Here is a 115,343-nt window from a genome sequence, read left to right on the forward strand (position 1 = left end):
CTCGGCCACATCGGCGGCCTGGTCATTCCGGAGAGCTGGACCGAAGAGGTCGGTATCAGCGAGGACGCCTACCACGTGTCGGCCGTTGTCCTCGGGACGATCGCGGGCGTCGCCACCGTGGGCGGACTGGCCATCCTGATCTACCGACGCCGCACCGTCGGGCCCGTGTTCTCAGCCACCACCCGCAATGACAAGGCCATGTACGTCTCCCTGACGGTGACCATCGCCCTGGGCCTGGCCGCCACGGTGGCCGCGAACATCGTGGGCGGCGGCTACAACTACCGGGAAACGATCTCCCCCTGGTTCCGCTCCATCTTCTACCTCCAGCCCGACCCCGCCCTGATGGCCGAAGCCCCGGTGCTCTTCCAACTTCACGCGATCAGCGCCCTCCTGCTGTTCGCGGCTTGGCCGTTCACCCGGCTCGTGCACATGCTCACCGCACCGCTCGGCTACCTCACCCGCCCCTACATCGTCTACCGCAGTCGCGACACTCAGCTCGGCGCCCGCGCCCCGCGCCGTGGCTGGGACCGCGTGGGATCATGAAAAGCCAGGCCGGGAAACGAGTGAGGCGCTGGGGCTGACAGTCGGGACTGGTCGGGCCGGTACGTCAGATACGGAGTACCGACAACTTGACTACGTTCTCTTGCTGTCCGACGGCTTCTGCCGAGGTCTCCGGCCCGTTCCGCAAGCAGAACGGGCCGGGAGGCCATCATGAGCAGGACGGCGAACCACACCAGGGTGGTCCAGGCCGCCTTCTCCGCGGCCAGGTCGCCCCAGGTCAGTACGCCGGTCACGAGCAGCAGTGCCACGCCGGTGAAGGCGGAGACGGTGGCGGACAGGTCCCAGACCTGGCCGCCGACCGACCGCAGCAGGAGCAGCAGGACGAAGACGCCTGCCATGGTCCATTCCTGGCGGGACATCCGGCCCAGCTCGGCGAGCTGAGCGCGGGCCTGGTCCGGGGCCTCGGGGGTGGCGCGGACGGCAGGCGGGAAGACGCGGTACAGCAGCGCGGGGAGCACCAGCAGGGCCACCAGTCCGGGCACGATGGCCGCGAGCGCTCAGGAGCTCCAGCTGAGGGCGATGCCGTGGTCGGCGGCGAGCTTCTGCACCAGGGGGTTGGCGGCCACGGAGGTCAGGAACATGGCGCTGGTGACCGTGTTGATCTGCATGGCGGTCACGCTGAGGTAGGCGCCGAGCTTGCGGCGGCTTTCGTCGCCGGGGTGCGAGCCGGCGTTGGTGCTGAGCGAGCCGATGACGGGTTGACGACGCCGCCGTAGCGGGCGGTGTTGCTCGGGGTGGCCGGGGCGAGCACCAGGTCGGTGAGGGTGATGCCGTAGGCCAGCCCCAGGCTGCTGCGGCCCAGGGCACGGACGAACAGCAGGGCGATGCGACGGCCGAGGCCGGTCTTGGTGAATCCCAGTGAGATGAAGAACGCGGCCACGATCAGCCAGATGGTCGGCTCGGAGAAGCCGCCGAGCGCGACGTCCGGCTCCAGCGTGCCGGTGATCATCGCCGCTGTCAGGCCGACGAGGGCGACCGCGCCGAGTGGCAGCGGCTGCAAGATCAGGCCCAGTACGGTGCCGGTGAAGATGGCGAGTACCGCCCACCCGCCGGCCTTGATTCCGTCCGGCTGCGGCAGCAGGTAGACGGTCAGACCCACGGCCACGGGGACGGCCCACTTCAGTGCTGTCCCTGTCGTGGCGGCACGCGCCTTGGCCGGGGCAGGGGACGGCGCCGACCTGGCTGGTGTTCCTTCTGCGTCCCGGAAGGGGCTCATCGTTGCCAGCCCGTGGGTGGGGCCCGGCATGTCTCGGACGACTCAGCCGGACCAGGGTCGAGTTTGCGCCTCCACGGTGACGTTTGGGGAGGAGACCAGGCGCGAGGTGACCGGCCCTCGTCGTGGGGCCGCACGGCACCGAGGAGGGAGCGTGTTGGTCCCGCCCCCGCCCCGGGGCTCAGGCGTCCGTCTGCGTGGGGAGAGGCACGGTCCATTCCGCGATGGTGCCGGTGGGTTCGTTCGGCGTGAGAGTGAAGCCGCCACCGAGGTCGGTGGCGCGCCGACGGAGGTTGTCCAGGCCGCTGCGCCGGGTGACGGCCGGGTCGATGCCGCTGCCGTTGTCGGCGACGCGCAGGTGGAGCCGTCGGCCGTCCGTCTCGGCGGTGACCTCGACGGCGGTGGCGTGCGCGTGCCGGGCGGCGTTGGAGAGCGTCTCGCGCAGGACAGCGAGCAGGTGCTCGGCATGGTCCGCGGGCACGTCGGTGTCGAGCAGGCCGGTCATGCGCAGGGCGGGAGTGAAGCCGAGCACGTCGGCGGCCTGGTCGGTCTCGGCCAGAAGCCTTGCGCGCAGCCCGCCGCGGCTGTCGGAGCGGTCGCGCTCGTGCAGCGCGTAGATCGTGCCTCGTACGGTCTTGATGGTGTCGTCGAGGTCGTCGACCACGCGCTGGACGCGCTCGGCCACCTCGGGCCGGTCGGAAATCCGGCCGAGTACGGAATTGAGGGTCAGGCCGGAGGCGAAGAGCCGTTGGATGGCAAGGTCGTGCAGGTCGCGAGCGATGCGGTCGCGGTCGGTCAGGACCACAAGGTGTTCGGCCTCGCGCCGGTGCTCGGCGATCTCCAGGGCGAGTGCGGCCTGGTCGGCAAAGCTGTCGATCATGGCCATGGTGGCGTCGGAGAACTCCGCGCCGCCGGGCAGGTTGGCCACCTGCAAAACTCCGCGCACGTTCTCGCCGCCGCCGAGAGGGAGCAGGAACCCCGGCCCCAGGCCCAGCTGTGCCGCTGAACCGCCACCGGCCTGCGGCTCGGCGGACAGCGCACTGCTGCTGATCCGCTGGTTGGAGTGGTAGACCTTCGCGGCCAGTGTGGTGGCCGGCAGGACCAGTCCTCGCACCTGCTCGGCGCCCTCGCCGTCGGCGGCCTCGATCACCAGCTCCTCGCCGCCGTCGAACCGTACCGCCAGCGTCACCAGGTCGGCGCCGGACAGCGTCCGGACGGTGGCGGCGACCTGATGCAGAACCTGGTCCGGGTCGGTGCCCGACAGCAGGCTGCGGGTCAGTTCGCTGCTCGCCGCCAGCCACTGCTCCCGGCGCCGGGAGCCCTCGTACAGGCGGGCGTTGTCGATGGCCACACCGGCCGCGGCCGCGAGCGTACGCAGCACCGCCTCGTCATCGTCGTCGAACTCCGACCCTCCGCGCTTGTCGGTCAGGTACAGGTTTCCGAAGACCTGGTCGCGCACGCGCACCGGCGCGCCCAGGAAGGTGGTCATCGGCGGATGCCCCGCGGGGAAGCCGACCGAGTCGGAGTGGCGGCCCAGGTTGGCCAGGCGCAGCGGCTCCGGCTCCCTGATCAGGAGTCCCAGGATGCCATGGCCCTCGGGATAATGGCCGATGGCACGGATGGTGTCCTCGTCCATGCCGACCGTGATGAACTGCCGGATCTTCCCTTCCTCGCCCAGCACGCCGAGGGCCCCGTACTGGGCGTCCACCAGGGTGACCGCGGACTCGGTGATCCGCCGCAGCACCACGTCGAGATCCAGATCGGTGCCGATGGTGAGGACCGCGTCCAGCAGCGTGTGCACCCGGTCCCTGGCCGCGCGAACCCGCTCCACCTGCGCCTGCAGGCCCTCCAGCAACTCATCCAGCCGCAACTGGGGTGCCGCCGGGCCGCCCCTGCGCCCCTGCGCTGGACTCTCCGCCATTTCCGCTCCCTCCGGAAAAGGTGCCGTTGGCACCTTCTCATCATGCCCGAATGGCTCTGCTTGCACCCGAACGCCTGTGTTGGACGGCCGCCCCAGATCCTATGGCCCTGCGACGTGTGTGAACGATGCGCGGTGTGAGATCCCGGCGGGCGCCACCCACCGCACCCCTCCCGGGGTCATTCACAGCCGCCCCGCGGAGTGGATGCCGTTCGGCCGCTTCTCGGAGACGAATGGCCCTGGCCGGGGCGGCGGGATCGCACAGACCCTGGGAACAAGGATGCAGGGAGCGTTCCGGTGGACGGCTCAGACGCTGCGGTACGCCGACCGTCGCGGGTCAGCCGCAGCGTGCTGGGCCGCCTGATCCTGGAGGGTCCGAGGCCGTTCGTGCCAAGGGCGACGAAGGACTGCCGGTAAGGCTGGCCACACGGCTGTTCGTCAAGGCCGGTCATGAGTGGACGAAGAGTCAACTCATTGTCAGCCCGCCCCGGCCAGGTTGAGCAGCGGTTCGGACGAAGCCATCCGGCTGTGGTCGGGGCATGCCGTTATGCCGGGATCGATGGGAGGGTTGCGCAGTGCCGTCCCGGACGGGGGTCTGACTCATGAGATCTATGACCGAAGTGTCCAGTCACAGGCATGTCGACTGTCGTTACGGGATGGCGCCTGCTGGTACCGAGCCACAGGGCGTGTCCCAATAGGGGCCTTGCCGACGATCAGGCGCCATCACGGTTCAGACCGCCCGGGCAGGCCGGTGCCATCCACCCAGCACGTCACCACGCGGGAGGCGAACCACCATGACGACCAGACAGCGCAGCACCTCCTCCAGCATGAATCCTTCCGTTCGGGGCGAGGTCGTCCTGGGCGTGGACACGCACGGCGAGGTTCATGTTGCCGCCGTGCTCTCTCCGCTGGGGAAGGTCCTGGGAACCGAGTCCTTTCCGGCCACGGCGGCCGGCTACCGTCGGCTGCTCGCCTGGGCCGGCGAGCTGGGGACGGTGCGCCGGGCCGGTGTGGAGGGCACCGGCACCTTCGGCGCGGGCCTGGCCCGTTACCTGCTGGCGCAGCAGGTCGAGGTATATGAGGTGAACCGGCCGGATCGCTCGGCCCGTCGGCTGCTGGGGAAGTCGGACCCGCTCGACGCGCAGGCCGCCGCGCGGGCCGTGCTCAGCGGTCGCGCCCGGGCCCGGGCCAAGTCCGGCGACGGTCCGGTGCACAGCGCCCGGATCTTCAAGCTCGCCAAGGACTCCGCGGTCAAGGCTCGTACCCAGGCGATCAACCAGCTCAAGGCCGTCCTGGTCATCGCCGATCCCGCACTGCGGGAACGGCTGACCAGCCTCGGCAACGCCGAACTCTTCCGCACCTGCGCGCGCCTCGGCCCACCCGACGATGAAGGAGAAGAGGACGCGGTGGCCCAGGCCACCCAGATGACCCTGAGCATGCTCGCCCAGCGCATCGAACAGCTCACCGCGCAGATCAATGAGCTGAACCAGCGCCTGATCCGGCTCGTCGAACGCCACGCCCCACAGCTGCTCGTACCGGTGGGCATCGGCCCGGACAGCGCCGCCACTCTCCTGATCACCATGGGAGACAATCCCGAGCGGCTGAACACCGAGGCGTCCTTTGCTGCCCTTTGCGGAGTCAGCCCCATCGAGTACTCCTCTGGCCGGCGGAGCACGCGTCGGCTCAACTACGGCGGCGACCGCCAGGCGAACGCCGCCCTGCACCGCATCGTCTTCACCCGGCTGCGCCACGACCCCCGCACCCAGGCGTACTTCGAACGCCGCACGCAGGAGGGCAAGACCCGACGTGAGATCATCCGATGCCTCAAGCGGTATGCCGCCCGAGAGGTCTTCAACCTGGTCAGACCGGTTTCCAGCGCCCCCGCGTTATAGGGGCGTCCGTGACAGATGAGAGGGTCAGGCGGGTGAGTGAGACACCGATGAACACCCTGCAATACCGCTTTGACGGGCCAGAAGACGCCCCGGTCCTGATCCTCGGTCCCTCACTGGGTACCACATGGCACATGTGGGACCGTCAGGTTCCGGAGCTGGCCCAGCAGTGGCGGGTGTTCCGCTTCGATCTGCCGGGCCACGGCGGCGCACCCGCCCACCCGGCGGCCTCGGTCACGGACCTCGCCGAACGGCTGCTCGCCACGCTGGACGGGCTCGGCGTGCAGCGCTTCGGCTACGCGGGCTGCGCCTTCGGCGGCGCGGTGGGCGTGGAGCTGGCCCTGCGGCACCCCGAGCGCGTCGCCTCGCTCGCGCTGATCGCGGCGTCGCCCCGGTTCGGCACGGCCGACGAGTTCCGCCAGCGCGGCGTGATCGTCCGCACGAACGGCCTCGACCCCATCGCCCGCACCTCGCCCGACCGCTGGTTCACCGGCGGATTCGCGGCCGCGCAGCCCGCGATCACCGAGTGGGCCGTGCAGATGGTGCGCACCACCGACCCCGGCTGCTACATAGCGGCCTGTGAGGCGCTCGCCGCGTTCGACGTACGGGCCGAGATCGGCCTCGTCGGCGTCCCGACGCTGGTCCTCGTCGGCTCGGACGACCAGGTCACCGGCCCCGCCGAGGCCCGCACCCTGGTCGCCGGCATCCCGGACGCCCGTCTCGCGGTCGTCCCCGGCGCCTCGCACCTGGTCCCGGTGGAGCAGCCGGCCGCCGTCACCGACCTGCTGGTCCGGCACTTCTCCACCGCGTGGCAGCCCGCCTACGACTCGGGCACCGGGCAGACGGCCGTCCCGGGCATCCCCGTCCGGGCGATGCCGACCGCGCCGCCGCAGCAGCCCCAGCAGCCCCAGCAGCCCCAGCAGCCCCAGCAGCCGCTGCAGCCCCAGCAGTTCCTGCAGCCGGTGGCCGTCGCGGAGATCGAGCCCGCCCCGGTCCTCCAGCCGCCGCAGGTCATGGGCCGCCCCGACCCGCACGACGCCGGACTGAAAGTGCGCCGGGAGGTCCTCGGCGACGCCCATGTGGACCGCACGCTGTCGCAGGCCGACGACTTCTCGGGGCCCTTCCAGGAGTTCGTCACCCGCTACGCCTGGGGCGAGGTCTGGGACCGTCCGGGCCTCGACCGGCGCACCCGCTCCTGCGTCACGCTCACCGCGCTGGTCGCCGGCGGCCACCTAGAGGAGCTCGCCGTGCACACCCGTGCCGCGCTGCGCAACGGCCTCACCCCGGACGAGATCAGGGAGGTGCTGCTCCAGGCGGCCGTCTACTGCGGTCTGCCGGCGGCGAACGGCGCGTTCAAGGTGGCGCAGCAGGTCATCCGTGAGGAGACCACCCCCACCGAGTGAGCCCGCCGGCCGACGCGGGGGCAGGATGGGACGCATGACGGCACTGAAGCTGACGAAGATGGCCCACGCGTGCGTGCGTCTGGAGAAGGACGGGCGCACGCTCGTCGTCGACCCGGGCGGGTTCAGCGAGACGGACGCAGCCCTCGGCGCGGACGCGATCCTCGTCACCCACGAGCACCCCGACCACTTCGACGAGGGACGGCTGCGTGCCGCCCTGGAGGCCGACCCGGCGGCCGAGATCTGGACCCTGAGGTCGGTGGCCGAGAAGATCGCCGCGGCCTTCCCGGGCCGCGTCCACACCGTCGGCCACGGCGACACGTTCACCGCGGCGGGCTTCGACGTCCAGGTGCACGGCGAGCTGCACGCCGTCATCCACCCGGACATCCCGCGCATCACCAACGTCGGCTATCTCATCGACGGCGGCCGGGTCTTCCACCCCGGCGACGCCCTCACCGTCCCCGACCGCCCCGTGCAGACGCTGATGCTTCCCGTGATGGCTCCCTGGAGCAAGATCTCCGAGGTCATCGACTACGTCCGCGAGGTGCGCCCGCAGCGCGCCTACGACGTCCACGACGCCCTGCTGACCGACCTCGCCCGGCCGATCTACGACCGGCAGATCGGCGCCCTCGGGGGCGCGGAGCACCTGAGGCTGGCGCCGGGGGAGAGCGCGGCACTGTGAGTGTCAGTGGTGCCCGGTAGGTTGTGGGACATGCGTATCGCGACCTGGAACGTGAACTCGATCACCGCCCGTCTGCCGAGGCTCCTGGCGTGGCTGGAGAGCAGCGGCGCCGACGTGCTGTGCCTCCAGGAGACCAAGGTCGCCGAGGAGCAGTTCCCGTTCGAGCAGCTGCGCGAGCTGGGCTACGAGGCGGCGGTCCACGCCACCGGCCGGTGGAACGGCGTGGCGGTCGTCTCCCGCGTCGGCCTGGCGGACGTCGTCAAGGGCCTGCCCGGCGATCCCGGCTACGACGGCGCGCCGGAGCCGCGCGCGGTGTCGGCGACCTGCGGTCCGGTCCGCGTGTGGTCGGTGTACGTGCCGAACGGCCGCGAGGTCGACCACCCGCACTACGCCTACAAGCTCCAGTGGTTCGAGGCCCTCAAGGCGGCCGTCGCCGGGGACGCGGCGGGCAGCCGGCCCTTCGCGGTGCTGGGCGACTACAACGTGGCGCCGACCGACGACGACGTGTACGACCGGGCCGCCTTCGAGGGCCTCACCCATGTCACCCCGGCCGAGCGGGCGGCCCTCGCGTCCCTGCGCGAGGCCGGACTGTCGGACGTCGTCCCGCGCCCCCTGAAGTACGAGCACCCGTTCACGTACTGGGACTACCGCCAGCTCGCCTTCCCCAAGAACCGCGGCATGCGCATCGACCTGGTGTACGGCAACGAGCCGTTCGCCAAGGCGGTCGAGGACTCCTACGTCGACCGCGAGGAGCGCAAGGGCAAGGGCGCCTCGGACCACGCCCCCGTCGTGGTCGACCTGGAGGTGTAGGGCCCGTCCGCCCGGCGCGCGCGGGCCAGCGCGCCCTGTGGTGTGCTCGCCGGTGCGAATGTCACGCTGGGTCTATGAACATCCCTTTCCTGGGCAACAGGAGCAAGAAGTACCGTGCGGCGGTACTGGCCGAGGACCCCGAGGGGATCGCCGAACTCCTCGCCGAGTGCGAACTGTTGCGCTCCCACGCGGCCCGGCAGGGGATCGGACTGGACGACACGGCGGGTTCGCTGGAGGCGCTCGACCAGCTGCCGCCCCGCTGGCGCGACGACGAGGAGAACCTGCCCTGGTTCGGCCACGACGCGGGGCTCTACCTGGGGACGGTCGTCGTGCGCTCCGTGCCCGGCGCGGCCTGGGCGATCCGGCCCGGCGGGGAGGTGGTCGTCCGGCTGTCGTCGGGCCGTGAGGTCGACGTGGTCGCGGCCGGGCGCGAGTGGGCCGTGAGCGGGACGCCCGAGCTGTCCCAGCTGTACGCCGAGGTGGCCGAGAACTGACCGACCGCCGACCGCGACCGCCGGGTGCCGGCCGCCGGGTGCCGGCCGCCGGGTGTCAGGTCCCGGACGACCGGGTGTCAGGCACCGCAGAGCGACGAGCGGCGAGCGATGTAAATACGGCTAATGCCCGGAAGGTGCGTGTCGCTTCTTCCCCCCGCTGTCGGGTGGATAGTTTGAGGCGACCACGACACAGCTGAGAGTGAGTAGGGCTGCGCATGGCCGTCGATCCGTTGATCGAGCTGCGTGACGTCAACAAGTACTTCGGGGAGCTGCATGTCCTGCAGGACGTCAACCTCACGGTCGGCAGGGGGGAGGTGGTCGTGGTGATCGGCCCTTCGGGGTCGGGGAAGTCGACACTGTGCCGGGCGATCAACCGGCTGGAGCCCATTCAGTCGGGCTCGATCACGCTCGACGGCCAGCCGTTGCCCGAGGAGGGCAAGGGGCTGGCCCGCCTGCGTTCCGAGGTCGGCATGGTCTTCCAGTCGTTCAACCTCTTCGCGCACAAGACGGTGCTGCAGAACATCTCGCTGGGGCAGGTGAAGGTCCGCCGCCGCAAGAAGGAGGACGCCCACAGGCGCTCGCGTGAACTGCTCGACCGCGTGGGCCTCGCGGACCAGGCCGACAAGTTCCCGGCGCAGCTCTCCGGCGGCCAGCAGCAGCGGGTGGCCATCGCCCGCGCCCTGGCCATGGACCCCAAGGCGCTCCTGTTCGACGAGCCCACCTCCGCCCTCGACCCCGAGATGATCAACGAGGTCCTCGAGGTGATGCGGCAACTGGCGCGAGAGGGGATGACCATGGTCGTCGTCACCCACGAGATGGGCTTCGCGCGCTCGGCGGCCAACCGGGTGGTCTTCATGGCGGACGGCCGCATCGTCGAGGACCGCACCCCCGAGGAGTTCTTCACCGACCCGCGCAGCGACCGCGCCAAGGACTTCCTCTCCAAGATCCTCAAGCACTGAGTCCGGCCGGCGGCAGCCACCGAGCACACTCGCCCCGGCAACGGCCGGAGATCACTGTTCGCGCAGCGGGACCGACACGTACGACGGGTCGTCCGCCGGCGAGGAGAAGGTCAGCCGCGCGCCGGACGGGTTGTGCTCCCCGTAGAGCGGGTCGACGGTGTCGACGACCAGGGCGAGCCGGTGTCCGGCCGGGACGTCGTAGGCCGTGGAGCCCAGCTCCAGGTCGAGGCCGAACGGCGTGCCGGGTGTGCGCCCGTGGAAGGTGTACGGCGCGTTGCCGACCAGTTTGCCGAGGCCGAGCGGCCCCACGTCGTACAGGTAGGCGACGAGGGTGCCGCTCTCCGCGGTCGGAGTCACCGTGGTGTGCAGCAGGGCCGTACCGCGCACCCGCTGCGCCGTGGCGTACCTCTCCGACTGCCACACGGCGGCCCAGCGGCGGGGGAGCAGGGGGATCGAGGCGACCGGGGGCAGCCGCAGCACCTGGTCGAGGATGCTGGAGAGGAAGACGATCCCGCCGTCCGCGCCGGAGTCCACGTTCGTGTGGATCGTGGTGGACCCGGCCAGGGCCAGCTTCCGGCGCGTCGCGTTCACCGACTTCCAGTCCGGGTAGCCCTCGTAGCCGCCCCCGGTACGGGACTTGAGCCGCACGGGCTGTTCCCGGTCGACGCCGTTGTCCACGCCCCGCAGGTAGTGGTCGAACCAGCGCCGGGTGTCCGTCCACACGTCGCCTGGCAGTCCGAACAGGCCGGGGAGCTCGGCGGTGGCGTGGTCGCCCGGCCGGAACTCCATCCGCTTGGGGCCGGTCAGCTTCTCGTAGAGGGCGGCGGACTGGTTGGGCGGGAAAATGGTGTCGCCCCAGGAGCCGGCCAGCATCACCGCGGCGCCGTTGCGGTTGAGCTGGTCGGCGTAGGTCGAGGGGGAACGTTTCTTCCCCCAGGCCACGAGCTCCTTCTCCTTCGACAGGTCGCCGGAGCAGAAGGCCGAGAAGACCTCCCGCGACTCGGCGCTCTGCCGGCCGGTGACCGTGCCCACGGTGTCCAGCACGGCGGCGGCCTGGAGGTGCTGGGTGCGTCCGGAGTAGATCGAGTCGATCAGGTCGCCCCAGCCGCTCAGCGAGGCGACGGCCCTGACGCGCGGGTCGTGGGCGGCCGCCAGGACGCTGATCCCGGCGCCGTAGGAGACGCCCGCCATGCCGATGTGCGCGGCGTCGGCCGGGGTGTTGGCGAGCGCCCAGTCGATGACCTCAAAGGCGTCGGCGACGTCGCGCGGACCCGCCACGTCGATCTCCCCGCCGGACTGCCAGAAGCCCCGCACGTTGTAACTGAGCACGACGTAACCGGAGTCGGCGAGTCGCCGCGCCTGGGCCAGGTACTCGACCTGCGGGAAGCCCCAGCTGGTGGGGAGCACGATCAGCGGGTACCGGCGGGTGCCGTCCGCGCCGGCGGGGGTGACGACGTTCGCCTTGAGGAGGGTTCCGCCGTCCCCGGCGATGTCGACGTAGCGGACGGCGGCCGCGGCGGCCTGCGCCGAGGGGGCCAGGGCGAGGACCGTGCCGGCCACCAGCGAAACGGAGACGGCGCCCGCGGCGGTCGTGCGCAGGGCCCTGCGGTGCTGTCCCACGGTTCACTCCTCAACTTGCCGCATTGCAAAGTGACCCGACGGTAACCGCATCCCGTATCGGAGGTAACCCGTCAGTAAGTTACGTGCCAGTAACGATTGTTGCGTCCGGCAGGGGAGCCTGAGCCGCCCGCGTCACGTCGTCCACCAGTTCGACCACGTCGGGCCCGTACGCATGGGAGTTGATGACCTTCAGCAGCAGGACGAAGGAGCCGTCGCCGTACTTGCGGGCCAGTCGCTCGTGATGGCGGACCAGATAGCGGGTGGCGGCCTGGTTGTTGACGGCCCGTTGGCCGCAGAACAGGAACACCGGCCGGGTCCCCCGCCGCCGCCCGGCGGTGAGCCGCGCCAGCAGGACGAACTCGGTGACCCCGGACTCCATCCGGTAGTGCTCGCCGCCGACCTGGAACGCCAGCCGGTCCGGGCCCGGTTCCCGGTCGGTGTTGACCCGCACCCCGGGCAGCATGGCCTGGATGTGCGCCGCCATACGCCTGTTCGAGCCCGGCCCGCCGACGCAGAACTCCGTTCGCTCTCCGAAACCCTGCCGGGCCGCGTCCTGCGTGACCACCTCGGCGCCCGCGCCGCAGTCCTTGATCAGCGCCGCCAGTTCCAGGAGGGCGAACACGTCGTGCCGGTGCACCGCGAGGTCGGCGCTGCCCGCGTCGCGGTTGACGACGAGCAGACACTCGGAGTTCTCGGGCAGCCCGAAGAACGCCTGCTTGCGCCGGAGCCGGCGGCGCCACAGATAGGTCCGGGTGACCCAGCCGAGCGCGGCGCTGATGCCCGCCGCGATGACGCCCAGGGCGATGTTGCGCACGTCGTCGTTCATGGGCGCGCATGGTAGCGGGCGAGCACGCCTGCGGCGTACCCGTGTTCGAGGCGTGGCAGTCGTATGACAGTGCCCGGAAGGCGCCTGTCGAGGCCCGGCGAATGTGGTTACGCTGCGCGGACGGTCCCGCACTGGAGGTACGGATGCGTCGCCCTGTCGCGCGGAAACTGTCGGTCCTGGCGGTCTCGGCCGCCGTGGTCACGGTGGGAGCCGCCGCGCCACCCGCCCCACCGAGAGCCCCTGTCGCCGCGGCGCCCGTCGCCGAGGCCTCCGTCACCAAGGCCCCGCTCGCCAAGCCCCCGGCCGCCAAGGTCCCGGTCGCCGTCGGCTACGGCGGAGCCGTCGCGAGCGTCGACGCGGACGCCTCGGCGGCCGGCATCGAGGTGCTGCGCAAGGGAGGCAACGCCGTCGACGCGGCCGTCGCCACCGCCGCCGCCCTCGGCGTCACCGAGCCCTACTCGGCCGGCGTCGGCGGAGGCGGCTACTTCGTCTACTACGACGCCAAGTCCCGCAGCGTGCACACCATCGACGGCCGCGAGACGGCGCCGCTGACCGCGGACTCCGGCCTCTTTCTGGAGAACGGCAAGCCGCTCGCCTTCGCCGACGCCGTCAGCAGCGGCCTCGGCGTCGGCACCCCGGGCACCCCCGCCACCTGGGCGAGCGCCCTGTCCCGCTGGGGCAGCGAACGGCTCGGCACGGTCCTCAAGCCCGCCGAGCGCCTCGCCCGCGACGGCTTCACCGTCGACGACACCTTCCGCTCCCAGACCGCCGCCAACGAGACGCGCTTCCGCTACTTCCCCGACACCGCCGAGCTGTTCCTGCCCGGCGGTCGGCTGCCGGTCGTCGGCTCGACGTTCAAGAACCCCGATCTCGCCCGCACGTACCAGGAGTTGGGGAAGAAGGGCGTCGACGCGATCTACCGCGGCGACCTCGGCAAGGACATCGTCACCACGGTGAACCACCCGCCCGTGGACCCGGCCTCGGGCTGGCACGCCCGGCCCGGCGACCTGTCCGTCAAGGACCTCGCGGCCTACCGGGCCAAGCTCCAGGCGCCCACCAGGACGTCGTACCGCGGCCTCGGCGTCTACTCCATCGCGCCCTCCTCCTCGGGCGGCACGACCGTCGGCGAGGCCCTCAACATCCTCGAGCGGACGAACCTGTCGAAGGCGAGCGAGACGCAGTACCTGCACCACTTCATCGAGGCCAGCAGGATCGCGTTCGCCGACCGCGGACGCTGGGTCGGCGACCCCGCCTTCGAGGACGTCCCGACGAAGCAGCTGCTGTCGCAGCGGTACGCCGACTCGCGCGCCTGCCTCATCAAGGACGACGCCGTCCTCACCAGCCCCGTCGCGCCCGGCGACCCGCGCAGGCCGGCCGCCTGCGCCACCGGCGGCACGGCGGCCCCGACGACGTACGAGGGCGAGAACACCACGCACCTCACCGTCGCCGACAGGTGGGGCAACGTCGTCTCCTACACGCTCACCATCGAGCAGACCGGCGGCAGCGGCATCACCGTCCCCGGCCGCGGCTTCCTCCTCAACAACGAGCTGACCGACTTCTCCTTCGCCCCGGCCGACCCGGCCGTGCACGACCCGAACCTGCCCGGCCCCGGCAAGCGGCCGCGCTCGTCCATCTCGCCGACGATCGTCCTGGACAAGCACGACAGGCCGGTCGTGGCACTGGGCTCGCCCGGCGGCGCGACCATCATCACCACCGTGCTGCAGACCCTGACCGAGTTCCTCGACCGCCGGCTGCCGCTCGTCGACGCGATCGCCGCGCCGCGCGCCAGCCAGCGCAACGCCGCCCAGACGGAGCTGGAGCCCGCCCTCTTCGACGACACCTCCCCGGGCGGCCTGCGGGCCCGGCTCGAGGCCATCGGCCACTCCTTCAAGCTCAACCCCGAGATCGGCGCGGCGACGGCCGTGCAGCGGCTGCCCGACGGCAAGTGGCTGGCCGCCGCCGAGACCGTACGGCGCGGCGGCGGATCGGCGCAGGTGGTGCACCCCGCGCGGTAACGGGTCGGCTCACAGCTCGGCGACCGGGACGGGCGGCTGGGTGCGGAACGCGAGGCGTCCGTCCTCGACCTCCACCCGCACCCGGTCGCCCTGCCCGACCCGGCCGTCGAGCAGCAGCCGCGAGAGCTGGTTGTCGACCTCGCGCTGGATGGTGCGGCGCAGCGGACGGGCGCCGTACTCGGGCTGGTAGCCGCGCTCGGCGAGCCAGTCGACGGCCCCGTCGGCGAACTCGACGGTGACGCCCTGCGCCTGCGCCAGCCGGCGGGTGCCCTCCAGCAACAGGTCGGTGATCTGCCGCAGTTGCCCGTCGGTGAGCTGCCGGAAGACGACCACCTCGTCGATCCGGTTCAGGAACTCCGGCCGGAAGTGCTCGCGCAGCGGCCGCAGGATCCGCTCCCGCCGCGCCTCCTCGTCGGCCTCGCCGCCGCCCGGCCCGAAGCCGATGCCGGAGCCGCGGCGGGTGATCTCCTCCGAGCCCAGGTTGCTGGTCATCACGATCACGGTGTGGGTGAAGTCGACCCTGCGGCCCTGGGAGTCGGTGAGGCGGCCGTCGTCCAAAACCTGCAACAGGACGTTGAAGACGTCCGGGTGGGCCTTCTCCACCTCGTCGAGCAGCAGCAGGGAGTACGGGTGCCGGCGCACGACCTCGGTGAGCTGCCCGGCCTCCTCGTGGCCGACGTAGCCGGGCGGGGCGCCCACCAGCCGGCTGACGGTGTGCCGTTCCTGGTACTCGCTCATGTCGAGCCGGACCATCCGCTCCTCGCTGCCGAACAGTGCCTCGGCGAGCGCCCGGGCCAGCTCCGTCTTGCCGACGCCGGTCGGGCCGAGGAACAGGAAGCTGCCGATCGGCCGGGCGGGGCTCGCGAGGCCGGCGCGGGAGCGCAGCACCGCGTCGGAGACGACCCGTACGGCCTCCTCCTGGCCGACCACCCGCTCGTGCAGATGCTCCTCGAGGGCGAGCAGCCGGTCCTTCTCCTCCTGGGTGAGGCGGGCGACGGGGATGCCGGTCTGCCGGGACACGACTTCGGCGACGGCCTCCGCGGTGACCTCCAGATGCCGGCCGTCGTCGGAGGCGTCCTCGCCGCCGGTGTCCGCGACGCGCTGGTTCAGTTCGACGATGCGGTCCCGCAGGCGGGTGGCCTCCTCGTACTGTTCGTCGGCGACCGCCCGGTCCTTGTCGCGGGCGAGCTCCTCGATCTCGCGCTCCATCGCCCGCACGTCCGTGCCCTTGGCGCGGGAGCCGAGCCGCACCCGGGCGCCGGCCTGGTCGATGAGATCGATGGCCTTGTCGGGCAGCCGGCGGTCGGTGAGGTGACGGTCGGACAGCTCCACGGCCGCCACCAGCGCCTTGTCGGCGTAACGGACCTGGTGGTGGGCCTCGTAGCGGTCGCGCAGCCCGCGCAGGATCTCCAGCGCGTCCGCGACGGACGGCTCCGGGACGAGGATCGGCTGGAAGCGGCGGGCGAGGGCCGCGTCCTTCTCGATGCGCCGGAACTCCTCCAGCGTCGTCGCCCCGACGATGTGCAGCTCGCCGCGGGCCAGCGGCGGCTTGAGGATGTTCGCCGCGTCCATCCCCCCGCTGTCGCCGCCCCCGCCCGCGCCGACGACGGTGTGCAGCTCGTCGATGAACACGATCAGCCGGTCGGAATGCGCGCGGATCTCGTCGACGATGCTGTTCAGCCGCTCCTCGAAGTCACCGCGGTAGCGGGTGCCGGCGACCACGCCCGTCAGGTCGAGGGCCACCACGCGCCGGGAGACGAGCACGTCCGGCACGTCCCCCTCGGCGATCCGCTGGGCGAGCCCCTCCACGACGGCGGTCTTGCCGACGCCGGCGTCGCCGATCAGCACCGGGTTGTTCTTGCCGCGCCGGGAGAGGACCTCGATGGTCTGCTCGATCTCGTCGTCCCGGCCGATCACCGGGTCGATGCGCCCCTGCCGGGCCAGCTCGGTCAGGTCGCGGCCGTACCTGTCCAGGGTGGGCGTGGCCGTGGGCCGCTGACCGTCCCCGGTGCGGGCCGGCCCGCCGGTGTCCGTGGCGGTCGACGGCAGTCCGGCGGCGGCGAAGCGGGCCGCGTTGAGGATGTGCCCGGCCGCGGAGTCCGGGTTGGCGGCGAGGGCGCCCAGCACGTGCTCCGGGCCGATGTGGCCGGCGCCGCGGCTGCGGGCCATGTCGTGCGCGTCCAGCAGGGCGCGCTTGGCGGCGGGCGTCAGGGACAGCGAGGTGGGCGGCGGCGCCTCGCCCGGCGGATGCCGCACCGGTCCCGCCCGCTCGTCTATCTCCGTCGCGAGGGAGTCCGGGTCGGCGCCCGCCCGGCTGAGCAGCGAGCGCGTGGGCTCCGCGGACAGGGCCGCCCGCAGCAGGTGCTCGGTGTCCAGGTCGCGGCTGCCGTGCTCGGCGGCGTACTGGGCGGCACCGCGGACGAGGTCGCGCGCGGGCCTGCTGAGGAGCTGGCCGATGTCGGTCTGGCGAGGGCCGGGGCGAGGCCCGCCGAAGAAGCGGGCCAGGAACTCGCCGAAGGGGTCGCCGTAGCCCTCCGGGCCGTTGAAGCCGCTGGTCATGGCGTTCCGTTCGATCGACGTGCGATGCGGTGCCGGGTGCCCTCGGCTGGGGCCTTACCCCCACCTTCGCACGGTCCCCCACCCTGGGCACGCGCAGGAAATCCCACCGGACCGGGGCCGCCGTCGTCCCGCGTCGGCGGCCCCGCACGAGTGCGCTCACGCCCGCGTGCCAGAGCCGCGGGGCCGGTCCTCGCGGCTCTGCCGGGTCCGTTCGTGCCGCGTACCGGTGTCCGGGCCGGGGGCGGGGCGTGTTGTGCTTCCGTGTCCGGGCCGGGGGCGGGGCGTGTTGTGCTTCCGCGTGTCCGGGCCCGGGGGCGGGGCGTGTTGTGCTCTGGCGTCCGGGCCGGGACCGATCCGTCGTGCCCCCGCCGGTGCCGCTACCGACGGGCGGTCAGCACTCTCGGCCCGCTGTTCGTGATCGCCACCGTGTGCTCTGCGTGGGCCGCGCGCGAGCCGTCGTTCGTGCGCAGGGTCCAGCCGTCGGGGGCCGCGTGGTAGCCGTCGGTCCCGCCCGCGATCAGCATGGGCTCGATGGCGATGACCATGCCGTGGCGGAGCGGGAGCCCGCGGCCCGGGCGGCCCTCGTTGGGGACCGCCGGGTCCTCGTGCATGTGGCGGCCGATTCCATGGCCCCCGAAGCCGTCCGGGATGCCGTAGCCCGCCGCCCGGCACACCGTGCCGATGGCGTGAGCGATGTCGCCGATGCGATTGCCGACGACCGCCGCCTCGATGCCGGCCGCCAGGGCCCGATCGGCCGTCTCGATCAGCCGGACGTCCGCCGGGAGTGCCCTGCCCACGGTGAAGCTGACCGCCGAGTCGCCCGCCCAGCCGTCCAGCTGCGCGCCGAAGTCGAGCGAGACCAGGTCGCCGTCGCGCAGCCGGTAGCGGGTGGGGATGCCGTGCACGATCGCCTCGTTCACCGACGCGCAGAGCACCGCCGGGAACGGTGTGGGCGCGAACTCCGGGCGGTAGCCGAGGAACGGCGACGTGGCGCCCGCGGCCCGCAGCACGTCGTGGGCCAGCTCGTCCAGCTCCAGCAGGGAGACGCCCACGTCGGCTGCCTCCCGCACGGTCGTCAGGGCCCGGGCGACCACCTGGCCCGCCTCGTACATGGCGTCGATCGATGAGTCCGTCTTCAGTTCCACCATGCCAATTATTATACCGGTATTAGAATGGCGGCATGGTGCGTACCCCCCTCACCCCTGAAGAGCACGAGCGCGGCGAGCGGCTCGGCCGGCTGCTGCGCGAGGCGCGCGGCGGCCGGAGCATGGCCGAGATCGCGGCGAGCGCGGGAATCTCCGCCGAGACCCTCCGCAAGATCGAGACCGGCCGCGCGCCCACCCCGGCGTTCTTCACCGTCGCCGCGCTTTCCCGCGTGCTCGGCCTGTCGATGGACGAGCTCGCCGGGCTGTGCTCACCGGCGGTCGTGTGATCCACGGCCCGTCCCCGGCCCGGCGGCTCCCGCGGCCCGGCGGCCCTTGCGGGGGCGTCCCGCACCGCGTCCGCGTGCCCGGCGCGGCCTTGGTCAAGATTGCGCCAATGTCGCCGCCGCGTCCGCTTGGAAAACTGGCCGTAGCCGCGCTGTAACACGGCTGGTGTTTTCTACGACCCGGAGGGGGTTCCGGTCGGGCGGGAGACGAACGATGGCTGTGGAACAACTTCCGGGACGTGTGCGGGAGTTCGTGAGCTACCTGAACGCGCTGCTGGCGCGCCTCGACCAGGGCGCCGGCTGGTGCGCCGTCTTCTGGCAGCGCGACCCCGACGGCATGCGGGCCTGCCTCGACGGCCATGAGGTGCCGCCCTGGGACGTCGTGGAGGCGGTGTTCCAGGACCTCGCCGCCGCCTACGGCGCCGCGGCCGCCGCGCAGGAGACACCGCGGGCCCGATCGCTGCACGCCGCCGCGCTCGCCGCCCACGACGCCCGTCCCGGTGGCCGTGACGCCCTCGGGGACCGGCTCGACGTCATGCTCCGCGAGCAGCGCTACGCCGCCGAACGGCAGGCCGACCTGGGACGCAGACTCGCCTCGGCGGCCACCAGGGAGCAGGCCGACGCCCTCCGCCTGGACCTCGCCTGGGCCCACGACGACCATGAACGGGCCACCGCCCGGTGCGCCGAGCTCCGTCACCGGATGGCCGAGGCGGACCGCCTCCCGGCAGCCGGCGCGTCCCCGGGCCGAGCCGGCCCCTCGGTCGTCGCGCACGACACACAGCACGCGCGCGACACCACACGGCACGCGCGAGACGCACCGCACGCGCACGAGACGGGCCGAGCGCGCGACGCAAGGACGGCATACGACACGCGTACGGCATACGACACGCGCGATGCCGGTGCACCCGAGGCGGGGGTCACGCCCGACCCGGCAGCCGACCGCCGGCCCGACCCGGCAGGGGACGGCCGGACCGCACCGGACTTCGACCCGTGGCTCACACCGGACTCGGCCCGCGCCCCTGCCTACGGTCCCGCTCCGGTCCCCGCCCCCGGTCCCCCGGATCCCGCTCCCGTGCCCAAGCAGCGCAAGCGCCGCCGTGGCGGCGCTCGGTTCGCCGGCATGGCCGAGGAGGCCGACGTCGCCCCCCTCGCCGTCCCGCCCGCCGCTGCCCCCGCTCCCGGCCCGGCCGAACCCACGCCCGCGCCCGCGGCCCTCGCGCCCGCTCGCCGCACCCCGCGTGGCGCCCGCTTCGCCGGAGCGGCCGAGGCGCCGGCCGGGCCGTCGTCCGAGCCGCGGCGCGAGCCGCTGGACGCGACGTCCCGCGCGGAGACCGTCGAAGCGGTCCGGCGCCTGGTGCGCCTGCGGGCCGAAGGGCGCAGCGGCGAGGCGCACGCCCTGCTGGTCGAGCTCGCCGCGCTGCCCGCCGCCCGCATCCCGCTGCTCGCGGCCGAGCTTCAGCGGGCCGGCCTCACCGCGGACTGGACCACCCTGCTGTGGGAGGCCGCCTCCCTCCCCGCCGAGCGGCTGGTCGCCGCGGCCGACGCGCTGGTCGCGGTGGGGCGCACCGCCGACGGCGAGCAGATCCTGCGGCAGGGGGTGGCCCGGCCGGCCGACGACATCGGGCAGGACGTCCTCGGCCTGGTCCGGGACGGCCGACGGCGCGAGGCCCGCGCGCTGCTCGACGCCTACGTCCGCGTCCGCACCCCCGAGGAGGCCGCCCGCAGCGCCGCGCCGGACCCGCAGACCCTCGTCCCGCTGCTGCTCGAGGCCGCCCGGGCCGCCTCGGAGAAACATCACTGGGACCTGGTGCACGCCCTGCGGGTGGCCGGATTCACCGCTTGACGGGCCGCTCCCGTTGCGCCGAACGCGCCGCGACTCACCCACAGGGGTGTGAAACGCGATCGACTCCGCGGGTTGACGACGATGGTCTTGGCAAGGCCGTCAAGGAGGCTTACGTTCGTCCCTCTACGACCTTCGTCTACGGGTGTAGAGGCTCTGACGTCCCGTCGAAGGAGCAGCTCATGGCCAACGTCGTACGTGCCGCACTGGTCCAGGCCACCTGGACCGGCGACACCGAGTCCATGGTGGCGAAACACGAGGAGCACGCCCGTGAGGCGGCCCGCCGGGGCGCGAAGATCATCGGGTTCCAGGAGGTGTTCAACGCCCCCTACTTCTGCCAGGTCCAGGAACCGGAGCACTACCGCTGGGCGGAGCCGGTCCCGGACGGACCGACCGTGCGCCGTATGCAGGACCTGGCCCGAGAGACGGGCATGGTGATCGTCGTGCCGGTCTTCGAGGTCGAGCAGTCCGGTTTCTACTACAACACCGCCGCCGTGATCGACGCCGACGGCTCCTACCTCGGCAAGTACCGCAAGCACCACATCCCGCAGGTGAAGGGTTTCTGGGAGAAGTACTACTTCCGGCCGGGAAACATCGGCTGGCCCGTTTTCGAAACGGCAGTCGGCCGGGTCGGCGTGTACATCTGTTACGACCGCCATTTCCCCGAGGGCTGGCGGCAGCTGGGCCTGGGGGGCGCGCAGCTGGTCTACAACCCGTCCGCCACCCACCGCGGCCTCTCCGCCCACCTGTGGCAGCTGGAGCAGCCCGCGGCCGCCGTAGCCAACGAGTACTTCGTCGCCGCGATCAACCGGGTCGGCGTCGAGGAGTACGGGGACAACGACTTCTACGGGACGTCGTACTTCGTCGACCCGCGCGGCAAGTTCGTCGGCGACGTCGCGAGCGACAAGGACGAGGAACTCGTGGTGCGCGACCTCGACTTCGACCTCGTCGAGGAGGTCCGGCAGCAGTGGGCCTTCTACCGCGACCGCCGTCCCGACGCCTACGAAGGGCTGGTGCAGCCGTGAGCGACCTCTACGCCCGGCACCGGAGCGTCCTGCCCGACTGGCTCGCCCTCTACTACGAGGAGCCGCTGGAGATCACCCACGGCGAGGGCCGGCACGTCTGGGACTCCGAGGGAAACAAGTACCTCGACTTCTTCGGCGGCATCCTCACCACCATGACCGCGCACGCGCTGCCCGAGGTCACCAAGGCGGTCGCCGAGCAGGCCGGACGGATCGTCCACTCCTCGACGCTCTATCTCAACCGGCCCATGGTCGAACTCGCCGAGCGCATCGCCCACGTCAGCGGCATCCCCGACGCCCGGGTCTTCTTCACCACCTCGGGCACCGAAGCCAACGACACCGCGCTGCTGCTCGCCACCGCCCACCGGCGCAGCAACACCGTGCTGGCCATGCGCAACAGTTACCACGGCCGTTCCTTCAGCGCGGTCGGCATCACCGGCAACCGCGGCTGGTCCCCGACGTCGCTGTCCCCGCTGCAGACGGTGTACGTGCACGGCGGGGTCCGCGGCCGGGGCCCCTTCGCCGGCCTCGACGACGCCGCGTTCATCGACGCCTGCGTCGCGGACCTGAAGGACCTGCTCGGCCACACCCGCCCGCCCGCCGCCCTGATCGCCGAGCCCATCCAGGGGGTCGGCGGATTCACCTCGCCGCCCGACGGCCTGTACGCGGCCTTCCGTGAGGTGCTGGACGAACGCGGCATCCTGTGGATCGCCGACGAGGTGCAGACCGGCTGGGGCCGCACCGGCGAGCACTTCTGGGGCTGGCAGGCACACGGCCGAAACGGTCCGCCGGACATCGTCACCTTCGCCAAGGGCATCGGCAACGGCATGTCCGTCGGCGGCGTCATCGCCCGCTCCGAGATCATGAACTGCCTGGACGCCAACAGCATCTCCACCTTCGGCGGCACCCAGATCACCATGGCGGCCGCCCTCGCCAACCTCTCCTACCTGCTGGAACACGACCTCCAGGGCAACGCCCGGCGGGTCGGCGGGATGCTCATCGAGCGGCTGCGGGCCGCCACCGCCCAGGATCCGGGCGTGCGGGAGGTGCGCGGGCGCGGCCTCATGATCGGCGTCGAGCTGACCCGGCCGGGTACCGGCCTGGCCGACCCGGACCGGGCGTCCGCCGTGCTGGAGGCGGCCCGCGCCGACGGGCTGCTGATCGGCAAGGGCGGCGGTCACGACACCAGCGCCCTGCGCGTCGCACCCCCGTTGTCCCTGACCGTGGCGGAGGCCGAAGAGGGCGCCGCCATCCTCGAGAGCGCGCTGAGGAGCACGCGATAGCGCAGGCCTGAGCCAAGGGAACACATCACCATGACCATTGCCCTGGAGTCCTGGGGGCCCGTGGAGCCGCTGGAACCCGCCCTGTCGGTCCGTCAGGTCCTGTCCCTGGAAAGGGTGATGGCCGGCGAACCCGAAGTGGTGGCGGGCGCCGGCCGGCTCGACCGGCCGGTGCGCTGGGTGCACGTCGCCGAGGCCGCCGACGTCGGCGTGATGCTGACCGGCGGCGAGATGGTCCTCACCACCGGCGTGCTCCTCGCCGGCGACGAGAACGCGCAGACCGAGTACGTCCGCTCCCTGCACCGCGCCGAGGCCGCGGCCGTGGTGCTGGGCCTCGGACGGGCGTTCCCGACCACGCCCGACGCGATGCGGCGGGCCGCCGAACGGTGCGGGCTGCCGATGATCGTGCTCCATCGCCCCTTCCCCTTCGCCGAGTTGACGGAGGAGGTGCAGTCCCGGCTGGTGCGGCGCAAGTTCGCCGCCGTCAGCCTCTCGGAGGCCGTGCGGACCGCGCTCACCGCGCTGATCACCGCGGGAGCTCCGCTGCAACTGCTGCTCGACGAGATCGCCCAGCACGCCGGCTGTCCCGTCGTCGTCACCAACCTCGCCCACCGGGTGCTGGCCACGGCGGGGGAGCGGCCGGCGGTCGACGACGTGCTGCGGGACTGGGAACGCATCGCCCGCCAGGCCGGCGGCACCGAGGGCGACGGCTGGATCCGCGCCGAACTCGGCGGCCGCGGCGAACGCTGGGGGCAGATCGTGCTCTGCGGCCACCGCGGCGCCACCGCGGGCGGACGGCTGCTCGCCGACCGGGCCGCCGAGGCGCTGGTGCTGCACCGCATGCTCGGCGGCGCCTCCGCCCACTCCTGGGAGGAGCAGTCCGCGCAGAGCCTGCTCACGGATCTGATCTCCGGTGTCGTCCCGGCGCGCCAGCTGCTGCCGCGGGCCCGGGCGGCCGGCCTCCCCGTCAACCGGCGCACCTTCGTGCCGCTCGTCGTGCGGGACGTCGCCCTCGACCGACTCGACCGCGTGCTGCGGCTGCTGGGACTGCCGGGACTGGTCGCGGAACTCGCGGACGGGGCGACGGCGGTGCTGCTCAGCCTCGCCCGCGACCAGGACGCCGAGGCGCTCGCCGCCCACTTCGCGACCCGGTTGCGCACCGAGTCGGGCCGGGCCCGCACGGTCGTCGCGGCCGCCGACCCGCGGACCGTGTGGGACGAGGTGCCCGCCGGGCTGCGCGAGGCCCAGCACGTGGCGGACGCCGTGGCCGACTCGGCAGCCGTCCTCGACCTGCCGCTCGTCGTCCGGCTGAGGGACGTCCACCTGCGCGGACTGATCCGGCTGCTGCGGGACGACCCGCACGTGCAGTCGTTCGCCGAGCGGGAGCTGGACGGACTGCTGTGCGCGGCCGGCGACGACCTGCTCGCCGTCCTGCGGACATATCTGGCCACCGGCCGCAACAAGTCCCGCACCGCCCAGCTCCACCACGTCTCCCGGCCGGCGCTGTACCGCCGGCTGGAGGCGATAGAGGGCCGGCTGGGCGTGGACCTCGACGACTTCGAACAGGCCGCCTCGGTGCACATCGCGCTCCTCGCGCACGACGCGCAGCAGGGCTGACGGCCGCTGTGCCGCGCGCGGCCGGTGCCCGGGAAACAGCTGTGAAACAGGTAACGACCTGGGAAAACGGTGGTGAAACATGAGTCCGGGAAGACGTGACACGGTGACACGCCGGACCTGCGCAGGCGTGACACCGTGCAACTCAAAGCGGACCGGTCGGCTTCCTACGCTCCTCGTACACCGAGCGACCGGAGGTCCCGATGAGCAGAGTGATCCGTGCCGCCGTCTTCCAGACGGCCTGGACCGGCGACAAGGAATCGATGATCCAGGTGCACGAGCAGGCGGTCCGCGACGCGGCCGCGCAGGGTGCTCAGGTCCTGTGTTTCCAGGAGCTGTTCTACGGACCGTACTTCTGCCAGGTCCAGGACCCGCAGTTCTACGAGTACGCCGAGCAGATCCCCGACGGCCCGATCGTCCGGCGTTTCCAGGCGCTCGCCAGGGAGCACGGCATCGTCCTGGTGCTGCCGATGTACGAGGAGGAACAGCCCGGCGTCCTCTACAACACCGCCGCCGTGATCGACGCGGACGGTTCCTACCTCGGCAAGTACCGCAAGCACCACATCCCGCAGGTGAACGGTTTCTGGGAGAAGTTCTACTTCCGCCCTGGGAACGCCGGCTGGCCGGTCTTCGAGACGGCCGTCGGGAAGATCGGCGTCTACATCTGTTACGACCGCCATTTCCCCGAGGGCTGGCGCGCGCTGGGGCTCGAGGGCGCCGAGATCGTCTTCAACCCGTCGGCGACCTCCCGCGGTCTGTCCGCGTACCTGTGGCAGCTGGAGCAGCCGGCGGCGGCCGTCGCCAACGAGTACTTCGTCGGCGCGATCAACCGGGTCGGCGTCGAGGAGCTCGGCGACAACGACTTCTACGGGACCTCGTACTTCGTGGACCCGGAGGCCCAGTTCGTCGGGGAGGTGGCCAGCGACAAGGAGCCCGAACTCGTCGTCCGCGACCTCGACATGGCGAAGCTGCGCGCGGTCCGCGACCGCTGGCAGTTCTACCGCGACCGCCGTCCGGAGGCCTACGGCCCGCTGACCGCACCGTAGTCGACCGAGCCCGAGCCCGAGCCCGAGCCCGAGACCGACGTCGAGTCCGAGCCCGAGACCGACGTCGAGTCCGAGGTCGAGTCCGAGTTCGAGGCCTGGATCGAGGTCGCGACCGCCGCCGGTCCGGTGCAACGGGGGCCGGACCGGCGGCCCCCTCTGACACGACAACAGTGGTGAACACGGCAGGAGAGGGAGAATGAGCAGCCGAACCGTCATCCGGGGTGGTCTCGTCATCACCGCGTCCGACGAGATCCACGCCGACGTCCTGATCGAGGACGGCCGCATCGCCGCCCTCGCCGCCTCCGGCACCCCGGCCGCCGAGGCCTGGACCGCCGAGAGGGTCATCGACGCCACCGGGAAATACGTCATCCCGGGCGGGGTGGACGTCCACACCCACATGGAGCTGCCGTTCGGCGGCACCTCCGCCTCCGACACCTTCGAGACCGGCACCCGGGCCGCCGCCTGGGGCGGCACCACGACCATCGTCGACTTCGCGGTGCAGAGCGTCGGGCACAGCCTGCGCGAAGGCCTCGACGCCTGGCACGCGAAGGCCGAGGGCAACTGCGCGATCGACTACGGCTTCCACATGATCGTCTCCGACGTGAACCAGGACACGCTCAAGGAGATGGACCATCTGGTGGAGGAGGGCGTCACCTCCTTCAAGCAGTTCATGGCCTACCCCGGCGTCTTCTACAGCGACGACGGCCAGATCCTGCGCGCCATGCAGCGCTCCGCCGAGAACGGCGGACTGATCATGATGCACGCGGAGAACGGCATCGCCATCGACGTGCTGGTCGAACAGGCGCTGGCGCGCGGCGAGACGGATCCGCGCTACCACGGCGAGGTCCGCAAGGCCCTGCTGGAGGCCGAGGCCACCCATCGCGCGATCAAGCTCGCGCAGGTCGCCGGCGCGCCGCTGTACGTGGTGCACGTATCGGCGATGGAAGCGGTTGCTGAACTGGCCAGGGCACGGGACGAAGGGCTGAACGTCTTCGGCGAGACCTGCCCGCAGTACCTGTTCCTGTCGACCGACAACCTCGCCGAACCCGACTTCGAGGGCTCGAAGTACGTGTGCAGCACACCGCTGCGGCCGAAGGAGCACCAGGCCAAGCTGTGGCAGGGGCTGCGGACCAACGACCTCCAGGTCGTCTCCACCGACCACTGCCCGTTCTGCTTCGAGGGACAGAAGGAGCTCGGCCGGGGCGACTTCTCGAAGATCCCCAACGGCCTGCCGGGCGTCGAGAACCGTATGGACCTGCTCCACCAGGCCGTCGTCGACGGGCACATCAGCCGCCGCCGCTGGATCGAGATCGCCTGCGCCACCCCCGCCCGCATGTTCGGCATGTACCCCAAGAAGGGCACCATCGCCCCGGGCGCCGACGCCGACGTCGTGATCTACGACCCGCAGGCCGAACAGACCGTCTCCGCCGAGACCCACCACATGAACGTCGACTACTCGGCCTACGAGGGCAGGCGGATCACCGGCCGCGTGGAGACGGTGCTGTCCCGGGGCGAACTCGTCATCGATCAGCGGGAGTTCGCGGGGCGTGCCGGCCACGGCCTGTACACGCCCCGCTCAACTTGCCAGTACCTCCAATGAGGTGACGCCGCAGCAACCAGGAGCAGTGCCCGTGACTCCGCCCCCTCGATGAGTGAGCTTTCGATCCGAAGATTGCGGTCCAGCCCGAACCGGCCCTTTACAGGGCGAAAGAACGCTTCCAGACCATTGCAAGGAGACCGATGGACTTCGGACTTGTCCTCCAGACCGACCCCCCTGCCTCCCGCGTCGTCAGCCTGATGCAGCGCGCCGAACGGAACGGCTTCACCCACGGCTGGACCTTCGACTCGGCCGTGCTCTGGCAGGAACCGTTCGTGATCTACAGCCAGATCCTGGCGAACACCGAGAGGTTGACCGTCGGCCCCATGGTGACCAACCCGGGGACCCGCACCTGGGAGGTCACCGCCTCCACCTTCGCCACCCTCAACGACATGTTCGGCAACCGCACCGTCTGCGGCATCGGCCGCGGCGACTCCGCCATGCGCGTCGCCGGCCGCGCGCCCAACACCCTCGCCCGGATCAGCGAGGCCATGAAGGTGATCCGGGCGCTCGGCTCGGGCCGGGAGGCGGACCTCGGAGGGACGGTCGTGCGGTTCCCCTGGATCAAGGACGACGCCCGGCTCCCCGTCTGGATGGCCGCGTACGGGCCGAAGGCGCTGAAGATGACCGGTGAGGAGGCCGACGGCTTCATCCTCCAGCTCGCCGACCTGTACCTCACCGAGTACATGGTGAAGGCCGTGAAGGACGCGGCGACCGCCGCCGGACGTGACCCCGGCGAGGTCAAGATCTGCGTGGCCGCCCCCGCGTACGTCACCGACGACGACTCGCCGCAGGCGCTGGCCCACGCCCGCGAGCAGTGCCGGTGGTTCGGCGGCATGGTCGGCAACCACGTGGCCGACCTGGTGTCGAAGTACGGCGAGCACTCCGCCCAGGTCCCCGAGGAGCTCACCGACTACATCAAGGCCCGGCAAGGCTACGACTACTCGCACCACGGACGCAGCGACAACCCCGACACGGCGTTCGTGCCCGACGAGATCGTCGACCGGTTCTGCCTCGTCGGACCGGTCGAGAAGCACATCGAGAAGCTGAACGCCCTGCGCGACCTCGGCGTCGACCAGTTCGCCGTCTATGACATGCACGACGCGCAGGAGAAGGTCATCGACGCCTACGGCGCGACGGTCATCCCGGCGGTCAACGGCTGACCCTTCCCCGCTCCCTCTTGCCTCCCGCGCCCGGCTCCCCACCGTCCGCCTCCCGCCTTCCCCCCGCTCCGCCCCCCGCCCCCTCCCACCGCTCCCCTCCCCATCCCCCCACTCCAGTTCTCCCCTCCTCCACCGTCCGGGGAGGAGGGGGCCCGGAGACCCCGCACGGCCTTTCCGGATCCGCCCCTCGTTTGATTGGCCTGCTCATGACCGACACCGCTCCCACGGCCATACCGCCGACCGCCCAAGTCACCCTCGCCGACGGCCGGGTGGAGATCGCCCCTGGTTCGCCGCAGCCCAGCGGCCCCTACGCCAACGAGGACCTGCTCCCGGTCCCGGTGGAGAAGCGCACCTGGACCACGTACAACTTCTCCGCGCTGTGGGTCGGAATGGCCCACAACACGGCGTCGTGGACGCTGGCCTCCGGTCTGATCGCCGTCGGCATGGACTGGAAGCAGGCGGTGTTCACCATCGCCCTGGCCAACGTGATCGTGTTGGTGCCGATGCTGCTCACCGGGCACGCGGGACCCAAGTACGGCATCCCCTTCCCGGTCTTCGCCCGCGCCTCCTTCGGTATCCGCGGCGCCAACCTCCCCGCTGTGGTACGGGCGTTGGTGGCGTGCGGCTGGTTCGGCATCCAGACCTGGATCGGCGGTGAGGCCATCTACTTCCTCGCCGGGAAGCTGATCGGCGGCGGCTGGAGCGACGCCGGGAAGATCGGCGGCTACGCCTGGACCATGTGGCTGTCGTTCGCGATCTTCTGGGTGATCCAGGTCGCGATCATCTACCGGGGCATGGAGACGATCCGCCGCTTCGAGAACTGGGCGGCACCCTTCGTCCTCGTCGGCGCGCTCGTCATGCTGATCTGGATGAGCAACAAAGCAGGCGGTTTCGGCCCGTTGCTGGACCAGCCCTCCAAGCTCGGCTGGGGCAGCGACTTCTGGAAACTCTTCTGGCCGTCCCTCATGGGCATGATCGGCTTCTGGTCGACGCTGTCGCTGAACATCCCCGACTTCACCCGCTACGGGAAGTCGCAGAAGGCGCAGACCTGGGGACAGGCTCTCGGTCTGCCCACGACCATGACGCTGTTCGCGCTGCTGTCGGTGATGGTCACCTCCGGCTCGCAGGCCGTGTACGGCGAGACGATCTGGGACCCGGTACAGCTCGCCGCCAGGACGGACAACGTCTTCGGGCTGCTCTTCGCGCTGGTGACGGTGCTGGTGGCGACCCTGTCGGTGAACATCGCGGCCAACCTGGTGTCGCCGGCCTTCGACTTCTCCAACGTCGCGCCCCGCAAGGTCAGTTTCCGCACCGGCGCACTCGCCACCTGCGTGCTCGGCGTGCTGATCTTCCCGTGGAAGCTGTACTCCGACCCGCAGGGCTACATCTTCACCTGGCTCGGTCTGGTCGGCGGTCTGCTGGGCACGGTCGCCGGCATCCTCATCGCCGACTACTGGATCCTGCGCCGCGGCAGACTCGACCTGACCGACCTGTACCGGGCCGGCGGCCGCTACTGGTACGACGGCGGCTGGAACTGGCGCGCCGTGGCCGCCTTCGTGACCGGCGGCGTCCTCGCGATCGGCGGCGCCAGCTTCAAGCCGCTGTTCGACGGCCGTCCGATCCCGGCGCTGGAACCTCTCGCCGACTACGGCTGGGCCGTCGGCCTGGGCACCTCGATCGTGGTGTACCTGGCTCTGATGCTGCCGCGCGGCCGACGGGAGGAAAGCACCGTCTGAGACGGGCGCCCGCGGCACGTGTGCATCCCTCGCGCGCGTGCCGCGGACGCCGTTTCGTGCGGGAGCCGTGTCGCGAGCGGGCGAACGGGACGAACCGGCTGCGGAGCCCTCAGCTCTTGCGGCCGCTCTGCAGGGCGGCCACCGCTTCCTTCGCGGCCTTGATCGCGCCCTTGTTGATCTCGTCGGTGGCGGGCGCCTTCTTCGTCTCGAAGTCGCTGCCGTTGTAGTTGACGATCACCAGCGCGTTGGCCACCCGGGCGATGACGACGCCCTCACGGGTCTGCTGCTTGTCCTCGGTCGTGAGGTTCACCACCGAGTAGCCTTCGTTGCCGAGACCCGGAACCGCCCCGCCGCCGCTCTTCTCCTTGGTGCGCTCCTTGTACGAGTTCTGCGCCGCCTCGTCCGACTCCGTGACCTCGAAGGAGATGTCGAGCCAGCGGTAGTCGTAGCCCTTGAGCGCGTTCCAGGAGCAGGTGCGGCGCAGCGCGGTGTCCGTGGACGGAATCTCCTTGCCCGCCGTCTTGGCGCCCGGCACGAGCGAGGCGACCGTCTTGACGGTCACACCGGTGCAGGGGGCGGGCGCGGCGGCGTACGTCTTGGAGACGGCCGTGGAGGACGGCCCGGACGACTTCTCGGACTGGGTCTTCTGCGTGTCCTTGCTCGCGGAGTCCTGCGTTTCGTCGAGCGGACCGGACGACATCGCCCAGCCGGCACAGGCGAGCACGACCACCGGGGTCAGACGCGCGGTGAGGGCGAGCGGCAGTGGGAGAGAGCGCACGGAGCACTTTCGTGGGGGACGGTGCGGACGGGGTCCGCAGTGCGGACAGCAGACGCCAGTGTCACACGACTCCCTGTGGGGCGGAAGTGCGAACTCGCTCCGTGGCCGGGCGATGACGAAGGGGCCCGGATCGCACGGGACGTAACAACCTTTCATGGTGCATACAGGACTCTGCGTGCGGTGCAGGGGGGAGGTGCCGGGCGAGGCGTACGGCGAGGCGTACGGCGAGATGCGTGGCGAGGCGCGTCGTCCGGGACGGGATTCCCGACGGGGGCGCCGCGCTCTCCGGGCCCGCGCGGGCGGCGGATGCGTACGATCGCGAGGTCGGCCGCAGCGCAGTGAGGAGCCCCCGTGTTCACCACCCGCCCCACCCTGCAGGGCACGTTCGGCATGGTCTCCGCCACGCACTGGCTGGCCTCGCAGTCGGCGATGGCCGTGCTGGAGGACGGCGGCAACGCCTTCGACGCGGCTGTGGCCGGGGCCTTCGTGCTGCACGTCGTCGAGCCGCACCTCAACGGGCCCGCCGGAGAGGTCCCGATCCTGCTCGCACCGGCCGGCGACGAGGTGCGCGTGCTGTGCGGGCAGGGGGTGGCGCCCGCCGGGGCGACGGTCGCGCACTACCGCGGTCTCGGCCTGGACCTCGTGCCCGGCACGGGGCCGCTCGCCGCCGCCGTCCCCGGCGCCTTTGACGCCTGGCTGCTCCTCCTGCGGGACTACGGCACCAAGTCCCTCGACGACGTGCTGAAGTACGCCATCGGGTACGCCGAGCACGGGCACGCGCCCGTGGAGAACGTCGGCGCGACCGTCGAGACGGTGCGGGAGCTGTTCGAGACGGAGTGGACCTCGTCGGCGGAGGTGTACCTGCCCGGCGGACGGCCGCCGCGCACCGGTGAACTGCTGCGCAACCCGGCGCTCGCGGCCACCTGGAAGCGGCTGCTCGCCGAGACCGGCCCGGCGGGCGACCGGGAGGCGCGGATCGAGGCCGCGCGGGAGGTGTGGCGGTCCGGGTTCGTCGCCGAGGCGCTCGTGCGGCAGTCCGCCCGGCCCACCCTGGACACCAGCGGCGAACACCGCACCGGCACGCTCACGGCCGCCGACCTCGCCGCCTGGTCCGCGTCCTACGAGACGCCGGCGACGTACGACTGGAACGGCTGGACGGTGTGCAAGGCCGGCCCCTGGAGCCAGGGTCCGGCCCTCCTGCAGCAGCTCGCGCTGCTCCCGCCCGACCTGCCCGCGTACGGCTCGGCCGCCTACGTCCATCTCCTGGTGGAGGGCTGCAAGCTCGCCATGGCCGACCGCGAGGCCTGGTACGGCGACGCGGCCGAGGTCCCCCTGGACGCGTTGCTCGCCGCCGGCTACAACGCGGCGCGGCGAAGGCTGATCGGCGACGAGGCGTCGTACGAGCTGCGGCCCGGCAGCCCCGGGGGACGCAACCCCCGGCTGAGCGCGCACGCGCACGTGATCGCCTCCGACGACCCCGCCTTCAGCCCCCTGGGCGTCGGCGAGCCGACCGTCGCCAAGGGGCCGGCGTCGCCCGTTCCCGGTGAGCCGGAGGTCGCCGTGGACGGGGCCGTCCGCGGCGACACCTGCCACCTCGACGTCGTCGACCGCTGGGGCAACATGATCGCGGCGACGCCCAGCGGAGGCTGGCTGCAGTCCAACCCGGTCGTCCCCGAGCTGGGCTTCCCGCTCGGCACCCGGCTGCAGATGACCTGGCTGGAGGAGGGCCTGCCGAACTCCCTCACCCCGGGGCGGCGCCCGCGCACCACCCTGACGCCGTCGCTCGCGCTGCGCGACGGGGTCCCGGTCATGGCGTTCGGCACGCCCGGCGGCGACCAGCAGGACCAGTGGCAGCTGCACTTCCTCCTGGGGGTCGCCCTGCGGGCGCGGGTGCGCGGCGGACTCGACCTGCAAGGAGCGATCGACGCGCCCAACTGGCACAACGACGGCTTCCCCGGCTCCTTCTTCCCGCGCGGCATGCGACCGGGCAGTCTCACCGTGGAGGCCCGGATGCCGGATGTGGTGGTGGACGAGCTGCGGCGGCGCGGCCACCGCGTGACCGTCGGCGACGCCTGGTCCGAGGGCCGCCTCTGCGCGGTCGCCCGCGATCCGGCGACCGGGATCCTGTCGGCGGCCGCGAACCCGCGCGGCATGCAGGGGTACGCGGTGGGCCGCTGACGAACCGTGCCCCTGCCGGGCGGCCGGGCGGGCCTGCGTGCGGGCGCTCGTTCTTCATCCCGATTCCACCCGGGATGCACCGGGCGGGCGGGGAATGTCAGTGGGGCGTGCTCTCATGGAGGCATGATCGAAGACACGGAAACCATCGACGAGTTTCTCGCCCGCCACTCCGCCGACGTGGAGGAGGCGGTCCGCAGGGCCGCCGCAGCCGAGATCATGCCGCGCTTCCGGCAGCTCGCCGCGCACGAGGTAGACCAGAAGAACGGCCCCCACGACCTGGTGACGGACGCCGACCGCAACGCCGAGCTGTTCCTCACCAAGGCGCTGGGCTCCCTCCTGCCGGGTTCGGTCGTCGTCGGCGAGGAGGCGGTGCACGCCGACCCGGCGACATACGAGGCGATACAGGGCGGGACACCGGTCTGGATCGTCGACCCCGTCGACGGCACACGGCAGTTCGTACACGGGGACGACGGCTTCTGCACCCTCGTCGCGCTCGTCCGCCACGGCGTCCTGCTCGCCTCCTGGACGTACGCTCCGGCCCGTGACCAGCTGGCCACAGCCGTCCGCGGCGGTGGCGCCTTCCTCGACGGCGAGCGGCTGTTCGCCGGCCCGCCCGAGCCCGGCGGCGACCTGACGGTGGCCACCTCGCACCCCGACTACACGACCGACGAGCAGAAGCACGCCCTGTTGGGGCTGTGGACGGACGGGGTCGCACCACGCGCGTGCGGTTCGGCCGGCCTCGAGTATCTCGCCATCGCCCGGGGCGAGTTGGATGCCACGGCCTTCTCCTGGGAGGCCGCCTGGGACCACGCGGCCGGGCTGCTCCTGGTCGAGGAGGCGGGCGGCGCCCACCTCACGCTCACCGGCGAGCCGTTCCGCGTCAGGGGCGGCAACCCCCTGCCCTTCACGGCGGCTCGGGACGCGGCCACGGCCCGTCGCGTTGCGGCCCTGCTCGCGGGAGGCGAACCACGTCGCCTGTCCGGAGCCGAGACGCAACGGCGCACCGCCTGAACACCGCGGGCGGGCGGCCCGGGGCACCCGGTGCGGGGAGGCCCCGGTGAGGCCCGGGCGGCCGACGGCGCGCTGCCCGTCGTCCCGTCCCGGCCGCCGCGCGCGATCCCGGCTGCAGACCGCGCGTCGGCCCGCCGCCGGACCACCCGGCGCGCCCCGGCCCGCAAGGGCTTCTGCGCGGTCTCGGGGGCGGGGAGCCTGCTCGGTGCAGCGGTGCAGCGGTGCAGGGCTGTCCGGTTTGAGCTGGTCGGCTGGGCCGGGACGGGCTTTGTGCAATACCAGGGGGAGGGGGAGGGGGAGGGGGAGGGGGAGGCGGGGAGTCCGCCCGGTGCGGGGCTGTCCGGGGTGAGGCGGTCCGTCGGGGCGCGGACGGGCCCGGGCGTGGACGGCAGGGGCGTGGACGTCGGGGGCGTCCGGCCGGCCGCCGCGCTGCCCCGCAGGGGCCGCCGCCCGCCACGGCCACGGCGATGCTCCGCGCGCGAGGAGGGCGGCTGCTCGTTCCGGCCGGTTTCGAGCCCCCCGCGCCGCAGGTCTCGCGGTACCCCCGGCATATCCTGATTGCGGGGGCCACCGATTGCGGTGGTCACCGGCTGACGAAGGGGTCGAAGTGCCGTCGATGCTCGATGCGGTCGTGGTGGGAGCGGGGCCCAACGGGCTGACCGCAGCGGTGGAGCTGGCCAGGCGCGGCTTCTCCGTGGCGCTCTTCGAGGCGCGGGACACCGTGGGCGGGGGCGCCCGTACCGAGGAGCTCACCCTCCCCGGCTTCCGACACGACCCGTGCTCCGCCGCCCACCCGCTCGGCATCAACTCGCCCGCCTTCCGCGCCCTGCCCCTGGAGCGCTACGGACTGAAGTGGCTGCAGCCCGAGCTGCCCATGGCCCACCCCTTCCTCGACGGCAGCGCCGCCGTGCTGTCCCGGTCCGTGGCGGAGACGGCCGCCTCCTTCGGAGCGCGCGACGCGGGCCCCTACCGCCGCCTGGTCGAGCCCTTCCTGCCCAAGTGGGACGCCCTGGTCCGCGACTTCATGTCGCTGCCGCTGACCGCCCTTCCGCGCGACCCGCTCACCCTGGCCCGCTTCGGTCTGGTCGGCCTGCCCCCGTCCAGTTGGCTCACCCGCCGCTTCCACGACGAACGGGCCAAATCCCTCTTCGCCGGCCTCGTCGCCCATGTCATGGCCCCGCTGAGCGGATTCGCCACCGGCGCCGTCGGCCTGGTCTTCGCCCTCGCCGCGCACGCCCGCGGCTGGCCGGTGGCCCGCGGCGGCTCCCAGTCCCTCTCCGACGCCCTCGCCGCGTACCTCGAGGATCTCGGTGGCAGCGTCCACACGGACTACGAGGTCAAGCGCCTCGACGACCTGCCGCCCGCCCGCGCGTACGTCTTCGACACCTCGCCCACCGCCCTCGGCCGCATCGCCGGCTTCGGCGACTACTACGCGGGCTACAAGTACGGCCCCGGCGTCTTCAAGATCGACTACGCCCTCGACGGTCCTGTCCCCTGGACCGCCCAGGAGGCCCGCAGGGCCGGCACCGTGCAGATCGGCGCGGACAGCGCGGAGATCGGCGCCGCGCTGCGAGCGGCCTCCCGGGAAGGCCGCGCGCCCGAGCGGCCCTTCCTGATCACCGTGCAGCCCGGCGTCGTCGACCCGACCCGCGCCCCCGAGGGCAAGCACGTGTTCTGGGCGTACGGCCATGTGCCCAGCGGCTGGACCGGCGACCTCACCGACGCCATGGAACGCCAACTGGAGCGCTTCGCGCCGGGATTCCGCGACCGGGTCCTCGCCCGGGTCACCGCAGGGCCCGCCGAACTCGCCGCCCGCAACGCCAACTACGTCGGCGGGGACATCGCCTCCGGAGCGGTCTCCGGGCTCCAGATCCTGCTGCGCCCCAAGCTGACGGCGTTCCCGTACGCCACTCCGCACCCGGCCGTCTTCCTGTGCTCCTCGGCCACGCCGCCCGGCCCGGGCGTGCACGGCATGTCGGGTCACAACGCGGCCAAGGCCGTCTGGCGGAGGCTGCGGCAGAAGGGGTGAGCGCGCGGCCGTTCCGCGCGGGTATACAGACGGGCATGACCATGATCACGCTCGTTCGGGGCGACATCACCCGGCAGTCCGTGGACGCCGTCGTCAACGCGGCCAACTCCTCGCTGCTGGGCGGCGGTGGCGTCGACGGCGCCATCCACCGCCGGGGCGGCCCCGAGATCCTCGCCGACTGCCGCCGTCTGCGCGCCTCCCGCTACGGCAAAGGCCTGCCCACCGGCCAAGCGGTCGCCACCACCGCGGGTGACCTGGACGCCCGCTGGGTGATCCATACCGTGGGTCCCGTGTACAGCGCCACCGAGGACCGTTCGGAGCTGCTGGCCTCCTGTTACCGGGAGTCGCTGCGGGTCGCGGACGAGCTGGGCGCCCGCACCGTGGCCTTCCCGGCGGTCTCCGCGGGCATCTACGGCTGGCCGATGGACGACGCTGCCCGCATCGCCGTCGAGACGGTACGGGCGGCGCGCACGACCGTGGCCGAGGTGAGGTTCGTGCTCTTCGACGAGCGGGCGTACGCGGCCTTCGCCGGCCAGGTCGGCTGACGCTGGTTTCAGAAACCTGACCCACCCGTTTCAGCCCGCGGAGCCTGCGGCAGCACGGGCGGCGGCCGACACCAGGTCCGTCGGCCGCCGTTTCTACCGTCGTGCAACTCCCGTTTCGATAGGAGTTTCAGACACTATTTCAGCCGCAGGAACCCGCCCCCGTTTCGACACGGTTTGTGGCGCTGTTTCGGCTGCGGGCACGGCCGCTGTTTCAGGCGTTGTTTCAGGCGCTGTTTCAGCCGTCGATGCGGTGTGTGGTCCAGAACGACGTCAGGTCGGTGGTGGTGGCGGCCTGGGCGGCCGCCTTGAACTCGGCCGTGGTCGAGACGCCGTACCAGTGCGAAGCGGCGTAGTCCTTGAGCAAGTCGGCCATCGCGGTGTTGCCGATCAGTCGCCGCAGGTCGTGCAGCGCGCACTTGCCGTAGTCGTAGACGACGGTGGCGTACCGCGAGGGGTGGGCGTCCCAGTAGGCCATCGAGTTGGTGATCTTCTCCGCCGACGAGGCCCAGGACACGCTGCTCCAGCAGCCGCTGCCGGTCTTGTCCAGCGCGAGGTCGGTGGCGTAGTCGGTGAACGACTCGTCCAGCCAGGGGGTGTTGTACTCGTCGTCGCCGACGATCCCGTACCACCACTGGTGGCCGATCTCATGGGTCAGCGCGGTGACGCTGACCTTGTCGAGGACGAAGCCGGGGTACTCCATGCCGCCGAACCAGAAGCCGTTGTCGATGACGGCGTCCAACTCACCGTAGGGGTAGGCGCCGAAGCGGGACGAGTGGGCGTCCACCGCAGTCTTCGCGGTGGTGAGCATCGACTGGGCGTTGGCCGAGCTGATGCCGGAGACGGAGTACACGTTGATCGGGGTGCCGGCCGCCGAGGTGCCGGAGATCTTGCTGAAGGGGCCGGCCGCCCAGGCGAAGTCCCGTACCTGGGACGCGGTCGACGTGGTGATGGTGCGGCCGCTGGAGCCCGCGGTGTCGACGGAGGCGCCGGTGGCCGGCACGAGCAGGGTCGTCGGGTGGTCGAGGGTCACCTTGAAGTCGGCGGCCAGGGAGTAGAACGACTCGCCGTTGTTCGTGTACGGGTCGAGATGCCAGCCCGCACCGTCCTTCACCGCCAGCACGGGCAGCGCGTTGCCGATGAAGCTGAACGCTCCGTCGTGGCCGAACCGGTCGGTGCCGCTGGGCACCGTGATGCCGAGGTCGAAGCCGATCGTGGCGCTCTGCCCCTGGGCGAGGGGCGCGGCGAGGCCGATCCGCAGGGCCGTGCAGTCGACCGAGAGGGCGCCCGCGGTGCCGCCGGTGACGTTGCCGACCGTGATCGGCATCGACGCGCAGGTGCCGTGGTAGTTGTCCCAGAGCCGCAGGTACACCTCGGTGAGCGCGGTCGCGGAGGCGTTGGTGAAGGTCGCGCTCTCGTGTCCGGTCCACACCGTGCCGGCGGTGTTGCCGGTCAGACTGACGGTGTACGACGGGGCCGCCGGGGTGCGGACGGAGTCGGCAGGCGGCGCGGTGTCGCCGGAGGTGTCGAGCGCGATGTCGTCGAGGACGAAGTTCGACCGCAGGCTGGAGTCCTCGGTTCCGGTGAACGACAGACTCACCGTCTGCCCGGCGAAGGCCGACACGTCGAACGACTTCTGGACGTAGCCGGTGTTCTTGTCGAGGTTGGAGTACGTCGCCAGGGTCGTCGTGCCGATCTTGGCGGTCAACTTGTCGTACGCCCTGGACGAGGTCGTCTCGGTCGTGTCGATGTGCAGCCAGAACGTGAGGGTCGCGGAGGCGCACCCGGAGGGAACGGTGACGCTCTGCGTGAGGGTGTCGGTGTGCGTGCTGCCGACCCCGCCCAGCCAGGCGAAGGCGGTGCCACCGTGGGCGCCCTGCCCGGTACGGTTGGTGATCACGTCGGTCGAGGACGAAGTCCACGGGGACGCGCCGCTCTCGAAGCCGCCGTTGACGACGGCCTGGGCCGGCGTGCACACGGCGGCCGCCGGGGCCGCGCCGCCCCGCGACGCGGCTGCGGCGAGGGCTCCGCCGCCCGTGGGTGCGGCCCCGTCGGGAGCGGCGGCTGCCGGGGGTGCGGCGGGAAGCGAGACGGCGGCCAGGGCGGCGAGGGCGAGCGCGCCGGCGGCGAGCGCCCTGCGGGGGGTGGGTCTCACACGTTGCTCCTTTGCGACGGCCGGGTTTCCGGCCTGCTCGGTGGCTGTTCCCGGCGGCGTGGGTGTGCCGCGGGGCGATGCGACGGTTGCCGGAAGCGTGACAGATATGACGCGAGCATGTCATTAGGTGGGCGGGCAAAGGGTCGGTACCGGAACCGGACGCGACGCCCCCGCTCATCGGCCGGGCCAACCGTCGCGATCTGAGCCGTCGCCTGCCCGGACACCGCCGTCCCACCACGCACCCAGCGCCGCGCGCCTGCCCGACGTGTCGGCCGCGTCGCCCTCCGACCGCCCGCCCGACCGCTTCGCCGGCCGACCGCCGCCCGGCCAGTGCGCCGTCGGACCGCCCGCCGGGCCGCTTCGGCGTGCGACCACGTGCCTGGCGGCGCCCGCCGGCCGCTTCGGCGTGCCACGGCGCGCCGGGCGACGTGCCGGGCCGCTTCGCCGGGTGACCCCCCGCCCGGCCGGTCACCGGGCCGGTGCGTTCTGCGCCCGCGCCCGGCCGCTTCGCGTGCCACCGCGCACCCGGCCGGTCACCCGGCAGGTGCGCCGTCCGACCGCCCGCCGGGCAGCTTCGGCGTGCGACCATGCACCCGGCGCCGCCCCGCCGGGCGGCCTCGCCGTGCCACCGCTCACGCCATCGCGCACCCGGCCGCTTCGGTGTCCGCCCACGTCCCCGGTCGGCTTCCGCTCACATCCGGCCGCCTTGCGCTGTGCGCCGGGCTTAACTCCGGGTGGCCGGTCCGGGAGACACCTGTGTAATGCGCGGTTCGTACCGTCACAGAGGCTTGGAGAGGCTCTCGCCAGGCCGATCGTCAGAAGGAAGGGGGCGCCCGTGGCCGTGCCGGACCCGCGGACCGACAGCGCGACCGAGACGAAGGTGCGCACGGTCTGCTCGTACTGCGGCGTCGGCTGCGGCATGGTCCTCGACATCGGCTTCGGGCCGGACGGACGCCGTACGGTGCTCAAGGCCTCCGGCGACAAGCGGCACCCGGCGAACTCCGGACGGCTGTGCACCAAGGGCGCGACCACCGCCGACATGCTCGCCGCGCCGGGCCGGCTCACCACCGCCCTCGTCCGCCAGGACCGCGGCGAGGAGCCGGAGCCCGCCCCCGTGGACGCGGCGGTCGCCGAGACGGCACGGCGGCTGCGGGCCATCGTCGACGAGCATGGTCCCGACGCGGTCGCCCTCTACGTGTCCGGCCAGATGAGCCTCGAAGCGCAGTACCTGGCCAACAAACTTGCCAAGGGTTTCCTGCGGACCAACCAGATCGAGTCCAACTCCCGGCTGTGCATGGCAAGCGCCGGAACCGGTTACAAGCTGTCTCTTGGCGCCGACGGCCCGCCCGGCTCCTACGACGACCTCGACCGCGCGGACGTCTTCCTCGTCATCGGCTCCAACATGGCCGACTGCCACCCCATCCTCTTCCTGCGGATGATGGAACGGGTGAAAGCGGGTGCGAAACTGATCGTCGTCGACCCGCGGCGCACCGCCACCGCCGCGAAGGCCGACCTGTTCCTCCAGGTCAGGCCGGGCACCGATCTCGCCCTCCTCAACGGACTGCTGCACCTCCTGCACGAGAACGGCCACACCGACCCGGAGTTCGTTGCCGCGTTCACCGAGGGCTGGGAGGCGATGCCCCGGTTCCTCGCCGACTACCCGCCCGCGACCGTCGCGCGGATCACCGGCATCCCGGAGGCCGACCTGCGCGAGGCGGCCCGGACGATCGGCGAGGCGGGGGAGTGGACCAGCTGCTGGACCATGGGCCTCAACCAGTCCACGCACGGCACCTGGAACACCAACGCGCTCATCAACCTCCACCTCGCCACCGGCGCGATCTGCCGGCCGGGCAGCGGACCCTTCTCCCTCACCGGCCAGCCCAACGCCATGGGCGGGCGCGAGATGGGGTACATGGGGCCGGGGCTGCCCGGCCAGCGCTCCGTCCTCGTCGACGCCGACCGGGCCTTCGCCGAGGACCTGTGGGGTCTGCCGGCGGGCACGGTCAGGGCGGACGGCGTCGGCAAGGGCACCGTGGAGATGTTCCGGAAGATGGCCGACGGCGAGATCAAGGCCTGCTGGATCATCTGCACCAACCCCGTCGCCTCCGTGGCCAACCGCAGGACGGTCATCGAAGGCCTGGAGGCGGCCGAGTTCGTCGTCGCGCAGGACGTCTTCGCCGACACCGAGACCAACGCGTACGCCGACGTCGTCCTGCCCGGCGCGCTGTGGACCGAGACCGAGGGCGTGCTCATCAACAGCGAGCGCAACCTCACCCTCGCCCGTCCCGCCGCCGACCCGCCCGGCGAGGCGACGGCCGACTGGCGGCTCATCGCGGACGTCGCCCGCGCCATGGGTTACGAAAGCGGCTTCTCGTACGACAGCGCCGAGGAGGTCTTCGAGGAGATCAAGCGGGCGTACAACCCGGGAACCGGTTACGACCTGCGCGGCGTGACGTTCGAGCGGCTGCGCGCCGCCCCGGTCCAGTGGCCCGCCGGCACGGTGGACGGGCCGGACCGCAACCCGATCCGGTACGTGAACGACGACGGCACGCTCACCTTCCCCACGGCTTCCGGGCGTGCCGTCTTCCATCCGCGCCCGCACGTCCCGCCCGCGGAGATGCCGGACGACGACTACCCGTACGTCCTCAACACCGGCCGTCTGCAGCACCAGTGGCACACCCTGACGAAGACCGCCAAGGTTGCCAAGCTCAACAAGCTCGACCCCGGCCCGTTCGTCGAGGTGCACCCCGAGGACGCGGCCGCGCTCGGCCTCGCCGACGGCGACTCCGTCGAGGTCGCCTCACGGCGCGGGCGGGCCGTCCTGCCGGCCGTCGTCACCGACCGGGTACTGCCCGGATCCTGTTTCGCCCCGTTCCACTGGAACGACCTGTTCGGCGAATACCTCAGCGTCAACGCGGTCACCAGCGACGCCGTCGACCCGCTGTCATTCCAGCCCGAGCTCAAGGTGTGCGCGGTCTCGCTGACGAAGGTCTCGACACCGGTTACTGTCCTTTCCCCCGCGACCGAGGCCCCGGCCACCGGGACACCGGCACCGGCCGCACCCGTTCCGGCCGCACACCCGGCCTTCGCCACGGCCTCCACGGCCTCCGTGCCCGGCACACCGGCGGCCCCGTCCGCGCCCGGCGGGTCCGCCGCTCTCGTCCCCACCGCGGTCCAGCCCTCCGCGGCCGCCGTCTTCGGTCTCGATCCCGCGCCGCCACCGGTGCTGACCGAGCGCGAAAGGCGTTACCTGGTCGGTTTCCTCGCCGGTATCCCGGCCGGCGCCCCGGGCGTGCCGGTCCTGCCGCCGGACGCCCCCTTCAGCCCCGAACACGCGCTGTGGGTCAACGGCACCCTGGCGGGCATGTACTCCCGCACCACCGTGGTCCCGGCCGCGTCGTCCGCGCCCCCGGACCCGGCGCGACGCGTCGTGATCCTGTGGGCCTCGCAGACCGGCACCGCCGAGGACTTCGCCGCCGCCACCGCCGCGCGGCTCTCCGCCGGCGGCCACCCGGCCGCCCTGGTCGCCATGGACGAGGCCGACCCCGCCGCCCTGCCCTCCGACGCCGACCTGCTGCTGATCACCAGCACCTTCGGCGACGGAGACGCGCCCGACAACGGCGCCGGCTTCTGGGACGGCCTGGAGGCGCTGGACACCGGACGCCTGGAGGGCCGCCGCTACGCCGTCCTCGCCTTCGGGGACTCCTCCTACGACGACTTCTGCGGGCACGGCCGGCGCCTGGACCGTCGTATGGACGAGCTCGGCGCCGTCCGGCTGACTCCGCGCACCGACTGCGAACCGGACTACGAGACGGAGGCGGAGCTCTGGCTGGACCAGGTGCTCACCGCCCTGAAGGACGCGACGGAACTCCTGCCCGCGCCTCCCGGCCAGGCACTCGCACCGGCTCCCGCCCCCGCGCCCTTCCCCGCCTCCACGGGTGCGCCGGACGCCGCTCCCGCCACCGGCGCGGGGCCCGCGTCCCCGCCTGTCGTCGCGGCACCGTCCGCCGCGCCCGCCCGCTCCCGGCGCCCCGCTCCGGTCACCGCCCGGCTCACCGGCAACCGGTTGCTGAGCCTGCCCGGATCCGGCAAGGAGGTCCGGCGCTTCACCTTCGACACACGCGACAGCGAGATGCCGCTCGTCTACGAGGCCGGCGACGCGCTCGGCGTGCGGCCCCTCAACTCCCCTGACCTGGTGGCGGAGTGGCTGTCCGTCACCGGACTCGAAGCGCACGCGCGCGTGCAGGTCAACGGGGTGGGGGAGACGGCGCTCGGTGAGGCCCTGCTGCGCCATCTCGACATCACCCGGATCACCCCGGCCCTGCTGCGTTTCACGGCCGACCGCACCCGTGACCCGCGCGAGCTGCGCAAGCTGCTGCGCCCCGACAACAAGGACGAGCTGGCGAAGTGGTCCTGGGGCCGGCAGGCCGTCGACCTGGCGGCCGAGTCCGGCGTCCGCGCCGGCGCCCAGGAGTGGACGGACGTCCTGGGACGGCTGCAACCGCGCCTGTACTCCATCTCGTCCAGCCCGCTGACCGACCCCCACCTCGTCTCGCTCACCGTCTCCGTCGTGCGCTACGAGAACCTGGCAGGCAGGCCCCGCCAGGGCGTCTGCTCGCCGTTCCTCGCCGACGCCGGACCCGGCGCCGAGGTCCCCGTCCACGTGCAGCGCTCGCCGCACTTCCGGCCGCCCGCCGACCCCTCGACGCCGATGGTGATGGTCGGCCCGGGCACGGGAGTGGCGCCCTTCGTCGGCTTCCTCGAGGAGCGCCGGGAAAGGGGCCACCGGGCGCCCAACTGGCTCTTCTTCGGTGAGCAGCACCGGGCGACGGACTTCTACTACGAGGAGGAGCTGACCGCCCTGCGGGACGACGGCGTCCTCACCCGCCTGGACACCGCCTTCTCCCGCGACCAGCGCGCCAAGGTCTACGTCCAGGACCGCATCCGCGAGCACGGCTCCCACCTGTGGTCCTGGCTCCGGGACGGTGCCCACTTCTACGTCTGCGGCGACGCCTCCCGGATGGCCAAGGACGTCGACCAGGCTCTGCGCGACGTCGCGGTCGTGCACGGCGGCCTGAGCGAGCCGGAGGCGGCGGCCTATGTGAAGCAGCTCGCCACCGACAAGCGGTACGTGCGCGACGTCTATTGATGCAAGTCACCAGAAGAGCGCGTGGGTCGCCCGTGCACCAAGTGACGTTGCGCCGAAGAGAGTTGATATTCAGCCATCGCGGCGCGCCTATGTTCGTTTTATCAACAGGAGTGGACACGATCTGACACACCTCCGTCCGTGCACAATTGCATGGATCGCCCCGAGGAAGGTCGTGGTCATGTCGCACCCGCACGTGTCACCCATGGACCAGCCGGACCGCCCCCGGTGGGCGGAGCCGGACCACCGCCCGCGGACGGCCGTCAGCCGTCGCCGGCTGCTCGAAGGGTCGGCCGCCGTTCTCGGCGCGCTCACCCTGTCCGCGCCCACCGCCGCGCGCGCGGCCCTGACGTCCGACGAGGCGGGGGCCGCCGACGGCGCCCCCGAATGGAACGGCCGCATCGACGTCTTCCGGCTGGGCGTCGAGGTCCCGCACACCACCCTCATGCCGTACGCCGACGTCACCCAGGCCCTGACGGCCGACCGCACGCGCTCGCCGTACCGGCTGAGTCTCGACGGCGTCTGGAAGTTCGCGCACGCCGAACGCCCCGACGACCGCGACGCCGACTTCTACCGGACCGACCTGGACGACCGCGGCTGGGACACCCTCCCCGTCCCCTCCGCCTGGCAGCTGCACGGCTACGACCGCCCGATCTACGTCAACATCACCTACCCCTGGTGGGGCCCCAACGGCCTGGGCGAGGAGGCGCAGCCGCCCGCCGCACCCACCCGCTACAACCCCGTCGGCCAGTACCGCCGCACCTTCACGGTCCCGCGCGGCTGGTCCGGACGGCGCACCTTCCTCCACTTCGAGGGCGTCAAGTCCGCCCACTACGTGTGGATCAACGGGGCGCTCGTCGGCTACCACGAGGACTCCTACGACCCGGCCGAGTACGACATCACCGCGCACCTCAAGGAGGGCGTCAACCAGATCGCCGTGGAGGTCTACCGCTACTCCGACGGCGACTGGCTGGAGGACCAGGACATGATCCGGCTGAGCGGCATCTTCCGCTCGGTCTACCTCTACTCCACGCCCGCCGTCCACCTGCGCGACTTCCGGCTGGACACCCCGCTGAGCGACGACTACCGGGCGGCCGAACTGGCGGTCACCGCCAGCGTGCGGGACTACGGCGGCGAGGGCGCCGGCCGGTACGCCGTCGAGACCCAGCTGTACGACGCGAAGGGCCACCCGGTGTGGCCCAGACCGCTGGTCCAGGCCGTCACCCTCGCCGCCGGGGACGAGAGCACCGTCCAGGCCGCGAAGGCCGTGCCCGCGCCGCGCCTGTGGTCCGCCGAACAGCCGAACCTCTACACGGCCGTGCTCCGCCTGCGCGACCCGGCCGGAAAGGTGATCGAAACCCTTTCCCACCGTGTCGGCTTCCGCGAATTCGCGCTCCGGGACGGCCTCATGCGCATCAACGGCCGCCCCGTCTCCTTCCGGGGCACCAACCGGCACGAGATGCACCCCCGGCACGGCTCGGCACTCACCCGCGCCGACATGGTCGAGGACATCCGGATCATCAAGCGGCTGAACATCAACAGCGTCCGCACCTCGCACTATCCCAACAACCCGCAGTGGCTCGAACTCGCCGACGAGTACGGCCTGTACCTCGTCGACGAGACCAACCTCGAGACCCACGGCATCCGCGGCCAGTACCCCGGCAACCACGCCGAGTGGACGACGGCCTGCGTGGCCCGTGCGCAGAACATGGTCCACCGGGACAAGAACCACGCCTCGGTCGTCATCTGGTCGCTCGGCAACGAGGCGGGCGGCGGCACCACGTTCAACGCCATGCACGACTGGATCCGCTCCTACGACACCACGCGCGTCATCCAGTACGAGGGCGACGACCGGCCGGGGATCAGCGACATCCGCTCCGAGATGTACGACAGCCCCTCCCGCGTCGAGGCGAGGGCGAAGGACACCGCCGACACCCGGCCGTACGTGATGATCGAGTACTCCCACGCGATGGGAAACTCCAGCGGAAACTTCAAGAAATACTGGGATCTCGTCCGTCGTCACGACGTGCTGCAGGGCGGCTGGATCTGGGACTTCGCCGACCAGGCCCTGGCCTGGCCCGCTCCCGCCCGCAAGTTGTTCACCGAGTCCGGCCCCGCAGCGCTGCGCGGTGAGGTCATCGCCCCCAGCGGCGGGTTCAGCCGCGACAAGGGCGTCTTCGGCGGCACCGTCTTCGCCCGTGACGCAGGGCTGGACCTGACCGGCTCCCTCACCCTGGAAGCCTGGGCAACCCCGGATGTGACCGGTTACCACCAGCCGATCCTCGCCAAGGGCGACACCCACTACGCCCTGAAACAGACCGACAGGACACTGGAGTTCTTCATCTACGGCAGCGGTCAGTGGGCCGCCGCGAGCTGGGCGCTGCCGGCCGGCTGGACAGGCGCGGAGCACCACGTCGCGGGCGTCTTCGACGCGGCCGCGGGCACCCTGACCCTGTACGTCGACGGCTCGGTCCGCGCCACCCGGACCACCTCGGTGCGCCCCGCCGTCAACACCGCGCCGCTGTCCCTGGCCACCGACGTCGACAACCCCACCCGGGAGTTCAGCGGAACCGTGCGACGGGCCCGGGTGTACGCCCGCGCGCTGAGCGCCGCCGAGCTGGCCTCCGACAGCCGCGGGCCCGGCGACGACGGCGTGCGGTTCTGGTTCGACGCCGCCACCGTCGGCTTCGGTGAGCAGCGGCCCCGCGACAAGACGTTCTACGCCTACGGCGGTGACTGGGGCGACAACCCCAACGACGGAGCGTTCGCCGGCGACGGGATCCTCACCGCCGACCGCGGGCTCACCGGCAAGTCCGCCGAGGTCAAGCGGATCTACCAGGCGATCGGCGCGACCCCCGCCACCGGCGCCCGGCTCGCCCCGGGCGCGGCGGTCACCCTCACCAACGAGAACCTGTTCACCAACCTCCGCGAGTACGACGGACGGTGGGAGCTGGTGGCGGACGGCAAGGTGATGCAGCGCGGAAAGCTGAGCCGCGCCCAGCTGGACGTGGCGCCGCTGTCGACCAAGAACATCACCGTGCCGTTCCGGCTGCCCGCCCGGCCGGCGGCGGGCGCGGAGTACTTCCTGCAGCTGTCGTTCACCACCAGGGAGCACACGAAGTGGGCTAGGGCCGGCTTCGAGGCGGCCCGCGCGCAGCTCGCCGTGGACGCGGGCAGCCCCGCGGTCACCTCCGTGCCGCTGGGCTCGGTCAGGGCACTCGGGTACGAGGACGGCGCGGGGTCGGTCACCGTCACAGGCCGGGGCTTCTCGGTCGTCGTCGACAAGAAGACCGGCCTGATCACCTCCTACCGGGCCGGCGGGATCCGGTTGCTGACCTCGGGGCCGGCCCCCAACTTCTGGCGAGCGCCCACCGACAACGACCGCGGCAACGGCCAGCACACCCGCAACCAGACCTGGCGCGACGCCGGCGCCCGCCGCCGGGTGACCGGCGTGAGCGTGCGGGCGCTGCGCGACCGGGCCGTCGAGATCAGGGTCGCCGGCACCCTGCCCACCACGACAGAATCGACGTACACCACCACCTACACCGTTTTCGGAAACGGCGAGATCAAGGTCGACAACACCCTGCACCCGGGCGCGGCCTCGCTGCCCTACATCCCCGAGGTCGGCACGCTGCTCCTGCTGCCCGGCAGCCTGGAGAACCTGCACTACTACGGCCGCGGTCCCGAGGAGAACCACTGGGACCGCAACGACGCCACCGACGTCGGCCTGTACTCCGGCACCGTCACCGGCCAGTGGACCCCGTATCTGCGCCCGCAGGAGAACGGCAACAGGACGGACGTCCGCTGGGTCGCCCTCACCGACGACGACGGCAACGGCCTGCTCGTCTCCGGGGAGCCGCTCCTGGAGGTCAATGCCTCGCACTTCACCCCCGAGGACCTGTCGGTCGGGGCGCGGCACGACTATCAGCTCACCCCGCGCAAGGAGGTCGTCCTGCGTCTGGCGTACCGGCAGATGGGCGTCGGAGGGGACAACAGCTGGGGCGCGCACACCCACGACGAGTACAAGCTGTTCGCCGACCGCGACTACGCGTACACGTACCGGCTGCGGCCGCTGACGGACGTCACCGAGGCGACGAAGACCTCACGACGGCCCACGGCAACGTCATAGCAATCGGTTTCAGCAACACTGGCACCCAGTACCGGCCGGAAACACCGCGCCGGAAACCCCCGGCAAAGGCTGGAAACACCGGCCACGCTCGGAAACACCGGCAAAGGCTGGAAACACCGGCCAGGCCCGGAAACACCAGCAAGGTCCGGTAACACGGCAAGGTCCGGTAACACCGGACAGAGCAGGAAGGTGGGCACGGTCACCGCGCGCCGGCGTGGGCCGTGCCCACCGGTGCGCTCACCCGCGTGCCGCGTCGCCCGCACCCCCGCCGTCCGCCCGCAGCCACCGCTCGTCCTCGAACTCCGGAGGAACATCGTCCTCCCACGGGTCGATCCCCCGTGCCCTCAGCTCGCCGAACCACCGGTCCCGCTGCGACGCGGGCAGCCGGGTCCCGCACCACGGGCAGTGGGCGATCCCGCTGGTCGCGGTGCCCCCGTCATGGATGATCAGTCCGTACTCCCGGAACTGGGGCACGTACCGCACCAGCGCGTCCGGACAGTCGAAGGGGTCGGGGTGCTCCGCGCACCGCTGGTTCACCTGGCTGTTCATCTCGTCACAACAATGTTCGATCACTCGCGCATTCTCCCCGGCGACGCGGAAGAATCGGACGGGAACGACGCGTCACGCCTCACCTGTCAAGCATCACCCGTCCGCATCACCCGTCACGCACTCCACCGAACTCCACCGAACTCCACCGAACTCCACCGAAAAGGAAACTCCCATGGCCGAGCAGGACGAACGCTTCGACGTCGTGGTCCTCGGGGCGGGCCCCGGCGGCTACGTCGCCGCGGTCCGGGCCGCGCAACTGGGCAAGCGCGTCGCCGTAGTCGAGGAGAAGTACTGGGGCGGCGTCTGTCTCAACGTGGGCTGCATCCCCACCAAAGCGCTCCTGCGCAACGCCGAACTCGCCCACATCTTCACCCGCGAGGCCAAGACCTTCGGCATCAGGGTCGACGGACAGGTCTCCTTCGACTACGGCGAGGCCTACCGCCGCAGCCGCAAGGTCGCCGACGGCCGGGTCAAGGGCGTCCACTACCTGATGAAGAAGAACAAGATCACCGAGCTTGACGGCCGCGGCACGTTCGTGGACGACCGCACCCTCACGGTAACCGGTTACGACGGGGAAACCCGCACCATCGGTTTCGACCACTGCATCATCGCCACCGGGGCCACCCCCAAACTGCTCCCCGGCACCAAGCGCACCGCCCGCGTGGTGACGTACGAGGAGCAGATCCTCGCAGACGACCTCCCGCAGTCGATCGTCGTCGCGGGCGCCGGCGCGATCGGCATCGAGTTCGCGTACGTCCTGCACAACTACGGCGTGAAGGTCACGATCGTCGAGTTCCTGGACCGTATGGCGCCCCTGGAGGACGCCGAGGTGTCCGCCGAACTCGCCCGCCAGTACCGCAAGCTGGGCATCGACGTCCTCACCTCCACCCGCGTCGACGCGATCGACGAGTCCGGCCCCCAGGTCCGTGTCACCGTCACCGGCAAGGACGGCGCCCAGCAGGTCCTCGAGGCCGACAAGGTCCTCCAGGCGATCGGCTTCGCCCCCAACGTCACCGGTTACGGCCTGGAGCACACCGGGGTCGCGGTCACCGAACGCGGCGCGATCGACGTCGACGGCCGCTGCCGCACCTCGGTCCCGCACATCTACGCCATCGGCGACGTCACCGCCAAGCTGATGCTCGCGCACACCGCCGAGGCGATGGGCATCATCGCAGCCGAGACCATCGCCGGCGCCGAGACCATGGAGCTCGACTACGCCATGATCCCGCGCGCCACGTTCTGCCAGCCCCAGATCGCCAGCTTCGGCTACACCGAGGCCCAGGCCCGCGAGCTCGGCTACGACGTCAAGGTCGCCAAGTTCCCGTTCACCGCGAACGGCAAGTCGCACGGCCTCGGCGACACCACCGGCTTCGTCAAGCTCATCAGCGACGCCAAATACGGCGAACTCCTCGGCGGCCACCTCATCGGCCCCGACGTCACCGAACTCCTCCCCGAACTCACCCTCGCCCAGCAGTGGGACCTCACCGTCCACGAGGTCGCCCGCAACGTGCACGCCCACCCGACCCTGAGCGAGGCCGTCAAGGAAGCCGTGCACGGCCTGGCCGGCCACATGATCAACATGTAGTCGCACGCGCCGCGGGCGGCGTGGCCGTTCACCCGAACGGCCACGCCGCGCTCGCCGCCGCCACACGCCCGGGGTGTGCTGGCACCCACCGGACCCGACAGGGACCGGGCGGAGCCGACGGCGAGGGAGTGCGGCATGTCGGACAGCGGTGTTCCCGCCGACGTGGAACTGGAGCTGCTCCGGGCCCGCGTCGCCGCACTGGAGGCGGAGCGCAGACGTCCGCCCGCCCACCACCGGGTCCGCTCGACCCTGGCGGTCGTCCTGATCGTCCTCGGCTGTGTCCTGGCCCCGCTCGGGCTGGTGGCGGCCTGGACGTCCAGCATCGTGGGCGACACCGGCCGCTACGTCGACACCGTGCGCCCGCTGGCCGCCGACAAGGACGTCCAGAACGCGGCCGCCGACCGCGTCACCGACGTGCTGATGCAGCGCATCGACCTCACCGCGCTCCTCCAGGACGCCGCCCCCGCCCAGCGGCCCCTGCTGGAGAAGGCCCTCGGCAGGCTCGGCCCGGCGCTCGAGGACGCCGTCCGCAGCTTCGTGCACGACAAGGCGCAGGCGGTCGTCGCCTCCGACGCCTTCCAGAAGATCTGGACCGACGCCAACCGCAGGATCCACAGCTCCGTCGAGAAGGCCCTCACCGGCAGCGGCGGCGGCGCGGTGAAGATCGAGAACGACACGGTGACGCTCGACCTCGCGCCGGTCGTCGACCAGGTCAAGCAACGTCTCGTCGACTCCGGCGTGACGATCGCGGGCAAGATCCCCGAGATCCACACCGACTTCACCCTCGTCAGGTCCGAGGACATCGGCAAGGTCAAGACCTACTTCCGGGTGCTGCAACTGGTGGGCTTCTGGCTGCCCGTCGTCGCGGTCCTGCTGGTCGCGGCCGGCGTCCTGCTGTCGGCCCACCGCCGCCGCGTCCTGATCGTCGCCGCGCTCTGCTTCGCCTTCGCCGCGCTCCTCCTGGGCGTCGCGCTGACCGTCTTCCGAGCCGTCTACCTGGACGCCCTGCCGTCCGGCGTCTCCCAGCCGGCCGCCGGGTCCGTGTACGACACGCTCGTGCGCTTCCTGCGCACCTCCGTGCGGTCGGTGGTCGCCGTCGGCGTGGTCGTCGCCCTCGCCGCCTGGCTGACCGGGCCCGGCCGGCACGCCGCTCTCGTACGGCGGCTGTGGCACTCGGGCATCGGCGCCGTCCGCACGACCGCCGAGCACGCCGGAATGCGCACCGGCCCCGTCGGCCCGTTCGTGGACCGCTACCGCACCTGGATCACGTGGATCCTGGCCGCGGGAGCCGTCCTGGCCTTCCTCCTGTGGCCCTACCCGACGGGCTGGGTCGTCGTCGGTCTCGCCCTCGCCCTGCTCTTCGCGCTCGCGGTCGTCGACTTCCTGGCGACCCGGCCCCGCCGAAAGGACCTCCCCGCATGAGCGCGCACCCCCCGGCCGGCGACCCGCACGGCGAGATCGGCACCGCGTGGTCCGCGCCGCGCGGCGGATCGCGCCCGCCCGCCCCGGGCCACGGACGGCTCGGCGACGGCATCGTCTTCGCCGGCGTCCTGATGCTCTGCGCAGGCGTGCTCGCCGTCCTCCAGGGCATCGCGGCCATCGCCGAGGACGACGTCTACGCCCGCGTCGGCTCCTACGTCTACGAGCTCAGCCTCACCGGCTGGGGCTGGATCCACGTCGTGCTGGGCGCCCTCGCCGCCGTGACCGGCGCGGCCCTGCTCAGGGGGATGGCCTGGGCCCGCTTCACCGGCGTCTTCCTCGCCGCGCTGAGCCTCGTCCTGCAGTTCCTGTTCCTGCCGTACGAGCCGCTCTGGTCGATCGTCGTCATGGCGATCGACGCCTTCGTGATCTGGTCCCTGATCTCCTGGCAGACCCGGGGCCCCGCGCCGACCCGCTGAGCCGCGCCGACCCGCGGCCGCCCAGGCCCGCGGAGCCGCGGGTCTGGACCACTCGGCGGCGCAGGCCGTGGAACCGACGCAGGCCCGCGGAGCCACGCCGCATCGCTGACCGGCAGGCCCGCGGACCCGCGCCGCGCCGTGGAGCCGCCGCCTGAGCCGTGCCGGACCGCTGGACAGCGCAGGGCCGTGGAGCCCGCGCACAACCCCTGGGCCGCGCAGGTCCGCGCCCGCGCCGCACCACCGACCGGTGCAAGGCTCGTGGCCCCGCGCACGACCCGCCGAGCCGCGCCGCACCGCCGCCCGGTGCAGGCCCGCCGACCGGCGCACGACCGTGGAGCTGCGCAGGGCCGTGGAGCCGCGCGGGCCTGCCGACCGGTGCAGGCCCGCGGCCCCGCGCGCGACCCGCTGAGCCGCGCCGCACCACCGACCGGGGCACGCCCACCGACCGGGGCACGCCCACCGACCGGGGCACGCCCGCCGACCGGGGCACGCCCGGCGACCGGGGCACGCCCGGCGACCGGGGCACGCCCGGCGGGCGGCGCAGGGCCGGCGGGCGGCGCAGGGCAGGCGACGCTGATGTCGGATTTCCGCCAGCGTCGGAGTGGTTCCGGGACGATGCTGGACCCATGCAGAACGGGATGCACACCGACCGCGAGCGCTGTGTGCGCGCCGTCCGGTCCAAGGACGCGCGCTTCGACGGCTGGTTCTTCACCGCCGTCCTGACCACCGGCATCTACTGCCGGCCGAGCTGCCCCGCGGTGCCGCCCAAGCCGGAGAACATGGTCTTCCAGCCGAGCGCAGCCGCCTGCCAGCAGGCCGGTTTCCGCGCCTGCAAGCGCTGCCGGCCCGACACCAGCCCCGGCTCCCCGGAGTGGAACCAGCGAGCCGACCTCGTCGCCCGGGCCATGCGACTGATCGCGGACGGCGTCGTCGACCGCGAAGGCGTCCCCGGGCTCGCCGCCCGGCTCGGCTACAGCACCCGTCAGGTCGAACGCCAACTCGCCGCCGAACTCGGCGCGGGGCCGCTCGCGTTGGCCCGCGCCCAGCGCGCCCAGACCGCCCGCCTCCTCATCGAGACCACCGAACTGCCCATGGCGGACGTCGCGTTCGCCGCCGGTTTCGCCTCCGTACGCACCTTCAACGACACCGTGCGCGAGGTGTTCGCCCTCGCTCCCGGCGAACTGCGCGCCCGCGTCCCGCGCAAGGACACCCCGGCCGGCCCGACGACGCCCGGAACGCTCGCCCTGCGCCTCCCCTTCCGCGCCCCCCTCAACCCCGACAACCTGTTCGGACATCTCGCCGCGACCGCAGTCCCCGGCGTGGAGGAGTGGCGGGACGGCGCCTTCCGGCGCACGCTGCGGCTGCCGTACGGGCACGGCGTCGTGGCGCTCACCCCGAACCCCGACCACATCGGCTGCCGTCTCACCCTCAGCGACCTGCGCGATCTCACCGTCGCCATCAGCCGCTGCCGGCGGATGCTCGACCTGGACGCCGACCCGGTCGCCGTCGACGACCAACTGCGCACGGACCCGCTGCTCGCGCCCCTGGTGGACAAGGCGCCCGGCCGGCGTGTGCCGCGCACGGTCGACGAGGCGGAGTTCGCCGTACGCGCCGTGCTCGGCCAGCAGGTCTCCACCGCGGCCGCCCGCACCCACGCCGCCCGCCTGGTCACCGCACACGGCGACCCGGTGGACGATCCCGAGGGCGGCCTCACCCACCTCTTCCCGGCCCCCGAGGCTCTGGCCGAGCTCGACCCCGAGTCCCTCGCCATGCCCCGCATCCGCCGCACCACCTTCACCACCCTCGTGCGCGAACTCGCCGCCGGCACCCTGCGCCTCGGCGCGGAGAGCGACTGGCCCGAGGCCCGCGCCAGACTCCTCGCGCTGCCCGGATTCGGTCCCTGGACCACCGACGTCATCGCGATGCGCGCCCTCGGCGACCCCGACGCCTTCCTGCCCACCGACCTCGGAATCCGGCGCGCCGCACAGGAGTTGGGCCTGCCCTCGACCCCGGCGGCGCTCACCGCACGGGCGGCGGCCTGGCGCCCCTGGCGCGCGTACGCCGTCCAGTACCTCTGGGCGACCGACAGCCACCCGATCAACTTCCTTCCGGTATAAGGATGTTCCGTGAAGCAGCACACGATCTTCGACAGTCCGTACGGCCCGCTCACCCTCGTCGCCGACGACGGCGTCCTGTGCGGCCTCTACATGACCGACCAGCGCCACCGGCCGCCCGAGGAGGACTTCGGCGCCCGGGACGACACTCGCTTCGGGGCCGCCGAGGAGCAGCTGACGGCCTACTTCGCGGGCGAGCTCACCGAGTTCACCCTCGAACTGCGCCTGCACGGAACCCCGTTCCAGCGCAGCGTCTGGGCCGGGTTGCGCAGGATCCCCTACGGTGAGACCCGCAGCTACGGCGAACTCGCCGACAACCTCGGCAGTCCGGGCGCCTCCCGCGCCGTGGGCCTCGCCAACGGCAAGAACCCCATCGGCATCATCGTGCCCTGTCACCGTGTGATCGGCGCCGGCGGCGGCCTCACCGGCTACGGCGGCGGACTGGACCGCAAGCGCCGTCTGCTGGACTTCGAGAGCGCCGCCGCCGCGGCCGAGCGGACCTTGTTCTAGGCGTGCCAGGCGTCGCCGGGCAGACGGGACTTTCGAAACACGCCCTGGGCCCACCCTGGGCCCGTCCATCTGGGGTGCGCCTCGTGGCCCGCCCGCCCGGAAGGGCTCTACGCGTTCTCCTTCGCGAGGGTGCGCAGGAGTCGCGGCAGGGCGGTGCCGATGGGCTCGCGGATCACGTCGTCGGCGATGTCGTCGTACGGTGTCGGCTCGGCGTTGACGACGATCAGGCGGGCTCCGTGATCGGCGGCGACGCCGGCGAGTCCCGCGGCGGGCTGTACGCGCAGGCTGGTGCCGACGGCGATGAACACGGTGCAGGCCTTGCTGATCGCGAGCGCCTCGCCGAGGACGACCGGGTCGAGCCGCTCGCCGAACATGACGGTGGCCGACTTGAGGATTCCGCCGCACTGCGGGCAGCGCGGGTCGTCCTCGCCGGCCTCCAGGCGGGCCAGGGCGTCCGCCATCGGCCCGCGGACCCGGCACTTCGTGCACACGACGCTGCGGGCGGTGCCGTGCAGCTCCAGGACCTTGCGGGCCGGCACGCCGGCGAGTTGATGGAGCCCGTCCACGTTCTGGGTGATCACTCGTACGGGGACCCCGGACTTCTCGAGCTCGGCGACGGCCAGGTGCGCGGCGTTCGGCTCGGCCTGCAACGCCTGGCTCTTGCGCCGCATCTGCCACGAGCGCCGCCGGATCTCCGGGTCGCCCATGTAGTGCTCGTAGGTGACGAGCTTCTCCGCCTCCGGGTCCCGTCGCCACAGCCCGTTCGGTCCGCGGTAGTCAGGGATGCCGGAATCGGTGGAGACGCCTGCACCGCTGAGGATGGCGACAAGGGGCTTGCTCATGTGCTCGAGCGTAGGGCGGGCGTTCGACGGCCGCGAGCGTATTGGAAGCCCGGGTTGCCTGCCCGGATACTGCCCGGGGCGGGGTGTCCGGTGCTACCTTCCCGGGATGGCCAAGGTATCCGTCTCGCTCGACGCCGAACTCGTCGTCGAGGTCATGGTGCTCACGGGTGTGGGCAGCCCCCAGGACGCCGTCGAGCTGGTCGTGCGCGACTACATCGCCCGCGGTCACCGCACGGAGGCCCGCACGGCCGTCCGTGACGAGGCGCTGCGCGAGGTGGACGGCAAGCCGCGCGACGTCGAGGGCTGAGAGCTCAGTCCACCGGACGGCCGTTCTCCGGCTCGGCCGTCACCGAGCCGTCCGCCAGGGCGTCCAGGGCGGCCGGCACCCGGTGGCCCAGCGGTGCTGGCGGCGGTCATCCCGGAAGCGTAACCGGCGGGGCGCGTCTCCCGCGCCTCTCCCGCGCGTCTCCCGCGCCTCTCCCGCGCGTCTCCCGCGCCTCTCCCGCGCGTCTCCCGGGCGGTCCTGGGGCGGGTCCAGGGGCCGGGCACCGCATGACGGCGCGGGCCCGCTGCGGTTAAGGTCACAACGGCGCGACCGGCCCCGATGCGCGCGGGGCCCGGAGAGCAAGGGGATGGCAAGGTGACGGACGCTGCACGGCAGGGCACCCGACGACGGGTGCTGGTGGCCGCGGACAAGTTCAAGGGCTCGCTGACGGCCGTGGAGGTCGCCGAGCGGGTGACGGTCGGGCTGCGCCGGGCCGTGCCGGACGTCGAGGTGGAGGCGCTGCCCGTCGCCGACGGCGGCGACGGGACGGTCGCCGCGGCGGTCGCGGCCGGCTTCGAACGCCGCGAGGCGCGGGTCGCCGGGCCGCTCGGCCAGGAGGTGACGGCCGCGTTCGCGGTGCGCGGCGACACCGCGGTGGTGGAGATGGCGGAGGCGAGCGGACTGCAACGGCTCCCGGCAGGCGTCCTCGCCCCGCTCACGGCGTCGACGTACGGCTCGGGCGAGCTGCTGCGGGCCGCGCTCGACGCGGGCGCGGCGACGATCGTGTTCGGCGTCGGCGGCAGCGCGAGCACGGACGGCGGAGCGGGCATGCTCTCGGCGCTCGGCGCGCGGTTCCTCGACGAGGACGGCGAGCCGGTGCCGCCGGGCGGCGGCGGCCTCGCGCGGCTGGCCCGCGCGGACCTGTCGGCCCTGGACCCCCGCCTCGCCGCCGTGGAACTGGTGCTGGCGAGCGACGTCGACAACCCGCTGACCGGTCCCAAGGGTGCGCCGACGGTGTACGGCCCGCAGAAGGGCGCCTCGCCGGACGACGTCGAGACGCTGGACGCGGCGCTCGCGCACTACGCGCGCGTGCTGGAGGAGTCGGTCGGGCCGCGGGCCGCCGAGTACGCCGACGCGCCGGGCGCCGGCGCCGCGGGCGGCATCGGTTACGGGGCGTTGCTGGTCGGCGCCCGCTTCCGCGCCGGGATCGAGGTCATGCTCGACGTGCTGGGCTTCGCGCCGGCGCTGGAGCGGGCCGAGCTGGTGATCACGGGGGAGGGCTCGCTGGACGAGCAGACCCTGCACGGCAAGGCGCCCGCGGGTGTCGCCGCCGCCGCCCGGGCGGCCGGCAAGGAGGTCGTCGCCGTCTGCGGCCGCCTCGCGCTGCCGCCGGCCGAGCTGGGACGGGCCGGCATCCGCCGGGCGTACCCGCTCACCGACGTCGAGCCGGACGTCGCCACGTGCATCGCGGACGCGGGACCGATCCTGGAGCGCGTCGCCGAGCGGATCGGCCGCGACTTCCTGAGCTGACCGGCGACGGCACGCGGAGCGGCAGCAAGGCGAGCAGAAAAGGCGAGCAGAAAAGGCGGAGGGGCCCGAACCATCAGGTTCGGGCCCCTCCGCCGTCGTACGATCGCGGGTGCTTACGGCAGCTGTCCCGCGCGTGCCTCGCGGCGGTTGTCGCGGAAGTTGTTCACCCGGCGGGCCGTGGCGAACAGCGGGATGACCGCGCCCATGACCAGCTGCAGCGCGCAGCCCGTCTGGAGCAGCAGCTGACCGCTCGGCGCGTCGAACGCCCAGGCCGCCAGCAGGCCCATCGACAGCACGATCCAGATGAGCACCGCACCGGCGAGGCGGCCCCGCGGCTTCGGGTACTCGACCCGGCTCACCATCAGCCAGGCAGTGCCCAGGATGGCCATCAGGGTCGCCTCGAACGGCAGGCCGAGCAGCACGATCGAGACGACGGTGAGCGCGCCGAACGGCGACGGCATGCCCTGGAAGGTGCCGTCCTTGACGGTGACGCACGAGAATCTCGCGAGCCGGAGCACCACCGCCAGCAGGACCACGATCGCGCCGACCGCCGCCACCCGTTGATGGGCGTCGTCGGCGACCATGCCGTAGACGAGGACGAAGTACGCCGGGGCCAGACCGAAGCTGATCAGGTCCGACAGGTTGTCCAGCTCCGCGCCCATCGGGGAGGAGCGCAGCTTGCGCGCGACCAGGCCGTCGAAGAGGTCGAAGATCGCCGCGCAGAGCATCAGGATGACCGCCGTGGCCGCGCTGTGGCGGGCCATGCCGGATTCCTGGCTGCCGGTGAGGTGCGGGATCAGGATGCCGGTGGTGGTGAAGTACACCGCCATGAAGCCGCACGTGGCGTTGCCGAGGGTGAGCGTGTCCGCTATCGACAGACGCAGCGAGAGCGGCATCTCCTCGTCGTCGTCCACCTCGTCGGCCTCGGGCACCCAGCCCGCCTGGGTCTCCGGGTCAATCACGGTCAATGCGAGTCACCCCTGCCACGGTCTTCTGCCCCACCTCGACCGCGACGTCCACGCCCTCGGGCAGGTAGATGTCGACACGCGAGCCGAAGCGGATCAGGCCGATCCGCTCGCCCTGCTCGACCTTCGTGCCCTCGGGGATGTAGGGGACGATGCGGCGGGCCACGGCTCCGGCGATCTGGATCATCTCGATGTCACCGAGCTCGGTGTCGAAGTGCCAGACCACGCGCTCGTTGTTCTCGCTCTCCTTGTTGAACGCCGGCACGAATCCGCCGGGGATGTGCTCGACCGACGTCACGGTGCCGGCCAGCGGCGCGCGGTTGACGTGGACGTTGAGCGGGCTCATGAAGATCGCGACCCGGGTGCGCCCGTCCTTCCACGGCATGATGCTCTGCACCACGCCGTCGGCGGGGGAGATGACCCGGCCCTCCGCGATCTCGCGCTCGGGGTCGCGGAAGAACCACAGCATGCCCGCCGCGAGAGCGGTGGCGGGCACGGCGACGGCCTTGGCGGCGCCCGAGCGACGGGCGCGCAGGAGGCTGACGGCTGCGGTGGCGACGGTCGGCAGAAGCCACGGCGATGCTCCGCGCGCGAGGCGTGCGCCTACCAGGCTGTCGCGGTGTGCAGAGGTTTGGCTGTGGGGCATGGATGACCTTCGTAGCGGATGATGCCGCGCTTCGACGGGGGGACGGCGGCTTTCCGCGATCGTAGCGGTTCGGGGCCACAACTGGGTAAGTCAGGAAGCCGAGTCGACAGCACAGGGAAGTTGACGGGGTGTGATCTTCTTCTCGAAGAAAACACCCCCAACTGGGACAATCAGCCCTGGAACCGATACTCCTCGAGCAACCGGCGACCGATGATCATTTTCTGGATTTCGGCGGTGCCTTCACCGATCAGCAACATCGGGGCCTCCCGGTAGAGGCGCTCGATCTCGTACTCCTTGGAGAAACCGTAGCCCCCGTGGATACGGAAGGAGTCCTCCACGACCTCTTTGCAGTATTCGGAGGCGAGGTACTTCGCCATCCCCGCCTCGAGGTCGTTTCGTTCTCCGGAGTCCTTTTTGCGTGCGGCGTTCACCATCATCGCATGAGCGGCCTCGACCTTGGTAGCCATCTCGGCCAGCTTGAACTGGATCGCCTGGTGCTGGGCGATCGGCTTGCCGAAGGTGTGGCGCTGCTGGGCATAGCCGACGCCCAGCTCGAAGGCACGGTGAGCGACGCCGCAGCCACGTGCCGCGACGTTCACGCGGCCCACCTCGACGCCGTCCATCATTTGGTAAAAACCTCGGCCGGTGGCTCCGCCGAGCACGCTGTCGGGGGAAAGCCGCAGGCCGTCCATGATGAGCTCGGTGGTGTCGACGCCCTTGTAGCCCATCTTGTCGATCTTGCCGGGGATGGTCAGGCCGGGGCGGACCTCGCCGAAGCCGGGCTCCTTCTCGATCAGGAAGGTCGTCATCGACTTGTGGGGGGCCGTCCCCTCGGGGTGTCCTTCGTCACTTCGCACCAGAACGGCCACCAGGGACGACGTTCCGCCGTTCGTCAGCCACATCTTCTGGCCGTTGAGGACGTACTCCTCGCCGTCCTTCACCGCCTTCGACGTGATCGCCGACACGTCCGAGCCGAGACCCGGCTCCGACATCGAGAACGCGCCCCGGATGTCGCCGGCCGCCATGCGCGGCAGGTAGTGGTCCTTCTGCTGCTGCGTGCCGTGCTGCTTGAGCATGTACGCCACGATGAAGTGCGTGTTGACGATGCCGGAGACGGACATCCAGCCGCGGGCGATCTCCTCGACGCACAGGGCGTAGGTGAGGAGCGACTCGCCGAGACCGCCGTACTCCTCGGGGATCATCAGACCGAACAGGCCCAACTCCTTGAGGCCGTCGACGATTGCCTGCGGGTACTCGTCGCGGTGCTCCAGCTCGGTGGCGACCGGGATGATCTCCTTGTCCACGAAGTCGCGGACGGTGGAGAGGATCTCCTGCTGGACGTCGGTCAGACCGGCGGTCTGGGCGAGGCGGGCCATCGATCAGCCTTCCTGAAGTTCCGGGCGGCCGGGCTGCTCGCCGCCGCGCTCCTTGATGTACGTCTCGGTCGGCACCATCACCTTGCGGCGGAACACGCAGACCAGCGTGCCGTCCTGCTTGTAGCCCTTGGTCTCGACGTGGACGATGCCGCGGTCGTTCTTCGACTTCGACGGCCACTTGTCGAGCACGGTCGTCTGGCCGTAGATCGTGTCGCCGTGGAACGTCGGGGCGATGTGCTTGAGCGACTCGATCTCCAGGTTGGCGATCGCCTTGCCGGAGACGTCCGGCACGGACATGCCGAGCAGCAGCGAGTAGATGTAGTTGCCCACGACGACGTTCTTGCCGAAGTCGGTCGTCTTCTCCGCGTAGTTGCTGTCCATGTGGAGCGGGTGGTGGTTCATGGTGAGGAGGCAGAACAGGTGGTCGTCGTACTCCGTGACCGTCTTGCCGGGCCAGTGCTTGTACGTCGCCCCGACCTCGAACTCCTCGTAGGTGCGTCCGAACTGCATGGCGCTCAGCCCTCCGGGATCTCGAACTTGCTGGTGCGCTGCATGCCGGCCGCCCGTCCCTTGCCCGAGATGACCAGCGCCATCTTGCGGCTGGCCTCGTCGATCATCTCGTCGCCGAGCATCGCCGAGCCCTTCTTGCCGCCCGCCTCCGACGTGCAGTAGTCGTACGCGTCCAGGATGAGCTCGGCGTGGTCGAAGTCCTCCTGCGACGGCGAGAAGATCTCGTTGGACGCTTCCACCTGGCCCGGGTGCAGCACCCACTTGCCGTCGAAGCCGAGCGCGGCGGCGCGCTGCGCGACCGCGCGGTAGCCGTCCACGTTGCGGATCTGCAGATAGGGGCCGTCGATCGCCTGGAGGTCGTTGGCGCGGGCGGCCATCAGGATCTTCATCAGGATGTAGTGGTAGGCGTCCGCCGGGTAGCCGGGCGGCTGCTCGCCCACGACCAGCGACTTCATGTTGATGGAGGCCATGAAGTCGGCCGGGCCGAAGATGATCGTCTCGACGCGCGGGGAGGCCTGCGCGATCTCGTTGACGTTGTTGAGGCCCTGGGCGTTCTCGATCTGCGCCTCGATGCCGATGCGGCCGACCTCGAAGCCCATGGTCTTCTCGATCTGCGTGAGCAGCAGGTCGAGGGCGACGACCTGCTGGGCGTTCTGCACCTTCGGCAGCATGATGCAGTCGAGGTTGGGTCCGGCCCCTTCGACCACCGTCACGACGTCACGGTAGGTCCACTCGGTCGTCCAGTCGTTGACGCGCACGACCCTGGTCTTGCCGGTCCAGTCGCCCTCGTTGAGGAACTTGACGATGGTGTGCCGCGCCTCAGGCTTGGCGAGCGGCGCGCACGCGTCCTCGAGGTCCAGGAAGACCTGGTCGGCCGGCAGACCTTGCGCCTTCTCCAGGAAGCGGGGGTTGCTGCCCGGAACGGCGAGACAGGAGCGCCGCGGACGAAGACGGTTGACAGTCATGCGGGGACCTCCAGGGGGTCGAGCTTGTTCGCTTTGCGGATCTCGTCGACGATGCGGCCGATGATCGAGGTGATGTCGAAGTCCTTCGGGGTGAAGACCGCGGCGACACCCGCGGCCCTGAGCTGCTCGGCGTCTCCATTCGGGATGATGCCACCGGCGATCACCGGGATGTCTGTGGCACCGGCCACACGCAGCCGTTCGAGGACGTCCGGGACCAGTTGGGCGTGCGATCCGGAGAGGATGGACAGGCCCACGGCGTGCACGTCCTCCTCGAGCGCCGCGTCCACGATCTGCTCGGGCGTCAGCCGGATGCCCTGGTAGACCACTTCGAAGCCGGCGTCGCGGGCCCGCACGGCGATCTGCTCGGCGCCGTTGGAGTGCCCGTCCAGGCCCGGCTTGCCGACCAGGAAGCGCAGCTTGCCGACGCCCATGTCCTTCGCGGTCAGGTCGACCCTGCGGCGGACGTCGGCCATGGCCGAACCCTCCTCGGCGGGGACCGCCACCGGCGCCGACGACACGCCGGTCGGCGCGCGGAACTCGCCGAACACCTCGCGCAGCGCCCCGGCCCACTCGCCGGTCGTGACCCCGGCGCGGGCGCACTCCAGGGTCGCCTCCATGAGGTTGGCGGTGCCCTTGGCGGCCTCCTTCAGCTTCTCCAGCGCCTTGCACGGGCGCGGGTGGTTGAAGGGCGGCTGGTACCGCGTGTCGCGCCAGTGCTGCAGGGAGGCGATGACGCGGGCCTCGACCGCCGGGTCGACGGTCTGGATCGCGGTGTCGAGATCGGCGGTCAGCGGGTTGGGCTCGGTCGTCTCGAAGACGTTGACCCCGATGATCTTCTCCTCGCCCCTCTCGATGCGGGCGCGCCGCTCCGCGTGCGAGGAGACCAGCTGCGACTTCAGGTAGCCGGACTCGACGGCGGCCATCGCGCCGCCCATCTCCTGGATCCGCTCGATCTCCGCGAGGGAGGCCTCGACCAGCTCGGCGACCTTCGCCTCGACGACGTGCGAGCCGGCGAAGATGTCCTCGTACTCCAGCAGGTCGCTCTCCAGGGCGAGGACCTGCTGGATGCGCAGGCTCCACTGCTGGTCCCAGGGCCGGGGCAGGCCCAGCGCCTCGTTCCAGGCCGGCAGCTGCACGGCACGCGCGCGTGCGTCCTTCGACAGCGTCACGGCGAGCATCTCCAGCACGATCCGCTGGACGTTGTTCTCCGGCTGCGCCTCGGTCAGGCCCAGGGAGTTGACCTGGACGCCGTAGCGGAAGCGGCGCTGCTTGGGGTTCTCGATGCCGTAGCGCTCGCGGGTGACCTGGTCCCAGATGCGGCTGAAGGCGCGCATCTTGCACATCTCCTCGATGAAGCGGACGCCCGCGTTCACGAAGAAGGAGATACGGGCGACGACGTCGCCGAACTTGTCGGCCGGCACCTGCCCGGAGTCCCGGACGGCGTCCAGCACGGCGATCGCCGTGGACATCGCGTAGGCGATCTCCTGCACCGGCGTGGCCCCGGCCTCCTGCAGGTGGTAGCTGCAGATGTTGATCGGGTTCCACTTCGGCATGTGGGAGACCGTGTACGCGATCATGTCCGTCGTCAGACGCAGGCTCGGCCCCGGCGGGAAGACGTGCGTCCCCCGGGACAGGTACTCCTTGACGATGTCGTTCTGGGTCGTGCCCTGGAGCAGGGTGATGTCCGCGCCCTGCTCCTCGGCGACGACCTGGTAGAGCGCCAGCAGCCACATGGCGGTGGCGTTGATCGTCATCGAGGTGTTCATCTGCTCCAGGGGGATGTCCTGGAACAGCCTGCGCATGTCGCCGAGATGGGCCACCGGCACGCCGACCCGGCCGACCTCGCCGCGGGCGAGGATGTGGTCGGAGTCGTAGCCGGTCTGGGTGGGCAGGTCGAACGCGACCGACAGACCCGTCTGACCCTTGGCGAGGTTGCGCCGGTACAGCTCGTTGGACGCCTCGGCAGTGGAGTGACCGGCGTATGTGCGCATGAGCCACGGCCGGTCCTTCTCCCGCTGTCCTGCGGCGGGCTGACGCTCAGTCATCTATGACCCCGGGTGTCTCAGATGTTACGGAAGCGGTTGATGGCGTCGATGTGCTGGGCGCGCTTGGCCTCGTCGCGCACGCCCAGGCCCTCCTGGGGGGCCAGCGCGAGGACGCCGACCTTGCCCTGGTGGAGGTTGCGGTGCACGTCGTAGGCGGCCTGGCCGGTCTCCTCCAGGGAGTAGACCTTCGACAGGGTCGGGTGGATCTTGCCCTTCGCGACCAGCCGGTTGGCCTCCCAGGCCTCGCGGTAGTTGGCGAAGTGCGAGCCGACGATCCGCTTCAGGGACATCCACAGGTAGCGGTTGTCGTACTCGTGGTGGTAGCCGGAGGTGGAGGCGCAGGTGACGATCGTGCCGCCCTTGCGGGTGACGTAGACGGACGCGCCGAAGGTCTCGCGGCCCGGGTGCTCGAAGACGATGTCGACGTCCTCGCCGCCGGTGAGTTCGCGGATGCGCTTGCCGAAACGCTTCCACTCCTTGGGGTCCTGGTGGTGCTCGTCCTTCCAGAACCGGTAGTCCTCGGCCGTGCGGTCGATGATCGCCTCGGCGCCCATGGCCCGGCAGATCTCCGCCTTCTGCGCCGAGGAGACGACGCAGATCGGGTTGGCGCCGCCGGCCAGCGCGAACTGGGTGGCGTAGCTGCCGAGCCCGCCGCTGGCGCCCCAGATCAGGACGTTGTCGCCCTGCTTCATGCCGGCGCCGTTGCGGGAGACCAGCTGCCGGTAGGCGGTGGAGTTGACGAGGCCGGGGGCCGCCGCCTCCTCCCAGCTCAGGTGGTCCGGCTTCGGCATCAGCTGGTTGGACTTGACAAGTGCGATCTCTGCCAGGCCGCCGAAGTTGGTCTCGAAGCCCCAGATGCGCTGCTCGGGGTCGAGCATCGTGTCGTTGTGGCCGTCCGAGGACTCCAGCTCGACGGAGAGGCAGTGCGCGACGACCTCGTCGCCCGGCTTCCAGGCGTTGACGCCCGGGCCGGTGCGCAGCACGACGCCCGCGAGGTCGGAGCCGATGACGTGGTAGGGCAGGTCGTGCCGCTTGGTGAGCTCGCTGAGCCGGCCGTAGCGCTCCAGGAAGGAGAAGGTCGACACCGGCTCGAAGATCGAGGTCCAGACGGAGTTGTAGTTGACCGAGGAGGCCATGACGGCCACCAGGGCCTCGCCCGGTCCGAGCTCGGGCACGGCCACCTCGTCCAGGTGGATCGACTTGCGCGGGTCCTTGTCGCGGGTCTCCAGGCCCGCGAACATCTCCGTCTCGTCCTTGTGCACGGTGATCGCGCGGTAGGACTCGGGGAGCGGCAGAGCGGCGAAGTCGTCCGAGGTGGACTCCGGCGACCGGATCGCGTCCAGGATCTTGTTCATGGTCACGGTGTTGCCTCCGGCGGTGAGCGCCCTGAGGGAGGGGCGCTGGGGTGTACGGCGGTGCTGCTGAGGGTTTTGGTGAGGTGCCGTCGGTTCGGCGGGGGTGGTTCGGCAGCGCTTTGTGGCGCGGGAGGTTGCCTGTGACGCAGGCGTCCGGGCGCGCGACCAGAGGGTTGCGGGGACAGCCGGCGTACGCATGGTCTCTGCACGCCGGCCGCCCGGACACCTTCAACGTATGACACCGCGTGTCACCTCGCAAGGCACTGAGTGCCAGAACTTCCTCTCAGCTGAAATCTTTACGTAACAAATGAGCGATGATCGATCGAACGGGGACGTAATTCCGCGCGAAAAGGTGCTCTGACATGCCAAAACGGCCACCCCGAGGGGTGGCCGTCATCACAGGGCGAAGGGGACCGCGGAGGGGGCGAAGGGGACCGCGGAGGGGCGCGGAGGGCTCTCAGCGCTCCTTGAGCGCCTGCTCGATGGTGCGCATGACCTCGTCCAGCGGCGCGTCGGTCCGGGCGACCGTCACCAGCACCTCGCCCTGCGCCGAGGAGACCGCCGCCGCGGCCGGCTGCGGGGCGCCGGCGCTGCCGCGGCCGGCTCCGATGCCCGTCCCGAACGTCTTGCGCACGATCGCGAAGGCGTGGTCGAGCTGCGACTCGACGTCGCCCTGGCCGCCCGCCCGCAGCCAGCGCCGCAGGACGTGGTTGTGGGCGGTGACCACCGCGGAGGCGGCGACCTCGGCGAGCAGCGGGTCGTCGTTGGCGTCGTCGTCGTGCGCGTGCTCGTCGAAGTGGCCGAGGAGATAGCGGGTGAACAGCCGCTCGTAGCGGGCCACCGACGCGATCTCGGCCTCGCGCAGGGTGGGCACCTCACGCGTGAGCTGGTAGCGGGCGACCGAGATCTCCGGACGCGCCGCGTACATCCGCATGACCTCTTTGATGCCCCGGCACACCGTGTCCAGCGGGTGCTCGTGCGCGGGGGCCGCGTTCAGCACGGCCTCCGCCCGGATCAGGGTGTCGTCGTGGTCGGGGAAGATCGCCTCTTCCTTGGAGCGGAAGTGGCGGAAGAAGGTGCGGCGGGCGACCCCGGCCGCCGCCGCGATCTCGTCGACGGTGGTCGCCTCGTACCCCTTGGTCGAGAACAGCTCCATGGCCGCGGCCGCCAGTTCTCGGCGCATCTTGAGCCGCTGGGCGGCCGCACGGCTGCCCGCGGCGCTCTCCGGCGCGTCGGGCGTGGCTGGTGTACGTGAGGACCTGGCGGGCTGGGACATGACCCGAACGTACTGCATGTGCGCAGCTCGGTGCGCGTGGCCGGGGTTGCCCCCGCCCTCGGCGGGCGGGGGCGCGCCCGCCGAGGGGTCGAGCAGACCGCCCCAGTCCTTTGCCGCCCGCAGCCCGTCGCCCGTCGGCCGCGGCCCGTCGCCGGCGCCGTCAGCGGCGGGCATATTCGCGGAAGCCGCGGCCGGTCTTGCGGCCGAGGCAGCCCGCGGCCACCAGGTGCTCCAGCAGCGGCGCCGGCGCGAGGCCCGGGTCGCGGAACTCGCGGTGCAGGACCTTCTCGATGGCCAGCGAGACGTCGAGTCCCACGACGTCCAGCAGCTCGAAGGGGCCCATCGGGTAGCCGCCGCCGAGCTTCATCGCGGCGTCGATGTCGTCCAGGGTCGCGTAGTGCTCCTGCACCATCTTGATCGCGTTGTTGAGGTACGGGAAGAGCAGCGCGTTCACGATGAAGCCCGCCCGGTCCCCGCAGTCGACGGCGTGCTTCTTGATCCGCGCGCACACCTCGCGGACCGTCGCGTGGACGTCCTCGGCGGTCAGCACCGTGCGCACCACCTCGATCAGCTTCATCGCGGGCGCCGGGTTGAAGAAGTGCATCCCGATCACGTCCTGCGGGCGCGTGGTGGCGCGGGCGCAGGCGACGACCGGCAGCGAGGAGGTCGTCGTGGCGAGGACCGCGCCGGGCTTGCACACCTTGTCCAGGGTCGCGAACAGCTGCTGCTTGACCTCCAGGTCCTCGGCGACCGCCTCCAGCGCCAGGTCGACGTCGGCGAACGCGTCGTAGGAGCCGGCCGGGGTGATCCGGTCCAGGATCTGCGCGGCGGCCTCGGCGGTGAGCCGGCCCTTGTCGACGGAACGGGCGAGAGACTTGCCGATCCGCGCCTTGGCGGTCTGCGCCTTCTCCTCGCTGCGGGCGGCGAGGACGACGTCGTAACCGGCCTTGGCGAAGACCTCGGCGATGCCGGAGGCCATGGTGCCGGAGCCGGCGACGCCGACCGAGGCGATGGGACGGCCCACTGTCCCGGTCCCGCCCGACAGCGGCGTCAGCGCGTCCGGGACGACCGTCGCGCTGCCCGGGGCCTCGTAGGTGTAGAAGCCGCGGCCCGCCTTACGGCCCGTCAGGCCCGCCTCGCTGAGCTGCCCCAGGATGGGCGCGGGGGCGTGCAGACGGTCGTGGGACTCGGCGTACATGGCCTCCAGGACCGTACGGGCGGTGTCGACGCCGATCAGGTCCAGCAGCGCCAGCGGGCCCATCGGCAGTCCGCAGCCGAGCCGCATCGCCGCGTCGATGTCCTCGCGGGAGGCGTACCGGGCCTCGTACATCGCGGCGGCCTGGTTGAGGTAGCCGAACAGCAGCCCGTCGGCGACGAAGCCGGGCCTGTCGCCGACCGCGACGGGCTCCTTGCCCAGATCGAGCGCGAGGTCGGTGACGGCGGCGACGGCGGCCGGGGCGGTCAGCACCGAGGAGACGACCTCGACCAGCTTCATGGCCGGCGCCGGGTTGAAGAAGTGCAGGCCCAGCACCCGCTCCGGGTGGGCCGAGTCGGCGGCGAGACGGGTCACGGACAGCGCGTTGGTGCCGGTGGCGAGGATCGTCCCGGGACGCACGATCGAGTCCAGCTCGCGGAAGATCTGCTGCTTGACCTCGTACGACTCCGGCGCCACCTCGATCACGAGGTCGGCGTCGGCCGCGGTGCGCAGGTCGGTGGAGACACGGACCCGGGCCAGGACGTCCGCGCGCTCCGGCTCGGTGAGCCGCCCGCGCCGCACGGAGCGGGCGGTGGAGGCCTCGAGCGCGGCGACGGCGCGCGCGGTCTGGATCTCGCTGACGTCGACGCCGATCACGTCGCGGCCGGCCGTGGCGAGGACTTCGGCGATGCCGGAGCCCATGGTGCCGAGGCCGATGACGGCGATCGTCTGGAGCGGGGACAGAGGGGTGTCGGACAGGGGAGCGGCCATCGCGGGACTCCAGGAATGAGGTGACGACTGGGAACGCCCCCGGTGCGCCGGGGGGCCTCGAGAAGGCCGGGCGCACCGGGTGCGGAGAAAAGGAGTGCGGGTGTGGTGCCGGGCTGCATGCGCACACGCCCGGTGCCGTCACTGCGGGCGTGCACACGCCCCATGACGAACAGAAGTTCCGACCGGCCCTGTCCCGTGGCCGGGTCGTACAGCGGTACACGGAGTGCACGTTGTGCACGCGATACCGAACCGCATCTCGCGGCGACTGCGTCACCAGGCCGCCACGAGGAGGTGCTGCGGGTGGGTGACCCGCTCGAATGAGCTTAACCGGTGGGTAACGAGCGCGCCAGCCCTCCGGCTGTGATGCACCTCCCTTCCAGGATGCCGCCCCTCCCTTCCGGGATGACCCACCGCCCTTCCGGGACGAGCCCTAGGCTCGGCGACATGGACGAAGAGTTGCGATCGCTCACGGAGCGCTTACGGCGGGAGTCGGGGGGCACGGCACTCTACGAGCAGCTCACCGCCATCGCCGACCCCGACGCACTGGCGCAGGTGCTCACCGAGCCGGGACAGCCGCTGTGGGCCCGTGAACTGGCCGCGTTCCGGCTGGGGGTGGCCGGGGACCGCCGCGCCTTCGAGGCGCTCGTCCTGCTGCTCAACCACCGCGACCCACCGCGCTGCGCCTGTGCCGCCCACGCGCTGGCCCGCCTCGACGACCCCCGCACCGCCCGCGCCGCGGCCGCCCTGGCCACCAACGAACTGCGCGTCGCCTACGCCCTGCAGCCCGTCCGGCTGCTGGTGCGACTGCGCGCACCGGAGTCGGTGCCCGCGCTGATCACGACGCTGCGGCGGCGGCTGCGGCCGCACGACCCCCACCGACGGGTGGCCCTCGCCTGCGTCGAGGGGCTGGGCGCGCTGGGCGACGGCCGGGCCCGCCCGGTGCTGACCGACGCCCTCGCCCACCCGGTCCTCGCCGAGGCGGCCGTGCACGCCCTCGCGCGGATCCCCCCGCAACGCTGACGTGCCCTCAGGTGGCCGCCGGGACGGGCCCCTTCAGGGGCAGTCGTCCGGTGAGGCGCATCTCCGGCACGGCGACGCCCGCCACCTCGAAGGGCTCCTCGGCGCCGTCCGCGTGAAGCCCGGCGCGTGCGTAGAAGCGGCGGGCCGCGACGTTGTCCCTGAGCACCCACAGCCGCATGGCCGGGTGGCCCAGGGCCTCGGCCCGCCGTGCGGCCTCCCCGAGGAGAGCGCCTCCCACGCCGGTGCCGATGTGCTGGACGGCGACGTAGAGCGCGTACAACTCGGCGTCGCCCGTGCGGACTTCGCCGTCCCGATAGGGGCCGAGGGCCGCCCAGCCCACCACCGTCCCGGCCCGCTCCGCGACCAGGTTCACCACGCCGGGCCCGGCCTGTCCGAAGCCGGTCCGGCGGTGCTCGGCGTCCTCGGCGACGCTCAGAGCGTCCAGGTACGACTGCGGCATCAGACCGCGGTAGGCCCACTGCCAGCCGCGCACGCGGATCTCCGACACCCGCTCGACGTCCGCGAGAGTCATCTCGCGCACCTGCGGGGCCGCCGTCGGCGTCATGCGCCAAGCACCGCGAACGCCTCGATCTCCATCAGGAACTCCGGGCGGACCAGCGCCGAGACCTGCACCGCCGAGGCGGCGGGAAGGCGGTCGTCGGGTATGTGCGCCGCCCGGGCCTCGCGGATCGCCGGCATATGGGCCATGTCCGTCACGAAGCAGGTGAGTTTGACGACGTCGTCGAAGGTGGCGCCGACGGCGGCCAGGCAGCGACGCAGGTTCTCGAAGACCTGCCGGGCCTGCGCCCGCGGGTCGCCCTCGCCGACCACCGCGCCGTGTTCGTCGAGCGCCAACTGGCCGGCGACGGCCACGAACCGGCCCGTGGCCGTCACCACATGCGCGTACTGCGTCGCGGGGGCGACACCGGCGGGGGCGGACATTCTGATGTGCTCGCTCATGAGTCCATGGTGGGCCACGGGTCCGACAACGCCCCCGACGGGTCGGGCGGGACCGCTCAGCCGCGGAAGCCCAGCAGCCCGTGCAGCGTGGAGCCGCGGGCCGAGGACTGGGTGACCTTCGAGCTCAGCGGCACGGGGTCGGGCTGCGCCGCGCAGACCGCGTCGGCCTCGCCGCTCCCGCGCGGCACCCTGCCGTCCGCCAGGTACGCCGCCAGGTGCTTGTCCAGGCAGGCGTTGCCGCTCAGCGTGATGCCGTGGTTCTGGCCGCCCTCCTCGACGACCAGGCTGGAGCCGCGCAGCAGCGTGTGGAGCGTCGCGCCGCCCTCGAACGGGGTGGCCGCGTCGTTGGTCGCCTGGAACAGCAGGACCGGCGGCAGCGAGCCGTTGGCGACGTTCACCGGGCCCCGCGGCCGGGCCGGCCAGAACGCGCACGGCGCGTTGTACCAGGCGTTGTTCCACGTCATGAACGGAGCCTTCGCGTACGCCGACCAGTTGTCCGCACGCCACGTGTCCCAGTCGCCCGGCCAGGACGCGTCCTGGCACTGCACCGAGGTGTAGACGCTGTAGCCGTTGTCCCCGGCGGCGTCGACGGCCGCCAGGTTCTTGTACGCCTTGACCAGCGGGCCGGTCTTCTTGTCGTGCGCGTACGCGGCGAACGCCTCGGCCAGGTGGGGCCAGTAGCCGTTGTAGTAGCCGCCGGGCAGGAAGGTGTCCTCCAGCTCCGAGGCGCCCACCCTGCCCTCGGCCGGCTTCTTCCCGAGGGCCGCCCGCATCGCGTACCACTTCGCCTCGACCCCCGCGGGGTCGGAGCCCAGCCGGTAGGTCGCGTCGTGCCTGGCGATCCACGCCATCAGGGCGCGGTGGCGGTCGTTGAAGGCGAGGTCCTGGGTGAGGTTGTCCGCGTACCAGACGCCGGTGGGGTCCACGACGGAGTCCAGGGCCAGCCGCCGTACCCGCTGCGGGTACAGCTTGGCGTACACCGCGCCGAGGTAGGTGCCGTACGAGTAGCCGAAGTAGTTCAGCCGCGGCGCGCCCACCGCCTCGCGGATCGCGTCCATGTCCTGGACCGCGCCGAGCGTGTCGATGTACGGCAGGACGTCGGCGTACTTCGTGGCGCAGGCCTCGGCGAAGGTCCGGGCGCGCGTCAGGTTGGCCTGCTCGATCGCCTCGGTGAGCGGCACCGAGTCCGGTCGGACGGCGGCGAAGTGGCCCGGCCTGCAGTTCAGGGCCGGGCTGCTCTTGCCCACCCCGCGCGGGTCGAAGCCGATGACGTCGTACTGCGCCGACACCGCCTTCGGCAGCGCCGAGGCGACGAATCCGGCGAGGCTCAGTCCCCGGCCGCCGGGGCCGCCCGGGTTGACCAGCAGCGGCCCCTGGTACGTCTGCGCGGTGTGCGGGACGCGGGACAGCGCCAGCGTGATCTGCTTCCCGCCCGGCCGCGCATGGTCGAGCGGCACCTTCAGCGAGGCGCACTGGAGCCTGGGCTGGTCGGTGGTGCCGCAGCTCTTCCAGGCGGGCTTCGCCGCGGGGGCGGGCGCCGACGGGTGCGACGGGCTCGCGCCGGCGGGCACGGCCGTGACGGTCGCGGCCACGACGACGACGGCGGCGCACAGCGAGGCTGCGCGTGGGTTCATGAAGTGCTCCCGGGACGGAGGTGGTCGGACCGCGCAGGTCACGGCCCCTGCCGGATCGTCCCGGAAAGTCCGTCCCTCTGAACCTGTTCCGGCGTCGGTTGACCCGTTCGGGTCGCCGGATGCGCTCGAACGCGCTCAGATCAGCGTCAGTTGCGTCGGTCCGGACCCGGTGGGCTCCTCCTCGGCCGGCCCGGGCTGCGGGATCCGGCGGGGCGTCCCGGCGCGCGTGGGTCCGATGCCGTACTCCTCGGCCAGCTCGTGCACCTGGCGGGTGATCCGCCGCTGGTACCACTTCGGGGCGTAGGCGCCGTCCGCGTACAGCCGTTCGTAGCGGCGCACCAGGTGGGGGTGGTGCTGGCCGAGCCAGGCCATGAACCACTCGCGGGCGCCGGGGCGCAGGTGCAGCGCGAGCGGGGTGACGGAGGTGGCCCCGGCGGCCGCGATCGCCCGCACGGTGGCGCGCAGTCGGTCCGGTTCGTCGCTGAGGAACGGGATGACGGGCGCCATCAGCACGCCGCAGCCGATGCCGTGCTCGGTGAGGGTCCGCACCACGTCCAGGCGCCGCGCCGGGGCCGGCGTGCCCGGCTCCACCGTGCGCCACAGCTCGGTGTCGGTGAAGCCGACGGAGACCGAGACACCGACCTCGGTGACCTCGGCGGACTGCCGCAGCAGGTCCAGGTCGCGCAGGATCAGGGTGCCCTTGGTCAGGATCGAGTAGGGGTTCGCCCGGTCGCGCAGGGCGGCCAGGATGCCCGGCATCAGCCGGTACCGGCCCTCGGCACGCTGGTAGCAGTCGACGTTCGTGCCCATCGCCACGTGCTCGCCGTGCCAGCGGGGCGAGGCCAGCTGACGGCGCAGCAGCTCGGGAGCGTTGACCTTGACGACGATCTGGGTGTCGAAGTCGATGCCGCTGTCGAGGTCGAGATAGCCGTGCGTCTTGCGGGCGAAGCAATACACGCACGCGTGCGTACAACCTCGGTAGGGGTTCACCGTCCACTCGAACGGCATCCGGGAGGCGCCCGGCACCCGGTTGAGGATCGAGCGGGCCCGGATCTCGTGGAAGGTGATGCCGGCGAACTCGGGCGTGTCGAAGGTCCTGGTCGTGACCGCGTCCGCACCGAACAGCGCGGCGTCGGCCGGCCGGTCGTGGCGGGTCTCCACGGTGAGGTTCTCCCAGCGCATGACGCCTCCTCGGTAGCACTGCCCCCATAATAGAACATGTGTTCCCATGATCGTGCGAGGGGTGTTCGGCGGCCTTTTTCGATCGACCCGCGATCACTGCCGGACCCCGATTTGGGCGGCCGTGAAGCGGGGTGGTTGGCTTGCCCCGAAGTCGAGGAACCCGAGGAACCCAGAGCAACCGGGCAACCCCGAAGAACCCTGAGCACCCCTGAGCAACACGGACCTGGAGGAACCCCCATGGCGCAGGTCGAGGCCACCACCGAGCGGGTCGTCGCGGCGGACCCGGAGAAGGTGTTCGACACGATCGCCGACTACAGCGGCACGCGCGCGAGGCTGCTGCCCGAGCACTTCAGCGAGTACGAGGTGCGCGAGGGCGGCGACGGCGAGGGCAGCCTCGTCCACTGGAGGCTCCAGGCCACCAGCAAGCGTGTGCGCGACTGCCTCCTGGAGGTCACCGAACCGACCGACGGCGAACTCGTCGAGAAGGACCGCAACTCCTCCATGGTCACGGTCTGGCGCGTCACCCCGGCCGGCGAGGGCAGGTCCCGCGTCGTGGTCACCACCACCTGGGACGGCGCCGGCGGCATCGGCGGCTTCTTCGAGCGGACCTTCGCCCCCAAGGGCCTCGGCCGCATCTACGACGTGATCCTCGCCAACCTCGCCGCCGAGGTCGAGAAGTAGTTCCCGCACCCCGGATGCCTCCCGCACCCGGACGTCTGCCGGTGCCGTGCGCGCCGGGCCGGGCGTCCGGGTGCGCCCGCGTGGTGGGGGCGACGGCCCCCTCGAGGGCATGCGGTGATGGGGTCATGCGGTGGCGCGGGGCGCGCGGCAGTCCCGGCCTCTTCGCCTGTCACCGCCACGGCGCGCCCGGAGGGAGGTAATTCCGTCATTGCCGCACATGGCCGCGGGCGTGGCCCGTACGGTGGTGCTGCGGAACAGATCTTGCACAGCTCTGGGGAGAGAGGCCTGGGCCATGGACCGTGGCACCGAGAGGGACACGCCTCCCAGCCGCGGGGCCGGCGGCGAGGCGGCGGACCGGGCGGGCGGGGTGCCGGCCCGGTCGGAGGGCGCCCCGGGACCCGTCGGCACCGGACCTGCCGATGCCGGGTCCGTCGGCGCCGGGTCCATCAACGCCGGGTCCGTCGATGCCGGGCGTGTTCCGCTGGCCGTGGTCGTGGTGGACCGCGAAGGTCTCGTCTCCCACTGGAGCACCGGCGCACGCCGGCTCTTCGGAGTCGGCAAGGACGAGGCGATCGGCCGGCCGGCGATCGACCTGCTGCCCGTCGCCGGCGCGCTCCCCGAGCCCGACGACGACCTCCCCTACGACGACTTCCCGGGCGGCGCCCACCACGAGTACGGCGCCTATGACGGCCTCGGGCCCGGACTGGACTCCTCCCTGGACCGCGGGCTCGGCTACCCCGCGGCCGGCCGCGCCCGGCTGACCGTGCCGGAGCGGCACCGCGTCGACGTGCTCTGGTGGGCCTACCCGCTGGTCGGCCCGGGGACGGAACGACTGCTGGTGCTCGCCGCCGACGCGTCCGTCCTGCACCAGGAGGAAGCGGCGGGCCTGCACCAGGAGGAAGCGGCGGGCCTGCACCAGGAGGAAGCGGCGGGCCTGCACCAGGAGGAAGCGGCGGGCGCTCTGGCCGTCGAGCGCGTCGCGCCCGGCTTCGCCGTGCACACCGACTTCCCCGGCGCGCAGGAACTCGCCCGCCGCCTGCCCGAGATCCTGCCCAGCATGAGCGTCGGCGAGAGTGCCCGCATCGTCGGTCAGATCCTCGAACTCGGCTACCCCGTGCTGGAGTTCAGCCACAACGACCGGGTGCCCGTGACTCCCGACTGGGGAGTGGCCCGGCGCGTCGAGCGCAGAGCGCGGCGCGAGCACGCCGCCCGCGCCGCCGCCGAAGGGCTGCCGATACCGGACCACCTCGCCGACGAGGGCGACGACCTCGAGTACGCCGCCGTCCGTGAGCGCCTGGAGTTCCTCAACGAGGTCAGCGGACGGATCGGCACCTCCCTCGACCTCTCCCGCACCATCGTCGAGGTCAGCAGAGCCGTCGTGCCGCGCTTCACCGACGTGGCCGGCACCTACCTGCGCGAACAGGTCGTCGCCGGCGAGGGCTTCCCCGACGGCGTGCCGGACACGACCACGATGTGGCACCGGGTCGCCCTCGAGCACACCGACGAACCCGGCCGCTGGGACGACGTCGTGCCCGTCGGCGAGGCCATGCCGTTCCCCGCGCACACCCCGTTCTTCCAGTGCATGACCACGGGCGAGCCGGTCCTCGTGCCGCGCATCAGCGAGCAGTTGGGCCACGCCATCGCCGCGCAGTTCGACAAGCGCGACATCCGGCCCCTCATCACCGGCCGCTCCATGCTGGTCGTCCCGCTGAAGGCCCGCAACGTCGTCCTCGGTTTCATGATCCTGCTGCGCCACCCCGAGCGCGTCGAGTTCAACGACATGGACCGGGTCACCGGCGCCGAACTCGCCGCCCGCGTGGGCCTCGTGCTCGACAACGCCCGCATGTACACGTACCAGGAGTCCGTCGCCGAGACCCTCCAGGACAGCATGCTGCCGCACATCCCGCGCCGGATGGCGGGCTGTGACATCGCCACCCGCTATCTGCCGGGCACCCTGCTGGGGCGGGTCGGCGGCGACTGGTTCGACTCGGTGAAGCTGCACGGCGCCCGCACCGCCCTCGTCGTCGGCGACGTCATGGGCCACGGCCTCAACGCGGCGGCCATGATGGGCCAGTTGCGCACGGCCGTGCAGACCATGGCCACCCTGGACCTGCCGCCCGCGCAACTGCTGCGCAACCTCGACGACCTGGCCCAGCGGCTCGGCGACGGCTACCTCGCGACCTGCCTGTACGCGGTGTACGACCCCATCGCCGGCGAGCTGCACCTCGCCAACGCGGGCCACATCCCGCCCGTGCTGGTGCGCGCCGCCGACGGCCGCAGCGAACTCCTCGACCTGCCCACCGGCGCGCCCATCGGCGTCGGCGGCGTGCCCTTCGAGGCGGTGCGGGTGCCCGTGGCGCCCGGCGACCGGCTGGTGATGTGCACCGACGGGCTCGTGGAGATGCGAGGTGAGGACATCGGCGTCGGTCTGGCGGCCCTCTGCGAGTCCGCCGCCCATCCGGCCGCCTCGATGGACGACGCCTGCGACACCATCATCCGCGCCCTCAACACCCGGGGCGGCCGCAAGGACGACGTCGCCCTGCTGATGGCCCGGCTGGGCGGCATCGCCCCGCGGGACGTCGCCGAATGGCGGTTCCCCCCGGACCCGGCGGAGGTCGGCCGGGCGCGGGCGGCGGTCCGCGAGCAACTGCACGACTGGGGGCTCGGCGAGACGGCCGGTCACGCCGAGCTCATGGTGAGCGAGCTCGTCACCAACGCCGTGCGGCACTCCCGGCACAGCCCCGTGGCCGTGCGCCTTGTCCGCGGCGACACCCTGCTGTGCGAGGTCGACGACGACGATCACGAGCTGCCCAACCTGCTGAGCGCCGGACCCGGCGACGAGTTCGGCCGGGGGCTGCGCGTGGTGAGCACGCTGGCCCGTGAGTGGGGCGCCAGCGGTACGCGCACAGGGAAGTCCGTGTGGTTCGAACTGACGCTGCCGCGGCGCTGAACACGCCCCGGCCTTCCGCCCGGACCAGGACGGGCCCGGGGGGGGGCCCACGCCCCCGCGCCCCGCGCCCCGCGGACGCGGCGTGAAGGAACGCGCACCGTGCTTGTCGCGGCGGCCGGGGGACGGTAGACCGTACTCGCCCGTCACTTACGGCGGATCGGCTGTGCACCCAGGGGAGTTGGGCATGAGCGTGGCGAGTCGGTACCGGCAGGCGTGGGAGAGCTTCTGGCGGGAGGCCCCGACGGAGCCGGGCGGTGTGTTCTGGGACGCGGACCCGAAGGTCACCGCCGCGCGCCACCTCGCCCTCTTCGAGCCCCATCTCGTCGATCCGGAGCTGGCGTTGGTGGACCTCGGCTGCGGCAACGGCACCCAGACCCGGTATCTCGCGGACCGCTTCCCGCGGGTGATCGGCGCCGACCTGGCCGCGGCCGCCCTCGACCACGCCCGGCGCGCCGACCCCGCCGGCCAGGCCGCGTACCGGGAGCTGGACGCGTCCGAGAAAGGCGCGGCCGAGGCGCTGCACGCCGAACTCGGCGACGCCAACGTCTATGTGCGGGGCGTCCTGCACCAGTGCGAGCCCGCCGACCGGCAGCCGCTGGCGGACGGCATCGCCGCGCTGGCGGGGGAACGCGGCCGGGTGTTCCTCGTCGAGTTGTCCGAGGCCGCGCGCCCTGTCCTCGGCGCACTGGCGCAGAGTCCGTCCGGGCCGCCGCCGAAGCTCGCGCCCGTGTTCCGGCACGGCATCGCCCCGGCGAGGTCGCCGACGACGCGGTGCCCGGGTATCTTCGGGACGCCGGGCTCACGGTGCTGGCCGCCGGCGAACTGCCCCTCGTCACCACCGAGTTCACCGCCGACGGCGTCAGGATCGAGCTGCCGTCCAGGTGGCTGGTGGCCGCCCGGAGCGTGTGACGCGGCCGCTGGCCGACGACCGGGTGCCGCGCGCCTGGGCGCCGTGGCTCGGCGCGGCCAAGGCCGTCGGCGCGGTCGGCCTGCTGACGGGGCTGTTCGTGCCCGCCATCGGTCTCGTCCTGCTACTTCCTCGGGGCGGCGGTCACCGTCTGCCGGTCACCGTGCTGCGGGCCCGCTGGTTCTCGCACGTCCCGTTCCCGCTGCTGTACGCGGCGCCGGCGGCGGCCTCGCATCCCCGCTCACCGGCGCCGACGGGCGTCGCGGCCTTTCTCCACCGTGATCGGCCGGAGAGGTCCTAGGCTCGGACTTCCTGGAACGGACGGGGGACGTGTACGTGAAGATCCTTATCAGTGCCGACATGGAGGGCGCCACCGGCGTCACCTGGCCCGACGACGTGCTGCCGGGGGCCGCGCCGTGGGAGCGGTGCCGGACGATGTTCACCTCGGACGTCAACGCCGCCGTGGTCGGGTTCTTCGCCGGCGGGGCCGACGAGGTCCTGATCAACGAGGCCCACTCGACCATGCGCAACCTGCTCCTGGAGCAGCTCGACGAGCGGGCGGAGATGCTCACCGGGCGGCACAAGTCGCTGTCCATGGTGGAGGGCGTCCAGCACGGCGACGTCGACGGCATCGCCTTCGTGGGCTACCACGCGGGCGCCGGGATGGAGGGCGTCCTCGCCCACACCTACCTCGCCAACTCCATCACCGGCGTCTGGCTCGACGACGTGCGGGCCAGCGAGGGCCTGCTCAACGCGCACGTGGCCGCCGAGTTCGGCGTGCCGGTCGTCCTCGTCACCGGCGACGACGTGGCCTGCGAGGACGCGCTCGGCTACGCGCCCGGGGCGCTGAAGGTCGCGGTCAAGGACCATGTCTCACGTTACGCGGCCGTGTGCCGCACACCGGCCCGCACCGCGGCCGACATCCGGGCGGCGGCGAAGGAGGCGGCCTCTCTCGCGGTCCGTCAGGAGCCGGTGGCGGCCGGTCCGTTCACCGTCGCCGTGGAGTTCGACGCCGAGCACCTGGCGATGGCGGCCACCGTCGTGCCCGGCGTCGCCCGCACCGGCGAGCGGAAGGTCGCGTACACCAGCGGCACCATGTACGAGGGCATCCGCACCTTCAAGGCGGTCACCACGATCGTCTCGGCCGCGATCGAGGAGCAGTATGGCTGACGCCCGCGCGCTGGACGAGGTCGTCCGGTTCACCTCCGACCTCATCCGCTTCGACACCGCCAACCGGGGCGGCGGCGACTGCCGGGAACGGCCCGCCGCCGAGTACGCGGCCGCGCTGCTCGCCGAGGCGGGCGTCGAGCCGACGCTGCTCGAACGCACGCCGGGCCGCACCAACGTGGTGGCCCGGTTCGAGGGCTCCGATCCCCGCGCGGACGCCCTGCTCGTCCACGGCCACCTGGACGTCGTCCCGGCCGAGGCCGCCGAGTGGAGCGTGCACCCCTTCTCCGGCGAGGTGCGCGACGGCGTCGTGTGGGGCCGCGGCGCGGTCGACATGAAGAACATGGACGCGATGATCCTCGCCGTGCTGCGGGCCTGGTCCCGGCAGGGCGTACGGCCCCGGCGCGACCTGGTCGTCGTGTTCACCGCCGACGAGGAGGCCAGCGCCGTGGACGGCTCCGGGTTTCTCGCCGACCGGCATCCGGGGCTGTTCGAGGGCTGCACCGAGGCCATCGGCGAATCCGGGGCGTTCACCTTCCACGACGGCGCCGGACGCCAGATCTACCCCGTCGCCGCGGGCGAACGCGGCACCGGCTGGCTGAAGCTCACCGCGCACGGGCGCGCCGGACACGGCTCCAAGGTCAACCGGGAGAACGCGGTGACCCGGCTGGCCGCGGCCGTCACCCGGATCGGCGAGCACGCGTGGCCGCTGCGGCTCACCCCCACCGTGCGCGCCGCACTCACCGAACTCGCCGCGCTGTACGGCATCGAGACCGACCTGAGCGACGTCGACGCCCTGCTGGAGAAGCTCGGGCCCGCCGCCGCCCTCGTCGAGGCCACCGTGCGCAACAGCGCCAACCCGACGATGCTGGACGCCGGTTACAAGCTCAACGTGATCCCGGGAACTGCCGTCGGATACGTCGACGGACGGTATCTCCCCGGCGGCGAGGAGGAGTTCCGGGCGACGCTCGACGCACTCACCGGGCCCGACGTCGACTGGGAGTTCGCGCACCGCGAAGTCGCCCTCCAGGCACCGGTGGACGCGCCGCTCTTCGCTCAAATGCGGGCAGCGGTCCAGGAGTTCGCGCCCGAGGGGCATGTGGTGCCGTACTGCATGTCCGGCGGCACGGACGCCAAGCAGTTCTCGCGGCTCGGCATCACCGGCTACGGCTTCGCCCCGCTGAGGCTGCCCCCCGGCCTCGACTACCAGGCCCTCTTCCACGGGGTCGACGAACGGGTCCCCGTCGAAGCGCTGCACTTCGGCGTCCGCGTCCTCGACCGGCTCCTGCGGACGGCGTGAAACGCGCCCCGGACGGAACAGGGGAGCGGGACGTGCCGTTCCTGCCCGCCTCGGATTCCTGGCTGTGGCGGACCGCCGCGGGGGAGGGGCGCGGGTTGTGACGGGCCGCCGCGACACGCGCGCGCTGCGGGTCGACCTCTCGTTGTACGCTCGGGCGTTCGGGCCGCACCCGCGCGGCGTCCCCAGGCTGGAGCTCGCACCGTGAAGGAACTCGTCAGGCCCTCCCGGCTCGCTCCCGGCGCCAGGGTCGCGGTCGTCGCCCCCAGCGGGCCGGTCGCGGAGGAACGGCTGCAGGCCGGCCTCGACCTGCTGCGCGGCTGGGACCTCGACCCGGTGGTCGCCCCGCACGTGCTGGACCGGCACCGCGCGCTGCCCCATCTGGCGGGCACGGACGCCGACCGGGCCGCCGACCTCCAGCGGGCCTGGTGCGACCCCGGCGTCGACGCGGTGCTGTGCGCACGCGGCGGTTACGGCGCCCAGCGCGTCGTCGACCTGCTCGACTGGGACGCCATGCGGGCCGCCGGCCCGAAGGTGTTCGTCGGCTTCAGCGACAGCACCGCCCTGCACGAGGCGTTCGCCGTCCGGCTGGGCCTGGTCACGCTGTACGGGCCGGTGGCCGCGGGCATCGACTTCATCAAGAACGCCCGGGCCCAGGACCATCTGCGGGCCACCCTGTTCGCCCCCGAGACCGTCCGGGTCATCGGCGCCGCCGGTGCCGGGGGCCCCGCGCTCGCCCCGGGCCGGGCGCGCGGCGTCACCCTGGGCGGCTGCCTGACGCTGCTCGCCACCGGGTACGGCACCCCGCACACCCGGGCCGGCGCCCGCGGCGGGCTGCTCCTGATCGAGGACGTGGGCGAGCCGCCGTACAGCGTCGACCGGGCCCTCACCCAGCTTCTGCGCACCGGCTGGCTGGACGGCGTCGCGGGCGTCGCCCTCGGCTCCTGGGACCGGTGCGGGCCCTACGAGGAACTCCGGCCTGTCCTCGTCGACCGGCTCGGCGGCCTGGGCGTCCCGGTCGTCGAGGAACTCGGCTTCGGGCACTGCGAGGGAGCGCTCACCCTGCCCTTCGGCGTGAGCGCCGTGCTCGACGCCGACGCCGGCACGCTCACCCTCGACACCCCGGCCCTGCGCTGACCCTCGGCCGCTCACCTGGCCCGCTCACCTGGACCGTCGACCTCGCCGCGTCACCCGAAGAGCAGCCCCCACCGCGCGTGAGCGGCCGGGCGGGCCGACCCTGGTCCCATGAGCCCGAAGACCTCGAAGAGCGCCAGGACCTCCGAGAGCCGCGCGAGGGCGCCGATGACGCCCGGCCGGATCGCCGTCCTGGTGCTCGCCGTCCTCGCCCTGGTCTTCATCTTCGAGAACACCCAGGAGACGGAGATCCGGCTGCTGGTCCCCGTGGTGACCATGCCGCTGTGGACGGCCCTGCTGGCCACGGGCGTCATCGGCGCGCTGTGCGGGTCGTACTTCGCGTACACCCGCACCCGGCGGAGGTGACCCGGTCGTAGGCTGGTCGGATGCCGCACACCGCATCGCGCTACCTCGCCGAGGGGCCCCGCGTGGGAATACGCCACTTCACCTACGACGACGGGCCGGAGTTCACCTCCCGCGCACGGGAGAGCGAGGACCTGCACCGTCCCTGGCTGTTCCCGCCCGCCACCGCCGACGCCTACACGGCCTATGCGGGCCGGCTCATCGAGGACCCGTCCAAGGCCGGCTTCCTCGTGTGCACCCTGGAGGACGACGCCATCGCCGGGTTCGTCAACGTCAACAACATCGTCGAGGGCGCGTTCCAGAACGGCGCGCTGGGCTACGGCGCCTTCGCGCACGCGGCCGGACGGGGCCTGATGCGCGAGGCGCTCGACCTGGTGGTGCGGTACGCGTTCGGTCCGCTGCGGCTGCACCGGCTGGAGATCAACGTGCAGCCGGGCAACGCCGCCTCGATCGCCCTCGCCCGCGCCTGCGGATTCCGGCTGGAGGGATTCTCCCCCGAGATGATCTACATCGACGGCCAGTGGCGCGACCACGAGCGGTGGGCGATCACCGCCGCGCCACAGACCCGGACCTGGACGCGGACCGGGACCCCGGCTTCCGGTTGATCTTCATGGTGTCGAGGTCCGTGACCGTCGACCTCAGGCCGGTGAAGCCGTACCCGAGTTCCCGCAGCGTCGTCTCGGCGCGCTCCTCGGCGAGCGCGCCCGCCATCTCGTCGCCGTCCGCCGCGTCGGACACCACCGCATAGCGCATCGAGAAGTGCTTCAGCGGCGACGTCTCGTACGTCAGCGTGCCCTCCTCGGTGAACCGCATGCTCGTCAGCCCGTGGTCGGCGGCCCCGGCGAGCAGCCGCGCGCGGCCCTCCTCGCGCAGACCGTCCCACGTGCCCCGGACGATCACCCGGTAGGTGTGCTGCTCACTCACTGCCGCTCCTTCGCGCATGCCGTGGAGCCCCCGTGGACGCCGTCGAAGGAGCGACGATACGGGCGTGGGGCCGCCGTCCACCCGGAATTTCCACCCGGTGCTGTCCGGTGCTGTCCGGTGCTGTCCGGTGCTGTCCGGTGCCGTCCGGGCCGCTCACGGCAGCCGCGGGAGCACCTTGGTGCGGTAGAAGTCGAAGAAGCCGCGCTGGTCGGGGCCGATCTGGCCGACGTAAACGCGGTCGAAGCCGGCATCTGAGAAGGCCGTGAGGGCCGCGAGGTGCTCGTCGGGGTCGTCGCCGCACACCGTGTTGTCGCCGACCGTCTCCTCGCTGACCAGCGGCTCCAGCTGCTCGAAGTGGCTCGGTGTGGGCAGGATCTGGCCCATCTCGCCGGGCAGCAGCTGGTTCGACCACAGCCGGCGCACCGTGCGGACGGCCTCGGCGCGATCCGTTCCGTAGCAGACCTTCACACCGCCGCTGACGAGCCCCGTGCCGCCGCCGCCCTTGCGGAACTGCTCGACCATCGGCTCGTCCGGCATCATCGTGATGAAGCCGTCGCCCACCCGGGCCGCGAGGGAGGTCGCCTTCGGGCCGAACCCGGAGACGTCGATGGGGACCGGCTCGTCGGGGACCGTGTACAGGCGGGCGTTCTCCACCGTGTAGTGGGTGCCGTAGTGGCTGACCTCCTCGCCGGTGAACAGCCGGCGCATCACCTGGACGGCCTCCTCCAGCATCTCCAGCCGCACGTTCGCGGGCGGCCAGGCGTCGCCGAGGATGTGCTCGTTCAGCGCCTCGCCCGAGCCGACGCCGAGCCGGAAACGGCCGTTCGTCATCACCGCGGCCGTCGCGGCGGCCTGTGCCACCACCGCCGGATGCATCCGGACCGTCGGACAGGTCACCGCCGTCTCGACCGGCAGCGACACCGCCTCCGACAGCGCGCCGATCACCGACCAGACGAACGGGCTCTGGCCCTGCGCGTCGTTCCACGGGTGGTAGTGGTCGGAGATCCACAGCGCGGAGAAGCCGGCCTGCTCGGCCATGCGCGCCTGCTCGACGAGGTCCGCGGGAGCGAACTCCTCGCAGGCCAGGAAGTAGCCGTACTCGGGCATCAGGGGTACCTCCGAGATCGGGTGGTTCGCTGTCGCCGCCCGAGTAACCCGGGGCTCGGACGGGAAACCGGCGCACGTTTGGCCGCCCCTGCCCGGGGGACGCGGAAACCCTCGCACGCCGGGCACATCGACGACCGGCCGGGCACACCGGCGACAACGACAACGACGACAACGACGACAACGACGAGGGGAACGACGTGAACGACCAGAGCCACGCGACCGGCGAGGCCGGCGAACAGCATCCCTCCCCGGAGGACGACTCCCAGTCGATCACCGCGCCTACGCCCGAGGTGGGGCAGCACGGGGACGGCGCCGCGGGCGCCGCCGGGGACCGGTCGTCGCCGGAGGACGGCTCCCAGTCGATCGACGCGCCGACGCCCGAGGTGGGACAGCGCAGTTCCGGACCGCCGAGGACGTCGCACGACGGCCAGAGCCGGCCCGTTGCCGGGACCGCCCAGCGCGACGACCGCGCGGAAGGAGACCGCTGACCCGATGGACACCGCCGAACTCGTCGAACTCGGACAGCAGTTGAGGGTGGACAGCGTGCGCGCGTCCGCCGCCGCCGGGTCCGGGCACCCGACGTCCTCGATGTCGGCCGCGGACCTGATGGCCGTCCTGATCGCCCACCACCTCCGCTACGACTTCGACCGCCCGGCCCACCCCGGCAACGACCGCTTCGTCCTTTCCAAGGGCCACGCCTCCCCGCTGCTGTACTCCGCCTACAAGGCCGCCGGCGCAGTCGACGACGAGGAACTGCTGACCTTCCGCAGGCTCGGCAGCCGGCTCGAGGGGCACCCCACCCCGCAGCGGCTGCCATGGGTGGAGACGGCCACCGGATCGCTCGGCCAGGGCCTGCCGGTGGGCGTCGGCATCGCGCTGGCCGGGAAACGGCTGGAGCACACCGGGTACCGCGTCTGGGTGCTGTGCGGGGACAGCGAGCTCGCCGAGGGCTCGGTGTGGGAGGCAGCCGAGCACGCGGGCCACGAGCACCTGGACAACCTCACCGCGATCGTCGACGTGAACCGGCTCGGCCAGCGCGGCCCCACCCGCCACGGCCACGACCTGGACGCCTACGCCCGCCGCTTCCAGGCCTTCGGCTGGCACACGGTCGAGATCGACGGGCACGACGTGGACGCGATCGACCGCGCGTACGGCGAGGCGCTCTCCACCAGCGGGCAGCCCACCGTGATCCTCGCGCGCACCCTCAAGGGCAAGGGCGTGGCCGAGGTCGAGGACCGTGAGGGCCTGCACGGCAAACCGCTGCCGGACGCCGACGAGGCGATCGAGGAGCTCGGCGGCGTCCGCGACCTGCGGGTGCGCGTGCCCGAGCCGCCCGACGCCCCGTTGCTGCACTCCGTTCCCTCCGGACAGCCGGACCTGCCCCGCTGGGAGAAGGGCGAGGAGGCGGCGACGCGGGATGCCTTCGGCAAGGCCCTCGCCGCTCTCGGCGCCGCCCGCGAGGACGTCGTCGCCCTCGACGGCGAGGTCGGCGACTCCACCCGTGCCGAGGCCTTCGCCAAGGAGCACCCCGGCCGCTTCTTCGAGTGCTACATCGCCGAACAGCAGCTGGTCGCCGCCGCGGTCGGCCTCTCGGCGCGCGGCTGGACGCCGTACGCCTCCACGTTCGCGGCCTTCCTGAGCCGCGCCCACGACTTCATCCGCATGGCGGCCGTCAGCGGCGCCGGCGTCAACCTGGTCGGCTCCCACGCGGGGGTCGCCATCGGGCAGGACGGCCCCTCGCAGATGGGCCTGGAGGACCTGGCGATGCTGCGGGCGGTGCATGGTTCGACCGTGCTGTACCCGTGCGACGCCAACCAGACCGCCCGGCTCGTCGCCACCATGGCGGACCTGGACGGCGTCCGCTACCTGCGCACCTCGCGCGGCGCCGCGCCGGTGCTCTACGGGCCGGACGAGGAGTTCCCGGTCGGCGGCAGCAAGGTGCTGCGCTCCTCGGGCCGGGACCGGCTGACGATCGTCGCGGCAGGCGTCACCGTGCACGAGGCGCTGAAGGCCGCCGAGGCGCTCGACGGCGAGGGCATCGCGGTCCGGGTCGTCGACCTGTACTGCGTCAAGCCCGTCGACCGGGCCACGCTGCGGCGGGCCGCCGAGGAGACCGGCTGCCTGCTGACCGTGGAGGACCACCATGCGGAGGGCGGCCTCGGGGACGCGGTCCTCGACGCCTTCCTCGACGGCCGCCCGGTGCCCCGCCTGGTGCGTCTCGCCGTCCGGACGATGCCCGGTTCGGCGAGCCCGGCGGAGCAGCTGCACGCCGCCGGCATCGACGCCGAGTCGATCGCCGCGTCCGCACGGCTGCTGGTGGAGCAGGCGATCACGCCGTGAGCGGCGACGACGTGGGCACGGTGCGCACGGTGCGCGCCGGCCGCCGGACCGTCGAGGTGCACCGGCCGGACAAGGTGCTCTTCCCGGGCGGCGGGGACGCGAAGGAGTACACGAAGAGCGACCTCGTCGCCTACTACCGGGCCGTCGCCCCGTTCATGCTGCCGCAGCTGCGCGGCCGTCCGCTGATGCTCGAACGGCATCCGGACGGCGTCGACGGGCCGCGCTTCATGCAGAAGAACACGCCGGAGCACTACCCGGAGTGGATCACGCGGGTGGAGCTGGCCAAGGAGGGCGGCACGGTCTGTCACACCGTGTGCGACGACACCGCCACGCTGGCGTTCCTCGCCGACCAGGCCTGTCTCACCCTGCACCGCTGGCTGTCCCGGTCCGACAGTCCCGACCGCCCCGACCTGATGGTCTTCGACCTCGACCCGGCCGACGGCTCCCCCTTCGCCGCCGTCCGCGACACGGCCCGGTGGCTGCACGACCTCCTCGGCGAGCTGCGGCTGCCCGCCGACCTGATGACGACGGGCTCGCGCGGGCTGCACGTCGTCGTCCCGGTCGACGGGCAGGACGACTTCGACGAGGTCCGCCGGTTCGCCCGCGACGTCGCCGAGCTGCTCGCCGCCGGGCATCCCGACCGGCTGACCACGGCGGCCCGCAAGAAGGACCGCGGGGACCGGCTCTACCTCGACGTCCAGCGCAACGGGTACGCGCAGACCGCCGTCGCCCCCTACACGGTGCGCGCGCTGCCGGGGGCGCCCGTCGCCACGCCGATCAGCTGGGAGCAGCTCGGCGACCCCGGCCTCGGCCCGCGCCGCTGGACCATCGCCGACGCCGTCGAGCAGGCCCACACGCGGCCCTGGTCCGGGACGTCGGGACGGGGGCGGGCGCTGGGCCCGGCCCGGCGCCGGCTCGACGCACTGCGTGGCTCGTGAAGGTTTGGCCAAGGAAGTTCCGGCCACCCGGAGGAAGAGGTGGCCATGGTGAACACGAAAAGCACATCGCATACACACAGACCCCACAGGCCGCAGGCACCTCGGCACGGGAAAGGCGGAGACGACGTGGCAGACGACCGGCCGGGCCCCATGGACGTGCTGCGCCAGGCACGCGCCCAGTTCGCGGAGCTGACCGGCATGACCGCAGAGAGCGTCTCGTCCTTCGAGCAGACCGAGGACGGCTGGGCCCTGGAGATCGAGGTCATGGAGCTGTCCCGGGTGCCGGACACGATGAGCCTGATGGCGAGCTACCAGGTCGATCTCGATTCCGCGGGCCAGCTCACGGGCTACCGGCGTGTCCGCCGCTACGAGCGCGGGCGGGCCGACGCACATCGGCAGAGCGGTCGCTAGGCCGCCCGCGCGCGCCGCTGCCCGACCGTCCACTTCGAGAACTTCAAGATCTTCAGCACTCTTCAGCACTCTCAGCATCTTCAAGACTTTCGACACCTTCCAGATCTTCAAGATCTTCAAGACAAGGAGGCTCGGTAGACATGACCGTTGTCCCGGCACAACAGACCGGCGGTGGAGGCGGCTCCAGCGGCCTCTACGACGTGCTGGAGCTCGTCCTCGACAGGGGTCTCGTCATCGACGCGTTCGTGCGTGTGTCCCTGGTCGGCATCGAGATCCTCAAGATCGACGTCAGGGTCGTGGTGGCCAGCGTCGACACCTATCTGCGCTTCGCCGAGGCGTGCAACCGGCTGGACCTGGAGGCAGGGCCTCGCAAGGACCCGGGCCTGCCCGACCTGGTCGGCGAGATGACCGAGTCCGGCGCCCGCGGCAAGTCCAAGGGAGCGCTGTCGGGCGCGGCGGAGACCATCTCCGACGCGTTCAAGCAGGCCCGTGACGACGGCTCCTCGGGAGAGCGTGAGCGCGAGACCAGGCCCCGGGCCCGCAAGACCACCTCCGCGCGCCGGAAGGAGGAGCAGGAGTGAGCACCTACGTCTACGGCATCGTCGCGAGTTCCCACCCGGCCCTTCCCGACGGTCTGGCCGGGGTCGGCGAGCCGCCGCTGCCGGTGCGCGTCCTGACCGAGGGCGAGCTGGCGGCGATCGTCAGCGACGCCCCCGAGGGGCTGCGGCCCAAGCGCAGGGAGCTGCTCGCCCACCAGACCGTGCTCGCCGAGGCGGGCGCCGGCGGCTGCGTGCTGCCCATGCGGTTCGGCAGTGTCGCACCCGACGACAGCTCCGTCACCGGGGTCCTCGCCGAGCGCGCCGAGCACTACAAGGAACGGCTGGACGTCCTCGAGGGCCGCGTGGAGTACAACGTCAAGGCCTCGCACGTCGAGGAGGCCGTGCTGCACCAGGTGATGGCCGAGAGCCCCGAACTGCGTGGCCTGGCCGAGGCCAACCGTCAGTCCGGCGGCGGCAGTTACGAGCAGCGGCTGCAGCTCGGCGAGATGGTGGCCGCCGCGGTCAAGGCCAGGGAGGCCGAGGACGCGGCCGATGTGCGCGAGCACCTCGAGCCGCTCGCCGCGCACGTCAGCGCGGGCCCCGAGTCCACGGGCTGGCTGGTCAACGTGTCCTTCCTGGTGGACCGGGACTCGGCGGCCGGGTTCCTGGAGGCCGCGGAGGAACTCCGCAAGGGCCGTCCGCACCTGGAGCTGCGGGTCAACGGGCCGCTGCCGCCGTACAGCTTCGTCGAGCCCGGCCCGGCCGAACCCGGGTCCGAACCCGTGAGCACAACCCGGGAGTAGGCGTGTCATGGGACTCATCTCAGAGGTGCTCCTGCTGCCGTTCGCCCCGGTCCGCGGCAGCGGCTGGGTGATCGGCCAGGTACTGAAGGAGGCCGAGCGGATCTACTACGACCCGAGCACTGTTCGGGCTGAACTCGCCCGTCTGGAGGAGCAGTTGGACGCCGGTGAGATCACGGAGGAGGAGTTCGACCGGCAGGAGGACGAACTTCTCGACCGGATGGAGATCGCGACGCGCAGAAGCGCGGGAACGGACGACGGGTGGGCAGGATGAACCGAATGGGATTGGGCCTCGCGGTAGGCGCCGGGTACCTCCTCGGACGTACCAAGAAGCTGAAGCTCGCTTTGGCCGTGGGCTCGTTCGTGGCGGGCAAGAAGTTGAACCTGACGCCCAAGGGCATCGGCGAGCTGGTCTCCCAGCAGCTGAAGGAGAACCCGCAGTTCAAGGAGATCGGCGACCAGCTCCGCAACGACCTGCGCGGCGTCGGCAAGGCGGCCTCCGGGGCGATGGTCGAGCGGCAGATCGAGGCTCTGGCCGACCGTCTGCACGGCCGCACCGCCGAGGTGCGCGACCAGCTCGAGGGCGTCGTGCCGGGCAAGGACGCGGACGACGAGGCGGACGAGGAGTACGACGAGCCTCAGGACACCGCTGAGGACGAGGACGCCGAGGACGAGGCCGCCGAGGACACGGCGGAGGACGACGAAGCCGAGGACACGGCCGAGGACGACGAAGAGGACGACCAGGACGAGGAGGAGGCGCCGCCGAGGAGGACCGCGGCCAGGAAGGCGCCGGCCAGGAAGGCGCCGGCCAAGAAGTCGGCGAAGAAGGCACCGGCGAAGAAGGCGCCCGCCAGGAAGGCCTCTGCCCGCACGTCGGCCGCGAAGAAGACCGCGTCGGCCGGGAAGCCGGGCGCGAGGACCGCAGCGAAGACCGCCTCGGGCACCACGTCCCGGTCCCGGCGGCCGAAGGGAGGCGGCGACCGATGACCGAGACTCTCGGATCCGCCAAGTCCGCGACGTCCGCGGCTTCCGACACCGCGGGCAAGACAGCCGGCAGCAACGGCAACCCGCTCTCGGGACTGGCTCACAGCGAGGCCGCCGACCGGCTCAAGGAGGAGGTACAGGAATACCTCGCCGCCCAGGCCACGCGCCTGCTGACCGGCGTCGGCCACAAGCTCGGCGACACCACGTCCAAGCTCAACGACATCGCCGAGGGCAACAGCCCCGGTTTCGCCAAACTCGCCCTCGACGGCGGTAAGAAGCTCGCCGAGGGCAAGGGGCCGCTGCGCTCCGCGCTGGAACTCGGCGCCTCACGGGCCAAGGACAAGGTGACCGGCGCCTTCAAGAGCCTCGGTGGCGGCAAGGGCAAGAAGAGCGCGGGCAAGAAGCCGACCGTGATCATGGAGGCGATCGATGTCGGCGTACCGCTGCGCACCGCCTACGACCAGTGGACCCAGTACAAGGACTTCAGCACCTTCGCCAAGGGCGTCAAGAGCGCGAACCGCGCCGACGACACCACCAGCGACTGGCAGGCGAAGATCTTCTGGTCCAGCCGTAGCTGGAAGGGCAAGACCACCGAACAGGTGCCGGACGACCGGATCGCCTGGACGTCGGAGGGCGCCAAGGGCACCACGAAGGGCGTCGTCTCCTTCCACGAACTCGCCGAGAACCTCACCCGCGTCGTGCTCGTCATCGAGTACTACCCCTCGGGCCTGTTCGAGAAGACCGGCAACATCTGGCGTGCCCAGGGCCGCCGTGCCCGTCTCGACCTGAAGAACTTCGCCCGCTTCATCACCATCAAGGGGGAGGCCGAGGACAGCTGGCGCGGCGAGATCCGCGACGGCGAGGTCGTCACCTCCCACGAGGACGCGGTGGCCGAGGAGGAGGAGCAGGAGAACCGGGGCGACGACGAGAACGAGGAAGCCGAGGCCCGCGCGGACGACGGCGACGCCGAGGACGGCGACGAGCCGCGGGATGCCGAGGACGTCCGCCGGGAGGACGATGAGGAGGACGACGAGGACGCCCCGTACGCCGAGGACGAGTACGAGGACGCCGACGAGGCCGAGGACGAGGCGTACGACGACGAGGAGCAGCCCGAAGCGGAAGAGGGCGGCGAGCCGGCGGACGCCGAGGCCGAGGCCGAGTACGAGGAGTACGACGAGGAGGAGCCCGAGGACGAGGACGTGGCGGACGAGCGCAGGAGCCGTCGATGACCATGGCGAGCCGGATGCCGGAGCCGTACGGCCAGGGCGGCGGAGCCAACCTGGCCGACATCCTCGAGCGTGTCCTGGACAAGGGCATCGTGATCGCGGGTGACATCCGGATCAACCTGCTCGACATCGAACTGCTCACCATCAAGCTGCGGCTCATCGTCGCCTCCGTCGACAAGGCCAAGGAGATGGGGATCGACTGGTGGGAGGACGACCCGGCCCTGTCCTCCGGCGCCCGCCGCAAGGAGCTCGCCCGGGAGAACGCCGCGCTGCGCGAGCGGCTGGCCCGGCTGGAGGAACTGGCCGGTCCGCAGGAGCCGGCGGAGCCGGAGGAGGTCGCGGAACTGGAGCCGGAGGAGGTCGCGGAGCTGGAGGAGGTCGCTGAACCGGAGGAGGTCGCGGAGGTGGAGGAGCCCGAGCCGGTCCGTGCCCGGCAGAAACCCCGGCGGCAGGCCCGGCGGGACGCTCCTTCGCGTGAAGCCCGTGGGAACGCCCGGAAGGAGTCCCCGTGAACGGACTGCGCTACGTGTACGCCGTCTGCCGCCCCCTCGGCGCGCCCCTGCAGACCGCCCTGTCGGGCGTCGCGGGGGATCCGCCCCGGCTGCTGACCCACCACGGCCTGATCGCCGTGGTGAGTCATGTGCCGGAGCGTGACTTCGCGGAGGAGACGCTGCGCCGCCGTCTGGAGGACCTGGACTGGCTCACCGAGACGGCCAGGGCCCATCAGCAGGTCATCGACGCCCTGACGGCCGTCACCACGCCTCTGCCGCTCCGGCTCGCCACCGTCTTCCGGGACGACAGCGGGGTCCGCGTGATGATGGAGGAGCGCGAGCAGGACTTCCTGCGCACCCTGGACCGGCTCGAAGGGCGGGTCGAGTGGGGGGTGAAGGTGTACGTCGAGTCCGAGGCGCGCGAACCCGAGCCGGCGGCGGCCAGGCCCGCCTCGGGCCGTGACTACCTGCGGCAGCGGCGCACGAGGGCCCACGCCCGGGAGGACACCTGGCAGCGCGCCGAGACCTTCGCCCGGCGGCTGCACGCGACGCTGTCCGCGCGGGCCGAGGACGCCCGGCTGCACCCGCCGCAGAATTCCGCGCTCTCCGAGTCCTCGGGACAGAACGTGCTGAACGCCGCCTATCTCGTGCCGCGCGCACAGTCCGAGGAGTTCGTGGAGATCGTGGACCGCACGAAGAGCGAGGAGCAGGGGATACGGGTGGAGCTCACCGGGCCGTGGGCGGCCTACTCCTTCGTGGACATCACGGAGGAAGCCGGGGCCGGCGGGCCGGGGGAGGACGCATGACCGTAGTGGAGCGCCGCGAGGTCGCCCTCGTCGACCTGCTCGACCGGCTGCTGGCCGGCGGCGTCGTCATCACGGGGGACATCACCCTGCGCATCGCGGACGTCGATCTCGTCCGCATCGACCTCAACGCGCTGATCAGCTCCGTGAACGAGCAAGTGCCGTCACCGTGGGGGGATCTGCTGTGACGGACCGTCGCCACCGCGTGGACCTCGAGCCCGACACCGTCGAGCGCGATCTGGTCAAACTCGTCCTGACCGTCGTGGAGCTGCTGCGCCAGCTGATGGAACGGCAGGCGGTGCGCCGCTTCGACACGGGGGACCTGAGCGAGGAGCAGGAGGAGCGCATCGGGCTCACCCTGATGCTGCTCGACGAGCGCATGACAGAACTGCGCGAACGCTACGGACTGCGACCCGAGGACCTCAACCTGGACCTCGGGCCGCTGGGACCGCTGCTTCCCCGGGAGTGAGCGTGAACGTCAGCCGTTTGGGGTCCGCGAGGCCTGTGGGACCTGTGGGACCTGTGGGATCTACGGGGCCTGTGGGGTCCGTGAGGCCTGTGGGGTTGTAGGGCTTATGGGCGGGGCCGGCGGGTCAGGCCGCCTTGCGGCAGAGGATCTCCCCGTGCAGGACGCTGAACCAGCCGTCGTCCCGCTGCCCCCACTCCCGCCAGGCGTGTGACACGGCCCGCAGCTGTTCCGCCGTGGCGTGCCCGCCCCCGGTGGCGCGCTCCGCGAAGGCCGAGGCCACCGTGCGGTCCGCCCACAGGCCGCTCCACCAGGCCCGTTCCTCGGGTGTGCTGAAGGTCCAGGTGGCCGAGGTGGCCGTGACGTCGGTGAACCCGGCCGCCAGCGCCCAGGACTTCAACCGGCGTCCGGCGTCCGGTTCGCCGCCGCCTGCCCGGGCCACCCGGTGGTACAGGTCCAGCCAGTCGTCCATGCCGGACGACGCCGGGTACCAGGTCATCGCCGCGTAGTCCGAGTCGCGGACCGCGACGTACCCGCCCGGCCTGGTCACCCGCAGCATCTCGCGCAGCGCCTGCACGGGGTCCCCGACGTGCTGGAGCACCTGGTGGGCGTGGACGACGCAGAACGTGTCGTCGGGGTAGGCCAGCGCGTGCACGTCGGCGACCGCGAAGTCCACATTGGCGAGCCCCCGCTCGGCCGCCGCGGCGCGGGCCTGCTCCAGGATCCCGGGCGCGTGGTCGACGCCGGTGACGTGCCCGTCCGGAACCAGGGCGGCCAGGTCGGCGGTGATGGTGCCCGGGCCGCAGCCGATGTCGAGGATCTTCATGTGCGGCCGCAGCGAGCCGAGCAGGTAGGCCGCGGAGTTGGCGGCGGTCCGCCAGGTGTGCGACCGCAGTACCGACTCGTGGTGTCCGTGCGTGTAGACGGCGGTCTCCCGCGCTGCTTCCGGCATGGCTGTACCCCTTCTCGACTGCTCGGCGAACCGGGTGCCCGGCATGACCACCGTACGCGGCCGCCCGCATGATGAGACAGTTTGTTTCACCATGTGGACGACGTGAGGTGTGCGATTATTCGGTTTGCCGTGGGTCGGGGACGGCCCGCAGAATGCCTCACCATGGGACACCTGGAAGCCGCGCACCTCGAGTACTACCTCCCCGACGGGAGGGCGTTGCTCGGCGACGTGTCTTTCCGGGTGGGCGAAGGGGCCGTGGTGGCCCTGGTGGGACCCAACGGCGCCGGCAAGACGACGCTGCTGCGACTGATCTCGGGTGAGCTGAAACCGCACGGCGGGACGGTCACGGTCTCGGGCGGCCTCGGCGTGATGCGCCAGTTCGTGGGCTCCGTACGGGACGAGACGACCGTGCGCGACCTGCTCGTCTCGGTCGCCGCGCCCCGCATCCGCGAGGTGGCGAAGGCCGTCGACAGGGCTGAGCACGCGATCATGACCGTCGACGACGAGGCCGCACAGCTCCAGTACGCGCAGGCTCTTTCCGACTGGGCCGAGGTGCGCGGGTACGAGGCCGAGACGCTGTGGGACATGTGCACCACGGCCGCGCTCGGCATCCCCTACGACAAGGCCCAGTTCCGTCTCGTACGGACCCTCTCCGGCGGCGAGCAGAAACGGCTCGTGCTGGAGGCCCTGCTGCGCGGCGGCGACGAGGTGCTGCTGCTCGACGAGCCGGACAACTACCTCGACGTGCCCGGCAAGCGGTGGCTGGAGGAGCGGCTGAAGGAGACCCGCAAGACGGTCCTCTTCGTCTCCCACGACCGCGAACTCCTCTCCCGCGCCGCCGAGAAGATCGTCTCCGTCGAACCGGGGCCGGCCGGAGCCGACGCCTGGGTGCACGGCGGCGGCTTCGCCACCTACCACGAGGCCCGCCGCGAACGCTTCGCCCGCTTCGAGGAGCTGCGCCGCCGGTGGGACGAGAAGCACGCCCAGCTGAAGAAACTGGTGCTGAACCTCCGTCAGGCCGCGTCCATCAGCCATGAGTTGTCCTCCCGCTACCAGGCGGCCCAGACCCGGCTGCGCAAGTTCGAGGAGGCGGGCCCGCCGCCCGAGCCGCCGCGCGAGCAGGACATCACCATGCGCCTCAAGGGCGGCCGCACCGGCGTACGGGCCGTCACCTGCAAGGGGCTCGAGCTCACCGGCCTGATGAAACCCTTCGACCTGGAGGTCTTCTACGGCGAGCGGGTCGCCGTCCTCGGCTCCAACGGCTCCGGCAAGTCGCACTTCCTGCGCCTGCTGGCCGGTGACGAGGTGGCGCACACGGGCGAGTGGAAGCTCGGCGCGCGGGTGGCGGCCGGGCACTTCGCCCAGACCCACGCCCATCCCGAGCTGCTGGGCCGCACCCTGCTGGACATCCTGTGGAGCGAACACTCCCAGGACCGCGGTGCGGCCATGTCACGGCTGCGCCGGTACGAACTCACCCAACAGGCCGAGCAGACGTTCGACCGTCTCTCCGGCGGTCAGCAGGCCCGCTTCCAGATCCTGCTGCTCGAACTGCAGGGCGTCACGGCGCTGCTCCTCGACGAGCCGACGGACAACCTCGACCTGGAGTCCGCGGAAGCGCTCCAGGAGGGTCTGGAGGCCTTCGAGGGGACGGTCCTGTCCGTCACCCACGACCGGTGGTTCGCCCGCTCCTTCGACCGGTACCTGGTCTTCGGCAGCGACGGCCGGGTCCGGGAGACCGCGGAGCCGGTGTGGGACGAACGGCGCGTGGAGCGCGCCCGGTAGCCGGTGGCCGGTGGTCGGTAGGCAGCCGGTGGCTCGTGGAGCGTGCCAGGCAGTCGGTGGGCGTGCCGGGCAGTCCGTGGTGCGTGCCGGGCAGTCCGTGGTGCGTGCCGGGCAGCCCAGGGGCCCGGAGGCCGGAATGTTCGTACAGTGGAGGAAGGGGCACGAGCTCCCCGGTTCCCTCCCGGATCCCGCCGCGAGGGGGTGCTGAGACCACTCGCGGGCGGGTACCCGGACCGCATGGACGAACACGACGAGCGGGGCACCACGATGACCGGAGTCGACCCTGACCGGCTGGACGACCAGCAGCTCATGAGAGAGCTGGAGACGATCCACCGCACGCGCCACGACACCCTGCTGCACGGCTCGAACGACGCTCTGCGCGCCCACAACGACCGCATGGCCCAGCTGGAGGGCGAGTATCTGCGCCGCAACCCGCGCCGGTTCGTCTCCCCGGGGCGCACCCGTGAGGGGGCCAGGGAACGTGCCGCCGGGTCGAACGGCGGCGCCCGTCAGACCCCCGCCGGAATCAGGGCCACCGGGGAGTCCGACCCCGGGGCCACGCCCGTCGGCAAGTGGGGCCCGGGCACCACGAGGGGCGGCCCCGGCGGGGCGTGAGCCCGCACCGGGACCGGATTCCGGGGTGTCGGCCGGGGGCCGACCGGGGTCGGCCCCCGGCTGCCGGCTCGGCGCTGCGCGGCTCGCGGCCGCACGGCTCGCTCAGGCCGCTTCCTGCGCGAACACGCGCAGGTACGTCTCGCAGAACGCCTCGAGGTCGTCCGGCTTGCGGCTGGTGACCAGTTTGCCCGGTCCGTGGTCGCAGACCTTCACCTGCTCGTCGACCCAGGCGCCCCCCGCGTTGCGGATGTCCGTCCGCAGGCTCGGCCACGAGGTCAGCTCACGGCCCCGCACGACGTCGGCCTCGATGAGGGTCCACGGCGCGTGGCAGATCGCGGCGACCGGCCGGCCCTGGTCGAAGAAGTCCTTGACGAACGCCACGGCCTTGTCGTCGGAGCGCAGGACGTCGGGGTTCGCGACGCCGCCGGGCAGGACCAGCCCGCCGAAGGAGTCCGCGGACGCCTCGCCGACGACCTCGTCCACGCCGAACGTGTCCGCCTTGTCGAGATGGTTGAACGCCTGGACCTTGCCGGGTTCGGTCGACACCAGGACGGGCTCGTGACCCGCGTCGACCGCCGCCTCCCAGGGATCGGTGAGCTCGACCTGCTCGACGCCCTCGGGCGCCGTCAGAAACGCGATGCGCATGCTTTTCCACGTCCTTTCCGTGTCCTTGTGGCGTGAACCTTGTTTCTTGGGTTCTCCGCTTCTTGTTTCTCGATCCCTCTCGATCCCTGTTTCTCGGATGCCCACCGCGTACCCGAGGACAGGAGGCCGACACGGCATTTCCGTCCGCAGCCACCCCGGCCGGCTCAAGTCCCGTGAACGGCTTCGACACCGGTTTCGGTCCGGGCCTCGAGGGCGTGCAGCACGGCAGCCATGTCCTCTCCGCCGTGTCCCTGCTCGACGGCCTCGCCGTACAGGGCGTGGCAGACGTCGAGGAGTGGTGAGGCCAGCCGGGTCCTGCGGGCGGCCTCGGCGATCAGCCGGTTGTTCTTCAGGACGTCGGCCGCGGCCGCCTGGACGCTGAAGTCGCGGGTGAGCAGCTTGGCCGCCTTCGTCCGGGAGACGGCGCTGGCCATCGGACCCGCGTCCAGGACGTCCCGGAGCAGGGCCCCGTCGAGCCCGTGCCGGTCGGCGAAGTGGAACGCCTCCGTGAGACCGGTGACCAGCGTGATCAGGAACAGGTTCACCGAAAATTTCAGCAACAGGGCCTCCGGAACCGCTCCGCAGGCGAAGGTCTCCCGGCACAGCGGGCCGAGCAGTGCGCGTACGCCCGCCACGGCTTCCGCGTCGCCCGCCAGCATCCCCACCAGTTCCCCCCGCTCGGCGGGCACCCGGGAGCCGGAGACCGGGGCCTCGACGTAGCGGCCCCCCGCGGCCCGGACATCGTCCTCCAAGCCCTGCGAGTACTCGGCCGAGGTCGTGCCCATGTGCACGACGGTGCGCCCGGTGACACGCGCGGCGAAGTCCGCCGTCCCGCGTGCGAGCACCGCGTCGACCGCGGCCTCGTCGGCCAGCATGAGGATCACGGTCCGGGCCCGGGCGAAGATCTCGGGGGGGCCCGCCGCGACCTCGGCGCCGACGGCGCGCAAGGGGTCGCACCGGCCCGCCGTGCGGTTCCACACCACGAGCGGGGTGCCGGCGCGGGCGAGGTTGAGCGCCATGGGCTGCCCCATGACGCCGAGGCCGATGAAGCCGGTGAGACCGGCGGATCCGATGTCGTCCACGATGCACCGCGCTTTCCCGCCGGGCGGCCGGCCGACCGCTGCCGAAGCGGGGCCGCGGCTGCGTTGCCGCCGTCACCACCACCATCGTTGCCGTCGCCGTTGCCGTCGTCACTGACTATGACAGCGGTCATAGTAGTCCGTTCTATGACGTCGGTCATAGAGTGGGGCCGGAGTGAGTGCAGACCGCTGCGAGGGAGGCGGACGATGGCGGTGTCCGAGCGAGGGCCGCGCGAGCGGATGGTCTTCAGTGCCGCCCAGCTGATCCGGCGCGACGGCGTCGCCGCGACCGGCATGCGCGAGGTCGCCGCCCACGCGGGGGCGCCCCGCGGATCGCTCCAGCACTACTTCCCCGGTGGCAAGGAGCAGCTGGTCAACGAGGCGGTGGGATGGGCGGGCGGGTACGCGGGCGACCGGATCGCCCGCTTCCTCGCCGCGCTGCCCGAGCCGACGCCCGGCGCCCTGTTCGCCGAGATGGTGCGCCAGTGGACGGACGAGTACGCGTCCTCGGAGTTCGCCGGCGGCTGCCCGGTGGCGGCCGCCACCGTGGACTGCGCCAGAACCGCCGCGTCCACCCGGGACGCCGCGGCCGCCGCGTTCGCCGCCTGGGCGGAGCCGGTGGCCCGTGCGCTGACGGACATGGGCGTCCCCGAGCGGCGGGCCGGCGCGCTCGCCACCCTCATGATCAGCGCCCTGGAGGGCGCGCTCCTCATCGCCCGCGCCGAACAGGACGTCCGGGCCCTGACGGCCGTTACCCGAGAACTGCGCCCCCTGCTCGACGCGGCGGTGGGTCAGGACACGGCGACGCGGGAGGACGGCTGACGTTCTCCATCCGGGGCGCCGCCGTCCTGCGGGTTCACGGTTCACCCGCAGACGTGACCGGTCGCCAAAACGTTCGCACCCGGCGGTTTTCCCGTTCCGGACCGCCGGCACACGGGTCTCCCCGACCATGGACGGGACATGACCGCGCACCCGCTCCCTCTCTCCCGCCGCAGCCTTCCGCACGCTGACGGCGCGGCCGGTACCGGAGCGTTGCCGGCCGTCGGCCTGGCCGCGGCCACGACGGCCCTGGCCGCCGCCGGCTATCACCTCGTCTTCGCGCGCACGGCCTCCATCGACGCCTGCCTGGTCGCGGCAGTGGTCTTCTTCACGGGCGCGCTGCTGCGCTCGCGCGCCCCCGGGTCCCGCGCCCTGCTGCCCGACCTCGGTGCGATGGTGTCGGCGCAGGCCGCGGCCTGCTGCTGGTTCTCCTTCGCCGCCGCCCCCGACCTCACCCCCGACCCCACCGCGGGGACGCTCCACGAAGGCGCGGGCGGCGCGATCCATCTGGCGATGACCGTGGTCACGGTATGCGCGCTGCGCGCCGTGGCACGGTCCCGGTTCCGGCTCTCGGACATGGTGCAGTCGGGCCTGCGGACCCTCTTCCGCCGTCTCTGCGCTCTGCTGTCCGCGCGGACGTCCACGGTCCCGGCCGTGGACCCGAGCCGCTTCCCCGGAGCCCGCCCCGCCGACGAACGGTGCCTCTCCGAGGTGCTGCTCACCTGCGCGACCGGACGACGAGGCCCTCCCTAGCGCTCACCGGACCGCTCACGCCTGCGGGCCCCCGACGCGTCACCGCACACCGTCGCACCGCACACCTCGTGCCGAGAGCGCCCCGCCGCAGGCCGTCGCGTCGTATGCCGTCCCGCTGCCCCGCCGTCCGTTCCGCTCCATGGCGCCGCCCGCCTCACCAACCCATCGCGCCCCTCACTCGGCTTCGGCGGACGACCCTTCCGCCTGCCTCGAACCAGGAACCCAGGGACCCCCCATGACGACTCCACGCATCGACATCGTGCACACCGGCGAACTCACGCCGGGCGACCTCGCCCTCTGGAACGAACTCCGAAGCGCCACGCCCGCCGCCCCCGCCAACCCGTTCATGAGCGCCGAGTTCACCCAGGCCGTCGGCCGGGTACGCCGCGATGTCCGGGTGGCGGTGCTGCGCCGCAAGCGGCAAGCGGTCGGCTACTTCCCCTACCAGCGGGGCCGATGGGGCCACGGCCGCGCGGTCGGCCTGGGGGTGTCCGACTGCCAGGGCGCCGTCCTGCACCCCGACGACGCACACCTCGACCCGCATCACCTCATGCGCGTCTGCTCCCTGACCGCCTGGGAGTTCAACCACCTGGAACACGGCCAGAACCTCTTCCTGCCGTACGCGAGGGGCCGGTTCGCGTCTCCCGTCGTCGACCTCGCACACGGCTACGAGGCGTACGAGACCCATCTGCGCGCCCACTCGCGCAGCCTGCTGAAGACGACCCGGGCCCAGGAGCGCCGCCTGGCCCGGCACCTCGGCCCGCTGCGGTACGTCCACGACGAACGCGATCCCGCGGCACTGCGGATCCTCGTCGGCTGGAAGTCCGCCCACTACCGGCGCACCGGCCGCCGCGACCCCTTCACCCAGCCCTGGATCGCCCGACTCGTCGACCTGCTCGCCGGCTCGGACTCACCGCACTGCTCCGGCGGCCTCTCGGTGCTCTACGCGGGGGACAGGCCCGTCGCCGCCCACTTCGGTCTGCGCTCCCGCACGGTCCTCTGCTGCTGGTTCCCCTCCTACGACCGAACCGTCGCCACCTTCTCACCCGGCCGGATCCTCTACCTGCGGATGATCGAGGCCGCCGCCGCGTCCGGCATCCGGCTCGTCGACTTCGGCAGAGGCGAGGCCGCCTACAAGAACTCCTTCAAGACAGGTGACCTCCTGGTCCACGAAGGAGCGCTGCGCACGTCGGGCGCGGGCGCCGCCCTGCACTGGCTCCGCCGTGAGCCGCTGCGGGCGGCCCACCGGCTGGTGCGCGAACACCCCGCCCTGAAAGGCGCGGCGGTCCGCACGCTGAGGGCGGTCGGCACGGTCCGGGACTCCGCCTAGGCCGCGCGGGGGACCAGTGGCAGTGGCAGTGGCAGTGGCAGCGGCGCATGCCGCCCGCTTCAGCCGCGGGTGTCGCCGCCCTGCTCCCGCCCCGGCAGGAACTCCTGCACCTTCGCCTTGAAGCCCTGCCGGATCATCGCGCCCCGGTCGGCGTCGCCCGCGAGAATCGACGCGGCCGTGGCCTCCAGCCGCTCCCAGGTGGTGTGCGGCGGGAGCGGCGGCACGGCCGGGTCGGTGAGGAACTCCACGACGGCGGGACCGTCCGCCTCCAGGGCCGCCCGCCAGGCCGCCGGCACGTCCTCGGGGCGTTCCACGCGCACCGCGGTCATCCCCAGCGAGCTGGCGAACCGCGCGTACGGCACGTCCGGCAGTTGCTGCGCGGGCAGGAAGGACGGCGCACCCTCCCCGGCGCGCATCTCCCACGTGCCCTGATTGAGGTCGCGGTTGTTCCAGACCGCGACGACAAGACGCGGATCCCGCCACCGGCCGCGGTACCTGGCCGCCGTGATCAGCTCCGCGAGCCCGTTCATCTGCATGGCGCCGTCCCCGACCAGGGCGATCGCGGGCCGGTCCGGGTGGGCGAACTTCGCGCCGATGGCGTACGGCACCGCGCAGCCCATCGTCGCGAGCGTGCCGGAGAGGGACGCGCGCATGCCCGGCCGCAGCCTGAGGCAGCGGGCGTACCAGGTCGCGACCGAGCCCGAGTCGCAGGTGACGATCGCGTCGGACGGCAGCAACGGGTCCAGGACCCGGGCCACGTACTCGGGGTTGATCGGATCGGCCGACAGCCGCGCCCGGCGCCCGGACACCTCGTCCCAGCGACGGACGTTCGCGCAGACGGTGTCGAACCACTCGCGGCCTCGTTCCGCGCCCCGGATCATCGGAATCAGCCGGCGCAGGGTCTCCTTCGCGTCGCCGACCAGGTCCACCTCGTAGAGGTGAGCCGTCCCCGACGTCCGCGGATCGACGTCGATCCGCACGCCGCGCGCCGTGCCGGCAGCCGGCAGGTACTGCGCGTACGGGAAGGACGAGCCGACCGTCAGCAAGGTGTCGCAGTCACGCATCAGCTCGTACGAGGGCCGGGTGCCCAACGGCCCGATCGCCCCGGTCACGTAAGGGAGTTCGTCGCTCAGGACGTCCTTGCCGAGCAGCGCCTTGGCCACGCCCGCGCCGAGCAGCTCGGCGATCCGCTCCACTTCCGCACGCGCCCCGGCAGCCCCCTGACCGGCCAGGATCGCCACCTTGTCACCGGAGTTGAGGATCCGCGCCGCCTGACGCAGGGATTCCTCCGACGGGACGGCCGCCGGGTCGCCGTCGGCCGGGCCGGTCGCCGTCGTCGTGAACTCGTCCTCGGGGGCGGCGCAGACGAGATCCTGGACGTCCGCGGGGACGACGACCACGGTCGGGCAGCTGCGCGCGTACGCCGTGCGGATCGCCCGGTCCAGGACGTCCGGCAACTGCTCGGGGGCGGTCACCGTCGCCGTGAACTCCGCGGCGACGTCCCTGAACAGCGCGTGCAGGTCCACCTCCCTCCGGTGCGCGCCGCCCGTCGTCGTCCCGTCCGCCGCCCGGTCGGTCGTCCCGACGATCGCAAGGACCGGGACGCGGTCGAGCTTCGCGTCGTACAGACCGTTCAGCAGGTGGACCGCGCCCGGCCCCGATGCTGCCGCGCAGACACCCAGCCGGCCGCTGAACTTGGCGTAACCGACCGCCTGGAGCGCGGACATCTCCTCGTGCCGCGCCTGTACGAATCGCGGCAAGTCCCCGGCCCGCCCCCACGCCGCGAGCAGGCCGCCGAGGCCGGCGCCGGGGTAGCCGAAGACATGCTCGACCCCCCATGCGCGCAACCGTCGCAGGATGTGGTCGGAGACTCTGGCGCTCATGGAGGGGGCCTTTCGGGGCCGGGGACGGAGAACAACGCGCATCGGACGTGGGGTTGGGCTGGGGGCTGGGGGCTGGGGCTGGGGCTGGGGCGGGGTGAGGGTGAGGGTGGTGCGGGTGTGGGAGGGGTGCGGGCAGGGGCAGGGGCAGGGGCAGGGGCAGGGGCCCGGCGGGTGGAGGGGTGTGACACGGGACGGGTGACCCGGACGACGGCGGGAAAACCTCGACGGTGTTTGGAGGCGGGCCCCGGGGGCAGGCGCAGCCTCAGTGCTTCGGACCGGAGGCGCCTCCGTGGGAACGCCGCGCCTCGCGGCCCCCGGCAGGCCCGGTCGGGCTGTTGTCGCTTCCCTCGGTGACCGGGTCGAACCCGAGCACTTCCAAGGGAGTTGCACCACCCGATGGCGAACCGAGCGAACACGAGACACCACCCGCACGACGACGCCCCCGACACCGCAGACGCATTCCGCGAACTGGCCGCCCTGCCCGCGGGGCCCCGGCGCGACGCGCTGCGGGCCCGGATCGTCGAGGCCTGGCTGCCCATGGCCGACCGCCTCGCCGGACGGTTCCGCAACCGCGGCGAGAACCACGAGGACCTGCGTCAGGTCGCCGCCCTCGGCCTGGTCAAGGCCGTCGACCGCTACGACCCCGCGCGCGGCAACGCCTTCGAGAGCTACGCCGTGCCCACCGTCACCGGCGAGATCAAGCGGCACTTCCGCGACCACATGTGGACCCTGCACGTGCCGCGCCGGGTCCAGGACCTGCGCAACCGCGTGCGCATCGCCGGCCAGGAACTCTCCCAGACCCTCTCCGGACGCCGTCCCACCGTCGCCGAGATCGCCGAACGCGCACAGCTCAGCGAGGACGACGTCCGCACCGGCCTGGAGGCGCTCGAGAGCTTCTCCGCGCTGTCCCTGGACGCGGAACCGCCCGGCAGCGACGGCGGGTACTCGCTGAGCGACGCGCTGGGAGCGCCGGACCCGGCGCTCGCCACCGTCGTCGACCGGGAGGCGGTCAGGCCCCGGCTCGCCGCCCTGCCCGAGCGGGAGCGGGCCATCCTCTACATGAGGTTCTTCGGGGACATGACGCAGAGCCGGATCGCGGAGCAGCTGGGCATCTCGCAGATGCACGTCTCCCGCCTCATCAGCCGGTGCTGCGACCGGCTGCGAGAACAGGTACTGCAGGAACCGATGCAGTAACCGCTGTAGGGACGGATCCAGTAATCGCTGGAGAAGCTGGTGTAGAAACCGCTGCGTGGAAATTGCCGAGGGACGGCGGCGGAGTCACCCGCCTGGGGGCAGCCGTCCCGCCAATGGCGTCCGGCCGCGCGCGCCCGGCGGACCCTCGGGCTGTGATGGCGGTGGGGCAGGAACGCCCCGCCTTGCTGTCACCGGCTGAAGGAGCCGTCCCATGGGTCGCACCGCCCACTTCCTCTCCGCCCTCGCCGTGGCCGGTGCCCTGCTGGTCGCCGCCGGACCGGCCGCGGCAGCCGACCCGTCGGCGGAGGTCAGCCCCGGCAGTGTCGCCCCGGGCGGCAGCGTCGCCGTGTCGGTCTCCTGCGGCGCCCTCGGCGTCGCCGCGCCCGAGAGCCTCGAGGCCACCTCGCAGGCCTTCGCCGACGGCGCGGTCAAACTGACCAAGGTCCCCGGTGATGACGCGCAGGCGGACGCCGCCTACCGGGGAACCGCCCTCATCGCCCCCGCCGCCGCGCTCGAGGTGAGCCCCGACGCGGTCGGACCGGACGCCGCCTGGACCGTCGACGGCACCTGCCCGGCCGCGCCCGGCGGACCCGGGAAGCCATGGAGCGCGACCCTGGACGTCGCCCGCACCCCGGCACCGCCGTGCGGACCGGCCGCCGGAGCGTCCTGCCCCACCGCCCGACCTTGCCCGCAGCCCCTGAACGCCGCGCAGCCGCACCCCGCCGACTGCCGCACCGCACCGCCCTGCGGCCGGACCGAAGCGCAGCCCCGCGGCGCCGCGTCCCCCGCCGCCTGCCCGCCCGCGACCGTCGACCACGGAGTGCGGGCCGGCGCGGGAGGCGCCTTCACCGAATCCGTTCCCGCGCTCGTCGCCGGCGGTCTGCTGATCGCGGGCGCGCTCGCCGCCGCCGTGCACCGGTTGCGCCGCCGAGACCGCGTCGGCGACGCCTGACACCGCCCGGCGGCGGCCGAGGGCCCGCGCTGTGACCGGCGCGACGCGAGAAGCGGTCATGCCGCGGGCCGCACCGGGTACGCGCAACCCTGGGCGCACGAAGGCCCCGTACGAACGCCGGGCCTCGTACGAACGCCAGGTCCCGTACGAACGCTTGGTCCCGTAACGCACGCCCCGTCCCCTACGAGCGGGCATCAGGCAGGGCACCAGTCACGGCACCAGGCATGGACTGCACCGGAGGGCCACATGCGGCGGACGGAACCGGAGGACCACGGCCCCGTTCGTTACGGCCCGCCGCTCCCCCCGGACGGCCTGCCGGTGCTGCCCGAACTCGCCTCGGCGCTGGCCGGGGCCGCCGGCCGCGCCGAGGGCGAGCCGGTCGGCGGCGGCGAGGCCCTCCTCGACGCCGCCCGCGGCTACTGGGCCCGGCGCGGCGGGCCCGCCGAACCGGGAGGGGTCGTCGCCGGACCCGGCGCACCCGCCCTGCTGCTCGCGCTGACCGCCGCGCTCGGCGGCGACGTCCTGGTGCCGCGGCCCTGCGCGGCCTGGTGGGCGCCGTACGCCCGGCTGCTGGGCAGGCCGGTGTTCCATGTCGCGACGCCCGCGGAGTGCGGCGGCGTCCCGGACCCGTACGCCCTGCTGGAGACCGTGCGCCGGGTGCGCGCCGAGGGCGGTGACCCGCGTCTGCTGGTGCTGTCCGTCGCCGACGACCCCACCGCCACCGTGGCGCCGCCCGAAGTGCTGCACGAGGCCGTGGAGGCCGCCGCGGGGGAGGGGCTGCACCTGGTCAGCGACGAGACCTGGCGCGACACCCTGCACACCCCGCAGGAGACCGTGCTGGTCAGCCCCGCGGAGATGCTGCCAGGCGAGGTCACCGTCGTCAGCGACCTGGCCGGGGCCCTGCTGCCCGTCGGCTGGCCGGCGGCCGTCGCCCGGTTCCCCGCCTCGGCCGTCGGCGACGCCCTGCACGCGCGCGTGCTCGACGTGCTGACCGCCCTCGACGCCCGGGTGGCCGCGCCGGTCGCCGCCGCGGCCGCGTACGCGCTGACCGAGCCGGAGCCCGTCACCGCGCGCGTGGCCGCCGCGGTCCGCCTGCACGCGCACGTGGCGCGGGAGATGCACGCCGCCGTGGTCGCCGCGGGCGCCCTGGCGCTGCCGCCCCGGGCCGGCCGTCACCTCTACGCCGACCTCGGCCCGCTGCGCGACGCGCTGAGCGCGCACGGCGTCGGCGACGCACAGGAACTCGAGGACTTCCTCTCCGCCCGGCTCGGCATGCCCGCGCCGGGCGGCCACCGCTTCGGGGACGACCTCAGCGCCCTGCACGTCCGGTTCTCCACCGGCATGCTGCTCAATGGCGCGGACGCCCGGCGCACGGAACGCCTCACCTCGCCCACACCGTGGGAACTGCCCCACGTGCAACGTGCGTTGACACTCATGAGGTCGGTCTTCGACGACCTCCGTGACGAAGCTCAGCGACGGGAGCCTCCTCGATGACGCAACAGTCCGAGTCGACCACCACCAGCACGGTGACCGGCGGGGCCGTCGGCACCGCACCGTCGCCGTCATCGTCGCTGTCGCCGCCGTCGTCGTCATTGTCGCCCTTCGCACCGGCGCCCGCCGTCCCGCCGCTCGCCGAACCCCGGCCGCCGGGCGAGCGCCGGGTGTGGCCGCGGACCTTCCACGACCGGCTCACCTCGCCGCTGCCCGGCCTCAAGGCCATCGCCCGGTTCGCCCGCGAAGGCTCCGTGCGCCCCGGCAAGGAGGGCCTTGCCGACATTCCCCGACTGCCCTTCGCGCCCGCCCCGCTGCCCCGCGTGGACGCCCGCACCGTCGCCGTCAGCTGGGCGGGGCACGCCAGCTGGGTGGTGAGCATCGGCGGCCTGACCGTCCTGACCGACCCGGTGTGGTCCCGACGCATCCTCGGCACGCCGGCCCGGATCACCCCCGTCGGCGTCCCCTGGGGCGCGCTGCCGCGCGTCGACGCCGTCGTCATCAGCCACAACCACTACGACCACCTGGACGCCCCCACGATGCGTCGACTCCCGCGCGACACACCGGTGTTCGTGCCGGCCGGGCTCGGACGCTGGTTTCTGCGCCGCCGGTTCACCCGGGTCACCGAGCTGGACTGGTGGGAGGCGGCCGAACTGTCCGGCGTGCGCTTCGACTTCGTGCCCTCGCACCACTGGTCCAAGCGCAGCCTCACCGACACCTGCCACTCTCTCTGGGGCGGATGGGTGCTCACCGCCCCCGACGGCCGGAGCGTCTACTTCGCCGGGGACACCGGCTACGGCCACTGGTTCTCCCGTATCGGCCGACGCCACCCCGGGATCGACCTGGCACTGCTGCCGATCGGCGCCTACAACCCCCGTTGGTGGCTCGCAGACGTGCACTGCGACCCGGAGGAGGCGGTCCGTGCCGCCCTCGACCTCGGCGCGCGGCGCATGGCACCCATGCACTGGGGCACCTTCGTGCTGTCCGCCGAGCCCGTCCTCGAACCCCTCACGCGTGTGCGGGCCGCCTGGCAGAAGGCGGGCCTGGACCGCGACGACCTGTGGGACCTGCCGGTGGGAGGCTCGCGGATCCTGGACCAGGGGCGCGCGAGTGCGAGAACGGCGCCGTCCGACCGGAGGGCGGACGGGATGTGACGGGATGTGACGGGACTTGACTGGCTCTCGCCGCCCGGCCCGGCGGGAGCGAACCCCCGACCCCCCGAACACCCCGACCCCCCGAACCCCCGGGCCCTCAGGCCGTCCGGGTCCCCTTCATCCGGCGCCACAGGCTCGGCGCCGCGCCGATCAGCACGGTCAGGGCGACCGCGGCGACCACGCCCTCCCACGGCTCGGGGAACAACGAGCCGCCGAGGATGCCGATCAGCTGGTACGTCACCGCCCAGGCGAGACAGGCCGGAAGGTTGCCGCGCGAGAAGCGGCGCAGCGGCCACTTCGCCATCAGACAGGCCAGCATCACCGGGATCCGTCCCGCCGGCACCAGCCGGGACAGCACCAGCACCGCCGTGCCGTGGTCGGCGAGCTTCCCCTGCGCCTGCGCCAGCCGCTCCTCGGGCGCCCGCGAGCGGATCGCCTCCAGCCAGCGCGAGCCGTTCCTCGACCGCATCCCGCGCCGCCCCAGCCAGTACAGGGCCGCGTCCCCGCAGAACGCGGCCAGCGATGCCGTCACGAATACCAGGAGCAGGGAGAACGGCGCCTTCTGATGGAACGCGACCACGGCCGCCGTACTCACCAGTGCCCCCGTCGGCACCACCGGCACCAGCGCACCGATCAGCACCAGCAGGAACAGCGACGGATAGCCGAGCGCCTGCTGCGTGGCCTCCGTCGGTATGCCCGTCGTGACCACGACGGCCGACAGGGTCACCGTGCCTCCTCCAGGCGCACGCTCTCCCCGTGCCCCAGCCGGTGCACGGCCACGCCCGGCGCACGCTCCGCCGCGAGCCGCACGAACTCCTCACCGGGCGCGTGGAACTCATGGGGTCGCACCGCGTCCATGCCGATCGGCCAGTACGTGCCGTAGTGCACCGGCACCGCGCTGCGCGGACCCAGCAGGGCCAGCGCCTCGGCTGCCCGCCCCGCGTCCAGGTGCCCCTCGCCCAGATGCGGCCCCCAGCCGCCCACCGGCAGCAGCGCCACGTCGACCGGCCCGACCTCCTCGGCCATGTCCTCGAACAGGCCGGTGTCCCCGGCGAAGTACGTCCGCGCCGCGCCTTCGACGACGTACCCGAGAGCGGGGGAGGAGCGCCGGCCGACCGGCAGCCGCCGTCCGTCGTGCCGCGCGGGCACCGCCCGTATCCGGACCCCGCCCACGGACGTCTCGTCGCCCGGCTCCATCTCGCTCAGCCGCAGATGCCGCAGCCGCCGCAGCCCGGGCACGGCGCGCGGCGCGCCCCGGGGCACCAGCAGGCGCGTGCCCGGCGCGAGGCGCGCCAGCGAGGGCACGTGCAGATGATCGGCGTGCAGGTGGGAGACGAGCGCGACGTCGGCGTTCCACGCCCCGGGCGGGGGCATGGCGCCCCGGCGGCGGCGCAGATGCGCGAGACGGCGGGCGAACAAGGGGTCGGTGAGCACACGCACGTCCGAATCCTCGACCGTGCAGGTCGCGTGACCCCACCACGTGATCTCCACCGCCACCTCTTTGCCTCCTTCGCGCGACTCCCCCGAAGCCTACGGGCAGGAGTAGGGTCGGCGACTGAACCCGGAGGTGAGGGGGACGCCATGGGACCGCCGCGGGTCACGCGGGTCACCGCGATCGCGAGTCTGACGCCGCTCGAGGAACTGGACGCCGATCCCTTCCTGGTGGACTCCCGCAGCCAGCACGCGATGTGCGCGCGGTGGGCCGCGGAGCGAGGCCACGTCGTCAGCCGGGAACTGCTGGTGCGCGGGCTGCGCGCCGACCACTGCGTGCTGTGGGACGGCGTGGTGCCCGGCGTCGACCTGTTCGTCGCGCCGAGCCGCCGGGTGCTGGAGAGCGCGCTGTCGTCCGTCGAGGAGTTCACCGCCGAATGCGCGCGGCGCGGGGTGCGCGTGGAGACGGTCGGCAGCGCCGAACCCGCCTACGACGCGCAGATGAAGGCCCGGGTGCACCGCAGGCTGTCCATGCCGACGGCCGGCTACGACGGACGGTAGTCCCCCGGGGCCCGGGGTGCGCCTCGCCGCGGTATGACAGGGTGGAAGACGGCTCCCACGGGCGTCGGGGCCGGGACGCGAGGTGTACGGGGCGTGCGTGGGGTGCGATGGCGGCGGGCCGTCAGTCAGGCAGGGCGGAGCGTCACGGTGTGGGCCGTCTCCACCCTGACGATGCTCGTGCTGGCCGGGATACTGCCGGACTTCCGGCTGCAGTCGCCCGACGGCGACAGCGCCACCACCATCGCCATGACCGCCGCCGCCGGAGCGGGCGTCTTCGGCGTGCTGTCCGCCCTGGCCTGGCCGCTGCTGGTCCGCCTCCTGCTGCTCGTGCCGGCGCTGGTCCTCGGCCTGCTGGTGTTCTTCCTCAACGGCTCGCTGCTGCTTCTCGCTCTGCGGCTGAACCCCTCCGGACAGAGCGAGGCGGCTCCCGAGACCGCCGTCATCGTCGCCGCCGTGATGTCCGCCGTCGCCTCCGCGACGGGCGCGGCCCTGGCCGTGCGCGACGACGACGCCTACCGCCGCCGCCTGTACCGCCTCGCCGACCGCCGGCGCAGAGGCGGCCCCGCCTGCCCGGCCACCCCCGGCACCCTCTTCCTCCAGCTCGACGGCGTGGGCCACGACGTGCTGGTCGCGGCCGTGCGGAAGGGGCTGATGCCGACCGTCGAGCGGTGGCTGGGCGACACACTCGCCGCCGCCGCCGACGCCGAAGGCGGCACCGGCGAACCGGGAAGCTCCGTCAGCGGCCGCCCTCCGGCCGCGACCGTGCCGTCCTCGGCGTCCTCGGCGTCGGCGGCGCCGCGTGCCACGCACCGCCTCACCCTCTGGCGCACCGACTGGTCCAGCCAGACCGGCGCGAGCCAGCTCGGCATCCTGCACGGCAGCAACCACGACCTGCCCGCCTTCCGCTGGTACGAGAAGGACACCGGGGAGGTGATGGTCTGCAACCGTCCGACCAGCGCCGCCGAACTCCAGCGCCGCGCGGTCGAACGCACCCGTGACGGCGGCCTGCTGTCCGCCGGCGGCGCCAGCCGCGGCAACCTGTTCAGCGGCGGCGCCGACGAGCAGGCGCTCGTGCTGTCCATAGCCGCCCGCCGGCGCAGCCGGGAGACCCGCTCCCGGGCCGGCTACTTCGCCTACTTCAGCGACCCGGCGAACGCCGTGCGCACCGCCCTGTCGTTCGTCGCCGAGGTCGTCCGCGAGATCGGCCAGTCCACCCGCGCCCGGCTGCGCGGCGACCGCCCACGCGTCGGCCGCGGCGGCCTCTACCCCTTCGTCCGCGCCTTCGCGACCGTCGTCGAACGCGACGTCGTGGTGGCCGCGGTGATGGGCGACATGCTCGCCGGGCGCCGCGCCGTCTACGCCGACCTGGTGGCGTACGACGAGGTCGCGCACCATTCCGGACCGCTCGGCCGGGACACCGAGCAGGTCCTCGGCCGGCTCGACCGGGCACTCGCGCTGATCGAGACCGTCGCCGAGCACGCCCCCCGCCCCTACCGGATCGTCGTCCTGTCCGACCACGGCCAGAGCCCCGGCGAGACGTTCCACGCCCGCTATGGCCTCACCCTCGGCGACCTGGTGCGCGCCGGCTGCGGACTGCCCGTGCCGCGCAGGGCGCAACACACCCACAGCGGCGCCGAGGCCCGCGCCGCCGTCCGCGCGGCGCTGCGCCGCCCCGTGGAGGAGACGCACGGGGGCCGGGAGCCGTCCGGCCGCCGCTCGGAGCCGATCGTGCTCGCCTCCGGCAACCTCGCCCTGATCTCCTTCCCGGACGTCCCGCACCGGATGAGCAAGGAGGAGATCGACGCCCGTCACCCCGCGCTGCTGTCCACCCTCGCCAACCATCCCGGCGTCGGCTTCCTGCTGGTGCGCAGCGAGGAGCACGACGGAGTCGTCCTCGGCGCGTACGGCGCGCGGATCCCGCTCGACCGGCTGGACGACGACCCCGGCCCGCTGGCCGTGTTCGGGCCCGGCGCGGCCGACGCCGTGCGCCGCACCCACACCTTCCCGCACACCGCAGACATCATGGTCAACTCCTGTTACGACCCGGCCGACGGCGAGGTCCTCGCCTTCGAGGAGCAGATCGGCTCGCACGGCGGCCTCGGCGGCGCCCAGGCCCGGCCGTTCCTGCTGTCCCCGCTGGCCCTGTCCGCGCCCGCCGCGGACGGCGAGGAACTCGTCGGCGCGGAACACGTGCACAGTGTCCTGCGCCGCTGGCTGCGCGAGTCCGACGGCCCCCAGGTCCCCCTGAAGACGGCCCGCGAGGAGCCCGCCCAGGAGGAACGCGCCGCCTGAGCACCGCCGCGCCGGATCGCGCCGGATCGCGCCGGAGTGGTGCTCGCGCCTGGCGGACACCGGCCGGCGCACACCGGCCGGCGGACAACTGACCGCCGCACACCGGCCCGGCGGACATCGGCCCGGCGGGCAACTGCCGGACCGGCAGCCGACGTTCACCGGCGCCCTGTCCGGGACGGTGTCCGCCGCGAGGGACGACTTCCCTCCGACGGCCTCCCTCCCGGCGCGCCCGAGCCGGTGGTCACCGACGGCTGGTGCGGCGTCCCGCGGGGCGCGACGCGGGCACGCCTCCCCGGCTCCGCCGGGCCGCCGGCTGCCGTGCACGGCTCGAGGGCCGGTGTTGCGGGTACGGCGAGGCGGAGTGTGATCGGATACGGGTATGCGATCCCGTCCACCGGGATCCCCATGCGAAAGGAATATCCGTGGCCACCACGCGCTCCGCACACACCGTCTGGGAAGGCAACCTGCTCGAGGGCAACGGGGTCGTGACCTTCGACTCCTCCGGTGCCATCGGCCAGCAGCCCGTGACGTGGGCCGCCCGTACCCAGGAGGCGAACGGCAAGACCAGTCCCGAGGAGCTGATCGCGGCAGCCCACTCCAGCTGCTTCTCCATGGCTTTCTCGCACGCCCTGGCCGGTGCGGGCACGCCGCCCGCCAAGCTCGTCACCTCGGCCGACGTGACCTTCCAGCCGGGCGAGGGCATCACCGGCATCCACCTGACCGTGGAGGGCACGGTGCCCGGTCTCGACGAGGACGCGTTCCTCGCCGCCGCCGAGCAGGCCAAGGTCAACTGCCCCGTCAGCCAGGCCCTGAAGGCCGTCCCGATCACGCTGTCGGCCAAGCTCGCCTGACCGGCAGCTCGCCTGACCGGCAGAGTTCGCCTGACCGGCCGCCCTCGCCGGGCGCGCCGGGCCGCTCCCGACGGACGGCCCGCGCGCGCCCCGCGAGGCGGCCCCGGCCCGCCACGCGCTTCAGACGAGGCCGGTCAAACCCCTGATCGCCGACTGGGCCCACTCCTGCGCTCCCACCGCCGTGCCCGCCGCCAGCCCGGTCGCCACGGGGGCCAGGGCCCCCTTGAGCGTCGTGACCGCACGGCGGACGCGGCCGGGCTCGGGGGAGTCCGAGCCGGTGATCTCCGCGATGACCTCCTCGGCCGCCGTCGCGGCGTCCGTACGGTCGCGGTCGGCGAGGCCCGCCTCGGGCAGCTGCCGGAGCAGTTCGCTCACCATCGCCGCGAGCGCCTCGTAACCGGGCGCGACCGAGCCGTCGTTGATCTGCTGGTTCTGGGTGACCGTCTCGTTGTTCCAGGCGAACTGGGCGTTCGAGACACCCTTGTTGAACACCGGCCCGTCGTAGTTGTTCACCTGCTGCGGGTTGTTCGGCATCTTCGCGGTGTCCGGGTCATGGGCGTTGTTCGGTTCGTTCACCGGCTGGCTCCGTCCGGGTCGGTGGGGGCGTTGGGGGCAGTGGGGTCGTGGGGGGAGGTGGGGGAAGCGGAGGCATGGGGGGAAGCGGGCGCGGTAGGGGCGCGTCGGGGTCGATCGACGCCGGCATGACCGGCGTCACCGGTCTGCTCGCCCCGGTCGTCCGGTCGGCCCTGAAGTGTCTGCTGCTGGGCGACGTTGGTGTTGCCCCACGCCAACTGGGCGCTGTGCACGGCCTCCACGAAGACGGGGCCGTGGTAGTTGTTCACGATCGTCGGCGGCGGAGCGGGCTCGGTGATCTCCTTGACCGGCAGCGTCGTACGCAACGAGACCAGCTGGACGCGCCCGGTGTGCTGCACCGCGGTCTTTGACGTCCCGGTCACGGAACAGTCCACCAGCCGGCCGCCGCACGACTCGTCGAAGCGCAGGCCCGTTGCCGCGCAGTCCTCGAAACGGCTGCCGGCGACGTCCACGAACGCGGAGCCCGTCCCGCACAGTCCGTACGACTGCGCCCCCGTCACGGTGAGGTTCCGGGCGACGAGCCGTGCCGTCCCGAACGCCAGGGCCCCGCCGGTCTCCACTCCGGTGACGGTGCAGTCGTGCAGGTGCAGTTGGGCCTCCTCGCCCGCGCCGAAGCCCAGCAGCCCGCGCTCGGCGACGGCAGCCCTGAGCGTCACCCGGGACTGGCCGACGGCGGCCACGGCGATCATGTCGAAGTCGGCGAAGGCCACGCCGGTGAGCTCGGCCGTGGTGCCGCCGTTGCCCTTGGTGTCCAGGCCGAACGGGCAACGCTCGACGCGGCTGTCCTCGAACACGGCCTTGCTCTCGTCCAAGACCCGCAGCCCGACGCCGGTCAGGTCGCGCACCAGGCACCCGGTGAACCGGCCTCTGGCGTGGTCGGTGACGGCGATGCCCACATTGCCGCCCGAGACGCGGCAGCCGCTCATCTGCGGAGCACCGCCCCGCGTCGACAGCACCCCGACGTTGCCCGCGTCGACGACCTCGCAGTCCTCGAAGGCGCCCCGGCCCGCGTCCTGGACGTGAATGCCCGTGTCGCGGCAGCCGGTGAACACGCAGTTCCGCACCTGCGGGTCGGCGCCGCTCGCCACCAGGATCCCGTTCTCGGCGTCGCGGACCCGGGTGCCGCGGACGGCGCCCCTGGACTGCTCGACGAACTGGAGCGCCGGCCCGTGCACGCCTTCGATCCGGCAGCCCTCGACGGTCAACTCCGCCTGCGTGTCCGCGATCACGGCCGCACGCTCGGTGCCGGTGATCTCGCAGCCGGTGAGCTGCGCCCAGGCGTCGCTGACGCGCACGCCGTGGATCCGGGCGCCGTCGACCCGGCTGTCCCGGATCGTGACCCGGGCGCTCTCGATCACCGCGACCGCGTTGTCGGCCGCAGCGGCGAACCGGCACCGCTCGACGACTCCGGCCGCGCCGGTGAACACGGTGCGGCCGAACCGGAACCCGCTGTCCGTCAGCGTGGCGGAGGCGCCCGGCGACACGTGCACGCACACCCCGTTGTGCGCCCGCACCTCCACGCGGTCGAGGGCGAGCGATCCGCCTCGGCAGTGGACGACTCCGGCGTCGGCGTCCCGCCCGGTCAGTACGAGGCCGCGGACCACCACCGACCCGAACGCGGTCAGTACGGTGCCCCGCGGCCGGCTCACCACCACGGAACCGGGTTCGCCGGCCGCCACCAGCTCGACCTCGCCGTGGACCGTGAGCTGCTCCTCGTACTGGCCGGGCGCGATCTCGATCCGCGCGGCACGGCCGCGCGCGGCCGCGGCTCGCAGCGCGGACCCGATGTCGGGATGCGCGCCGCGACGACCGCCCGGAGAGACGACGTACTTCCTGACCATGCCCGCCTCCCCCGAAGCGCCCGCCCGAGCACCACCGTCGACCCCCGCGCAGCACCGTGCAGCACTGTTGATCGCCCGTGCAACGCTGTTGACTGTCCGTCACCGATGCTACCCGAGCGGGACTGCGGTGCCGGGTGTGCGGCAAGAGGCCTTCACCGAACCTGCCGCAAGGCCCCGGATCCCGGCCGGATCTCTTCCCGGAAAGCGGCTCCCGGCCGGCCGGGTCAGAGGTCGTCGCGGGCGTCCCGCAGGATCTGCTTGGTGTCCTCCGCGGACGCGGCGTGCGTCGTCATGTGGTCGAGGACCTCCAGGTGGGCGGAGACCTCCATGCGGTCGTCGAGGTAGAGCGCGCCGGTCAGATACTCGGTGACGACCATGTCGGGCAGCTCGGGCTCGCCGAAACGGAACAGCGAGAACGGCGCCGACGTCCCGGGATGCGGGCCCGCCACGAACTCGGAGACCTGCAGCGTGACCCGGTCCCGTTCGGCGAACTCCACCAGCTTGTCCAGCTGTTCGGACATCACGGCGGCGTCGACGCTCACCGGGCGGCGCAGCACCGTCTCGTCCATCACCACCCACAGACGGGGCGGGTCGGCGCTCTCCAACAGCCGCTGGCGTGCCATGCGCAGGGCCACATGCCGCTCGAGGGAGTCCGGCGCCGTGCGCCCGACGGTCCCCGCCTCCAGGACCGCGGCCGCGTAGGCCTGCGTCTGCAGAAGGCCGGGTACGAAGTGCGGCTCGTACGAACGGATCAGCCGTGCG

95 protein-coding genes and 4 pseudogenes (2 of these 99 cut by a window edge) are annotated in these 115,343 nt (G+C 72.4%); 65 read left to right on the forward strand and 34 right to left on the reverse strand.

All coding sequences use genetic code 11. The features are described 5' to 3' along the window. Window positions 1-543, forward strand: partial view of a respiratory nitrate reductase subunit gamma gene (narI, locus tag QA802_RS34905; RefSeq protein WP_327720269.1) — the 3' portion only. It extends 228 nt beyond the left edge of the window; the window shows 543 of its 771 coding nt (coding positions 229-771); the start codon falls outside the window, past its left edge; its stop codon occupies window positions 541-543. Here narI and QA802_RS41770 read toward each other — a convergent pair. Then, window positions 492-1,807 (reverse strand): annotated as a pseudogene (locus QA802_RS41770) (DASS family sodium-coupled anion symporter). The gene narI and the pseudogene QA802_RS41770 sit on opposite strands and share 52 nt — an antisense overlap. A 148-nt stretch (window positions 1,808-1,955) precedes the next feature. Beyond that, window positions 1,956-3,695: a sensor histidine kinase gene (locus tag QA802_RS34925; RefSeq protein ID WP_327720272.1), complete on the reverse strand. Its 1,740-nt coding sequence runs from the start codon at window positions 3,693-3,695 to the stop codon at window positions 1,956-1,958. 791 nt (window positions 3,696-4,486) lie between these two features. Between QA802_RS34925 and QA802_RS34930 the strand changes: the two genes are divergently transcribed. From QA802_RS34930 to QA802_RS34955, 6 genes are all read left to right on the forward strand, one after another. Continuing rightward, the gene (locus QA802_RS34930) at window positions 4,487-5,584 is read left to right on the forward strand and encodes an IS110 family RNA-guided transposase (RefSeq protein ID WP_334531316.1); all 1,098 of its coding nucleotides are present in this window, start codon (window positions 4,487-4,489) and stop codon (window positions 5,582-5,584) included. 32 nt (window positions 5,585-5,616) lie between these two features. Then, entirely contained in the window at window positions 5,617-6,984 is a 1,368-nt protein-coding gene (gene pcaDC / locus QA802_RS34935; RefSeq protein WP_334531319.1) for a bifunctional 3-oxoadipate enol-lactonase/4-carboxymuconolactone decarboxylase PcaDC, read from the forward strand. Window positions 6,985-7,027: 43 nt separating this feature from the next. Continuing rightward, window positions 7,028-7,663, forward strand: coding sequence for an MBL fold metallo-hydrolase (locus tag QA802_RS34940; protein ID WP_334535060.1), 636 nt, complete (start codon window positions 7,028-7,030; stop codon window positions 7,661-7,663). Between the two features lie 30 nt (window positions 7,664-7,693). Next, complete coding sequence (locus QA802_RS34945; RefSeq protein ID WP_334531324.1) at window positions 7,694-8,473, forward strand: exodeoxyribonuclease III; 780 nt, start codon at window positions 7,694-7,696, stop codon at window positions 8,471-8,473. A gap of 74 nt (window positions 8,474-8,547) precedes the next feature. Next, window positions 8,548-8,967 carry a DUF6278 family protein gene (locus tag QA802_RS34950; RefSeq protein ID WP_306947709.1) on the forward strand — a complete coding sequence of 140 codons (420 nt, stop codon included), beginning with the start codon at window positions 8,548-8,550 and terminating at the stop codon, window positions 8,965-8,967. 215 nt (window positions 8,968-9,182) lie between these two features. Beyond that, window positions 9,183-9,926 carry an amino acid ABC transporter ATP-binding protein gene (locus QA802_RS34955; RefSeq protein ID WP_334531331.1) on the forward strand — a complete coding sequence of 248 codons (744 nt, stop codon included), beginning with the start codon at window positions 9,183-9,185 and terminating at the stop codon, window positions 9,924-9,926. A 51-nt stretch (window positions 9,927-9,977) separates the two neighbouring features. Here the strand turns inward: QA802_RS34955 and QA802_RS34960 are convergent, their stop codons facing one another. Beyond that, window positions 9,978-11,546: an alpha/beta fold hydrolase gene (locus tag QA802_RS34960; RefSeq protein WP_334531334.1), complete on the reverse strand. Its 1,569-nt coding sequence runs from the start codon at window positions 11,544-11,546 to the stop codon at window positions 9,978-9,980. A 79-nt stretch (window positions 11,547-11,625) separates the two neighbouring features. Beyond that, a complete protein-coding gene (locus tag QA802_RS34965; protein WP_334531337.1) occupies window positions 11,626-12,372 on the reverse strand; it encodes a hypothetical protein in 747 nt (248 codons plus the stop codon). 143 nt (window positions 12,373-12,515) lie between these two features. Here QA802_RS34965 and ggt point away from each other — a divergent pair, with 143 nt between their 5' ends. Further along, window positions 12,516-14,387 carry a gamma-glutamyltransferase gene (ggt, locus tag QA802_RS34970; RefSeq protein ID WP_334531340.1) on the forward strand — a complete coding sequence of 624 codons (1,872 nt, stop codon included), beginning with the start codon at window positions 12,516-12,518 and terminating at the stop codon, window positions 14,385-14,387. 9 nt (window positions 14,388-14,396) lie between these two features. On the opposite strand, the gene QA802_RS34975 is transcribed toward ggt, so the two are convergent. After that, window positions 14,397-16,946 (reverse strand): ATP-dependent Clp protease ATP-binding subunit, encoded by a 2,550-nt coding sequence (locus QA802_RS34975; RefSeq protein WP_334531343.1) that lies wholly within the window; start codon window positions 16,944-16,946, stop codon window positions 14,397-14,399. Window positions 16,947-17,323: 377 nt separating this feature from the next. Further along, on the reverse strand, window positions 17,324-18,094 hold the full coding sequence (gene map, locus QA802_RS34980; protein ID WP_334531346.1) for a type I methionyl aminopeptidase: 771 nt from the start codon (window positions 18,092-18,094) through the stop codon (window positions 17,324-17,326). 32 nt (window positions 18,095-18,126) lie between these two features. Here map and QA802_RS34985 point away from each other — a divergent pair, with 32 nt between their 5' ends. The 9 genes from QA802_RS34985 to QA802_RS35025 all read left to right on the forward strand — a co-directional run bounded on the left by QA802_RS34985 (window position 18,127) and on the right by QA802_RS35025 (window position 29,673). After that, complete coding sequence (locus QA802_RS34985) at window positions 18,127-18,378, forward strand: helix-turn-helix domain-containing protein (protein ID WP_334531349.1); 252 nt, start codon at window positions 18,127-18,129, stop codon at window positions 18,376-18,378. 211 nt (window positions 18,379-18,589) lie between these two features. After that, the gene (locus QA802_RS34990; protein WP_334531352.1) at window positions 18,590-20,218 is read left to right on the forward strand and encodes a hypothetical protein; all 1,629 of its coding nucleotides are present in this window, start codon (window positions 18,590-18,592) and stop codon (window positions 20,216-20,218) included. Between the two features lie 179 nt (window positions 20,219-20,397). Then, entirely contained in the window at window positions 20,398-21,240 is an 843-nt protein-coding gene (locus QA802_RS34995; RefSeq protein WP_334531355.1) for a nitrilase-related carbon-nitrogen hydrolase, read from the forward strand. Beyond that, entirely contained in the window at window positions 21,237-22,520 is a 1,284-nt protein-coding gene (locus QA802_RS35000; protein ID WP_334531358.1) for an aspartate aminotransferase family protein, read from the forward strand. The genes QA802_RS34995 and QA802_RS35000 overlap by 4 nt, the downstream gene beginning before the upstream one ends. 30 nt (window positions 22,521-22,550) lie before the next feature. After that, window positions 22,551-24,134, forward strand: coding sequence for a PucR family transcriptional regulator (locus QA802_RS35005; protein ID WP_334531361.1), 1,584 nt, complete (start codon window positions 22,551-22,553; stop codon window positions 24,132-24,134). Window positions 24,135-24,334: 200 nt separating this feature from the next. Beyond that, window positions 24,335-25,177 (forward strand): nitrilase-related carbon-nitrogen hydrolase, encoded by an 843-nt coding sequence (locus QA802_RS35010; protein WP_319172289.1) that lies wholly within the window; start codon window positions 24,335-24,337, stop codon window positions 25,175-25,177. 196 nt (window positions 25,178-25,373) lie between these two features. Then, a complete protein-coding gene (gene hydA / locus QA802_RS35015) occupies window positions 25,374-26,777 on the forward strand; it encodes a dihydropyrimidinase (protein WP_334531365.1) in 1,404 nt (467 codons plus the stop codon). 140 nt (window positions 26,778-26,917) lie between these two features. Beyond that, the gene (locus QA802_RS35020) at window positions 26,918-27,937 is read left to right on the forward strand and encodes a TIGR03842 family LLM class F420-dependent oxidoreductase (protein ID WP_334531368.1); all 1,020 of its coding nucleotides are present in this window, start codon (window positions 26,918-26,920) and stop codon (window positions 27,935-27,937) included. Between the two features lie 206 nt (window positions 27,938-28,143). Beyond that, on the forward strand, window positions 28,144-29,673 hold the full coding sequence (locus QA802_RS35025) for an NCS1 family nucleobase:cation symporter-1 (RefSeq protein ID WP_334531371.1): 1,530 nt from the start codon (window positions 28,144-28,146) through the stop codon (window positions 29,671-29,673). Between the two features lie 109 nt (window positions 29,674-29,782). Here QA802_RS35025 and QA802_RS35030 read toward each other — a convergent pair whose 3' ends face one another. Further along, entirely contained in the window at window positions 29,783-30,451 is a 669-nt protein-coding gene (locus QA802_RS35030) for a hypothetical protein (protein WP_334531374.1), read from the reverse strand. A gap of 351 nt (window positions 30,452-30,802) precedes the next feature. Here QA802_RS35030 and QA802_RS35035 point away from each other — a divergent pair, with 351 nt between their 5' ends. The 4 genes from QA802_RS35035 (at window position 30,803) to QA802_RS35050 (ending at window position 36,214) form a co-directional block, all read left to right on the forward strand. Continuing rightward, a complete protein-coding gene (locus QA802_RS35035) occupies window positions 30,803-32,629 on the forward strand; it encodes a gamma-glutamyltransferase family protein (RefSeq protein ID WP_334531376.1) in 1,827 nt (608 codons plus the stop codon). Between the two features lie 123 nt (window positions 32,630-32,752). Next, window positions 32,753-33,640 (forward strand): inositol monophosphatase family protein, encoded by an 888-nt coding sequence (locus QA802_RS35040; protein ID WP_334531378.1) that lies wholly within the window; start codon window positions 32,753-32,755, stop codon window positions 33,638-33,640. Window positions 33,641-34,256: 616 nt separating this feature from the next. Further along, window positions 34,257-35,669, forward strand: coding sequence for a phytoene desaturase family protein (locus QA802_RS35045; RefSeq protein WP_334535062.1), 1,413 nt, complete (start codon window positions 34,257-34,259; stop codon window positions 35,667-35,669). 35 nt (window positions 35,670-35,704) lie between these two features. Further along, window positions 35,705-36,214: an O-acetyl-ADP-ribose deacetylase gene (locus QA802_RS35050; RefSeq protein ID WP_334531380.1), complete on the forward strand. Its 510-nt coding sequence runs from the start codon at window positions 35,705-35,707 to the stop codon at window positions 36,212-36,214. Window positions 36,215-36,449: 235 nt separating this feature from the next. Here the strand turns inward: QA802_RS35050 and QA802_RS35055 are convergent, their stop codons facing one another. After that, window positions 36,450-38,366, reverse strand: a complete 1,917-nt coding sequence (locus QA802_RS35055; protein ID WP_334531382.1) for a M1 family aminopeptidase — start codon at window positions 38,364-38,366, stop codon at window positions 36,450-36,452. 919 nt (window positions 38,367-39,285) lie between these two features. On the opposite strand from QA802_RS35055, the gene QA802_RS35060 reads away from it, so the two are divergent. Then, window positions 39,286-43,515: a bifunctional nitrate reductase/sulfite reductase flavoprotein subunit alpha gene (locus QA802_RS35060; RefSeq protein ID WP_443042312.1), complete on the forward strand. Its 4,230-nt coding sequence runs from the start codon at window positions 39,286-39,288 to the stop codon at window positions 43,513-43,515. A 178-nt stretch (window positions 43,516-43,693) separates the two neighbouring features. After that, window positions 43,694-47,641 carry a glycoside hydrolase family 2 TIM barrel-domain containing protein gene (locus tag QA802_RS35065; protein ID WP_334531386.1) on the forward strand — a complete coding sequence of 1,316 codons (3,948 nt, stop codon included), beginning with the start codon at window positions 43,694-43,696 and terminating at the stop codon, window positions 47,639-47,641. Between the two features lie 237 nt (window positions 47,642-47,878). On the opposite strand, the gene QA802_RS35070 is transcribed toward QA802_RS35065, so the two are convergent. Continuing rightward, on the reverse strand, window positions 47,879-48,214 hold the full coding sequence (locus QA802_RS35070) for a DUF6980 family protein (protein WP_443042220.1): 336 nt from the start codon (window positions 48,212-48,214) through the stop codon (window positions 47,879-47,881). Window positions 48,215-48,362: 148 nt separating this feature from the next. Here QA802_RS35070 and lpdA point away from each other — a divergent pair, with 148 nt between their 5' ends. The 5 genes from lpdA (at window position 48,363) to QA802_RS35095 (ending at window position 54,297) form a co-directional block, all read left to right on the forward strand. Next, window positions 48,363-49,775 carry a dihydrolipoyl dehydrogenase gene (gene lpdA / locus QA802_RS35075; RefSeq protein ID WP_334531392.1) on the forward strand — a complete coding sequence of 471 codons (1,413 nt, stop codon included), beginning with the start codon at window positions 48,363-48,365 and terminating at the stop codon, window positions 49,773-49,775. 135 nt (window positions 49,776-49,910) lie between these two features. After that, window positions 49,911-51,197: a hypothetical protein gene (locus tag QA802_RS35080; protein ID WP_334531395.1), complete on the forward strand. Its 1,287-nt coding sequence runs from the start codon at window positions 49,911-49,913 to the stop codon at window positions 51,195-51,197. After that, window positions 51,194-51,673, forward strand: coding sequence for a DUF7144 family membrane protein (locus tag QA802_RS35085; protein ID WP_334531398.1), 480 nt, complete (start codon window positions 51,194-51,196; stop codon window positions 51,671-51,673). The genes QA802_RS35080 and QA802_RS35085 overlap by 4 nt, the downstream gene beginning before the upstream one ends. A gap of 638 nt (window positions 51,674-52,311) precedes the next feature. Next, window positions 52,312-53,790: an AlkA N-terminal domain-containing protein gene (locus tag QA802_RS35090; RefSeq protein ID WP_334535064.1), complete on the forward strand. Its 1,479-nt coding sequence runs from the start codon at window positions 52,312-52,314 to the stop codon at window positions 53,788-53,790. A 9-nt stretch (window positions 53,791-53,799) separates the two neighbouring features. After that, on the forward strand, window positions 53,800-54,297 hold the full coding sequence (locus QA802_RS35095) for a methylated-DNA--[protein]-cysteine S-methyltransferase (RefSeq protein ID WP_334531401.1): 498 nt from the start codon (window positions 53,800-53,802) through the stop codon (window positions 54,295-54,297). 107 nt (window positions 54,298-54,404) lie between these two features. Here QA802_RS35095 and QA802_RS35100 read toward each other — a convergent pair whose 3' ends face one another. Further along, a complete protein-coding gene (locus QA802_RS35100) occupies window positions 54,405-55,139 on the reverse strand; it encodes an SIR2 family NAD-dependent protein deacylase (RefSeq protein ID WP_334531404.1) in 735 nt (244 codons plus the stop codon). A gap of 106 nt (window positions 55,140-55,245) precedes the next feature. Here QA802_RS35100 and QA802_RS35105 point away from each other — a divergent pair, with 106 nt between their 5' ends. Together QA802_RS35105 and QA802_RS35110 are read left to right on the forward strand one after the other, a co-directional pair. Next, on the forward strand, window positions 55,246-55,446 hold the full coding sequence (locus QA802_RS35105; protein ID WP_319170293.1) for a type II toxin-antitoxin system VapB family antitoxin: 201 nt from the start codon (window positions 55,246-55,248) through the stop codon (window positions 55,444-55,446). A 369-nt stretch (window positions 55,447-55,815) separates the two neighbouring features. Continuing rightward, window positions 55,816-56,934 carry a glycerate kinase gene (locus QA802_RS35110; protein ID WP_334535066.1) on the forward strand — a complete coding sequence of 373 codons (1,119 nt, stop codon included), beginning with the start codon at window positions 55,816-55,818 and terminating at the stop codon, window positions 56,932-56,934. A 113-nt stretch (window positions 56,935-57,047) separates the two neighbouring features. Here QA802_RS35110 and pssA read toward each other — a convergent pair whose 3' ends face one another. From pssA to QA802_RS35155, 9 genes are all read right to left on the reverse strand, one after another. After that, window positions 57,048-57,866 carry a CDP-diacylglycerol--serine O-phosphatidyltransferase gene (gene pssA, locus QA802_RS35115; protein WP_266728994.1) on the reverse strand — a complete coding sequence of 273 codons (819 nt, stop codon included), beginning with the start codon at window positions 57,864-57,866 and terminating at the stop codon, window positions 57,048-57,050. Between the two features lie 22 nt (window positions 57,867-57,888). Next, complete coding sequence (locus tag QA802_RS35120; protein WP_057582234.1) at window positions 57,889-58,545, reverse strand: phosphatidylserine decarboxylase; 657 nt, start codon at window positions 58,543-58,545, stop codon at window positions 57,889-57,891. A 170-nt stretch (window positions 58,546-58,715) separates the two neighbouring features. Then, window positions 58,716-59,921 (reverse strand): acyl-CoA dehydrogenase family protein, encoded by a 1,206-nt coding sequence (locus QA802_RS35125; RefSeq protein WP_334531408.1) that lies wholly within the window; start codon window positions 59,919-59,921, stop codon window positions 58,716-58,718. 3 nt (window positions 59,922-59,924) lie between these two features. Continuing rightward, window positions 59,925-60,431, reverse strand: a complete 507-nt coding sequence (locus QA802_RS35130; protein WP_334531411.1) for a MaoC family dehydratase — start codon at window positions 60,429-60,431, stop codon at window positions 59,925-59,927. A gap of 5 nt (window positions 60,432-60,436) precedes the next feature. Continuing rightward, on the reverse strand, window positions 60,437-61,396 hold the full coding sequence (locus QA802_RS35135; RefSeq protein WP_334531414.1) for an HpcH/HpaI aldolase/citrate lyase family protein: 960 nt from the start codon (window positions 61,394-61,396) through the stop codon (window positions 60,437-60,439). Next, window positions 61,393-63,441, reverse strand: a complete 2,049-nt coding sequence (locus QA802_RS35140) for an ethylmalonyl-CoA mutase (protein WP_319170299.1) — start codon at window positions 63,439-63,441, stop codon at window positions 61,393-61,395. Before QA802_RS35140 ends, QA802_RS35135 begins: the two co-directional genes overlap by 4 nt. Before the next feature lie 17 nt (window positions 63,442-63,458). Further along, the gene (ccrA, locus tag QA802_RS35145; protein ID WP_334535068.1) at window positions 63,459-64,796 is read right to left on the reverse strand and encodes a crotonyl-CoA carboxylase/reductase; all 1,338 of its coding nucleotides are present in this window, start codon (window positions 64,794-64,796) and stop codon (window positions 63,459-63,461) included. A 457-nt stretch (window positions 64,797-65,253) separates the two neighbouring features. Beyond that, a complete protein-coding gene (locus tag QA802_RS35150; RefSeq protein ID WP_334535070.1) occupies window positions 65,254-66,072 on the reverse strand; it encodes a TetR family transcriptional regulator in 819 nt (272 codons plus the stop codon). Between the two features lie 160 nt (window positions 66,073-66,232). After that, the gene (locus QA802_RS35155) at window positions 66,233-68,038 is read right to left on the reverse strand and encodes a 3-hydroxyacyl-CoA dehydrogenase family protein (RefSeq protein ID WP_334531417.1); all 1,806 of its coding nucleotides are present in this window, start codon (window positions 68,036-68,038) and stop codon (window positions 66,233-66,235) included. A 444-nt stretch (window positions 68,039-68,482) separates the two neighbouring features. On the opposite strand from QA802_RS35155, the gene QA802_RS35160 reads away from it, so the two are divergent. Then, a complete protein-coding gene (locus tag QA802_RS35160) occupies window positions 68,483-69,058 on the forward strand; it encodes an adenylosuccinate lyase (RefSeq protein WP_334531420.1) in 576 nt (191 codons plus the stop codon). A gap of 7 nt (window positions 69,059-69,065) precedes the next feature. Here QA802_RS35160 and QA802_RS35165 read toward each other — a convergent pair whose 3' ends face one another. From QA802_RS35165 to QA802_RS35180, 4 genes are all read right to left on the reverse strand, one after another. Beyond that, the gene (locus tag QA802_RS35165; protein ID WP_334531422.1) at window positions 69,066-69,623 is read right to left on the reverse strand and encodes a GNAT family N-acetyltransferase; all 558 of its coding nucleotides are present in this window, start codon (window positions 69,621-69,623) and stop codon (window positions 69,066-69,068) included. Further along, window positions 69,620-70,018: a RidA family protein gene (locus QA802_RS35170; RefSeq protein ID WP_334531425.1), complete on the reverse strand. Its 399-nt coding sequence runs from the start codon at window positions 70,016-70,018 to the stop codon at window positions 69,620-69,622. Before QA802_RS35170 ends, QA802_RS35165 begins: the two co-directional genes overlap by 4 nt. A gap of 56 nt (window positions 70,019-70,074) precedes the next feature. Next, window positions 70,075-71,652: an alpha/beta hydrolase gene (locus tag QA802_RS35175; RefSeq protein WP_334531428.1), complete on the reverse strand. Its 1,578-nt coding sequence runs from the start codon at window positions 71,650-71,652 to the stop codon at window positions 70,075-70,077. 135 nt (window positions 71,653-71,787) lie between these two features. Then, window positions 71,788-72,834, reverse strand: a complete 1,047-nt coding sequence (locus QA802_RS35180; protein WP_334531431.1) for an Rv2578c family radical SAM protein — start codon at window positions 72,832-72,834, stop codon at window positions 71,788-71,790. A 237-nt stretch (window positions 72,835-73,071) separates the two neighbouring features. Here QA802_RS35180 and QA802_RS35185 point away from each other — a divergent pair, with 237 nt between their 5' ends. From QA802_RS35185 to QA802_RS35225, 9 genes and pseudogenes are all read left to right on the forward strand, one after another. Beyond that, the gene (locus QA802_RS35185) at window positions 73,072-73,515 is read left to right on the forward strand and encodes an SRPBCC family protein (RefSeq protein ID WP_334531434.1); all 444 of its coding nucleotides are present in this window, start codon (window positions 73,072-73,074) and stop codon (window positions 73,513-73,515) included. A gap of 292 nt (window positions 73,516-73,807) precedes the next feature. Beyond that, window positions 73,808-76,465, forward strand: coding sequence for an ATP-binding SpoIIE family protein phosphatase (locus QA802_RS35190; RefSeq protein WP_334531437.1), 2,658 nt, complete (start codon window positions 73,808-73,810; stop codon window positions 76,463-76,465). Window positions 76,466-76,649: 184 nt separating this feature from the next. Next, window positions 76,650-77,374, forward strand: a pseudogene (locus QA802_RS35195) (methyltransferase domain-containing protein). Further along, entirely contained in the window at window positions 77,371-77,673 is a 303-nt protein-coding gene (locus tag QA802_RS35200; protein ID WP_334531439.1) for a hypothetical protein, read from the forward strand. Before QA802_RS35195 ends, QA802_RS35200 begins: the two are co-directional and overlap by 4 nt. 35 nt (window positions 77,674-77,708) lie before the next feature. Beyond that, window positions 77,709-78,542 (forward strand): M55 family metallopeptidase, encoded by an 834-nt coding sequence (locus QA802_RS35205; RefSeq protein WP_334531442.1) that lies wholly within the window; start codon window positions 77,709-77,711, stop codon window positions 78,540-78,542. Further along, a complete protein-coding gene (locus QA802_RS35210; RefSeq protein WP_334531445.1) occupies window positions 78,535-79,839 on the forward strand; it encodes a M20/M25/M40 family metallo-hydrolase in 1,305 nt (434 codons plus the stop codon). The genes QA802_RS35205 and QA802_RS35210 overlap by 8 nt, the downstream gene beginning before the upstream one ends. A 201-nt stretch (window positions 79,840-80,040) precedes the next feature. Next, window positions 80,041-80,973: a S66 peptidase family protein gene (locus tag QA802_RS35215; protein ID WP_334531448.1), complete on the forward strand. Its 933-nt coding sequence runs from the start codon at window positions 80,041-80,043 to the stop codon at window positions 80,971-80,973. A gap of 108 nt (window positions 80,974-81,081) precedes the next feature. After that, the gene (locus QA802_RS35220) at window positions 81,082-81,336 is read left to right on the forward strand and encodes a LapA family protein (protein ID WP_334531451.1); all 255 of its coding nucleotides are present in this window, start codon (window positions 81,082-81,084) and stop codon (window positions 81,334-81,336) included. Between the two features lie 20 nt (window positions 81,337-81,356). Continuing rightward, the gene (locus tag QA802_RS35225) at window positions 81,357-81,938 is read left to right on the forward strand and encodes a GNAT family N-acetyltransferase (protein WP_334531454.1); all 582 of its coding nucleotides are present in this window, start codon (window positions 81,357-81,359) and stop codon (window positions 81,936-81,938) included. On the opposite strand, the gene QA802_RS35230 is transcribed toward QA802_RS35225, so the two are convergent. Continuing rightward, window positions 81,880-82,257: a DUF6204 family protein gene (locus QA802_RS35230; protein WP_334531457.1), complete on the reverse strand. Its 378-nt coding sequence runs from the start codon at window positions 82,255-82,257 to the stop codon at window positions 81,880-81,882. The two genes, QA802_RS35225 and QA802_RS35230, sit on opposite strands and share 59 nt — an antisense overlap. Window positions 82,258-82,410: 153 nt before the next feature. Continuing rightward, complete coding sequence (locus QA802_RS35235) at window positions 82,411-83,364, reverse strand: TIGR03557 family F420-dependent LLM class oxidoreductase (RefSeq protein WP_334531461.1); 954 nt, start codon at window positions 83,362-83,364, stop codon at window positions 82,411-82,413. Between the two features lie 197 nt (window positions 83,365-83,561). On the opposite strand from QA802_RS35235, the gene QA802_RS35240 reads away from it, so the two are divergent. From QA802_RS35240 to QA802_RS35300, 13 genes and pseudogenes are all read left to right on the forward strand, one after another. Next, on the forward strand, window positions 83,562-83,852 hold the full coding sequence (locus QA802_RS35240) for a hypothetical protein (protein WP_334531463.1): 291 nt from the start codon (window positions 83,562-83,564) through the stop codon (window positions 83,850-83,852). Between the two features lie 4 nt (window positions 83,853-83,856). Then, the gene (locus QA802_RS35245; protein ID WP_334531465.1) at window positions 83,857-85,704 is read left to right on the forward strand and encodes a transketolase; all 1,848 of its coding nucleotides are present in this window, start codon (window positions 83,857-83,859) and stop codon (window positions 85,702-85,704) included. Continuing rightward, window positions 85,701-86,642 (forward strand): non-homologous end-joining DNA ligase, encoded by a 942-nt coding sequence (gene ligD, locus QA802_RS35250; protein WP_334531468.1) that lies wholly within the window; start codon window positions 85,701-85,703, stop codon window positions 86,640-86,642. Before QA802_RS35245 ends, ligD begins: the two co-directional genes overlap by 4 nt. A 45-nt stretch (window positions 86,643-86,687) precedes the next feature. Next, window positions 86,688-87,053 carry a gas vesicle protein GvpO gene (locus tag QA802_RS35255; RefSeq protein WP_334531471.1) on the forward strand — a complete coding sequence of 122 codons (366 nt, stop codon included), beginning with the start codon at window positions 86,688-86,690 and terminating at the stop codon, window positions 87,051-87,053. A 140-nt stretch (window positions 87,054-87,193) separates the two neighbouring features. After that, window positions 87,194-87,634, forward strand: a complete 441-nt coding sequence (locus QA802_RS35260) for a gas vesicle structural protein GvpA (protein ID WP_334531474.1) — start codon at window positions 87,194-87,196, stop codon at window positions 87,632-87,634. Next, entirely contained in the window at window positions 87,631-88,395 is a 765-nt protein-coding gene (locus QA802_RS35265) for a GvpL/GvpF family gas vesicle protein (protein WP_334531476.1), read from the forward strand. Before QA802_RS35260 ends, QA802_RS35265 begins: the two co-directional genes overlap by 4 nt. A gap of 7 nt (window positions 88,396-88,402) precedes the next feature. Next, complete coding sequence (locus tag QA802_RS35270) at window positions 88,403-88,666, forward strand: gas vesicle protein GvpG (RefSeq protein ID WP_266725687.1); 264 nt, start codon at window positions 88,403-88,405, stop codon at window positions 88,664-88,666. Then, window positions 88,663-89,379 (forward strand): DNA primase, encoded by a 717-nt coding sequence (locus tag QA802_RS35275; RefSeq protein ID WP_334531479.1) that lies wholly within the window; start codon window positions 88,663-88,665, stop codon window positions 89,377-89,379. The genes QA802_RS35270 and QA802_RS35275 overlap by 4 nt, the downstream gene beginning before the upstream one ends. Continuing rightward, a complete protein-coding gene (locus tag QA802_RS35280) occupies window positions 89,376-90,605 on the forward strand; it encodes an SRPBCC family protein (protein WP_334531483.1) in 1,230 nt (409 codons plus the stop codon). The genes QA802_RS35275 and QA802_RS35280 overlap by 4 nt, the downstream gene beginning before the upstream one ends. Beyond that, window positions 90,602-90,934, forward strand: a pseudogene (locus tag QA802_RS35285) (gas vesicle protein); the annotation flags it as partial. The gene QA802_RS35280 and the pseudogene QA802_RS35285, both read left to right, overlap by 4 nt. A 176-nt stretch (window positions 90,935-91,110) precedes the next feature. Continuing rightward, window positions 91,111-91,899, forward strand: coding sequence for a GvpL/GvpF family gas vesicle protein (locus QA802_RS35290; RefSeq protein WP_334531486.1), 789 nt, complete (start codon window positions 91,111-91,113; stop codon window positions 91,897-91,899). Then, the gene (locus tag QA802_RS35295) at window positions 91,896-92,084 is read left to right on the forward strand and encodes a gas vesicle protein (RefSeq protein ID WP_319170330.1); all 189 of its coding nucleotides are present in this window, start codon (window positions 91,896-91,898) and stop codon (window positions 92,082-92,084) included. The genes QA802_RS35290 and QA802_RS35295 overlap by 4 nt, the downstream gene beginning before the upstream one ends. Next, window positions 92,081-92,365, forward strand: coding sequence for a gas vesicle protein K (locus QA802_RS35300; RefSeq protein ID WP_057582193.1), 285 nt, complete (start codon window positions 92,081-92,083; stop codon window positions 92,363-92,365). The genes QA802_RS35295 and QA802_RS35300 overlap by 4 nt, the downstream gene beginning before the upstream one ends. A 124-nt stretch (window positions 92,366-92,489) precedes the next feature. Here the strand turns inward: QA802_RS35300 and QA802_RS35305 are convergent, their stop codons facing one another. After that, window positions 92,490-93,314: a class I SAM-dependent methyltransferase gene (locus QA802_RS35305; protein WP_334531495.1), complete on the reverse strand. Its 825-nt coding sequence runs from the start codon at window positions 93,312-93,314 to the stop codon at window positions 92,490-92,492. 162 nt (window positions 93,315-93,476) lie between these two features. Here QA802_RS35305 and QA802_RS35310 point away from each other — a divergent pair, with 162 nt between their 5' ends. Together QA802_RS35310 and QA802_RS35315 are read left to right on the forward strand one after the other, a co-directional pair. Continuing rightward, window positions 93,477-95,096 carry an ABC-F family ATP-binding cassette domain-containing protein gene (locus QA802_RS35310; RefSeq protein ID WP_334531498.1) on the forward strand — a complete coding sequence of 540 codons (1,620 nt, stop codon included), beginning with the start codon at window positions 93,477-93,479 and terminating at the stop codon, window positions 95,094-95,096. A 237-nt stretch (window positions 95,097-95,333) separates the two neighbouring features. Further along, window positions 95,334-95,594, forward strand: a pseudogene (locus QA802_RS35315) (DUF6158 family protein); the annotation flags it as partial. Window positions 95,595-95,813: 219 nt separating this feature from the next. Here the strand turns inward: QA802_RS35315 and QA802_RS35320 are convergent. Then, window positions 95,814-96,356, reverse strand: coding sequence for a type 1 glutamine amidotransferase domain-containing protein (locus tag QA802_RS35320; protein WP_334531501.1), 543 nt, complete (start codon window positions 96,354-96,356; stop codon window positions 95,814-95,816). Between the two features lie 164 nt (window positions 96,357-96,520). After that, on the reverse strand, window positions 96,521-97,438 hold the full coding sequence (locus QA802_RS35325) for an NAD(P)-dependent oxidoreductase (protein WP_334531504.1): 918 nt from the start codon (window positions 97,436-97,438) through the stop codon (window positions 96,521-96,523). Window positions 97,439-97,642: 204 nt separating this feature from the next. Here QA802_RS35325 and QA802_RS35330 point away from each other — a divergent pair, with 204 nt between their 5' ends. The 3 genes from QA802_RS35330 (at window position 97,643) to QA802_RS35340 (ending at window position 100,337) form a co-directional block, all read left to right on the forward strand. Further along, window positions 97,643-98,257, forward strand: coding sequence for a TetR/AcrR family transcriptional regulator (locus QA802_RS35330; protein WP_334531506.1), 615 nt, complete (start codon window positions 97,643-97,645; stop codon window positions 98,255-98,257). 138 nt (window positions 98,258-98,395) lie between these two features. Continuing rightward, complete coding sequence (locus QA802_RS35335) at window positions 98,396-99,007, forward strand: hypothetical protein (RefSeq protein ID WP_334531509.1); 612 nt, start codon at window positions 98,396-98,398, stop codon at window positions 99,005-99,007. A gap of 235 nt (window positions 99,008-99,242) precedes the next feature. Beyond that, window positions 99,243-100,337 carry a GNAT family N-acetyltransferase gene (locus QA802_RS35340; RefSeq protein ID WP_334531512.1) on the forward strand — a complete coding sequence of 365 codons (1,095 nt, stop codon included), beginning with the start codon at window positions 99,243-99,245 and terminating at the stop codon, window positions 100,335-100,337. A 59-nt stretch (window positions 100,338-100,396) separates the two neighbouring features. Here the strand turns inward: QA802_RS35340 and QA802_RS35345 are convergent, their stop codons facing one another. Next, a complete protein-coding gene (locus QA802_RS35345; protein WP_334531515.1) occupies window positions 100,397-102,220 on the reverse strand; it encodes a thiamine pyrophosphate-requiring protein in 1,824 nt (607 codons plus the stop codon). Between the two features lie 396 nt (window positions 102,221-102,616). On the opposite strand from QA802_RS35345, the gene QA802_RS35350 reads away from it, so the two are divergent. The 4 genes from QA802_RS35350 (at window position 102,617) to QA802_RS35365 (ending at window position 107,011) form a co-directional block, all read left to right on the forward strand. Continuing rightward, on the forward strand, window positions 102,617-103,414 hold the full coding sequence (locus tag QA802_RS35350) for an RNA polymerase sigma factor SigF (protein WP_334531518.1): 798 nt from the start codon (window positions 102,617-102,619) through the stop codon (window positions 103,412-103,414). Between the two features lie 211 nt (window positions 103,415-103,625). Further along, on the forward strand, window positions 103,626-104,366 hold the full coding sequence (locus tag QA802_RS35355) for a hypothetical protein (protein ID WP_334531521.1): 741 nt from the start codon (window positions 103,626-103,628) through the stop codon (window positions 104,364-104,366). A 246-nt stretch (window positions 104,367-104,612) separates the two neighbouring features. Further along, window positions 104,613-105,860: an aminotransferase class I/II-fold pyridoxal phosphate-dependent enzyme gene (locus tag QA802_RS35360; protein ID WP_334531524.1), complete on the forward strand. Its 1,248-nt coding sequence runs from the start codon at window positions 104,613-104,615 to the stop codon at window positions 105,858-105,860. Next, entirely contained in the window at window positions 105,857-107,011 is a 1,155-nt protein-coding gene (locus QA802_RS35365) for an MBL fold metallo-hydrolase (protein WP_334531527.1), read from the forward strand. The genes QA802_RS35360 and QA802_RS35365 overlap by 4 nt, the downstream gene beginning before the upstream one ends. A 97-nt stretch (window positions 107,012-107,108) precedes the next feature. Here the strand turns inward: QA802_RS35365 and QA802_RS35370 are convergent, their stop codons facing one another. Beyond that, entirely contained in the window at window positions 107,109-107,738 is a 630-nt protein-coding gene (locus tag QA802_RS35370) for a DedA family protein (protein WP_319170341.1), read from the reverse strand. Beyond that, entirely contained in the window at window positions 107,735-108,508 is a 774-nt protein-coding gene (locus QA802_RS35375; RefSeq protein WP_334531532.1) for an MBL fold metallo-hydrolase, read from the reverse strand. The genes QA802_RS35370 and QA802_RS35375 overlap by 4 nt, the downstream gene beginning before the upstream one ends. 84 nt (window positions 108,509-108,592) lie before the next feature. On the opposite strand from QA802_RS35375, the gene QA802_RS35380 reads away from it, so the two are divergent. The 3 genes from QA802_RS35380 to QA802_RS35390 all read left to right on the forward strand — a co-directional run bounded on the left by QA802_RS35380 (window position 108,593) and on the right by QA802_RS35390 (window position 112,146). Continuing rightward, window positions 108,593-109,003, forward strand: a complete 411-nt coding sequence (locus QA802_RS35380) for a hypothetical protein (protein WP_319170343.1) — start codon at window positions 108,593-108,595, stop codon at window positions 109,001-109,003. A gap of 33 nt (window positions 109,004-109,036) precedes the next feature. Then, the gene (locus QA802_RS35385) at window positions 109,037-111,295 is read left to right on the forward strand and encodes a phage holin family protein (RefSeq protein ID WP_443042221.1); all 2,259 of its coding nucleotides are present in this window, start codon (window positions 109,037-109,039) and stop codon (window positions 111,293-111,295) included. A 422-nt stretch (window positions 111,296-111,717) separates the two neighbouring features. Continuing rightward, window positions 111,718-112,146: an OsmC family protein gene (locus QA802_RS35390; protein WP_319170345.1), complete on the forward strand. Its 429-nt coding sequence runs from the start codon at window positions 111,718-111,720 to the stop codon at window positions 112,144-112,146. Between the two features lie 120 nt (window positions 112,147-112,266). Here the strand turns inward: QA802_RS35390 and QA802_RS35395 are convergent, their stop codons facing one another. The 3 genes from QA802_RS35395 to QA802_RS35405 form a co-directional block, all read right to left on the reverse strand. Continuing rightward, window positions 112,267-112,722 carry a hypothetical protein gene (locus QA802_RS35395; RefSeq protein WP_334531538.1) on the reverse strand — a complete coding sequence of 152 codons (456 nt, stop codon included), beginning with the start codon at window positions 112,720-112,722 and terminating at the stop codon, window positions 112,267-112,269. Then, on the reverse strand, window positions 112,719-114,581 hold the full coding sequence (locus tag QA802_RS35400) for a right-handed parallel beta-helix repeat-containing protein (RefSeq protein ID WP_334531541.1): 1,863 nt from the start codon (window positions 114,579-114,581) through the stop codon (window positions 112,719-112,721). Before QA802_RS35400 ends, QA802_RS35395 begins: the two co-directional genes overlap by 4 nt. A gap of 224 nt (window positions 114,582-114,805) precedes the next feature. Next, window positions 114,806-115,343, reverse strand: partial view of a Sco1979 family transcriptional regulator gene (locus QA802_RS35405; RefSeq protein ID WP_334531543.1) — the 3' portion only. 326 nt of this gene lie beyond the right edge of the window; 538 of the gene's 864 nt are visible here — the last part of the coding sequence; its start codon lies beyond the right edge, outside the window — the gene reads right to left on this strand; its stop codon occupies window positions 114,806-114,808.

The organism is Streptomyces sp. B21-105, assembly GCF_036898465.1.
In the GTDB taxonomy this organism is placed as follows: domain Bacteria; phylum Actinomycetota; class Actinomycetes; order Streptomycetales; family Streptomycetaceae; genus Streptomyces.

What these genes read in the sequence shown, in the direction of transcription:
- QA802_RS34925 (WP_327720272.1), bottom strand. Translation starts at nt 3,695, where the DNA reads ATGGCGGAGAGTCCAGCGCAGGGGCGCAGGGGCGGCCCGGCGGCACCC.
- QA802_RS34930 (WP_334531316.1), top strand. Translation starts at nt 4,487, where the DNA reads ATGACGACCAGACAGCGCAGCACCTCCTCCAGCATGAATCCTTCCGTT.
- QA802_RS34945 (WP_334531324.1), top strand. Translation starts at nt 7,694, where the DNA reads ATGCGTATCGCGACCTGGAACGTGAACTCGATCACCGCCCGTCTGCCG.
- QA802_RS34950 (WP_306947709.1), top strand. Translation starts at nt 8,548, where the DNA reads ATGAACATCCCTTTCCTGGGCAACAGGAGCAAGAAGTACCGTGCGGCG.
- QA802_RS34955 (WP_334531331.1), top strand. Translation starts at nt 9,183, where the DNA reads ATGGCCGTCGATCCGTTGATCGAGCTGCGTGACGTCAACAAGTACTTC.
- QA802_RS34965 (WP_334531337.1), bottom strand. Translation starts at nt 12,372, where the DNA reads ATGAACGACGACGTGCGCAACATCGCCCTGGGCGTCATCGCGGCGGGC.
- ggt (WP_334531340.1), top strand. Translation starts at nt 12,516, where the DNA reads ATGCGTCGCCCTGTCGCGCGGAAACTGTCGGTCCTGGCGGTCTCGGCC.
- QA802_RS34975 (WP_334531343.1), bottom strand. Translation starts at nt 16,946, where the DNA reads ATGACCAGCGGCTTCAACGGCCCGGAGGGCTACGGCGACCCCTTCGGC.
- map (WP_334531346.1), bottom strand. Translation starts at nt 18,094, where the DNA reads ATGGTGGAACTGAAGACGGACTCATCGATCGACGCCATGTACGAGGCG.
- QA802_RS34985 (WP_334531349.1), top strand. Translation starts at nt 18,127, where the DNA reads ATGGTGCGTACCCCCCTCACCCCTGAAGAGCACGAGCGCGGCGAGCGG.
- QA802_RS34990 (WP_334531352.1), top strand. Translation starts at nt 18,590, where the DNA reads ATGGCTGTGGAACAACTTCCGGGACGTGTGCGGGAGTTCGTGAGCTAC.
- QA802_RS34995 (WP_334531355.1), top strand. Translation starts at nt 20,398, where the DNA reads ATGGCCAACGTCGTACGTGCCGCACTGGTCCAGGCCACCTGGACCGGC.
- QA802_RS35005 (WP_334531361.1), top strand. Translation starts at nt 22,551, where the DNA reads ATGACCATTGCCCTGGAGTCCTGGGGGCCCGTGGAGCCGCTGGAACCC.
- QA802_RS35010 (WP_319172289.1), top strand. Translation starts at nt 24,335, where the DNA reads ATGAGCAGAGTGATCCGTGCCGCCGTCTTCCAGACGGCCTGGACCGGC.
- hydA (WP_334531365.1), top strand. Translation starts at nt 25,374, where the DNA reads ATGAGCAGCCGAACCGTCATCCGGGGTGGTCTCGTCATCACCGCGTCC.
- QA802_RS35020 (WP_334531368.1), top strand. Translation starts at nt 26,918, where the DNA reads ATGGACTTCGGACTTGTCCTCCAGACCGACCCCCCTGCCTCCCGCGTC.
- QA802_RS35025 (WP_334531371.1), top strand. Translation starts at nt 28,144, where the DNA reads ATGACCGACACCGCTCCCACGGCCATACCGCCGACCGCCCAAGTCACC.
- QA802_RS35040 (WP_334531378.1), top strand. Translation starts at nt 32,753, where the DNA reads ATGATCGAAGACACGGAAACCATCGACGAGTTTCTCGCCCGCCACTCC.
- QA802_RS35045 (WP_334535062.1), top strand. Translation starts at nt 34,257, where the DNA reads ATGCTCGATGCGGTCGTGGTGGGAGCGGGGCCCAACGGGCTGACCGCA.
- QA802_RS35050 (WP_334531380.1), top strand. Translation starts at nt 35,705, where the DNA reads ATGACCATGATCACGCTCGTTCGGGGCGACATCACCCGGCAGTCCGTG.
- QA802_RS35060 (WP_443042312.1), top strand. Translation starts at nt 39,286, where the DNA reads ATGGTCCTCGACATCGGCTTCGGGCCGGACGGACGCCGTACGGTGCTC.
- QA802_RS35065 (WP_334531386.1), top strand. Translation starts at nt 43,694, where the DNA reads ATGTCGCACCCGCACGTGTCACCCATGGACCAGCCGGACCGCCCCCGG.
- lpdA (WP_334531392.1), top strand. Translation starts at nt 48,363, where the DNA reads ATGGCCGAGCAGGACGAACGCTTCGACGTCGTGGTCCTCGGGGCGGGC.
- QA802_RS35080 (WP_334531395.1), top strand. Translation starts at nt 49,911, where the DNA reads ATGTCGGACAGCGGTGTTCCCGCCGACGTGGAACTGGAGCTGCTCCGG.
- QA802_RS35085 (WP_334531398.1), top strand. Translation starts at nt 51,194, where the DNA reads ATGAGCGCGCACCCCCCGGCCGGCGACCCGCACGGCGAGATCGGCACC.
- QA802_RS35090 (WP_334535064.1), top strand. Translation starts at nt 52,312, where the DNA reads ATGCACACCGACCGCGAGCGCTGTGTGCGCGCCGTCCGGTCCAAGGAC.
- QA802_RS35100 (WP_334531404.1), bottom strand. Translation starts at nt 55,139, where the DNA reads ATGAGCAAGCCCCTTGTCGCCATCCTCAGCGGTGCAGGCGTCTCCACC.
- QA802_RS35105 (WP_319170293.1), top strand. Translation starts at nt 55,246, where the DNA reads ATGGCCAAGGTATCCGTCTCGCTCGACGCCGAACTCGTCGTCGAGGTC.
- QA802_RS35120 (WP_057582234.1), bottom strand. Translation starts at nt 58,545, where the DNA reads ATGCCCCACAGCCAAACCTCTGCACACCGCGACAGCCTGGTAGGCGCA.
- QA802_RS35125 (WP_334531408.1), bottom strand. Translation starts at nt 59,921, where the DNA reads ATGGCCCGCCTCGCCCAGACCGCCGGTCTGACCGACGTCCAGCAGGAG.
- QA802_RS35130 (WP_334531411.1), bottom strand. Translation starts at nt 60,431, where the DNA reads ATGCAGTTCGGACGCACCTACGAGGAGTTCGAGGTCGGGGCGACGTAC.
- QA802_RS35135 (WP_334531414.1), bottom strand. Translation starts at nt 61,396, where the DNA reads ATGACTGTCAACCGTCTTCGTCCGCGGCGCTCCTGTCTCGCCGTTCCG.
- QA802_RS35140 (WP_319170299.1), bottom strand. Translation starts at nt 63,441, where the DNA reads ATGACTGAGCGTCAGCCCGCCGCAGGACAGCGGGAGAAGGACCGGCCG.
- ccrA (WP_334535068.1), bottom strand. Translation starts at nt 64,796, where the DNA reads ATGAACAAGATCCTGGACGCGATCCGGTCGCCGGAGTCCACCTCGGAC.
- QA802_RS35150 (WP_334535070.1), bottom strand. Translation starts at nt 66,072, where the DNA reads ATGTCCCAGCCCGCCAGGTCCTCACGTACACCAGCCACGCCCGACGCG.
- QA802_RS35155 (WP_334531417.1), bottom strand. Translation starts at nt 68,038, where the DNA reads ATGGCCGCTCCCCTGTCCGACACCCCTCTGTCCCCGCTCCAGACGATC.
- QA802_RS35160 (WP_334531420.1), top strand. Translation starts at nt 68,483, where the DNA reads ATGGACGAAGAGTTGCGATCGCTCACGGAGCGCTTACGGCGGGAGTCG.
- QA802_RS35165 (WP_334531422.1), bottom strand. Translation starts at nt 69,623, where the DNA reads ATGACGCCGACGGCGGCCCCGCAGGTGCGCGAGATGACTCTCGCGGAC.
- QA802_RS35170 (WP_334531425.1), bottom strand. Translation starts at nt 70,018, where the DNA reads ATGAGCGAGCACATCAGAATGTCCGCCCCCGCCGGTGTCGCCCCCGCG.
- QA802_RS35175 (WP_334531428.1), bottom strand. Translation starts at nt 71,652, where the DNA reads ATGAACCCACGCGCAGCCTCGCTGTGCGCCGCCGTCGTCGTCGTGGCC.
- QA802_RS35180 (WP_334531431.1), bottom strand. Translation starts at nt 72,834, where the DNA reads ATGCGCTGGGAGAACCTCACCGTGGAGACCCGCCACGACCGGCCGGCC.
- QA802_RS35185 (WP_334531434.1), top strand. Translation starts at nt 73,072, where the DNA reads ATGGCGCAGGTCGAGGCCACCACCGAGCGGGTCGTCGCGGCGGACCCG.
- QA802_RS35190 (WP_334531437.1), top strand. Translation starts at nt 73,808, where the DNA reads ATGGACCGTGGCACCGAGAGGGACACGCCTCCCAGCCGCGGGGCCGGC.
- QA802_RS35210 (WP_334531445.1), top strand. Translation starts at nt 78,535, where the DNA reads ATGGCTGACGCCCGCGCGCTGGACGAGGTCGTCCGGTTCACCTCCGAC.
- QA802_RS35220 (WP_334531451.1), top strand. Translation starts at nt 81,082, where the DNA reads ATGAGCCCGAAGACCTCGAAGAGCGCCAGGACCTCCGAGAGCCGCGCG.
- QA802_RS35225 (WP_334531454.1), top strand. Translation starts at nt 81,357, where the DNA reads ATGCCGCACACCGCATCGCGCTACCTCGCCGAGGGGCCCCGCGTGGGA.
- QA802_RS35235 (WP_334531461.1), bottom strand. Translation starts at nt 83,364, where the DNA reads ATGCCCGAGTACGGCTACTTCCTGGCCTGCGAGGAGTTCGCTCCCGCG.
- QA802_RS35245 (WP_334531465.1), top strand. Translation starts at nt 83,857, where the DNA reads ATGGACACCGCCGAACTCGTCGAACTCGGACAGCAGTTGAGGGTGGAC.
- QA802_RS35255 (WP_334531471.1), top strand. Translation starts at nt 86,688, where the DNA reads ATGGTGAACACGAAAAGCACATCGCATACACACAGACCCCACAGGCCG.
- QA802_RS35260 (WP_334531474.1), top strand. Translation starts at nt 87,194, where the DNA reads ATGACCGTTGTCCCGGCACAACAGACCGGCGGTGGAGGCGGCTCCAGC.
- QA802_RS35270 (WP_266725687.1), top strand. Translation starts at nt 88,403, where the DNA reads ATGGGACTCATCTCAGAGGTGCTCCTGCTGCCGTTCGCCCCGGTCCGC.
- QA802_RS35275 (WP_334531479.1), top strand. Translation starts at nt 88,663, where the DNA reads ATGAACCGAATGGGATTGGGCCTCGCGGTAGGCGCCGGGTACCTCCTC.
- QA802_RS35280 (WP_334531483.1), top strand. Translation starts at nt 89,376, where the DNA reads ATGACCGAGACTCTCGGATCCGCCAAGTCCGCGACGTCCGCGGCTTCC.
- QA802_RS35295 (WP_319170330.1), top strand. Translation starts at nt 91,896, where the DNA reads ATGACCGTAGTGGAGCGCCGCGAGGTCGCCCTCGTCGACCTGCTCGAC.
- QA802_RS35305 (WP_334531495.1), bottom strand. Translation starts at nt 93,314, where the DNA reads ATGCCGGAAGCAGCGCGGGAGACCGCCGTCTACACGCACGGACACCAC.
- QA802_RS35310 (WP_334531498.1), top strand. Translation starts at nt 93,477, where the DNA reads ATGGGACACCTGGAAGCCGCGCACCTCGAGTACTACCTCCCCGACGGG.
- QA802_RS35320 (WP_334531501.1), bottom strand. Translation starts at nt 96,356, where the DNA reads ATGCGCATCGCGTTTCTGACGGCGCCCGAGGGCGTCGAGCAGGTCGAG.
- QA802_RS35330 (WP_334531506.1), top strand. Translation starts at nt 97,643, where the DNA reads ATGGCGGTGTCCGAGCGAGGGCCGCGCGAGCGGATGGTCTTCAGTGCC.
- QA802_RS35335 (WP_334531509.1), top strand. Translation starts at nt 98,396, where the DNA reads ATGACCGCGCACCCGCTCCCTCTCTCCCGCCGCAGCCTTCCGCACGCT.
- QA802_RS35340 (WP_334531512.1), top strand. Translation starts at nt 99,243, where the DNA reads ATGACGACTCCACGCATCGACATCGTGCACACCGGCGAACTCACGCCG.
- QA802_RS35345 (WP_334531515.1), bottom strand. Translation starts at nt 102,220, where the DNA reads ATGAGCGCCAGAGTCTCCGACCACATCCTGCGACGGTTGCGCGCATGG.
- QA802_RS35350 (WP_334531518.1), top strand. Translation starts at nt 102,617, where the DNA reads ATGGCGAACCGAGCGAACACGAGACACCACCCGCACGACGACGCCCCC.
- QA802_RS35355 (WP_334531521.1), top strand. Translation starts at nt 103,626, where the DNA reads ATGGGTCGCACCGCCCACTTCCTCTCCGCCCTCGCCGTGGCCGGTGCC.
- QA802_RS35360 (WP_334531524.1), top strand. Translation starts at nt 104,613, where the DNA reads ATGCGGCGGACGGAACCGGAGGACCACGGCCCCGTTCGTTACGGCCCG.
- QA802_RS35365 (WP_334531527.1), top strand. Translation starts at nt 105,857, where the DNA reads ATGACGCAACAGTCCGAGTCGACCACCACCAGCACGGTGACCGGCGGG.
- QA802_RS35380 (WP_319170343.1), top strand. Translation starts at nt 108,593, where the DNA reads ATGGGACCGCCGCGGGTCACGCGGGTCACCGCGATCGCGAGTCTGACG.
- QA802_RS35385 (WP_443042221.1), top strand. Translation starts at nt 109,037, where the DNA reads ATGACAGGGTGGAAGACGGCTCCCACGGGCGTCGGGGCCGGGACGCGA.
- QA802_RS35400 (WP_334531541.1), bottom strand. Translation starts at nt 114,581, where the DNA reads ATGGTCAGGAAGTACGTCGTCTCTCCGGGCGGTCGTCGCGGCGCGCAT.